The sequence below is a fragment of the Streptomyces sp. NPDC048442 genome (assembly GCF_040651475.1).
GTDB lineage: Bacteria > Actinomycetota > Actinomycetes > Streptomycetales > Streptomycetaceae > Streptomyces.
In genome coordinates this window covers 56,985-156,647 of sequence record NZ_JBEZKB010000018.1, presented here as the reverse complement: position 1 = coordinate 156,647, position 99,663 = coordinate 56,985, and the positions used below count along the sequence as shown (strand labels likewise).

Below are 99,663 nucleotides of genomic sequence, written 5' to 3'. Positions count from 1 at the left end.
CCGCACAGGAGCACCGCACAGGAGCACCGCACAGGAGCACCGCACAGGAGCACCGCACAGGAGCACCGCACAGGAGCACCGCACAGGAGCACCGCACAGGAGCACCGCACGGGAGCGCCACAACGAGCGCTCCCGGGGCCCCCCAAGGGCCGCCGCACAGGAGCCCCGCACCGAGCGCTCCCCCGGGGCCCCGCAAGGGTCGCCGCCAGAAGGCCCCCGTCGGCCCCCGCCGGTCCCCGGGGAAGCCCCCAGTCGTCCTCGCATGGCCGCCCGCAGGGCTGGGCATACGCCCCCAATGGCCCGAGCCGCCCGCCCGCGTACCGTCCTCGCCCGTCTCGCCCAGCGCTACCGCTCGCACCACACCAGTCCCACCAGTGCCCTCCTCCACACCCCGCACCCCTGGGGCCGCGCCCTCGGTCTTCTGGCCGTCGTGCTGCTCGGGGCCTGGCTCGGGCTGCTCACGGTGGGGGATGTCCGCACTCCTGTCGGTCCCGTCGATACGACCATGACCCTCCGCCCCTCCCTCACCGGCGGGACGAAGATCAACGTCTCTCCGCTGGGCTCCCTGCAGCTCGATTCCCACACCGCCCCCATCCGCCTCGACGTGGACGTCGACCAGCTCGATCCGGACCGCTCGGCGGCCCTGGTCAACCATCCGGAGCGGATATCCGGGCTGCAGGAGGAGATCACCCAGGACGTCGGCGCCGGCGCGCTCGATCTGGCCCTGCGTTCCTCCGTCGCCGTCCTCGCGGGCGCGTCCGCGCTCGGGCTTGCCGTCTACCGCCGCCCCCGCCGCGCCCTGGCCGCCGGCGGTCTCGCTCTGGCCCTCCTGACGGCCTCCGGTATCACCGCGTTCGCCACCTGGAACCCGAAGTCGGTTCTGGAGCCGAAGTTCTCGGGACTGCTCTCCTCGGCACCCTCGGTCGTCGGCGACGCCCGCAACATCGTGTCCGAATTCGACGTCTACCAGAAGGAGTTGGCCCGGCTGGTCACCAACGTGACCAAGCTCTACAACGTCACCTCCACCCTCCCCGCGTACCAGCCGTCCCCCACCACGATGCGCGTCCTGCACGTCTCGGACATCCATCTCAACCCGGCGTCCTGGAGCATCATCGGCTCGCTCGTCGAGCAGTACGACATCGACGCGATCATCGATTCCGGCGACACCATGGACCACGGCAGCTCCGCCGAGAACGTCTTCCTCGACGCCGTCCCGGACCTGGGGGCCCCGTACATCTGGGTGCGCGGCAACCACGACTCGGCGGCCACCCAGGCGTACATGTCCCGCCTGAAGAACGTGCACGTGCTCGACAACGGCAGCGTCGTCACCGTCGCGGGCGGGCTGCGCGTCGCGGGCACGGGCGACCCGCAGTTCACCCCCGACCGCTCCGTGAAACCGCAGGGCGACGACAACGAGCGCGCCGCCGGCGTCCGGCTGGCCGCCGCCCTCCGCGCCCAGAAAGCGGCCCGCACCCCGGTCGACATCGCGGTCGCCCACAACCCGATCGCCGCCGCCAGGACCGACGGCGAGGTGCCGCTCGCCCTCGCCGGCCACACCCACGAACGCAAGACCGAGATCATGAAGCGCGGCACCCGCCTGATGGTCGAGGGCTCCACCGGCGGCGGCGGTCTGCGCGCCGTCGAGGACGACGACCCGCAGAAGATCCGCGCCTCGCTCCTCTACCTGGACCGGGACACCCGCCGTCTGCAGGCCTGGGACGAGATCACGCTCGGCGGCCTGGGCCTGTCGACGGCCGAGGTCAGCCGCCATCTCCCGGAGACCAACACTCCCGGAGCCAACCCCTCGAAGCCCCCCGGCCACCTGTCCCCGTAAACCGTTTTGGCGATCCCACCCGGCATCCCATATGCTTCTCACGTCCCCGACGCGCTGCAAGGCGCACAGGCGGGCCAATTAGCCCTCATCGTCTAGTGGCCCAGGACGCCGCCCTTTCAAGGCGGTAGCACGGGTTCGAATCCCGTTGGGGGCACGCAACACTTGTGCGAGACTTGTGCTCGCACTGCTTGGTCCTGTGGAGCAGTTTGGAGTGCTCGCCACCCTGTCAAGGTGGAGGCCGCGGGTTCAAATCCCGTCAGGACCGCTACGGATCGCAAGATCCGAGTGGCTGGGTAGCTCAGTTGGTACGAGCGATCGCCTGAAAAGCGATAGGTCGCCGGTTCGATCCCGGCCCCAGCCACCATTCGAAAGGCCCCGTTCTTCGCCGAACGGGGCCTTTCGCGTTTGCCCCCTGCGACTCGCCCGAGAGCCCGGTGTTGCCCCCGCTGTCAGTCGCGGGGGAACACCGGATCTCCTCAGCCCTTGGCCATCGGGAACGCGAGGAACGTCGGGTAGCGGTACGGGCGGCCCCTGTTGGCCGCGACCGTCGCAATGATCATGAAGACGATCACCGTGATGCCGTACGCGAGGAGCAGCAGCATCGGCACCGTCTGGAGCATCGCCACGTTCCCCGGCAGCAACGCCAGCAGCAGCGACAGCCCGACCATGCCCGCGCTGTAGATCAGCGAGGTCAGCGCGAGGTTCAGCGCCGCCGTGGCGTGCGCGTGGGTGAAGGGGTCGCGGGCGCCGGAGCGGATCGACAGGCCGACCACCCAGGCGAGCAGCCCGGAGAGGCCGCAGCTGATGCCGGAGCCGACGGTGAGCGCGAGGAGCGTGCCCAGGTGGGCCCACATCCCGGAGGTGGTGGAGAACTGCTGCGGGGGCATGCCGTAGCCGTAGTCGTACGGGCCGGGGCCCGGAACGCCGTACGGAGGCTGCTGGCCGGGCGCACCCTGCGGGTAGCCGTACGGGGACTGCTGGCCGGGCCCGCCTTGCGGGTAGCCGTACGGGCCGCCGGCCGGCGCGGAGCCGTAACCTCCGTTCGCGTCCTGGGGCGGTTGGGCGGGCGGGGGTGTGGTCATCGGGGAAGTCGTTCCTCGGGTAGGCGCTTCGGGTCGCCCTCATTGTCCTGGTCATGACTCCGGCCGCTGTCACCGCCGTGGTCCCCGCCGCTGCGGGCATCGTGCTCCCGGCCGCTGTCCCTGCCCCTGCCGCTGTCCCGGCCGCGCGTCGCCCGTACGCCGAGTACCGCGCCCACCACCGCCACCAGGGCCGCCAGCAGCGCCCAGTCCGGGACCGCTTCGCCGAGGCCGCTCGCCCAGCGTTCGACGGCGAAGGAGTCGTCGACGTCGAGGAGGCCGGGGAGGGCGGTCGCGCCGTCGAAGAGGAGGAAGAGGACGCCGAGGGCGATGAAGAAGAGGCCGGAGAGGAGGGAGGTGGTGTGAAGTTCGAAGCGGCCGACGGTGAGGGTGCGGCCGCGGAGCCACCGCCGCCGCCCCAGGTCGAAGCGTTCCCAGAGGAGGGCGAGGAGGAAGAGCGGGACGGCCATGCCCAGTGCGTAGACGGCGAGGAGCAGGCCGCCGTAGACGGGGCTGCCGCTGACGGCGGCGACGGTGAGGACGCTGCCGAGGATGGGTCCGGCGCAGAAGCCCGCGAGGCCGTAGACCGCGCCGAGCGCGTACACGGAGAGGGCCGTGGTGGGGCGGATGCGGCCCGACAGCTCGGCCATCTTCTTCGACGCGAAGCCCATGCCGAGGATCTGGGCGACACCGAGCGCGATGATCACCCAGCCGGCGACGGTGACCAGCAGGTCGCGGTTGCCGTAGAAGAACCGCCCTGCGTACGAACCCGCGGCCCCCAGCGGTACGAGGGTCGTCGCCAGGCCCGCGTAGAAGAGGCAGGTGCGGGCGAGGAGGCGGGACTTCGAGTCGATGGAGTACGCGAAGAAGGCGGGCAGCAGGAGGGCGCTGCACGGGCTGACGAGGGCGAGGAGACCGCCGAGGAAGGCGGCGAAGTAGCCGATGTCGGGGGTCACTTCTGCGCGTCCTTGGCGTCCTTGGCGTCCTTGGCGTCCTTCGGGCCCGCCGGGGCCTTCGTGCCCGCCGGGGTCTTCGCGGCGGCTGTCTTCGCGGCGGCCTCGATGGCCTGGTCGAAGACCTCGTCGGGCTGGGCGCCGGAGATCGGCCGCCCGTTGACCAGGAAGGACGGGGTGGAGGTGGCGCCGAGCCGGTACGCCTCCTCCTGGTCCTTCTTCACGGCGGCGCGGGCCTGGGCGCTGTCGGAGTCGGCGGTGAACTTCCCGATGTCCTTCACCCCGGCCTCCTCCGCGATCGCCTTCAGCCGGTCCGCCCCGTACCCCTTCGCCTTGGCGTCCTTGGCGTAGGCGGCCTGGTGGAAGGGCCAGAAGGCGCCCTGCCGGCCGGCGGCCCAGGCAGCGCGGGCGACGGCCTCGGACTCCTCGCCGAAGATCGGGAAATTGCGCCATTCGATGCGCAGGGTGCCGTTGTCGACGTACTTCTTCACCAGCTTCGGCTCGGTGTCGCGGGCGAACTTGCCGCAGTAGCCGCACTTGAAGTCGGCGTACTCGACGAGCACGACGGGCGCGTCCGCCTTCCCCTGCGCGAGCGGGTCGCCCTCGGTGCGGCGGGCGAGCTTCTCCAGCTCGGGGTAGACGCCGTTCTGCGGGTCGGCGGCGGCGGTGGGGCTGGAGGTGTCGAGGGTGGGGGTGAGGGTGTTGTCCTCGGGCTTGGTCGCGGAGTAGGAGGCGAGGCCGAGCAGGACGGCGGCGGTGGCGATGCCGGCGCCGATAAGGATTCCGCGGGGCTTGTTCTTGGCCTGGGTCTTGGCCTGGGTCTTGGGGGTCTTCTTGGTGCTGGGCATGGGGGTGCTGTTCTCCTGGCGGTACGTGGGTGCGTACGGAAGTGGTCGGCGCGAAGAGGGCAGGGGTGGGCCCGCCCGCGCCGCCTAGACGCGCAGGAGTACGGAGAGGTCTACGGGGGTCGGCGGGCCGGCCGGTGGCGGAGCGCGGCCACCGGCGACCGGACCCGCGCCCTGGTCGAGGCTCCAGCCGCCGGCGCTGCCACGGGCCTCGAAGAGGGCGGGCATCAGCTCGTACGGGGTGCCGTGCCGGGCGGGGGTGGAGGGCTGACCGGCGCCGTCGGAGGGGGCATGGGGGCGGCAGCCGGGGGTGTCGGAGGCGAACGTGGGCTGGGCGGTCGGGGCCGTGCTGGACACGGATGCGCCCGTATTCGCGCCCTCGCTCGCGCTCGCCGTGAGGACGGCGGGGCCGCAGAACACGCCGAGGACGACCGCGACCACGACTGCCCAGCGGGGCCAGCGCGCGCGTGCGACGACGGACACGGGCGGGCCTCTCTGGTCGAACGGGACGTTTCCGTCCACGAGGGTACGTGGGGTGGAGCGGGGACCAGGGCATGCGGTCGCGGAGGGGGCGTGCTCCGCGTGGGGGCCGCCCCCTTGCCCACCCGTCCCGCCCCCGGGGGGCGGCCCCGCTGCCCAAGGAGGCTCGGGGAGGTAGGGGCAGGCATTTAGGGGCGCGGGGAACTGCGCGACCAGCCACGACGCACCCGCACGATGCCCACGCCCCGGGCCCCGCCCCGGAAATCGGTTCGCCACGACTCCGCTCCGGGTGAGATCCTGGGCCAGGTATGTCTACTTCCCTCGCCGACCTCCAGGCCACCCTCGCCCAGAGCTCGCTCCGTGACGCCCACCGCCTCGGCCGCCGTCTCGAAGGCGCCCGTCGCATCCGTAACCCGGAGGCCCGGCAGGCCGTTCTGGACGAGCTCGCCGTGGAGGCCGGGAAGTCCGCCGCCAGGGTGGCCGCACGTGCCTCCCGCGTGCCCACGATCACGTACCCCGAGAACCTTCCCGTCAGCCAGAAGAAGCAGGACATCGCCGACGCGATACGCGACCACCAGGTCGTGATCGTCGCGGGCGAGACCGGCTCCGGCAAGACGACCCAGATCCCCAAGATCTGCATGGAACTCGGCCGCGGAGTCCGCGGGATGATCGGCCACACCCAGCCCCGCCGCATCGCCGCCCGCACCGTCGCCGACCGCATCGCGGACGAGCTGAAGACGCCGCTCGGCGAGGCCGTCGGCTGGAAGGTCCGGTTCACCGACCAGGTGAATCAGGAGGCGACGTTCGTCAAGCTCATGACGGACGGCATCCTGCTCGCCGAGATCCAGACCGACCGCGAGCTGCGCGCGTACGACACGATCATCATCGACGAGGCCCACGAGCGAAGCCTGAACATCGACTTCCTGCTCGGCTACCTCGCCCAGCTGCTCCCCCGGCGCCCCGACCTCAAGGTCGTCATCACCTCGGCGACCATCGACCCGGAGCGCTTCTCCCGGCACTTCGGCGAGGCGCCCATCGTGGAGGTCAGCGGGCGGACGTATCCCGTCGAGGTCCGCTACCGCCCTCTCCTCGAAGAGGAGGGCGACGACTCCGACCGCGATCAGATCACCGCCATCGCGGACGCCGTCGACGAGCTCCAGTCCGAAGGTCCGGGCGACATCCTCGTCTTCCTCTCCGGCGAGCGGGAGATCCGCGACACCGCCGACGCGCTCAACAAACGCAACCTCCGCCTCACCGAGGTGCTCCCCCTCTACGCACGGCTCTCGCACGCCGAGCAGAACCGGGTCTTCCAGCGGCACACCGGCCGCCGCGTGGTCCTCGCGACGAACGTCGCCGAGACCTCCCTGACCGTCCCCGGCATCAAGTACGTGATCGATCCGGGCACCGCCCGCATCTCCCGCTACAGCCACCGCACCAAGGTGCAGCGGCTGCCCATCGAGCGGATCTCGCAGGCCAGCGCCAACCAGCGCAAGGGCCGTTGCGGTCGTACATCGGACGGCATCTGCATCCGGCTGTACTCCGAGGACGACTTCCTCACCCGCCCCGAGTTCACCGACCCGGAGATCCTGCGCACCAACCTCGCGTCCGTCATCCTCCAGATGACCGCGGCCGGCCTGGGCGAGATCGAGAAGTTCCCGTTCATCGACCCGCCGGACCACCGGAACATTCGCGATGGTGTGCAGCTGCTCCAGGAGCTCGGGGCCCTCGACCCGAACGAGAAGGACCCGAAGAAGCGGCTGACGCAGCAGGGCCGCAAGCTGGCCCAGCTGCCCGTGGACCCGCGGCTGGCCCGGATGGTCCTTGAGGCCGACAAGAACGGTTGCGTGCGCGAAGTGATGGTGATCGCTTCCGCGCTCTCCATCCAGGACCCGCGCGAGCGCCCCGTCGAGAAGCAGCAGCAGGCCGACCAGAACCACGCCCGGTTCAAGGACGAGACGAGCGACTTCCTCTCCTTCCTGAACATGTGGCGGTACCTCCGCGAGGAGCAGAAGGAGCGCGGCTCGTCCTCGTTCCGCCGGATGTGCAAGCAGGAGTACCTGAACTTCCTGCGGATCCGTGAGTGGCAGGACATCTACGCCCAACTCCGGTCCGTGGCGAAGCAGATGGGGATCCACATCAACGAGGAGGACGCACCGGAGATCTCCGTGCACACCTCCCTCCTGGCCGGTCTGCTCTCCCACCTCGGGCTCAAGGACACCGAGAAGAACGAGTACCTGGGCGCCAGGAACGCCAAGTTCGCGATCTTCCCCGGCTCCGCGCTCTTCAAGAAGCAGCCGCGCTTCATCATGTCCGCGGAACTCGTCGAGACCTCCCGGCTGTGGGCGCGCGTCAACGCGAAGGTCGAGCCGGAGTGGATCGAGCCGCTCGCCCAGCACCTGCTCAAGCGCACGTACAGCGAGCCGCACTGGGAGAAGGACCAGGCGGCCGTCATGGCGTACGAGCGGGTCACACTGTACGGCGTCCCGATCGTCGCCCAGCGCAAGGTCAACTACGGCCGCATCGACGCCGAGATCTCCCGCGACCTCTTCATCCGCAACGCGCTCGTCGAGGGCGACTGGCGCACGCACCACAAGTTCTTCGCCGACAACCGCAAACTCCTCACCGAGGTCGAGGAGTTGGAGCACCGCGCCCGCCGCCGCGACATCCTCGTCGACGACGAGACGCTCTTCGACTTCTACGACCAGCGGATCCCCGAACACGTCGTCTCCGGCGCCCACTTCGACTCGTGGTGGAAGCACAAGAAGCACGACGAGCCCGAACTCCTCGATTTCGAGCGCGAGATGCTCATCAACGAGAAGGCGGCCGGGGTCACCAAGGACGACTACCCGGACTCCTGGCGGCAGGGGCCGCTGAAGTTCCGGGTGACGTACCAGTTCGAGCCGGGTGCGGATGCGGACGGCGTGACCGTCCACATTCCCCTCCAGGTGCTCAACCAGGTCACAGACGAGGGCTTCGACTGGCAGATCCCCGGGCTTCGCGAAGAGGTCGTGACGGAGCTGATCCGCTCCCTCCCGAAGCCGATCCGTCGGCATTACGTGCCTGCGCCGAACTACGCGACGAAGTTCCTGGAGCGGGCGGTCCCGCTGCAAGAACCCCTGCACTTCACCCTCGCGCGTGAACTCCAGAAGATGGTCGGGGTCCCCGTGACCCCCGCCGACTTCGACCTCACCCGCATCCCGGACCACCTGCGCATCACGTTCCGCATCGTCGACGAGCGCCGCAAGAAGCTCGCCGAGGACAAGGACCTGGAGGCGCTGCGTCTGAAGCTCCGCCCGAAGGCCCGCCAGGCCCTCTCCCAGGCGGCAGCGGCCACCGCGGGCCCCACCGGCGAGTCCATCGAGCGCACGGGGCTCACCGACTGGACCATCGGCACGCTCAGCAAGGTCTTCGAGACCAAGCGGGCCGGCCAGCCGGTCAAGGCGTATCCGGCGCTCGTCGACGCGGGCGCGACCGTCTCCGTACGACTCTTCGACACGGAAGCCGAGCAGCGGCAGGCCATGTGGGCGGGCACCCGCCGCCTCGTCCTGCTCAACATCCCGGTGAATCCGGCGAAGTTCGCCTCCGACAAGCTCACCAACCAGCAGAAGCTGGCCCTCTCCAGCAACCCGCACGGCTCCATCCAGGCGCTCTTCGACGACTGCGCCATGGCCGCCACGGACAAGCTGATCGCCGACCACGGCGGCCCGGCCTGGGACGAGGAGTCCTTCCGGAAGCTGTACGACAAGGTGCGCGCGGACCTCGTCGACGCGACCGTAAGGACCGTGGGCCAGGTCCAGCAGGTCCTCGCCGCCTGGCAGGCCTGCGAGCGCCGTCTGAAGTCGACCAACAGCGCGGTCCTGCTGCCCAACCTCACGGACGTACGCAAGCAGCTGAACGTGCTGATGCCGGCCGGCTTCGTCACGAAGACCGGCCTGCGCCGCCTGCCCGACCTGATGCGCTACCTGGTGGCCGTGGACCGGCGGCTGCAGCAGATGCCGACCGGCGCCCAGCGCGACACCGCGCGCATGGAGAAGGTCCACGAGATGCAGGACGAGTACGCCTGGCTCCTGGAGCAGCTGCCGCAGGGCAGGCCCGTTCCGCAGGAGGTGCGGGACATCCGCTGGATGATCGAGGAGCTGCGGGTCAGCTACTTCGCGCACGCGCTGGGGACGGCGTACCCGGTCTCCGACAAGCGGATCGTGAAGGCGATCGATGCCGCCGCCCCGTAGCGGACGGCCTCTCTCCACGGGTTCGACTGCACCCTCTGACCTGCTGTACAGTCTGACTCGCAGCAACACGCGGAAAGCAAAACGACACCGCGTCGAGCTGTGAGTCAAGGTCCTGTGGAGCAGCTTGGAGTGCTCGCCACCCTGTCAAGGTGGAGGCCGCGGGTTCAAATCCCGTCAGGACCGCAGTAAATTCGAAGCCCGCATCCCACCGGATGCGGGCTTCGGTGCTTTCGTGTCCCGTCGCAGCTCAGCGGCCGCGCCCGCGGCGGAGCCGCCGTCGGACACAGCAAATCCCGTCAGGACCGCATGTGTTGAAGGCCCCGATCCTTTTGGATCGGGGCCTTCTTGCGTCTTGACTCCGGCATCTGCCACCGGTAACCCGGACATCAGGGGTCGGGACTCCGGAGGTGACGCGTGGCGGCAGCCGTGGCGAGACACGAGACGCGGGCACTGCTGCGTGCCCATCTGGCAGCCGCCTCGGGCTACCGCCACCGCACCAGGCACTGTCCGATCTGCCACCGCCTCCTGCTGCTCGCTTTGCAGCCCGAGAGAGCGCCGGAGAGGCCCTCCGGGGAGCAGGACGGAAGGGAGTGCGCCGAGCCGGCGACGGAGCGTTCCGCGACTCAGGACGAAAGTCCCCCGAACCCGTGACCATCGCCTCGCGCCCCGGCCTCCTTTTCGGTGGCAAGCTCGGATTTGGCAAGAGTCATGAGCTGTGACGGGTGTCACCGGAAGAGTTTTCGGGGCGGGCTTATTTACGCCCTCCCTACAACAAGCCAATTTAATATGTGCAATTGCACCCTCTGCCGACGGCCTCCACCAGCACCCCCAACGACACCCCGCAGGCGCCCCGCGACACCCCGCGACACCCCTGCCACCGCCCCCTCCGGGCACAAAAAAATCGCGCCGGACTCGGCGGAGTCCGGCGCGATCGACGACACGGCTCCCGTTGGGGCGGGGGCCTGTCGAGTGGAGCTTGGGGTGGGCGCCCGCACCGAGTTGGGGGACCCGGGACGCAATTGCCCTGTACTGCGGGGTGTTGCCGTTACTGCGGGTAAAGATGTGAAGCGGTAATGCGAGGTAATGCGAAGCGTCAGGCCTCGCTGCGCTGCTGCGGAATGCCCGCAAGCAGTGCGCGGACCTCGGCCTCGCGGTAACGCCTGTGCCCACCCAGCGTGCGGATGGACGTGAGCTTTCCTGCCTTGGCCCAGCGGGTCACCGTCTTCGGGTCCACGCGGAACATCGTGGCGACCTCAGCCGGGGTCAGCAGCGGCTCGGCGTCAGGGGTGCGAGCGGTCATGAGCGGCCTCCTCGGGAGAACCGAACCTTCACGGTTCTTTCCTCTAAATTCTGCACCTTGACCCGCGTTGCCCGAAATGGCGGACGCGGGCCGAGTCGGTTATAGGACGAACGGCTTGTCCTCGGCACTACAACTACACCATCCGTCCAGCCGCGTGGGCCAAACCGACGGAATTGCCCTCTGAGGTGTTCATCCGCGACGGAAGCCGATGGACCATGCCATAGCGGACAGTCACCTCACAGTGACGATCAGTCACATGAGCGATCAGGAGTCAACAGACCCCCCATAGCGTGTAATACCGAGCATTCCGCCCCTAGTTGGACGGAAGGAGCCCTCCCCGGACTCCTTGTCCTATTTTGACACGAGGGCGGGGGATGAGCGCAAGGGGCGATTAAGTGCTGTCCGTCACGCTTGCCACAAAAGCCCGGATCAGGACGTAGGTCCCGAGCACTTGTCCCTCACCTGTCACACGCACCACATCACGCTCCGGTTCACTTGAACCTCAGATTTCGCTCAAATCGTGTGCGGTATTCAGCATTCACGCCCGTCGGCCCGCGCTCAGTTCGCGAACTGCCGGTCCCGGACCGCCCGCCAGCGCTCCGCCAGCCGGCTGTACGCACGGGCCGCCCCGTCCGCGTCGCCGGCCCGCAGCGCCCCTATCCCCTCGGCCACGTCCGCCGCCGACCGGTCCCCGGCCAGATGCGTCTCGCCCAGTACGTACGCGAGCCCGCCGTAGTCCAGCTCGACGAGCGAGCGGGGGTGGAACTCCTCCAGCCACCGCCCCACGTCCACCAGCCCCGTCACCAGCGGCCCCTCGTCCCCGTCGCCCACGTGCTCGCGCAGCGTGCGCAGGGCGCGGGCCACCCGGCGCCTGGCCTGCACCATCGGCGTCCGGTAGCGCAGCACCGCCGCCTCGTCCCCCGACGCCTTCACGTACTCGCGCTCCTCGTCCCCGAAGAGGACGAACCAGCGCACCGGCACGTGCCACACCGAGGACCTGATCCACGGCCTGGCGTCCGGGTTCCGCTCCCGCCACCGCTCGTAGTCCGCCTGCGCCTGGTGGCGTACGAGAGGGGGCAGTACGGCGTCCAGGAGCGGCTCCGGGTACTGGCCGTCCAGCTCCTCCAGGGCCAGCCAGCCGCGCAGCCTGGTCCGCCACGGGCACACCACCAGGACCTCGTCGATCTCCGCCACGTACGCGTCGCCGCTCTCGTGCACCGGCACCGCGACGGGCGGGGTGGGCAGCAAGTCGGCCAGGGAGCACCGGAGTTCGTCCTGCGGCCCCGGCAGCGCACCGCGGCGGGCGTAGCGGGCCCAGTGGGTGCGCTCCGGTTCGGGGAAGGCCGCCAGCGGTTCGTACACCCGCAGGGCCGACACGTACGGGACGATCACCGATGACGCCAGTGGCACGCCAGCTCCTCAGCTCGACCGGAAGCAAAGACCGGAAGCGAATCGTCCCACGGGGGTACTTCGGAAGGGGGTGATCCCGGGTACCGACCCTTGCCACGGGCCGCCAGGGCCTACTCTCATGCCCATCGGCCCTCTCCACCCGCAAGAGGGTTTCACCGTCTCGTACTTTGGGAGTCACCACAGTGACCGCATCTTCCGACGGCGTCCTGCACACCCTGTTCCGCTCGGAGCAGGGTGGCCACGAGCAGGTCGTGCTCTGCCAGGACCGCGCCTCCGGCCTCAAGGCCGTCATCGCCCTCCACAACACGGATCTCGGTCCGGGCCTCGGCGGCACCCGCTTCTACCCGTACGAGAGCGAGGAGGCGGCCGTCGCGGACGCCCTCAACCTCTCGCGCGGGATGAGCTACAAGAACGCCCTGGCGGGTCTCGACCACGGCGGCGGCAAGGCCGTGATCATCGGCGACCCCGAGCAGATCAAGACGGAGGAGCTGCTCCTCGCCTACGGCCGGTTCGTGGCCTCGCTCGGTGGCCGCTACGTGACCGCGTGCGATGTCGGCACGTACGTGGCGGACATGGACGTCGTGGCACGCGAGTGCCGGTGGACCACCGGCCGTTCCCCCGAGAACGGCGGCGCGGGCGACTCGTCCGTACTGACCGCCTTCGGTGTCTTCCAGGGCATGCGGGCCTCCGCGCAGCACCTGTGGGGCGACCCGACACTGCGCGGCCGCAAGGTCGGCGTCGCCGGTGTCGGCAAGGTCGGCCACCACCTGGTGGAGCACCTGCTGTCCGACGGCGCCGAGGTCGTCATCACGGACGTACGGGAGGAGTCGGTGCGCCGCATCACCGACCTGCACCCCGAGGTCGCCGTGGTCGCCGACACCGAGGCGCTGATCCGCGTCGAGGGCCTGGACATCTACGCCCCGTGCGCACTGGGCGGCGCCCTGAACGACGACAGCGTGCCGGTGCTGACCGCGACCGTGGTGTGCGGCGCGGCCAACAACCAGCTCGCCCACCCGGGTGTCGAGAAGGACCTCGCCGACCGCGGGATCCTCTACGCGCCGGACTACGTGGTCAACGCGGGCGGTGTGATCCAGGTCGCCGACGAGCTGCACGGCTTTGACTTCGACCGGTGCAAGAAGAAGGCCACGAAGATCTTCGACACCACGCTGGAAATCTTCGCACGTGCGAAGAGCGACGGTGTTCCGCCGGCTGCGGCGGCCGACCGGCTGGCCGAGCAGCGGATGGCTGAGGCACGCGCACGGCGCTGATCGGAGCGGGCTGATCCGCCGCGGGGGAGGAGTTGGGGAGACATCACTCACCCCCCTCGGCGGGTCGGCCGTCAGGAAGGGGCTAAAATCGCGGTTGACCAGCGGGGACGGGACGTCCCGCCGGTTGTGCTTCGCGGTGTCTCCTGCGGGCGGCGTACCGTATGGCCAAAGAAGCAGGTACCGTTGAAGTCCTGCGGACCGGTCTCTTCACGGAGAGTCCGTTCCCAACCATGAACGCGTGTCAAGACTCTGGGGCCGTCGAGCCCCGTCACCGAGGGGGTCGAGCCATGGGGCGCGGCCGGGCAAAGGCCAAGCAGACGAAGGTCGCCCGCCAGCTGAAGTACAGCAGCGGCGGGACTGACCTGTCGCGTCTGGCCAATGAGCTGGGCGCTTCGACTTCGCAACAGCCGCCGAATGGCGAGCCGTTCGAGGACGATGACGAGGAAGACGATCCGTACGCACAGTACGCGTCGCAGTACAACGACGATGACGAGGACGATGAGTCCGGTCCTTCGTCGCAGCGCCGCGGCGCTTGACGCTTCAGTTCTGGCCGGTCACTTCCGGTCGTCCCCGTTCTGGCGTTCGTACACCTCGAAAATTTTCATAAGGTTTGAGCAGTTCCACAGGACCCGGTCCGAGGCTTTCGCCCCGGACCGGGTTCTGTGCGTCCCAGTGCCTGTTCCGGTGTACTACTTGGCGTAGTCGCCGGTCAGGGTCGCGCCCTCGCGGTGGTCACCGCGGCCCAGGCTGTTTCGATCAACGATGGCGCCGGCGACCCATGACTCGACACCCCGGTCCTCCAGCGTGGCCAGGGCCACGTCGACCGACTCCTGCGGGACGACGGCGATCATGCCCACGCCCATGTTGAGGGTCTTCTCCAGCTCAAGGCGTTCGACCTTGCCTGCCTGGCCGACGACGTCGAAGACGGCGCCGGGGGTCCAGGTCGAGCGGTCGACCGTGGCGTGCAGGTGGTCGGGGATCACCCGGGCCAGGTTGTTGGCCAGGCCGCCGCCGGTGACATGGCTGAAGGCGTGCACCGGTGCGGTGCGGGTGAGCGCCAGGCAGTCCAGCGAGTAGATCTTGGTCGGCTCCAGCAGCTCCTCGCCGAGCGTGCGGCCGAATTCGGCCACCTCGCGGTCGAGGGCCCAGCCGGCGCGGTCGAAGACGACGTGCCGGACGAGCGAGTACCCGTTGGAGTGAAGACCGGAGGACGCCATCGCGATGACGGCGTCGCCCTCGCGGATCCGGTCGGCGCCGAGCAGCTGGTCGTACTCCACCACACCGGTGCCGGCGCCCGCCACGTCGAAGTCGTCCGGGCCGAGCAGGCCCGGGTGCTCGGCCGTCTCGCCGCCGACCAGGGCGCAGCCGGCGAGGACACAGCCTTCGGCGATGCCCTTCACGATGGCCGCGACACGCTCGGGGTGCACCTTGCCGACACAGATGTAGTCGGTCATGAAGAGCGGTTCGGCGCCGCAGACGACGAGGTCGTCGACGACCATGCCGACGAGGTCGTGGCCGATGGTGTCGTACACGCCCATCTGGCGGGCGAGGTCGACCTTCGTACCGACGCCGTCGGTCGCGGAGGCCAGCAGCGGACGCTCGTAGCGCTTCAGGGCGGAGGCGTCGAAGAGACCGGCGAAACCGCCGAGGCCACCGAGGACCTCGGGGCGCTTCGTCTTCTTCACCCACTCCTTCATCAGCTCTACGGCGCGGTCGCCGGCTTCGATGTCGACGCCCGCGGCTGCGTAGCTGGCACCGGTGCCCGTCTGCGGAGCAGACCCGGAAGACTCAGTAGACATGCTGGGAACTTTCGTGTCGTACAACAGGGTTTTACGGGCGCGCTCAGGGACGACGGAGAGCGTCGGCGGCGGCGGTGTTCGCCGGGCCGGCCGCGAGCTCGGTCTCCAGGAGCTGCTTGCCGAGGAGCTCCGGGTCGGGGAGCTCCATGGGGTACTCGCCGTCGAAGCAGGCGCGGCAGAGGTTCGGCTTGGCGATGGTGGTCGCCTCGATCATGCCTTCGAGGGAGATGTACGAGAGCGAGTCGGCACCCATGGAGGTGGCGATCTCGTCCACGGTCATCCCGTTGGCGATCAGCTCGGCGCGGGTGGCGAAGTCGATGCCGAAGAAGCAGGGCCACTTCACGGGGGGCGAGGAGATACGGATGTGGATCTCCGCCGCGCCCGCCTCGCGGAGCATCTTGACCAGCGCGCGCTGGGTGTTGCCGCGGACGATCGAGTCGTCGACGACCACCAGGCGCTTGCCCTTGATGACTTCCTTCAGCGGGTTGAGCTTCAGACGGATGCCGAGCTGGCGGATCGTCTGGGACGGCTGGATGAAGGTCCGGCCGACGTACGCGTTCTTGACGAGCCCGGAGCCGTACGGAATTCCGCTGGCTTCGGCGTATCCGATCGCGGCAGGGGTGCCGGATTCGGGTGTCGCTATGACGAGATCGGCCTCGGCAGGAGCTTCCTTGGCCAGTTTGCGGCCCATCTCGACCCGGCTGAGATAGACGTTGCGGCCCGCGATATCGGTGTCGGGGCGCGCGAGGTAGACGTACTCGAAGACACAGCCCTTGGGCTTCGCTTCTGCGAATCGAGAGGTACGGAGACCGTTCTCGTCGATCGCGATCAGCTCGCCCGGCTCGACCTCGCGGACGTACGCGGCGCCGCAGATGTCGAGGGCGGCGGACTCGGAGGCCACCACCCAGCCGCGCTCCAGACGGCCCAGGACCAGCGGGCGGATGCCCTGCGGGTCGCGGGCCGCGTACAGCGTTCCCTCGTCCATGAAGACGAGGGAGAAGGCGCCCATCACCTGCGGGAGCACCTTTGCGGCGGCCTCCTCGATGGTCAGGGGCTTGCCGTCGTCGTCGGTCTGGCCCGCGAGGAGGGCCGTGACCAGGTCGGTGTCGTTGGTGGCTGCCACCTGGGTGGCGCGGCCGTTCTCCTTGGGGAGATCGGCGACCAGTTCGGCGAGCTGCGCCGTATTGACCAGGTTTCCGTTGTGGCCGAGCGCGATCGAGCCGTGCGCGGTGGCACGGAATGTCGGCTGCGCGTTCTCCCACACCGAGGCTCCGGTGGTGGAGTAGCGGGCGTGACCGACCGCGATATGGCCCTGGAGGGAGCCGAGAGAGGTTTCGTCGAAGACTTGCGAGACCAGTCCCATGTCCTTGAAGACCAGGATCTGGGACCCGTTGCTTACTGCGATTCCCGCGGACTCTTGTCCACGGTGCTGCAGTGCATACAGTCCGAAATAGGTGAGCTTGGCGACCTCTTCGCCGGGAGCCCAGACACCGAAGACGCCGCAAGCGTCCTGGGGGCCTTTCTCACCGGGGAGCAGGTCGTGGTTGAGTCGTCCATCACCACGAGGCACGGCACCGAGTGTAGGCGAGATCGACCACTGGTCCGAATTGGGGATACGGACGGGGCCCGGGACGAGGCGAAACGGTCCTGCGGGGGCGCAGGTAGGGGGTGCGGTCGGGCATGCGGTCGGGCGGTCGGGCCGGGTGGCACTCCGCGCGGGGGCAGGCATTTAGGGGCGCGGGGAACTGCGCGACCAGCCACGACGCACCCGCACGACGCCCACCGCCCCGCGGCCAGCCACCACGCCCCCGGCCCGCACCATGACCCGCTGCAAGATCACTTGGCTGCTGTTGCCTCCAGGCCCACGCCCGCACTGCCGGTGAGCGACAGGTTGCGACCGTTCACGGTGTACGTGACCTTGCCCTCCAGCACCTTCAGCATCTGCTTCTCCACCGTCCCCGCCTCCCCCTGGCACATCATGCGAGTGGTCGCGATGCGCCCGAATTCGAGCGCGCCGGGGCTCTGCTTCGCCTGGCCGTTGAGGGAGTTGCAGCCGGTGTGGCCGCGTACCGAACCGTCCTTGCCGAAGGTCAGGTACGCCTTGCCGGCCACCCCCTTCGGCACGGACTGCGCGGATTCGCTTCCGCCGGGCTTCATGGTCTTGCGGGCGGTGAAGGACTCGACGGTCCACTTGGTCCCGGCGAACGAGGCGTCAGGCTGCACCGGCTTCGAGGTGAGCGCGATCGTGTCGCCCTTCGAGGTGGTCAGGGTCAGCCGGCTGTCGTCGAGCTTCGCCTTCAGCTGTTCCTTGAAAGCCTTCCGCAGCGAGAGCTCGAAGTCCTGGGCGTCGCACGACATTTGAGTGGACAGCAGCTTGTCGAGGTCGACGGAATCGCCCTTGACGGTCGCCTTGCCACTGAAGGAGTTGCAGCCGTAGTTGCCCTTGACCGCACCCTTCTTGTCGATCTCGACGAAGGTGTCCTTGGGTGCCGCGGTCTTCTTCCCGCCGGCGGTCGAGCTCTCCACGGTCCAGCGCACCCCGGTCAGCGGCAGATCGGTCTGCACGGCACCGCCGTCACCCTTTCTGTCGCCCGCACCGGCACCGGCTCCCGTGGTCTCCGTACCGCAGGCGGACACGGCGAGCAGCGCTGCTGCGGTGAGGGGTACACCCAGCATCTTCAGCGTCTTGAACTTCGGCTTCGTCTGCATGCCGATGTGACGGAACAGGTGGGACAACCGGTTCCACTTGACCCGGCGCACGCCCCCGTCTCACCCCATGATCGGCAGCACCCCCACCAGATCCGCACGCTCCCCACTGGCGCTGACCTGCGCTTCTTTGATCGCGTCCGCCCATTGTGTACGTCCTGTGGCAAGCCGGATCCAGGTCAGCGGGTCGGTCTCCACGACATTGGAGGGGGTCCCCCTGGTGTGCCGGGGCCCCTCGATGCACTGCACCACCGCGTACGGCGGAATCCGCACCTCCGTGGACGCTCCGGGTGCCTTGACGGCGAGCGCGTCCGCGAGCAGCCGCGTACAGGCCGCGAGCGCCTGCCGGTCGAACGGCACGTCCACGCCGGTCGCCCGCGCCAGGTCGTCACTGTGCACGACGAGCTCGACGGTGCGGGTGACGAGGAAGTCCGCGAACCGCATGGGCCCGACCCTGGTCCGCGTGATCCGCTCGTCGTCGGCCCCGGGCAGCGCCTCGGCGATCCCGGCGGCCACCCGCTCGTACAGCTCCCCGATGGGCGCGGACGCCGCGAGCTCCCGGGTGTCGTCCGCCACCTGCCCGGCATGGACCTCGGTCGCGAACGGCCAGTCAAGCAGGCCCACTTCGGCCTTGGCCGGTGCGGGCTCGCCCAGGAACCGCACCACCGAACCCAACGCCATCGACAGATGCGCGGCCAGCTCCCGCACCGACCAGTCCCCCAGCCCGCTCGGCAGCGCGAGCTGCTCCTCGCCGAGCCCGCCGACGACCTCCCGCACATGCCCGAACTGGGCGAGCACGGCGGCCCGGGTCCTGGCCGGGTCGTAGGTCCTGGGGCGCTTCTTCTTGGCCGGGTTCGGGTTCACGGGCGACATGGAAACGAGGTTAGACCCCGGCACGGGGGGGCGTGCTCCGCGTGGGGGCCGCCCCCTTGCCCACCCTTCCCCAAGCTCTCGGCTTCGCTCGAGCAGGGGAGACCCCACTGCCCCCGGGGGGCGGCCCCGCTGCCCAAGAGGGCTGGGGGCTAAGGGGCAGGCAGTTAGGGGCGCGGGGAACTGCGCGACCAGCCACGACGCACCCGCACGACGCCCACCGGTCAGCCCCCTCTCGAACGAGGACGCGGCAGGCGTACGGGTGCGGCCCCGTCCCGGTCTCCCCGGGGCGGGGCCGCACTCGGCTACGTAGCGTACGAAAAGCGACTCAGGCCAGCAGGCCCGGGATCGTCGCCTCGTGCGCCGTCCTCAGCTCGCTCAGCGGGATGCTGAACTCGCCCTGGATCTCGATCTCCTCGCCGTCCACGACACCGAGGCGGGTGACGGGCAGACCGCGCGCCCCGCACATGTCGTTGAAGCGGAGCTCCTCGCTGCGCGGGATCGACACGACCGCACGGCCCGCCGACTCCGAGAACAGGAGGACGAACGGGTCGATGCCGTCCGGCACCACCAGTCGCGCACCCTTCCCGCCGCGCAGGCAGGACTCGGTGACGGCCTGGATCAGACCACCGTCGGAGAGGTCGTGGGCGGCGTCGATCATGCCGTCCCGCGACGCCGAGATCAGGATCTCGCCGAGCAGCTTCTCGCGCGCCAGGTCGACCTTCGGCGGCATGCCGCCGAGGTGGCCGTGCACGACCTCGGACCAGGCGGAGCCGCCCAGTTCCTCGTGCGTGTCACCGAGGAGGTACAGCAGCTGTCCCTCTTCGGCGAAGGCCATCGGCGTACGCCGTGCGACATCGTCGATCACACCGAGGACCGCGACGACGGGCGTCGGGTGGATCGCGGTCTCACCGGTCTGGTTGTACAGAGAAACGTTGCCACCGGTCACCGGAGTTCCCAGTTCCAGGCAGCCGTCCGCGAGACCGCGGGTGGCCTCCGCGAACTGCCACATGACGTCCGGGTCCTCGGGGGAACCGAAGTTGAGGCAGTCCGAGATGGCGAGCGGCTTCGCGCCCGTGGTCGCCACGTTCCGGTACGACTCGGCGAGCGCCAGCTGCGCGCCCGTGTACGGGTCGAGCTTGGCGTAGCGCCCATTGCCGTCGGTCGACATGGTCACGCCGAGACCGGTCTCGGCGTCGATGCGCACCATGCCCGCGTCCTCCGGCATGGCCAGCACCGTGTTGCCCTGCACGAAGCGGTCGTACTGCTCCGTGATCCACGCCTTGGAGGCCTGGTTGGGCGAGGCCACCAGCTTGAGGACCTGCTCACGCAGCTCGTCGCCGTTGGCCGGGCGGGCCAGCTTGTTGGCGTCGTCGGCCTGGAGCGCGTCCTGCCAGGACGGGCGGGCGTACGGCCGGTGGTACACCGGGCCGTCGTGGGCCACGGACCGCGGCGGCACGTCCACGATCTGCTCGCCGTGCCAGAAGATCTCCAGCTGCGAGCCCTCGGTCACCTCACCGATGACGGTGGCGATGACGTCCCACTTCTCGCAGATCTCCATGAAGCGGTCCACGTGCTGCGGCTCGACGATCGCGCACATGCGCTCCTGCGACTCGCTCATGAGGATTTCCTCGGGCGAGAGGGAGGAGTCGCGCAGCGGCACGGTGTCCAGCTCGACGCGCATACCGCCGGAACCGGCCGAGGCCAGCTCGGAGGTGGCACAGGACAGCCCGGCGCCGCCGAGGTCCTGGATGCCCGCGACCAGCTTCTCCTTGAAGATCTCCAGGGTGCACTCGATGAGGAGCTTCTCCTGGAAGGGGTCGCCGACCTGCACGGCCGGGCGCTTCGTCGGCTTCGCATCGTCGAAGGTCTCACTCGCCAGGACCGAGACACCGCCGATGCCGTCGCCACCGGTCCGGGCGCCGTACAGGATGACCTTGTTGCCGGGGCCCGACGCCTGCGCGAGGTGGATGTCCTCGTGCTTCATGACGCCGATGCAGCCCGCGTTGACCAGCGGGTTGCCCTGGTAGCAGGCGTCGAAGACGACCTCGCCGCCGATGTTCGGCAGGCCGAGGCAGTTTCCGTAACCGCCGATTCCGGCGACGACGCCCGGCAGGACGCGCTTGGTGTCGGGGTGGTCGGCCGCACCGAAACGGAGCGGGTCCACGACCGCGACCGGGCGGGCGCCCATCGCGAGGATGTCGCGGACGATGCCGCCGATGCCGGTGGCCGCGCCCTGGTAGGGCTCGATGTACGAGGGGTGGTTGTGCGACTCGACCTTGAAGGTGACCGCGTAGCCCTGGCCGACGTCGACGACACCGGCGTTCTCGCCGATGCCGACGAGCATGGCGTCGTTCTCCGGGACCTTCTCGCCGAACTGCTTGAGGTGGATCTTGCTGCTCTTGTACGAGCAGTGCTCCGACCACATCACGGAGTACATGGCGAGCTCGGCGCCGGTGGGACGGCGGCCGAGGATCTCGCGGATCCTGGCGTACTCGTCCTCCTTGAGGCCGAGCTCCTTCCAGGGCTGCTCGACGTCGGGCGTGCCACTTGCGTGCTTGACGGTGTCCAGAGTCATCAGGCGTTGACCAGCTTCTTCAGGATCGAGGTGAAGAATCCGAGCCCATCGGTACGGCCCGTACCGATCAGCGGCTCGACGGCGTGCTCGGGGTGCGGCATCAGGCCGACGACGTTGCCCGCCGCGTTGGTGATGCCGGCGATGTCCCGCAGCGAGCCGTTGGGGTTGGTGTCCAGGTAGCGGAACGCCACCCGGCCCTCCGCCTCCAGCTCGTCGAGCGTGCGCTCGTCCGCGACGTACCGCCCGTCCATGTTCTTCAGCGGTACGGAGATCTCCTGGCCCTGCTCGTAATCGAGGGTCCAGGCGCTCTCCACGTTCTCCACCCGCAGCTTCTGGTCGCGGCAGATGAAGTGGAGGTGGTTGTTCCGGAGCATCGCACCGGGCAGCAGATGTGCCTCGGTGAGGATCTGGAAGCCGTTGCAGATACCGAGGACCGGCAGGCCGGCCTTCGCCTGCTCGATGATCGTGCCCATCACCGGCGAGAAGCGCGAGATGGCACCGGCCCGCAGGTAGTCGCCGTAGGAGAACCCTCCGGCGAGGACGACCGCGTCGACCTGGTGGAGGTCCTTGTCGCGGTGCCACAGGGACACCGGCTCGGCGCCCGCCAGCCGGACGGCACGCAGTGCGTCCTGGTCGTCCAGCGTGCCGGGAAAGGTGACGACTCCGATACGAGCAGTCACTTCGACTCCTCCACCTTCACGGTGAAGTCCTCGATGACGGTGTTGGCGAGGAACGTTTCGGCCATCTCGTGGATGCGGGCGAGGGCGGCGTCGTCGACCGGTCCCTCCACCTCCAGCTCGAAACGCTTCCCCTGACGGACGTCCGCGATTGACTCGAAGCCGAGACGCGGCAGCGCACGCTGCACCGCCTGTCCCTGCGGGTCGAGGATCTCGGGCTTGAGCATGACGTCGACTACGACGCGTGCCACTGGCACTCCCGGTGTGGTGTGGTGCAAAAGGGCGGTTCCATCAGCGTACCCGCCCAAAAATTCTACGCGGGTAGATATCTCCACGAGTCGATCACGTTCCGGTATCGGCACCAACAACGACGGGAAAAATCAGGGAAAAAAGAGGCCTCCCTCATTGCACTCGGACACGCTGACGGAATTGACTGGGCTTCACAATGCAATGCCTCCCCCTGTACAAAGGAATACAAGGGAAAGCAGCATTGCTCCAGAGTTGCTTCAAAACAGCCGGAAGCTCGACATCACCGCACGTCAGCGCGGTGACACTGATACTCACGCCGGTACACGCCCGCTAGGAAGGACCGATATCCGTGGCTCAACGCGTAGTGGTCACGCTCTCCGACGACATCGACGGAGGAGAAGCGGCGGAAACGGTGACCTTCGGCCTCGACGGGAAGTCGTACGAGATCGACCTCAATCCCGCCAATGCAAAGAAACTGCGCACGGCACTGAAGCCGTACGTGACGGCAGGCCGAAAGCACTCGAAGTCGGGCAATGTGTACCGGCACACGTCGGTGGCCCCGGACCCGGCGGCGGTACGCGCCTGGGCGCGGTCGCACCAGATGGAGGTGCCGGCCAGGGGCCGGATCCCGAAGAAGGTCTACGAGGCGTTCGCGGAAGCGTCCTGACGGAGAAGCGCCCCGGCGGGGAAGCACCCTGACGGAGCGGCAGGTGTCCGGCCGTCCCGTCGCGGGCCTCCGCGAGGTCGGCCGGGAACCGATTTGCATGACACCCAGGTACGTGGGCTAAAGTCTGGAGCACGCCGAAGGGCAAGGCCGCAAGGCCCCGCCTCACGCAGCGTGCGGGTGTAGTTCAGTAGCAGAACATCCTCCTTCCAGGAGGAAGGCGCAGTGTGCAATTCCTGTCACCCGCTCTGCATCGCTCAACCGATTACCGGTCGCTCCGGAGGATCGGGTAGGGTGATGCCGCACCACCACGCAGTACCCCCCAGCAGTACCTTGCGGACGTAGCTCAGTTGGTAGAGCGCAACCTTGCCAAGGTTGAGGTCGCCAGTTCGAACCTGGTCGTCCGCTCCACATCGAAAAGCCCCGGTCATTGCGACCGGGGCTTTTCGCGTTGTCCCGACGTGCCCCCGGCTTGTCCCCCGCTTGTCCCCGGCGCTCATGACATTTGTCATCGGGAGCGATGACAGCGCGCACTGCCGCCGGCTCCGGTCCGGCGGAAGTCTGGAGACATGACCACCAACGCAGAGCTTGTGATCGACGTCCAAGGGCTCCGGCGGACGTACGCCGGGGGCTTCGAGGCCGTCCGTTCCGTCTCCTTCTCCGTGGCGCGCGGCGAACTCTTCGCGCTCCTCGGGACGAACGGCGCGGGCAAGACCTCCACGCTGGAGCTGCTTGAGGGCCTGGCCGTGCCGAGCGGCGGTTCGGTACGGGTGCTGGGGCACGATCCGCACACGGAGCGTTCCGCGGTGCGGCCGCGGGTCGGCGTGATGCTCCAAGAGGGCGGATTTCCCTCGCAGTTGACGGTGCTGGAGACGGCACGGATGTGGGCGGGGTGCACGAGCGGGGCGCGGCCGGTCGGCGAGGCGCTGGAGCTGGTGGGGCTCGGCGGGCGCCATTCCGTACGGGTCATGCAGCTGTCCGGCGGCGAGCGGCGGCGGCTCGACCTGGCGATGGCGGTGCTCGGGCGGCCCGAGGTCCTCTTCCTGGACGAGCCGACGACCGGTCTCGATGCCGAAGGGCGGCGCGAGACCTGGGAGTTGGTGCGGGAGCTGCGCGAGCAGGGCACGACCGTACTGCTGACGACGCACTACCTCGAAGAGGCCGAGGAGCTGGCCGACCGGCTGGCGATCATGCACGAGGGCCGGATCGCCGCCGAGGGGCGGGTCGAGGAGGTGGTGGCCGCGCATCCGTCCCGGATCAGCTTCGAGCTGCCTGACGGGTACCACATGGGGGACCTGCCGGCACTGGGCCAGCTGGGTGTGACGGAGCATCAACTCAACGGCAGGACGGTGCAGTTGAGCACTCCGAACTTGCAGCGAGCGGCCACCGGACTGCTGGTCTGGGCGGAGACGGCGGGCGTGGAGCTGCGCGGTCTCGACGTGCGGTCCGCATCGCTGGAGGAGGCCTTCCTGCACATCGCACGGGAGGCGAAGGAATCGACGGCCACGGCGAAAGCGGCCACCGCGAAGACCGCGACGACGAAGAGGGACGAGGTGGCGGCGCGATGAGCGGCACGCTGACGCAGGCAGGACACGAGACGGCGACTGCCGGGCCGCGCACCACGGCCGCGAGCCGGATGAAGGCCCTGGCGCGGGCCGAACTCACCCTGCTGGGGCGGCACAAGGCCGGTCTGGTCATGCTGCTGGTGATGCCGCTCGCCCTGACCCTCTCGTCCATGTCGGTCGCCAAGGACATGGACCTGGAGAAGATGGGGCTTTCGCTCGGCACGATGCTGATCCCGACGGCGATCGCGTACGTACTGGTCTTCGGGATCTACACCCAGCTGGTCGGTACGTACGTCACCCGGCGCGAGGAACTGGTGCTCAAGCGGCTGCGCACCGGCGAGCCGGGCGACGTGGAGATCCTCGCCGGCACGTCCGTCGCCGCGCTCACGGCCGCCGTGGTGCAGTGCCTGGTGCTGATCACGGCCGGTGCCCTGCTGCTGGACGTGGAGATGCCGTCCCGCGTGCTGTTCGTGGCGGTGGGCATCCTGCTCGGGCTCGTACTGTCGGTGCTCCTCGCGGCGGCGACCGCGGCGTTCACGAAGTCCGTGGAGAGCTCGCAGCTCACGATCGCGCCCGTCATGCTGCTCTCGATGTTCGGCTCCGGGCTGTTCTTCCCGCTGGAGGTCCTCCCGGACACCGTCGCCACGATCTGTGAACTGCTGCCGCTCTCCCCGGTGGTGGAGCTGATGCGGGGCGGCTGGTCCGGCACCCTGAGCTGGAGCGGAGCGCTGGGGGCCGTGGCCATCGCGGCGGCCTGGATCGTACTGTCGGTGTTCACGGTCAAGAAGCGGTTCCGCTGGGAGCCGCGGCGATAGAGCCGGCGATCGCGGGGGCCGGGGGTCGAGGAAGTGAGACGGGGATGAAGGGTTTCTGGCAGAAGCGCAGCCGGGCCGCGAAGCTGGACCTGTACATGCGGGTCACCCTGTACATCATCCCGTGGGCAGGCCCCCTCGGCGTGCTGGGCACTCTCTCCCCGGGCCTGATGCGGGAGCCGGGTTCGGCCCTGCTGGCCCAGGGCCTGATGGTGGTGGCCGTGGGGCAGTGCGTGCTCGCCATGCACGCCATGTCGCTCGGGTTCGCCCATCGGCTGCACGGTGCGGCGGCCCCCTGGCGGACCGCTTGGTCGGCCCTGCTGCTCGCCGGGGTCGCCGTGGTGCTGGCAGCGGCTCTCCAGTCCGCCGGCGGACTGGACGGCAAGAACCCCACCGGCGCGAACATGGTCCTGCTCGTCTTTTACGGGCTGTTCCCCGCGGCGCTGTCCACGTTCGCCCTGTCGACGGTGCCACGGCTGCTGCTGGGGACGGCGGCGACCGGGGTGGTGGTGGCCGTCCTCGTACAGGTCACGACGGGACGGCCGAGCCTTGCCCTGGCCGGTGCGCTCACGGCCCTGCTGGTCTGCCCGACCTGCCTGTCGGTCTACCGGTCGTCGCTCTGGTACATGGCGTTGGTCTGGGAAATCGACCGGGCCCGGGAGACGCAGGCCCGTCTCGCCGTCGCCGAGGAGCGGCTCCGCTTCGGGCGGGACCTGCACGACGTGATGGGCCGCAACCTGGCCGTCATCGCGCTCAAGAGCGAGCTCGCCGTCCAGCTCGCCCAGCGCGGCCGGCCCGAGGCGGCCGAGCAGATGGCCGAGGTGCAGCGGATCGCGCAGGAGTCGCAGCGCGAGGTGCGCGCGGTCGTGCGCGGATACCGGGAGGCCGACCTGCGCAACGAGATCGAAGGGGCGCGCGGGGTGCTGGCCGCCGCCGGAATCAGCTGCCTGGTGGAGGACGGCCTCGCCGCCGACCTGCCCACCGGGGTGCAGTCCGCGCTCGGCTGGGTCGTCCGCGAGACGACCACCAACGTCCTGCGGCACGGCAACCCGAAGAGCTGCACCCTGCGCCTCAGCTCGGACGGGGTCCGCGCGGTCCTCGTCGTCGAGAACGACGGGACGGTGGACGCCGCCGCCGGGACGTCCGCAACCCCGGGTACGGGCCTGGCCGGCCTGCGCGAGCGGCTGGCCGCGGTGGGCGGCACGCTGACCGCGGGGGCGTCGGACCACGGCACGTTCCGGGTCACGGCGGAGGTTCCCCTGACGGTACCCGGCGAACCAACACCACCCGAGGACAAGGAAGTTGAGCGCATGAGTTCCGGAGCAGCAGCCGGGCGCTCCATCGGCGCGAAGCTCTTCGGGCGCTCCGCCCGTACGAAAGCATCCGCCCGTACGAAAGCATCCGCCGGTACGAAAGCATCCGCCGGTACGAAGGCGTCCGCCGACGCGGGAGCGGGTGCCGCATGAGCGCCGTACGCATCCTGCTCGCCGACGACGAGCACCTCATCCGGGGGGCGCTGGCCGCGCTGCTCGCACTGGAGGACGACCTGGAGGTGGTCGCCGAGGCGGCCACCGGGCCCGAGGCGCTCGCCATGGCGCTCCAGCACCGGCCCGACGTGGCGGTGCTCGATCTCCAGATGCCGGGGCTCGACGGTGTGGCGGTGGCCACATCGCTGCGGACCGGGCTGCCGGACTGCCGGACCATGATCGTGACCAGTCACGGGCTGCCGGGACACCTGAAGCGGGCGCTCGCGGCGGGCGTGCGCGGCTTTGTGCCGAAGACCGTCAGCGCCCAGCGACTGGCCGAGATCATCCGTACCGTACAAGCCGGAAACCGTTATGTGGACCCGGAGTTGGCGGCAGACGCGATCGCGGCCGGGGACTCGCCGCTGACCGTCCGCGAGGCCGAGGTGCTGGAGCTCGCGGCGGACGGGGCGCCCATCGCGGAGATCGCCGAGCGGGCCGCGCTGAGCCAGGGAACCGTACGGAACTACCTGTCGTCGGCGGCCTCGAAGCTGGGGGCGGAGAACCGTCATACGGCGGTGCGTCTCGCCCGGGAGCGGGGTTGGGTATAGTTGGCCTCGCGCCACGGCGCAACGCGGACGTAGCTCAGTTGGTAGAGCGCAACCTTGCCAAGGTTGAGGTCGCCAGTTCGAACCTGGTCGTCCGCTCCAGTCAGTAGAAATAAGTACAGCGCCAGAAGGCCCCGGTCATCGCGACCGGGGCCTTCTGCGTACGTACTGCTAGGACCAGCTCTGGCCGGTCAGGCGCTCGTACGCCTCGACGTACTTCGCACGGGAGGCGTCCACGATCTTCTGCGGGAGCGCCGGCGGGGGGTTGTCCGACTTGGGGTCCCAGCCGGATTCGGCCGAGGTCAGCCAGTTCCGGATGAACTGCTTGTCGAAGGACTGCTGCACCCGGCCCGGCTCCCAGTCGTCGGCCGGCCAGAAGCGCGAGGAGTCCGGGGTGAGGACCTCGTCGGCGATGACGAGGCGGCCCTCACCGCCGGCCACCGCTTCGTACCCGAACTCGAACTTGGTGTCCGCGAGGATGATGCCCCGGTCGCGGGCGATGTCCCGGGCCCTGCCGTACACCGCGAGGGTGGTCTGGCGGAGCTGGGCGGCGGTCTCCGCGCCGACTTCGCGGGCCACCTCCTCGTAGCTCACGTTCTCGTCGTGGTCGCCGACGGCGGCCTTGGTGGCGGGCGTGAAGATCGGTGCGGGCAGCTCGGAGCCGTTGACCAGGCCCTCGGGCAGGGCGAGGCCGCAGACCGTCCGGGTCTCCTGGTACTCGACCAGGCCCGAGCCGGTCAGATAGCCGCGGGCCACGCACTCGACGGGGACCATGCGCAGCGACTTGCAGACGAGCGCGCGGCCCGCCCAGTCGGCCGGGGCGCCCGGCGGCAGGTCCGTCGACAGGACGTGGTTGGGGACGAGGTCCGCGAGCTGGTCGAACCACCACAGCGAGAGCTGGGTGAGAATGCGCCCCTTGTCGGGGATGTCGGTGGGCAGCACCCAGTCGAAGGCGCTGGTGCGGTCGCTGGCGACCATCACGAGGTCGCCCGCCTCGTTCTGGTACAGGTCGCGCACCTTGCCGGTGTGCAGATGCACCAGGCCCGACACCTGCTGGGGCTCGGGCTTTACTACGAATCCGGACACGGTTCCTCCCCGTGGTTATGGCCAATCGAGCTCGATTCTCCCGTACGCGCGGGGGAAGTCCCCGGTCAGGGTGGCCGGGGCGCGCGGAACGGTTTCGTACGGATGTGGGGTGGGTGTGCGCGGGAGGGTCCCGGCAGTGCTCCTGGCGGTGTTCCGGGCGGTGGTCCGGGCGGTCCTCCCGGCCGGGCTTCAGGTGCCCTTGGCGATGCGGTCCAGGAGGTTCGCCGTGGCCTTCTGGATGCGGGGGTCGACGTGCCCGGGGCGGTCCAGCGCAGGGGACCACGCGAAGGTCCCGGACGCGAAGACGAGGGCTCCGCTGGGGGCCCGGTACAGGGACGTCTCCTGGTGGCGCAGGGCGCCCTCGCTGTCCCGGTACGGGGAGTGGGCGAGCAGGATGCGGCCCCGGTGCTCGGGCAGCGCGGTGCGCGGGAAGTAGCGGTCGGCCTCGCCCGCGACCAGGCCCTCGATCTCGTCGCCCTCGCCGGCCCCGGTGCCTTCCCACAGCCAGTGCTCCGCGTTCCGCACGACCAGGGGGCTCGGCTCGGGGACTCTTCCCGCGTACTGGATTCCCATCAGCTGCTGCTCGGGGCGGCCCGCCTCGCGCCACAGCGCGGTCTTGCCGTGGCCGCGGCGCTTGAGGCAGGAGAGGAAGCGGTCGGGGACGCCGGAGGGGGCGGGGCCCAGCTCGACCTGCCAGTACATGGTGTTCGCCGACAGGAAGACGAGGGAGGTGCCCTGGTCGCGGGCGCGCTCGGCGGCCTTACGCATGGGGACCGACCAGTACTCGTCGTGGCCGGGGAAGATCAGGCCGCGGTAGCGGGAGGTGTCGATGCGGCCGGCGTGCAGGTCGCGGGCGTCCGCGTACGCCAGGTCGTAGCCGTAGCGCTCGGCCCAGCGGATGAAGTCGTAGGCGTGCCCGACGTGCAGGGGCAAGCCCTGGCCCGCGTACGGACGGTCGAAGGAGACGGTGGTGGCGGCGTCCTCCTCGCCGAGGAGCCGGCCCTGCTCGTCCCATGCGTGGTAGAGGCTGGCGCCGGTGCGGCCGTCCTCCGGGTAGAGGTTGTACGCCTGCCAGGTGATGTCCGGGAGCAGCAGCAGGTAGTCGGCGGCGCGGTCGTCGCGGACCGTGAAGGGGACGTGCGTGCGGTGGCCGTCGGCGCTGGTCAGCACGGCGACGTAGGCGCCGAGGCTCCAGTACTCGGGGATCTGCAGGCGCCAGGACTGCCACCAGTGGTGGCAGGAGACCGTGCGGTCGGCGGCCAGCGGGGCGGGCTGGACGATGCCGGAGAGGCGGGGGCTGGTGTCGACCTTGAGGGCGCCGGCGCCGCTGTAGTGGCCGATCCGGTAGACGTACGCGGAGAACTCCTGCGGCGGGTTGACCGTGACGTGGAAGTCGACGGAGCCGCCCGGGGAGACCGAGCCGGACGAGGTGAAGCCCTTGATCTGGCAGTTCACGTCGTCGGCCGCGCGGGGGCCCGAGGTGCGGCGCGGCGGCGGGACCTTGGCGCCGGTGGCCGGATCCAGCTCCGCGTACCAGGGGACGACCGTGCCGTCCGCGTCGAGGTACTGGTCGCCGCCGCGCAGCCAGGGCAGCGGGCCCTGGCCGAAGGGGTCCGAGACGGCGTGCGCGAGCGCCCCCGATTCCCAGCGAATCTGCTCCGTCCCCACGTCACATCCCTCCCTCGGCCCCCTGAGCCATCAGCGGTCGTCCGGTCCCACAGTGGTGCGCGGGCTGTCAGCTCCAGGACCCCAGCACATCACATAACGCACGCACTCCGTCACCGTTCGTCGCGAATTGGCGTGAAACGGAACCTCGTACTCCGTTCGTGGGACCTGTCGGCGGTTCTGCGCGCGCCCCGCGCGCACCAGGCGTACGGGCGGGTACGCACCACGCGTCGGGGCGGGTGGTGCGGGCGTTGTTCACACCAGGCGTCGGGGCGGGTGGTGCGGGCGTTGTTCACACCAGGCGTACGGGCTTTTCCGGCCGGACTCCGACGTCGGTGAGCCAGCCGCGCAGCGGGCCCGGGTCGCCGTCCTCGACGAGGCTGAGGACCGGCCCGGTGAGGTCGCTGCGGCGCTTGCCCTCGACGAGCAGGGCGGGGCCGTCCAGCCAGTCCAGCCCCGGGGCGGCGCCCGCGGTGTCGACGGCGGCGCAGCAGACCATCGCGGTGACGTGGTCGGCGAGCAGGTCGCGGCCGGTGCGGGGCGGCTGGATGGGGAAGACCGGCAGCGGGTCGCCGGGGGCGCCACCGCCACAGGAGCCGCTGTCCAGGAACTCCTGGCCGTCGGCGAGGACGACCGGCGCGGGCGGCGCGGCTGCGGCCTCCTCGCGGGCGGCCTCGGCGGTGATGCCGGCGGCGAGGGCGTCGGTGCGCTCCTCGTCGCTGCGGCCGTCGTCGGGCCCGGGGGCGCCGGTGTGGGCGACGGCCTCGGCGGCGAGGTGGTCCATGACTCGGGCCAGCGTGGGCCCCGTACGGTCGCCGCCGGAGCGGCGGACGCCGAGGGTGTCCAGGACACGGTGCAGCCGGGCGGCTTCCGTACGCCACTTCCGGTCGACGACTTCCTCCGGGTACGCCTGCCAGTCGACCGGGGACCAGTCGGGCCCCGGGGCGGCCGGGCCGCCGTGGAAGAGCCGGGCGGCCAGCAGGGAGGTGGCCTCGTCGACGGCGCCCGGCTCCTCCAGGAGGTCGCAGGCGGGGCGCTCGCCGAGCCGGGAGGCGAACCCGTCGGCGAGGCGGTCGCGGCGGGAGAGCTCGGTGAGGGCGGAGACCACTCCTGCATCGAGCCGGGAGGGCCAGCGGCCCATCCGCCAGGCGGGCAGCGCGACCCGGGTCAGCAGCCGGTCCCAGCCCGCGTAGGCGAGGCCGACCTGCTCCTGGGCGACGATCCGCAGCCCGTAGTCCACAGCCTGTGCACGCTCGGACGCGGCGGCGGCGACGCCCCGCTCCAACTGCGTGATGTGCTCTCGGCAGCCCGTCAGGAGGATCCGGGAGATCCGGCCGAGGGGCGCCAGCGCGATCCGGCGGGCCGTGCCCCCGGGGCCCCGGCCCGGCTTGGCCGCGACCGCGACGGCCGCGTCCAGGCCCCGTACGAAACGGCGGGCGGCGGCTATGTCGGGGTGCGCGGAGGGGCCCGTACCGGCAACGACCGGGGCGAGGACGGCGCGCAGCTCGGCGACGCGCATCCACCACAGGAAAGGCGAACCGATCACCAGGACGGGGGCGGTGGGGGCAGGGGCGGGCCCGGACACCTGGGCGGTGGGACGGGACGCCTGGGCGGTGGGACGGGACGCCTGGGCGGTGGGACCGGCGGGTATGGACTCGGCGGGCCGGGACTCCGTATCGGTGCGCCGGGACTCCGTATGGGACCGCTGTGACTCCGTATCGGCGCGCCGGGACTCGGTATCGGCGCGCCGGGACTCGGTATCGGCGCGCCGGGACTTCGGGCGGCTGACCGCGCGCACCGCGGCGTGCGAGCGGTCCTCCAACCAGCTGTCGCAGTCCGGGGTCAGGGCTATCGCGGACGGCGCGGGGACGTCGAGCCGCTCGGCCAGGTCCCGCACCAGGCGGTAGAGGTCGGGGGCGGACGCCTCGGACAGCTCCACCGTGGGCGTCACGGCGGGCCGGGCCCTCGTCACGACGGCAGCGACCACCAGGCCGACCAGCAGCACCACCAGCGCGGCACCGGACACCGCCCAGCGGGCCACGTCCCAGCCCGCACCCGCGAGCCGCCCGGACACCCCGCCGGCCAGCAGCACGACCGCCGCGGCCGCCGGCAGCAGGGCCAGGGCCAGCGCCCGGCTGCGCACCCGAAGCACCGCGAGCGCACGCTCGCGCGCGGCTTGCGCGCCCTGCTCCGGCCCCAGGACGCCCGAGGCACGCGACGGACTCGTACCACCAGAACCTGAAGAACCGGACCGAGAATCGGGGCCATTGGAACTGGCACCGGAATCAGACACACCGGACACGACCGGATTCACCCCCTCTGCGCTGCTCGCCCTTGGATGGGTTGCTCACTCCCCCACTGTGGCACCCGCCACTGACATCGCAATGTCGGTGGGCCAAGTGCCGGAACGCTTGCGCGGCACCCTAGTTGGGGCTTCGGCACGAGTCATCCGGATGGGCGAGCCGTCACTCGATGGAATGGCTTTGGGTAAAGGTGCTGGCTTCCCGGGCGAACCCGGGATCGCGGTACGAGGAGGGGTCGGGGCGGAGTCCGCTCGGGGTCCGGGGCGGGGCGCACGCCCGGGTACGTGTCCGGCACACGCGCCCGGACACGACAACAGCCGGGGCCCGGTCGGGCCCCGGCTGTGTCGTACCTAGTCGCACCTGGTCGCGTCTGGTCCTGCCTGGTGGCGGCAGGTTGTGGCCGGGGCTGCTCAGCCCTGCGCCGCGTCCTGTGCGGCCTTCGCCGCGATGTCCGTACGGTGCTGCGAACCGTCGAGCCGGATCCGCTCCACCGCGCGGTACGCCCGCTCTCGCGCCTCCGTCAGGTCGGCGCCCGTGGCGGTCACCGACAGCACCCGCCCACCGGCGCTCAGCACGGAGTCGCCGTCCCGCTTGGTGCCCGCGTGGAGGACGAACGCCTCGGGGGCGTCCTGGGCCGCCACGTCGGCGAGACCCTCGATGGGGTCGCCGGTGCGGGGCGTACCGGGGTAGTTGTGCGAGGCGATGACGACGGTGACGGCCGCGTCGTCGCGCCAGGCCAGCGGCGGCTGGACGTCCAGCGTGCCGTTGGCGGCGCCGAGCAGCACGCCCGCGAGGGGGGTGCGCAGGCGGGCGAGGACGACCTGGGTCTCGGGGTCGCCGAAGCGGGCGTTGAACTCGATGACCCGCACGCCGCGCGACGTGATCGCGAGGCCGGCGTAGAGCAGACCGGAGAACGGCGTTCCGCGCCGCCGCAGTTCGTCGACGGTCGGCTGGAGAACCGAATCCATGACTTCCTCGACCAGCTTGGGGTCGGCCCACGGCAGCGGCGAATAGGCGCCCATGCCACCGGTGTTGGGGCCCTCGTCGCCGTCCAGCGCACGCTTGAAGTCCTGGGCGGGCTGCAACGGCAGCACGGTCACCCCGTCGGTGATCGCGAAGAGCGACACCTCGGGCCCGTCCAGGAACTCCTCGATCACCACGCGCTCGCAGGCCAGCGCGTGCTCCCGCGCCTGGGCCACATCGCCCGTCACGACGACGCCCTTGCCTGCCGCAAGACCGTCGTCCTTCACGACGTACGGAGCGCCGAACGCGGCCAGCGCCGAGTCGATCTCCTCCGGCGTCGTACAGACGTAACTCCGCGCGGTGGGCACACCGGCCGCGGCCATCACGTCCTTGGCGAACGCCTTGGAACCTTCCAGTTCGGCCGCTTCCTTCGACGGGCCGAAGACCGGAATCCCGGCCTCCCGCACGGCGTCGGCGACGCCCGCGACGAGCGGGGCCTCCGGGCCGACGACGACGAGCCCGGCTCCGAGTTCGGTGGCGAGGCGCGCCACGGCGGCCCCGTCGAGGGCATCGACCGGGTACAGCTCCGCCACTTCCGCGATGCCGGCGTTGCCGGGGGCGCAGTAGAGGGCGGTGACGTCGGGGTCGAGGGACAGAGAGCGGCACAGGGCGTGTTCGCGGGCGCCGCCGCCGATGACGAGGACCTTCACGGGTGCAGCCTAGAGCCTGCGCGGGGGGCGAAGTCGCACGGGGTTGGAGTTACCACCCACGGAGGGACGGAACCAGGCTTGTTGCTTGCTACGACAGGGGGTCGGGGCTGCGCTGCTGCGACTACGACGTGGGCGGGGGCGGGGGCGTCGAGGGTGCCGCGGGGGCCTGCAGAGGGCGACCGGGACGGGGTCCGGCCCGGCAGAGGGTCCGGACCGCCCTGCCCGGCCTAGCAGAGGTCCTGCAACCACCTCGGGCCGCTCGGATCCGGCACCGTGCAGGCACCGCCTGCCCCTGGGCCGGTCGCCGCTCGACCCGACGTAGACCCTGGGCTGCTCGGGCGCCGCTCGGGCGCTGTCCGGCGAGGGAACCGGACCGCCAGGCTCAGCCCGGCAGAAGCCCGGACCGCCAGGCTCAGCCCGGCAGAAGCCCGGACCGCCAGGCTCGGCCCGGCAGAGGGCCTGCGTCGGCCTCGGACCGATCTGGGCCCGGCCCGGCGTAGGGCCTCTCTCGTAGGGCCTGGGCCGCTCGGGCGCTGCCCGGCGAGGCGGCGAGGCGGCGAGGGAACCGGACGGCCAGGCTCAGCCCGGCAGAGGCCCCGGACCGCCATGCCCAGCCCGGCAGAAGGCTTGCGTCGGCCTCGGACCGCTCGGGGCCCGGCCCGGCGCAGGGCCCCTCTCGTAGGGCCTGGGCCGCTCGGGCGCTGCACCGGCAGAAGAGCTGCGTCGACTTCGGGCCCGCTCAAGGCTCACCCTGGGCGCAAGGCCCCCTCGTAGGGCGTGGGACGCTCGCGCCCCACCGGGCGGAAGACCTGCGTCGGCCTTGGGCCGCCGGAGCCCGGCCCGGCGCAGGGACGGCCCTCTCGTGGGCCGCGCCGGCAAAAAACCTTCATCGGCCTCGGGCCGCTCCGGTGCGGCCCGGTTACTCGTTGATGAACTCCTCGACCACCGTCGCGCCCAGCTCGCGCACGATCAGGTCGTGGCCGGACAGTGCCGAGTCGACCAGGTCCGGATCGTCGTCCTCCGGTACGTCGTCCTCGGCGGAGACCGGCGGGCGCTCCTGGACGGCGCTGTACTGCTGCGCGGGGGCGGGCGGCGCCGCGGGTGCCTGGTACTGCCCCTGCGGAGGCTGCGCGGCCGGCTGCTGCTGCTGCGCCGTCCGCTGGGGAGCCGGCTGCTGTACGGGAGGGCCGGCCTGCGGTGCCGCTGCCTGCGGCGGGCGCGGGGCGGCCGGGGGCTGCGCCGCAGGGGCGCCGCCGCCGAAACCGCCGCCGCCTCCGCCGCCGAAGCCGCCGCCGCCTCCGTACCCCCCGGGAGGACCGGCGGGCGGCATGCCTCCGCCGCCGCCCCCTCCCCCGCTCGCGTCGACGACCGACTCGATCCGCCACTGCACCTGGAAGGACTCGGCGAGGACCTGCTTGAGGACGTCCTCGCTGCCGCTGCTCGCGAAGTTGTCGCGGGCACCGGCGTTGATGAAGCCGACCTGGAGGGTGGTCCCGTCGAAGCCCACGACCTGGGCGTTCTGACTGAGCAGGATCCAGGTGAACCGGCGCTTGTTCTTCACGGCCTCCAGGATCCCGGGCCACATGTTCTGCACCTGGGCGGCGCCCTGTGCGGCGGCGGCGCTGGGCGCCGCCTGGGCGGGGGCCGTACCGGCCGGTGCGGCTGCCGAGGCCGGAGCGTAGGCCTGGGTCTGTGGCTGGGGTGCGACGGGCTCCGGCCGTCCCTGCCCCGGCGCGGAGGCGGTCGGCCAGCCGCCGGGCCGCCGCGGGGGGGCGGCGGGCGGCGGAGCGGCGGGCGCCGGAGCCTCGGGAGCAGGAATGGGAGCCGGAGCGGCTGCGGGAGCCACAGGACCGGGCTGCACCACGGGCGCCTGAGCGGCCGGAACCTGGGCCGCCGGAACCTGCGGCATCGGGGCCGGAGTCGGGGCCGGAGCCATCGGAGCCTGAGCCGCCTGACCCATCGGCGCCGTCTGCATCCCGTGCGCCTCGGGCCCGGGTACGTACCCCATGGCCGGCATCCCCTGCATGGCCCCACCGGGGACGAACCCGCCGCCGGCGCCACTGCGCTCCAGCCGGTCCAGCCGCGCCTGCACGGACCGCTCGTCGTCGAACGCGGCGGGCAGCAGCACCCGCGCGCAGATCAGTTCCAGCTGCAGCCGCGGCGAGGTGGCCCCGCGCATCTCCGTAAGCCCGGAGTTGACCAGATCGGCGGCCCGGCTCAGCTCGGCCGCACCGAACACGGACGCCTGCGCCTGCATCCGCTCCACCACATCGGCCGGGGCGTCGATCAGCCCCTTCTCCCCGGCGTCGGGCACGGCCGCCAGAATCACCAGGTCCCGCAGCCGCTCCAACAGGTCAGCCACGAACCGCCGCGGATCGTTGCCGCCCTCGATGACCCGGTCCACGACCTCGAAGGCCGCGGCCCCGTCGCCCGACGCGAAGGCGTCGACCACGGAGTCGAGCAGCGACCCGTCGGTGTATCCGAGGAGCGCGGTGGCCATGGCATACGTCACACCGTCGTCGGCCGCCCCGGCCAGCAGCTGGTCCATCACGGACATCGAGTCACGCACGGACCCGGCCCCCGCCCGGACGACCAGCGGCAGCACGCCGTCCTCGACCGTGGCGTTCTCCTTGCCGCACACCTCACCGAGGTAGTCCCGCAGCGTCCCCGGCGGCACCAGCCGGAACGGGTAGTGGTGCGTACGCGACCGGATGGTCCCGATGACCTTCTCGGGCTCCGTGGTCGCAAAGATGAACTTCAGGTGCTCCGGCGGCTCCTCGACCACCTTCAGCAGGGCGTTGAAGCCCGCCGAGGTGACCATGTGCGCCTCATCGATGATGTAGATCTTGTACCGGCTGCCTGCCGGCCCGAAGAACGCCTTCTCCCGCAGGTCACGCGCATCGTCCACACCACCGTGCGAAGCGGCGTCGATCTCGATCACGTCGATCGAACCGCGCCCGTTCCTCGCCAGGTCCTGGCAGGACTGGCACTCGCCACAGGGTGTGGGCGTCGGCCCCTGCTCACAGTTCAGACAGCGCGCCAGAATCCGCGCACTGGTCGTCTTTCCACAACCCCGCGGCCCGCTGAACAGGTACGCGTGGTTGACCCGGTTGTTCCGCAGGGCCTGCATCAGCGGGGCAGTGACATGCTCCTGCCCGATGACCTCGGCGAACGACTCGGGGCGATAGCGGCGGTACAGCGCAAGGGACGACACACATACGAGGTTATCGGGACCCACCGACAACCGGCCCCGCCCCAAGCCCGGAGCGCCCTTCCCGTCCCGGGAATCCCGGACCCGCCCCCGGGAACGCAAAGACCCCCCACGCACCCGCCAGAGCCAACCTACCCTTGCTGCCTTCCGGCCCTGGGGGAGTTCAGTCAGATAGCGCCACGTGAGGGGCTGAAGCCCACCCTAGCCGATCCCCTCCCCCAAAAACGACCCGGCCCCACCTGCGGATCCCCCCGGACACCCCTCCCCACCCCCACCCCGGGAACGCGGTCGCAAGCACTCCCCAACGTCTTGTATTGTTTGCGGCGGAGGATTCGCCTAGTGGCCTAGGGCGCACGCTTGGAAAGCGTGTTGGGGGCAACCCCTCACGAGTTCGAATCTCGTATCCTCCGCAGGCAGAAGGCCCGGACCGTGTGAACGGTTCGGGCCTTCGTCTTTTCCGTAGAGTCACATCGGCGGTCCTCACGCCTGGTGCCTGTCTGTTCACGCGCGCAAGATGAGTGCATGGATACGGGCGAGAACCAGCCTTCCGGATCGCAGAGATTCCCGGACGCGGGGCTCCGGCTGTACGACAGCCCGCTCCGTCGGGACTGGGCGTTCTGGACGACTTTGGGTTTCGCCTGCCTGGCGGCGGTCTCCATCGGGACGAGCAAGCAGCCGACCGCCTTGCCCAGGTGGCTGGACACGCTTCTGGCCGTGATCACCTTCGCCGTTCTGTTCGGCGTCGTTCCCGCGTGGATTCGGCTTCTCCTGCGACGGCGGATTCGGCGCAGGCGCCGGCTGCGGTCCGGTCCGGTGCCGCACGCCGCCGGGGCTGTCGGGTTCACGGCTTCCGGGGCGACGCCCTCGCCGAAACGGTCGTACGCCGCGCCCCCGCGGTCAACGGCCGCACCGGCAGTTCCTCCCGCGGCAGTGCCACCTCACCCGGCTTCCCGCTCGCGTCGACCGAGTCGGCGCCCTCCGGGAGAACAACCGGCGGGGAAGCATGCGTTGCTGTCCGCTGCGACGCTGGAGAGCGCGCGCAGGACCCTTCCGTACCCCGCTGCACACGCCGTCCATGAACTGCAGCGGGCGCACACCGACAAAGACCGGTACGACGCGCTGCTCCACGCAGCCGAGATTCTCGCCATCACCGTCTGTGTGACAGCGGCCGCGGTGCTCCAAGGCTGGGGCGAGGAGCCCGCTGACGGCGGAACCCGCCGGCAGAGCCCGGGGAGTCCGTACCTGCTTGAGCTGCGCGACTTGTACGCGCGGGGTGCCACCTTCGGAAGTTGGCCGCGCTGGCTGGACCGCCTGGGCCCGCTCGCCTCGTCCCACCCGGATCTCTTTCCCGCCCTCTGGGACGCTCTGGCGGATCGTCCCGGCGACCCGGGCTTCGCCGCGCATCTCAAGGCGTTGCGCGACGAACGCGGCCGCCCTGCCCACGGCGACAGACCGCAGAGCCAGGAAGAGGCCGCTCTGCGTATCGCCGAGTGTGGGCACCACCTCGAACGCGCCCTGTTGAAAACTCGGTTCTTGCAGGACATGCCCTGGCTGCTCATCGTTTCGTGCAGCTACCACCCGAAAGCCGGATCCTTCGAGGTCGTGACACACCGCCTGGTGGGCGACCATCCCGACTTCGACCGGTCCACGTTCACCTGGAACAACCCCGTCGCCGACGACACCCTCTACGTGCTCGCCGGAGACCACCCGGTCGCCCTGTCCCCCTTCGTGGCCTTTCGATACTGCGAGCAGTGCACGAAGCGAGAGGTCTGTTACACCCAGCGAGCGGGGAAGACCGGTCCCGCGATACTCAAGAGCTTCGACCGTGGCCATCAGCTCCCCGACCCCAAGCTGGGCGACGAATCCCGGTCACTGTTCGGGAGCCTCACAGGGGGCAGTACGGATCAGCGTCCTGCCGGAGGGCGCTGACGGCGGCGCTTCGCGCGGGCGGGGACGGCTCCGTTCCCCGGCCAGGGCCAGGGCCAGGGCTGAACTTCCGTTGGGGGGCTAGCACCACTCCCGATCGGCTGGGTCGCCCCATGCCTCTGGGCGGGTGTTTCCGGGATCGTTTGCTGCGTCAGCTGCTCCGTCAGCCAACCCGTCAGCACGGAACGTTGCGAGACGTCCCCACCGCGATGATTCGAGGCCCGTCATGACTGCCGTCACCACCGTCCCGCTCTCCTACCGTTGTGCAAGCGACAGCGGTTCCGTTCATGTCGCGCCCGAAGTCGGCTTTCTGCGGGGGCCGTTCGCCGGGGCCACGTACCGGGAGATCGGGTACACGCTCACCTCGCTGCCGGTGGCGATGGGCGGGTTCGTCTTTGCCATCGCGATGTTCTCGACCGGTGCCGCGCTCGCCGTCACCGTCCTCGGGCTTCCGGTGTTCGCCGCGATGCTGGCGGGGGCGCGGGGGCTGGGGGCGGTGGAGCGGGTGCGGGCGCAGCACGGGCTCGGGCTTGATGTGGCGGGTCCCGGGCCGCTGTCCGCGCCGGAGCGGGGCGGCTTCTGGGGCGCGATGTACCACCGCCTCACGGACGTGAAGGGATGGCAGGCGCTGCTGTTCCAGGCCGTGATGTTCCCGTGGCGGGTGTTCAGCTTTGTGATGACGGTGACGTTCCTCGCCGTGGGCTGGGCGGTCGCGCTGCTGCCCGCGTACAACTGGGTCTTCCCGCGGTACGTGGACGGCTGGAGCGGGTACCGCGTCTACGACTTCACCTCCGGCGGCATCCACCACACGTACGACATCACCACGCCCCTCCAGCTCGGCGCGGTGTCGCTGCTCGGCCTGCTGATCGTCTTCCTCACGCCGAAGCTGGTGCGGGCCCTGACGAACGTGGACCGGGCGGCGGTGCGGGGGTTGCTCGGGAAGTGAGCGTAAGCAGGAGAGGCGGGGAGGGTCGGTCGGTGACCGGTCCTCCCCGCCTCGTTGTGCCTACTGCCTACTGCCTACCGCCGCCTGCCGGCATCCGGCGTCAGCCCTGCTGGTCCGCCTTCCGGCGGCGTACGACGAAGACCGCGCCCGCGCCGAGCACGATCGCCGCGCCCGCCGCGAGGGCGAGCTGCGAGGTGCCCTCGGCGCCGGTCGAGGCGAGGCTGCCGGCGTCGGTGCTCACCGGGACCGTGGAGGTGCCGCCCTGCGGGGTCGGGACCTGGGTCGAGTCCTTGACCGGGGTGGGCGTGGCGTCGTCGACCTTGCCGGGCTTGCTGCCCGCGGTGAGGATCGAGAAGGAGTACTCCTTCAGCTCGTTGCCACCGCAGGAACCGTTCTCGTTCCAGTAGTCACCGGCGACGAAGGCGATGCCGTCGGCGGCCGGAGCCTTCTTGTCGACCGTCAGCCGCAGCTTCAGGTCGGCGGACTTGCCAGCCTTGAGGTGGGTGATGGTGCCCGCGTACTGGGCCTCCCCGACGTCCTTCCAGTCGGAGGAACCGGCGGCGGCGGACTGCAGGTGCAGCAGCTTGCCGATGTCGTTGTAGTCGTTCTTGCTGCCGCCGTAGACCACGGCGAACGGCTTGACCTCGTCGAAGTCCTTCGCCGTGCTGTTGGTGACGCGGAGGGTGAAGTTCACCGTCGTACCGGCGACGACCTTGGACGGCAGGCCGACCAGCGTGGTGGCGAGCGACGCGTCGACCTTGCACTCCTCGTCGACGGGCGGCTTCGTCGGGCCCGGCGTCGGCGGCTTGGTCGGGTCGGGACCCGGCGTCGGCGGCTTCGTCGGGTCGGGCTTGCCGGCCTCGGCCTTGGCGTCGGCGAGGGCCTTGTCCGCGGCGTTCTTGTCGGCCTTGGCGTTGGCCGCGGTCGCGGTGGCGGAGTGGAGGGTGCGGAACGCGTCGACCCGGGCGTCCTCAAGGGCCTTGGCGGCGTCCTTGAGTGCGCTGTCGGCCGTCTCCTTGGCGGTGCCCGCCGCGGTGGCTGCCGTCTCCGCGTCCGTCACTGCCTTCTCCGCGGCTGCCCGGTCCGCCGCGGAGGCGTCCGCCGGCAGCTTGGCCAGCGCGGCCTTGGCCTCGGTGACCGCCAGGTCGGCTGCGGTCTTCACCGTGCCGGCCTTGTCGGCGGCCGTCTTCGCCTCGGTGACCTTCACCGCGAGCGGCGTGGTGTCGGACGTCACGGCTTCCACCGCCGCCTGCGCGGTGGCCACGGCGGCGAGCGCCTCGTCGTACTTCTTCTGCGCGGCCTCGGCCGCCTTGGCGAGCTTGGCCAGCTCGTCCTTGGTGGGCTTCTGGGCCTGCGTCTGCGCGGGCGACGCCAAGTCGGCGGCGAACGCGGGGCCTGCCGAGAGCAGCAGGACGGGCGTGGTGACGGCGGCGGCCACGGCCGTCGCGAGCATGCGGCGAATCTTCACGCGAGCCCTTTTCTGGGTGTGAGAAACGAGAGAACGAGCGAATCAGCAAAAGGAAAGAGAGTCGGGCGCCGCTGCGGAGCTCTGCTCACGCGGGCGGCAGCCTCGTGATCGTACGACCGGGAAACCGCCCGGAGAAGGGGAATTCAGCGCTTGGCGCGGGGGCGGCATATCAACCGGCAACGCGAATGGGAACATTCGGGACAGTTGCCCACGGTCCCGATGTTTTCTCTGTGATGTGGTTAACACCCGCGTGTTCAGGACTGCTTGGTGAATTCGGACCTGGCGACCTCGACGGCCGTGCGCGCGAGGGTCGGCAGCGCGAGGTCCGCAGCGCGAGGGTCAGCAGCGCGGAGGTCCGCAGTGTGCCCGTCTCGTCGCCCGCCAGTCGGCCGGGAATTCCGTCAGTCGGACGTCGAATTCGCCGCTGCGGAAGTGTCCAGAGGGGGCGGCGGGCGGCACCTCACAGATTTCCACCGCCAATTGCGAGTGACTGATTCGCAGCACATCTGCCGTCTTCATGACGATTTCCCCGGCCAACCCGGCCACCCCGGCCACCTCGGCCAATGGGCTGGAGAATCCGGCGTTCAGGGTCGCGGCAATGCCGATTCCCCTGCCGTCACCCGACCTGTGCCCGGCGGGGCTCCGGCAGTGCACGGTACTTTCGGCGCCCGCTGATCACGTACGCCCCCGCCGCGAGCAGCGCGCCGAGCACCGGGGCCAGCAGGTACGCGGTCAGGTGCGCGGTGTGGCCCGAGAGCAGGGCCGGGCCGAACTGGCGGGCCGGGTTGACCGAGCCTCCGGTGACGGGGCCGAGCCCGACGATCGCTGCGGCGACGCTGCCGCCCATGAGGAGGGGCAGCGCGCGGGCGAGGCGCGGGGCCCCCGGCGCGTACGCCGCGAGCAGCATCATCGCGGCCATGGCGGCGGCCTCCAGGATCAGCACCGCCGCCCCGCCCCACACCTCGCCGGGGGCCACGACGGCGGCGTCCGCAGCCGGGCCCCACACGGCGCGCCCCAGGAACGTACCGAGTGCCGAACCCGCCAACTGGGCGGCGACGAACGGGAGTACGGCCCGGCCGGGGAACACGCGCAGCACCCACAGGCCGAGGGTGACCGCCGGATTGAGGTGCCCCGCGGTGAGCCGCTGGAGGGCGGGCGACAGAGCGAGGGCGATCGCCGCACCGACGGCGAGCGCGACCGCCGCCAGCCGGAGGGTGGGGTCCGGTACGGCCGCCACCGCCGGGGAGTCGGCGGCCAGCAGCCAGCGGACAGCGGTCACGACGAGGAAGAGGAGGGCGGTGGTGAGGACCAGTTCCCAGAAGGCCCGGCCCCAGAAGGCCCGGCCCCAGTGGGCCGGGCGCAGTTGAGTTGCCACGTGAGGAGTGAAGCGGATGACTATCCGGTTGGCAAGAGGTGCGGAGAAAGAAGTGGATAGTCATCCGCTTCGGTCTTTCCGGTTCGGGTACGCTCCCGCCATGCACGAGCCCGAGAGCGATCCCGCCCCCGCCACTCGTCCTGCCCCCACCAACGACCCCGCCAGTCACTCCGCCCCCACCAGTCACCCGGCCCCGGTCGGCCGCCCCGCCCTCCCGCTGGCCGGCCAGCCGCCCGCCGAGCGTGCCGACGCCGCCCGCAACCGGCGCAGGATCCTCGACGCCGCCGCCCGGATCGTGGCCGACAAGGGCCCCGACTCCCTCACCATGAACGCGGTCGCGCACGCCAGCGGAATCGGCGTCGGCACCGTTTACCGGCGCTTCGGCGACGTACAGAAGCTGCTGTACGCACTCCTCGACGACCGGGAGCAGCAGTTCCAGGAGGCGTTCATGAGCGGCCCGCCGCCACTCGGCCCCGATGCGCTGCCCGCACCGCCGACCCCACCGGCCGTCCGGTTGCGCGCATTCCTGTACGCGCTCGCCGACCGGGTCGCCGAGCAGCAGGAACTCCTGCTGGCCGCCGAGAGCGCATCGCCGCGCGGCCGGTACAACGGCGCCCCGTACCTGACGCTGCACACCCACGCCGCGATGCTCGTCGGCCAGATCGACCCACGGGCGAACGCCGCCCTGGTGGCGCACCTGCTGCTCGCGACGCTCTCCCCGAGCCTGATCCAGCATCTGCACGAGAGCCGCGGGGTGACGGCGGAGCAGATCAAGGACGGCCTCGACCAGTTGCTGTCCCTGCAGCTGGGCCTGCCGCTGGATCTGCAGCTGGGTCTGTAGCTGGGCCCGTAGCCCGCTCCGCACCCGAACTTCGGCCTGGAGCTGGGCCCGCACCTGGACCCGTGCCCGCCGGACTGACTGCCCCCGCTTGTGTGCACCCACCGTGTGCCCAGCCGCGTATCCCAACTGCGTTCGCACACACGCCGGGTGACGCAAGAGCGCCATTCGGCCGACCTCGCGCGCCCGCCCGAGAGCCCGCCCGCAGAATCCCGGGTGTGAGTTGTGGCGCAGGCATTCCCAGAAGCCCCCTGGAGTCGCTAGCTTCCCCTCACATTTTGTTCGCACCGAGAGGACTCCTGTGAACGCTTCATCCCGCAGTCGCAGAGCCATGGCCGCCGTGGCGTCCCTGGCGATCGCCACGCCGCTCCTGCTCGCCGCCGCCTCCCCTGCCACCGCGCAGCGCAGCGGCTCCGACCCGGCGAAGGAGGCCGCCAAGCTCGCGAAGAAGCTGGTGGCGGACTCGTCGGGGCAGGGCGCGTACCAGCACCTGAAGCAGTTCCAGGCGATATCGGACTCGACGGGCGGCAACCGTGCCGCAGGTTCGCTGGGCCACGACGCTTCGGGGGCGTACGTCTTCGGCCTGCTCAAGAAGGCGGGTTACGACGTCCACTACGAGAAGTTCGACTTCACGTACATCGAGACGCAGGCGGAGAAGCTCACCGTCGACACCCCGGCGCCGCGCAATGTCGACATCATCGCGATGTCGTACACGAAGTCCACTCCGGTCGGTGGCCTGAAAGCGGCGGTCGCGCACGTCCCCGTCGACGCCACCACCGGCTGCGAGGCCGGTGACTACGCGGCCGGGTTCACCGGCAAGATCGCCCTGGTGAAGCGCGGCGGCTGCTCGTTCGCGCAGAAGCAGGCCACCGCGGCGACGGCGGGCGCGGTCGGCGCGATCATCTACAACAACACGGCCGGCGCCCTCAACGGAACCCTCGGCACCCCTGAGGACGGCAAGGTCCCCACCGGCGGCATCACCCAGGCCGACGGCGAGGCGCTGGCCGCCGACATCGCCAAGGGACCGGTCACGGTCACCCTGGACATCCGCCAGGTCCAGCTGAAGAAGACCACCCGCAACGTCATCGCCGAGACCAAGGGCGGCGACGCCGACAAGACCGTCATGCTGGGCGCGCACCTGGACTCGGTCACCGACGGCCCCGGCATCAACGACAACGGGTCGGGTTCGGCCGGTCTGATCGAGGTCGCCCTCAAGCTCGCCAAGGCGACCAAGGACGGCAAGAAGCCCGCCAACAAGGTGCGTTTCGCCTGGTGGTCGGCCGAGGAGCTGGGCCTGCTCGGCGCCGAGGACTACGTCGCCAAGCTCACGCCTGACCAGCGCAAGAAGGTCGCGCTCTACCTGAACTTCGACATGATCGCCTCGCCGAACTTCGGCCAGTTCGTGTATGACGGCGACAACTCGGACGGCGTCGGCGAGGGCGCGGGACCGGAAGGCTCCGCCCAGCTCGAAAAGGGCATCAACGACTTCCTCGACAGCAAGAAGCTCCCGCACGAGGGCACGGACTTCGACGGCCGCTCGGACTACGGCCCCTTCATCGGGGTCGGCATCCCGTCCGGCGGCACCTTCACGGGAGCCGAGGGCATCAAGACCCCGGCCCAGGCCGCCAAGTTCGGCGGTGAGGCGGGGGTCGCGTACGACAAGTGCTACCACTCGAAGTGCGACGACATCACCAACATCAACATGACGGCGCTCGACATCAACGTCGACGTCATCGCGAACGCGGTCGGCACCTACGCACACGACCTGAGTTCCCTCGCCAAGCCGGTCGTCTCGAAGCCGACGACCGGTGGTGACAGCGGCAGCGGCGGCCATGGCGGCCACGGCCACGAGGGCCTGACCAGTTAGTTCCTGTCGGGGGTGGGAGTGAGGGTGGGGGCCGGGCACGTGGCACCCGTCCCCACTCCCACCCCCGCTCCCACCCCGTCCCCCCCTTGGCCGCGACCGCTCAGGCCGCCAGCCCCAGGGCCAGGGATCCGACCACCGGCGCCACGTACACCAGCGGGAACGGGATGTGCGCGTACCAGCGGGCCCGGACCACGGTGACGACCGCCCCGGCGAAGTACAGGACGAGCGCGATCCCCGCCGCGATCCCGATCGCCGGCACCGCCAGCCCCACCAGCAGGCCGGCCGCGCCTGCCGCCTTGGCCGCGGCCAGCCGGGGCAGCCAGGCCTGCGGGACGCCGTAGTCCTTCATCGGCTCCACGGCCCACTTGGCGCCGAAGGCGGCCGAACCGGCCGAGAAACCGACCATGACAGCGGCGACGACGGTCACGACAACGTAGATGGTCGACATGGCAGGTGCTCCTCATCGGGCGTACTCCGCAGCGGACTTGGTCCGCTCCGGGCGGGCCGCGCGGCCCGTACACCCCTATGACTCGCCGCCCCGCGAAAGTGTGACCGCCCGGCGGGAAAGTCTTTCGCGAGCCCCGTCGCCCCCCTGCCGGCCCCTACGCCACCGCCGCCGAAGCCCCCGCCGACCTCGCCGGACACAGGTCGAAGTGGCTGATCCGGCAAGTGTCCGCCGGTATCGCCGAGCCCAGGTTGACGGCCGTCCCGTCCCCCGCGATCCGCCACCGCTTCCCCGCCGGAACGGACCCCACGACCCGCTCCCCCGGCTCGATCAGAATCCACTTCCCGCGCACCGTCCGGTGCCACTCGGCAGCCGCACCGCACCGCTTGCACGACGTACCCCCGGAGGTACGCGGATCAGGCACGGACCGCAACTGCCGGGCCGCAGAGCCCAGTTCGATGGCCGTACTCGCCAGCACCTCGGCGAGCAGCACCGGCTCCCGTCCACCGCAGGACCGCTCGCACCCCGCACACACGGCCCGCCCCAGCACCGGACGCCACCTGCCCTGCGGCCCGCCGCACGCCTCACACCCGTACGAAGAAATCATGACCCCCACCCGCAAACCACGTCGTTTACAGCTGACGTGAAGAATGCTTCCACAGGGGTCTGACAATCAGTCCTGGCAGCGTCATATCCGCAGGTCAGGAGCGGTGCACCGGAGCACCAACCACCTCCACGAACCACTCCCGCCCCAGCAGTACCCCGAACACCCACACCGGTATCCGCACCAGCACCCGGAACGCCCCCGCGCTGCGCCCCGTGCCCCACACCTGCGACCGGTGCGCGGCCAGTGCCGCCTGTTTCCGGGCCGCGTAGCGGCGTGCGTCGACGGCGTGGGTGACGGTGGCGCGCGGGGTGTAATCGACGCGCAGCATCGCGGTACGGAAGCTCGCGGTACGGAAGTTCGCGGCACGGAAGCTCGCGGTACGGAAGCTCGCGGTACGGAAGCTTCGGGGCGAGCGCAGCAGGGACGTCAGCCGGAGCAGCCGGATCGGTGCGGTGCGCGGGATCGCCGTCACCAACACCCGTGTCCCGCCTGCCAGTTCGGAAGCCCGTAGCCCCACCTCGTGCGCCCGTACGTGATCCCGGTGGCCGTAGCCGCCGCCCGCGTCGTGGGTGAGCAGCAGGTCCGCGCCCTCCTCGCGGAGGATCGCGGCCAGTCGTTCGGCCGCCTCCTCCGCCGGGGCGCGTACGAAGCGCTGCCGGTCCGGCGGGTCCGGGTACAGGTCCTTGCCGTGGCCGCTGTCCGCGTACCCCAGGTGCACCACCCGGGATGCGCCCAACGCCGCCCCGCTTGCGCGGAGTTCGGCCAGTCGCGGCGCCTCCTCCCGTACGGAAAGGGGCGATTCCTCCCGTACGGAATGGACGGACAGGACGGGCAGGGCGGCCCGCACGGCACCCATCTCGCCGTCCGTCGCCGACACCAGCACCACCCGGTGTCCCTCCGCCGCCGCACGTGCCAGCGTGCCGCCGGCGTGCAGGACCTCATCGTCCGGGTGGGCGAAGAACGCTACGAGTGTGGCCATGGGCACATCCTGGCAAACCCGCCCCGCCTTTACCCTCAGGAGGACCAGCCCAGCACACCCGGGAGTGCAAGCCATGGCGGACCAGGCCGAGTTCGAGCAGCACCGCAGCCATCTCCACGCGGTCGCCTACCGCATCACCGGGTCAGTCTCCGACGCCGACGACGCCGTGCAGGAGGCCTGGCTGCGCTGGCACGCGCTCGCCGACGGAACCGCCGCCAACCCCCGTGCGTACCTCACCACCACCGTCAGCCGCCTCTGCTACGACCAGCTGACCTCCGCCCGCGCACGCCGCGAGCGGTACGTCGGGCCGTGGCTGCCCGAGCCGCTGGTCACCGCTCCGGCCGCCGACGGGCCCGAGGAGCGCGCCACCCTCGACGAGTCCGTCAGCACCGCCATGCTCACCGTCCTGGAGAGCCTCACCCCGGCCGAGCGCACCGCCTTCGTACTGCACGACGTCTTCGACGTGCCGTTCCCGGAGATCGCCGGAGCGCTGGACAAGTCCCCCGCCTCCGTACGGCAACTGGCGTCGCAGGCGCGCAAGCACGTACGGGACGCGAAGCCGCGCCGGTCCGTCGCGCGCGCCGAGCACCGGCGGGCCGTGGACACCTTTCTCGCCGCCGTCACCGGAGGCGGCGACCTCGACGCGCTGCTCAGCGTCCTGGACCCGCAGGCCGTCTGGCGTTCCGACGGCGGCGGAATCGTCACCGCCGCCCGCAAGCCGGTACTCGGCGCGGCCAGGGTCGCGATGGTCGCCCAGCGGCTCTACCGTGCGTTCGACCCGGCGACAATGCGTCTGCTGTCGTACGACGTGAACGGCGTGCCCGGCATCGTCCTGGACGGCCCCGTGATCGGACAGCGGGGCGTGCTGGCCTTCACCGTCGGCGAGAACGGGCTGATCATCGGCATCGACGTCGTCGTGAACCCGGAGAAGCTCCGCCACCTGGACTTCGAGGCCCTGTAGCCCTGTAGCCCGGGGCCTTTGGTCTGGGGCCCGGGGCCTGTGACGGGCGTCACCTCACACTTCCCGCCGCCGCGTCGTCCCCCGTACATGAACACCATGGAGCAGACCCAGCAGCGCATCGTCGTCATCGGCGCCGGTTACTCCGGCCTCATGGCCGCCCTGCGGCTGTCCCCGCACGCCCGCGTCACCCTCCTCGACCCCGTCGGCCACCTCACCGAACGCATCCGGCTCCACGAGGTCGCCGCCGGGCGCCCCGAGTCCGAGGTCGCCCACCCGCTCACCGGCTTCCTGCGCCACACCCGCATCACCCACCACACCGGCCGCGCCGTCGCCCTCGACCCCACCGCGCGCACCGTCACCACCGACACCGGCCGGGTCCTGTCGTACGACCGCCTGGTGTACGCCCTCGGCAGCACCACCCGGCTCCCCGACCGCGCCGAACGCCTCTTCACCGCCGAGTCCGCCCCGTCCCTGCACAAGCGGCTCCTCGACGGACCCGGCCGACTGGCCGTCGTCGGCGGCGGGCTGACGGGCATCGAGATGGCCGCCGAGCTCGCCGAGCGGTACGGCCGCGACTGGCAGGTCAGGCTCCTGACCTCCGACACGCTCGCCCCCGGCGTCTCCGCGAAGGGCCGCGCCCACCTCCGTACGACACTCACCTCGCTCGGCGTACGCATCGAGGAGGGCCACCGCATCACCGACCCGGACACCGTGGACGCCGACGCCGTCGTCTGGTCGGCGTCGATGGTCCCGAACACCGGCCTCGCCGCCGACGCCGGACTCGCCCTCAACTCCCACGGTCGCATCGACGTCGACGCCGCACACCGGTCCGTCTCGCACCCGGAGATCTACGTCGCCGGAGACGCGGGCGGCACCCACCGGATGTCCTGCCAGGCCGCGCTGCCCATGGGGTCGCGGATCGCGACGTCGATCATCGCGGAGGGACGCGGGAAGGGCCCGGTCGCCCACCCTGTCTCGTACGTCCTCCAGTGCATCAGCCTCGGCCGACGGGACGGGCTCGTGCAGTCGGTCCGCAGCGACGACTCGCCCCGCAACCTCGTCCTCACCGGGAGGCCCGCCGCCTTCGTGAAGGAACAGATCTGCGCCTCCACCGTCAAGACGATGTCCCTCGCGGCCCGGCGGCCGGGCGCGGTCCCGCTGACCCCCGGCTTCTGACCAGTGGATCGGGAGGAGGACGGCGTGTACGCGCAAAGGAGGACACGCATCCGTCCAAAGGGGCATACCAAAGTCGATGCGGCCCCACCCATCGGCTGATGGCCGGCCTTCCCACCAATGGCTAGGCTTGAAACCTCGACGGGCACACCAGTGCCCATCCACAGGCAGAGCCAACGGGGGAGCCGAAATGAGCCACAACCACCCACCGAGTCCCACGGTGTTGGGATACTCCCGCACCCGGCTGCTGCGCATCCTCATCGGCTTCCCGGCCGCCGGACTCGGTATCGGCTTCCTGCTGCCGGCGCTCGCCCGCTGGACGGACGGCTCGGCTGCGGGACCGCTGCGCAAGGTGTTCGCCGCCCTCGGGAGCCTGGACCAGCCCTGGCAGATCGCGCTGTGCGCCCTCGCGGCCTCCGCGCTCGGACTGCTCGCCGCGTACATCGCCGTCGCCGACTCGACGCGGGTGACCGTCACGGACGCCTCGCTCGGCATCGAACCGCGCGACGGCAAGAAGGCCAAGGCCCTGGCACGGGCGGACGTGGCGGACGTGTACCTCGACGGCCGGGACCTCGTGGTACTCGACGCGGCGGGCCGCCAACTGGCCCGCACCCCCCGCCAGGCCTCCCGACACGCACTCGGCAAGGCCTTCCGCGCCCACGACTACCCGTGGAGCGACTCCCGCCCGGCGACACCTGCACGCACGCCGGTGGCGGTGTAGGCGGGTGACTGCAGGCGGGGGTTGCGTAGGCGGCTGACTGCACGCGGGGCTGCGTACGGGACTGCACGCGGGTTGCCGCTTGGAGCGCCTGGCCGCACGCGGGTGGGCTGCTTGAGCGTCTGCCCACACGCGGTGGGCACTTGAGCGTGTGCCCACACGAGGTGACCGTTCCACGTCGGCCTGCCGGCCGGGGTCGCTCAACGCCCGGGGTCGCTCCACGCCTGCCCACACGTCGGCGACCACTTCACCAGCGTCCCGCATGTCGGGGCATCTGCCCGCACACCGGTGGCCGCGTGAGCCTCTGACTGCACGCCGGTGGCTGCTTGGAGCGCCTGGCTGCACGCCGGTTGGCCGCTCAACCGTCTGCCCGCACACCCGAATTCGCGTGCACGCCAGCGCCCGTCCGCCAGCGCCCGCCGTCCGCCCGCCCGCCCGAGCTCGCGTACCCGCCTATCCGTCGCCCCGCACGCCGACGACCCCGTAACCGCTCCCCCGTACCCACTCCACCAGCCGTTCCTCGAACGCCCGCGCCGCCGCGCTCCGGTACGCCGACTCCCGGCGCAGCAGCGCGGCCGTCCGTACAGGCAGCGAGGGCTCGACGGGTACGCGGCGCAGCCGGTCGTCATCGGCGGCGATGGGTGTCGGGAGCACCGTCGCCAGACCGCCCCGGCCGACGACCTCGACCAGGACGCTCAGCGAGTTCGCCTCGACCGCTACCGCAGGGCGGACCCCCTGCTGCTCGAAGTACGCGTCGACGTGCCGACGGGTCGCGAAGTCCCCGCTCAGCAGCGCGAGTCGATGCCCGGCGAGCGCCCCCGACAGAACCACGCCCAGCTCCGCGCACGGATGATCCGCCCCCACCACCAGCCCCAGCGTCTCCTCGAACAGTGCCGTAGCCGCGACCCCCGCCGCATGCTCCCCCTCGAATCCGATCCCCAGATCGAGCCGGTCGTCGAGCAGTTCGGCCTCGATGCGCGCCTGCGTCATCTCCCGTACGTCGAGCGAGATCCCGGGGTGCCCGGCGCAGAAGTCCGCCACCAGCGGCCCCATCAGATACGTCGTGAACGTCGGCGTCATCGCCACCCGCAGCGTCCCCCGCGACAGGTCCCCCACGTCCAGCACCGCCCGCTCGCCGGCCGCCAGATCCCGCAGCGCCCGGCGCGCGTACGTCGCGTACGCCTCGCCCGCGTCGGTGAGCCGCACCGAACGCCCCGAGCGGTCGAGCAACTGCACCTTCAACGCCCGCTCCAACTGCTTGACCTGCTGCGACAGCGTCGGCTGCGAGATGTGCAGAGCCTCAGCCGCGCGCGTGAAGTTCGCGTACTCGGCGACGGCGAGCAGGTAGCGGAGATGTCGCAGTTCCAGAGTCATGAGATCGACTATAGATGCGGTCTATCGCTTTTAGCGGTAGCAGCTCTTGGACTCTATAGGTCCAGCTCATGCATGGTGGAGCACATCGGACAACAGCCCGCCGCCCGCCAGTCGCAAGGAGTGATCCCGTGAGTAAACCCATGGAGGAGATCGCAGCAGGATTCGAGCGCTTCCGGCGCGAGGCCTTCCCGCCCAGAGCAGAGCTCTTCCGGCGACTGGCCACCACCCACACCCCGAACGCCCTGTTCATCGGCTGTTCGGACGCCAGGGTCGTCCCCGAGCTGATCACCCAGCGCGAGCCGGGCGAGCTGTTCGTCGTCCGTACGGCAGGAAACCTCGTCCCGCCGTACGGCCAGGGCGCGGACGGCGTCGCCGCCAGCATCGAGTACGCGGTGAACGCCCTCGGCGTCGCCGACATCATCGTCTGCGGCCACTCCGCCTGCGGCGCGATGACCGCACTCGCCACCGGCACCGACATGTCGGGCCTCCCCGCCACGGCCACCTGGCTGCGGCACGCGGATGCCTCCAGGGCCCTGCTGGACGCCGTCCCGCCGACCGGTGACCGCGTCGCCGCCCTGGTCCGCGAGAACGTCCTCGCCCAGCTCACCAACCTGCGCACCCACCCCTCGGTGGCCCGCGCCCTGGCCCGCCACGAGGTGGCCCTGCACGGCTGGGTCTACGACATCGGCTCCGGCCGCATCGAGACCCTGGACGCCGCGACCGGCGCGGCAGCCCCACTGACCGTCTGACCCCCCACTCCCCCTCTCCCCCACTCAGCAAAGGAACCGAGAACCGTGAACAACCTCCACGCCCAGGCCGACCAGAACTCCCGCCAGCAGCTCACCGTCGCCGCCATCGAGGCCAAGACCCGCCGTGACCTGTCCTGGAAGGAGATCGCCGAGCCGACGGGCCTCTCCGTCGCCTTCGTGACCGCAGCCCTCCTCGGTCAGCACCCGCTGCCTGCCGATGCCGCCCGTACCGTCGCCGGCCTGCTCGGCCTCGACGACGACGCCGTACTGCTCCTGCAGACCGTCCCGATGCGCGGCAGCATCGTCGGCAACGGCGGCATCCCCACCGACCCGACCATCTACCGCTTCTACGAGATGCTCCAGGTGTACGGGACCACGCTGAAGGCCCTGGTCCACGAGGAGTTCGGCGACGGCATCATCTCGGCGATCAACTTCAAGCTGGACGTGAAGAAGGTGGCGGACCCCGAGGGGGGCGAGCGGGCTGTCATCACGCTGGACGGCAAGTACCTGCCGACAAAGCCGTTCTAGCGGGGCGGGGCGGGGTGCGTCGGGGCGGGGCGGTGGGCATCGTGCGGGTGCGTTGTGGCTGAGCGGTGGGCACGTGCGGGTGCGTCGTGGCTGGTCGCGCAGTTCCCCGCGCCCCTAAATGCCTGCCCCTCACGACCGCACGCGCCCGATGCCGCCCCGGTCCCCTACTCGCCCGCGTGTGCCCTCCGTACCGTCGCGATGTCGATCTTCTGCATGCCGTACATCGCCTTTGTCGCCCGCGTCGCCTTTTCCGGGTCCGGGTCGCCGATCAGGTCGATCAGTTCCGCCGGGGCCACCTGCCACGACACCCCGTACTTGTCCTTCAGCCAGCCGCACTGGCTCTCCTCGCCGCCGTCCTCCGTCAGCCGTGCCCAGTAGTGGTCGACCTCCGCCTGGTCCGCGCAGTCGATCTGGAAGGACACCGCCTCGCTGAACCGGAACATCGGTCCGCCGTTCAGCGCGACGAACCGCTGTCCGTTGATCTCGAACTCGACGGTCACGACCGACCCGGCGACCCCGGGGCCCGCCTCGTTGTAGCGAAGGGTCCGCCCGCGCGACCCGTCCTTGAACACCGACAGGTAGAAGTCCACCGCCTCCTCCGCCTTGTCGTCGAACCACAGACACGTGGTGAAACCTCGCGCGATGCTCATCCCGTACTCCTCACCAGAAGTGAACCCAGAAGTGAATCCGTCTGTCTGTTAAGACCGCCGCCGGACCGGAAACTCACCGGCGCCGGCGCGAAGTCCCGAAAATGGACCGGCTGATCTCCCGCCCGAGCTGCGTCCCGATCGAACGTGCGAGCGACTTGAACATCCCGCTCCCCACCACCTGCTCGACCAGCGACGGATCGTCCCGCACGGGGGCCGCAGCCGGGGCCGGGTCCGGGGCCGCCGCCGGAGCCTCAGCCGTTGCCTGGAGCTTCTCGTACGCGGACTCCCGGTCGACCGCCTGCGCGTAACGCCCGTACAGCAGCGACGACTTGACCGCCCGGTCCAGCGCCTCGTCCCCCACCGGGCCCATCAGCGACTGCGGCGCCCGCAGCCGCGTCGCCGCCACCGGCGTCGGCGCACCCTGCTCGCTCAGTACGGTGATCACCGCCTCGCCCGTCCCGAGCCCGGTCAGCACCTCCTCCAGGTCGTACGGCGAGTTCGGGAAGGTCCGCACCGTCGCCTTGAGCGCCTTCGCGTCGTCCGGTGTGAAGGCGCGCAGCGCGTGCTGCACCCGGTTGCCGAGCTGGGCGAGCACGTCCGCGGGGACGTCCTTCGGGGTCTGGGTCACGAAGAAGACGCCGACGCCCTTGGAGCGGATCAGCCGCACCGTCTGCGTGATCGACTCCAGGAACGCCTTCGACGCCCCGTTGAAGAGCAGGTGCGCCTCGTCGAAGAAGAAGACGAGCTTGGGCCGGTCCAGGTCGCCGACCTCGGGGAGTCCGTGGAAGAGGTCCGCGAGCAGCCACATCAGGAAGGTGGAGAAGAGCTGCGGATTGCGCTGTACGGCGGCCAGTTCGAGGACCGAGACCAGGCCCCGCCCGTCCGGGGCCTGCCGGAGCAGCTCACTGGTGTCGAATTCGGGCTCGCCGAAGAATTCACCCGCCCCCTGCTGCTCGAAGGCGGTCAGCGCCCGCAGGATCACCCCGGCCGTCACCGTCGACAGTCCGCCGATCCCCTTCAGCTCGGGCTTGCCCACGTCGGAGGTGAGGAAGGCGACGACCGCCCGCAGGTCCTTCAGGTCCACCAGCTCCAGACCCTTGGAGTCCGCGTAGTGGAAGATCAGCCCGAGCGACTGCTCCTGCGTCTGATTGAGCTGGAGCACCTTCGACAGCAGTACGGGGCCGAAGCTGGTGACCGTCGCCCGCAGCGGAATCCCGGGCCCGATCCCGCCCAGCGCGTAGAACTCGCACGGGTGGCCTGCTGCGGCCCAGTCCTGCCCGACGGCCGCGGCCCGCTCCCGTACCTTCTCGTTCTCCTCGCCCGGCGCCGAGATCCCGGACACGTCGCCCTTGATGTCGGCGAGGAAGACCGGCACGCCCTGCGCCGACAGCTGCTCGGCGATCAGCTGCAGCGTCTTCGTCTTGCCGGTGCCCGTCGCGCCCGCGACGAGCCCGTGCCGGTTCAGCATGGTGAGCGGGATCCGGATCTGTGCCTCGGGCAGACAGACCCCGCCCCACAGCAGCGCTCCGAGATCCAGGGCGGGCCCGGTGAAGGCATATCCACCCGCGATAGTCGTCGCCTCGGCACCCAAAGCACTGCCCGGGTCACCGGAGGGGGTACTTCCGCTCATCGTTTGCTCCCGTTCTGGCACTGAATACGACCTTTGCATCCCTCCCTCATGGCTGCGCCCGGAGCACCTTCCCCGGTAGGCTTTCCGTGTGATCTTCAAGCGCATCGGAAACGGCCGGCCGTACCCCGACCACGGCCGGGAAAGCACCCGCCAGTGGGCGGATGTAGCGCCGCGCCCGGTCCGCCTCGATCAGCTCGTCACCACCAAGGGCCAGCTGGATCTGGAGACCCTCCTCGCCGAGGACTCCACCTTCTACGGAGACCTCTTCGCGCACGTCGTGAAGTGGCAGGGCGATCTGTACCTGGAAGACGGGCTGCACCGCGCCGTCCGCGCCGCGCTCCAGCAGCGCCAGGTACTGCACGCGCGCGTCCTCGAAATGGGCTGACCCGCCGAACCGAGCCGGCCCGGACAACGGGGCCTGCCCGAAGAGCCGAGCCTGTCCGAAGAGCCGGTCCGGAGAACGGGCCTGTCCGGAAGACGGGGCCGCCCCGAAGTTCCGGGCTGTCCGCGAGCGCCCGGCTGCCCACAAGCATCCGGCTGTCCCCAAGCGCCCGGCTGCCCCGAACAGCCCCGTGCCGAACTGGCCCGACCCGCAAGGGACTTCCCCCTCACGTGGCACTCGGGTGTCCCATTGGCCCTTTTGGGTCGGTGATTGACCCATTCGTTGATCATTTAGTACGCATTCCCTCTGGACGGCACTACGCTGCGCCCATGAGCATGCTGACTCCCCCCGGCATGGGCGGAAAGTACCGCATTACGGGTAACGCCTATCCCCGGATGCGCCGTCCCCACCGCCGCCGCAGGATCGCCCTCCTGGCAGTGGCGGCCGTCGTCGCACTCAGCCTGGCCGGCTGGGGAACGATGCAGCTCATCGACGTCTTCACCGGCGGCGAGAAGAAGGCCGTGGCCGGCGGAAAGCGGCCCGACTGCAAGCCCGCCGCGACCACCCCCGCGGTCCCGGCGAAGAACGCGAAGAAGCTCCCCGAGCCGTCCGCGGTCAAGGTCGTCGTCTACAACGCGACCGGCCGCAGCGGCCTCGCCAAGCAGGTCGCGAGCGAGCTCGCGAAGCGCGGCTTCAAGATCGTACGGTTCGAGAACGCGCCGAAGGAGTACGACAAGAAGGTCAAGGGCGCCGGGCTGCTGATCGGCGCCCCCAAGTCCCTCGAAGCACAACTTCCGGTCCTCGGCACCCAGTTGAAGGGCGCCGAGAAGAAGGCCGACTCCCGCGGCGGCGAGGAGGTCGACCTGGTCATCGGCAACGCCTTCAAGTCCCTGGAAACCAAGAAGGACGCGGACCAGGCCCTGGTCGCCCTGACCAGGCCCGCGCCCGCGCCCTCCGGCAGCAAGTGCTGAAACCGCGCTACGGCTCTACGGCGTAAAGCGGTTCTTTACGCCGTGAAGCGCTAAAGCCGTTAAGCCGTAAGGAACTAGTCGGCGGTGCCGTACATCCGGTCGCCCGCGTCGCCGAGCCCCGGCACGATGTAGCCGTTCTCGTTCAGCCGCTCGTCGACCGAGGCCGTCACGACGGTCACCGGCGTCCCTGCAAGCTCGCGCTCCATGACCTCCACGCCCTCCGGCGCGGCCAGCAGCACAACCGCGGTGACGTCGTCCGCACCGCGCTTGATGAGCTCCCGGATGGCCGCGACGAGCGTGCCGCCGGTCGCCAGCATCGGGTCCAGGACGTACACCTGGCGGCCGGAGAGGTCCTCGGGCATCCGGGTCGCGTACGTCTCCGCCTCCAGGGTCTCCTCGTTGCGGATCATGCCGAGGAAGCCCACTTCGGCGGTCGGCAGCAGCCGCACCATGCCGTCGAGCATGCCCAGACCGGCCCGCAGGATCGGGACGACCAGGGGACGCGGGTAGGACAGCTTGACGCCCGTGGTCGGGGTGACCGGTGTCTCGATGTCGACCTGCTCGGTGCGCACGTCCCGGGTGGCCTCGTACGCGAGCAGGGTGACCAGCTCGTCGGCGAGGCGCCGGAAGGTAGGGGAATCGGTGCGCTTGTCGCGCAGCGTGGTGAGTTTGTGCGCCACCAACGGGTGGTCGACGACGTGTATCCGCATGTTTCCACAGTAACCGGGCGTGCCCGGCGCGTGCCCGTCGCGGCCCCCGCTCGCATCATCCCGGCTGCCGGAGGGAAGGTGAAGACGTACCAACCAGTCTCCTCAGGACGGTGCGGTCGATGACGCAGCAGCAGCCGGAACAGGACACCGCCGAGCAGCGGGCACAGGAGAGCGACGCGGCCCGCAGGCGGCGACGCGCCCAGTTCCTGCGCGAACTGAACGAGGCCAAGGAGCTGCGCGACCGCGTCCAGCCGAGGCGGGCCCGAGCGGCGAGAATGCGCCAACAGATGCGGATGCGCACCTTCCGTTGGTAGCCGTGCGACCCCCTCGTACACCCCGGCGCACGCCTCACCCACCGGACTGATGCACGACGCAAGCACAGAAGACCTCTCGCTCGGCCGCGGTTTCTGCCACGATTCCGATTGGGCGGGGCCGTCTGAGCGCCGCTGAATCGTCACCTCTGACCAGTGGGAGAGTCACGGTGTACTTCGCCGCACTGCTCGCGCGCACCGAAGACGGATGGGAAGCGAGCGACACGGAGCTCGACGACGTGGAGTCCTTGTCGGACTTCGTCGAACTTGCCCGCGAGGGCTCGGCCGACGACGACATGGTCCTCGTCTTCATCGAGCAGGAGGACGCCTGGTTCGGCGTCGTCCGCGTGGAGGAACTGGAGGACCCGCGGATCTACGTCTCCGACGCAGCCGCCGCGGCCCGTTCCTCGTACGGAGAGATCCTCACCAACGAGCTGCTCGGCACCGGCGGGGAAGATCCCGTCGCCGACCTGGACTCGCTGGACCTCGACGGCACCGAGGACGGCGAGAGCGACCACCCGGACCCCGGAGCCGCCGGGGCCGTGGAACCCGAAGCCGATGAAACGGCCCTCGTCCCCGCACAGGCGGGTCCCGTTCCGACGGGCCCCGTCGGGGACCGGCAGATCCTGGCCGACCTGGGCATGACGGAGAAGGAGCTTCTCGCGCTCGGCAGCGACGCGCTGTCGGACATCGCCGATGCGCTGGGGGCCGCCGAGATCCTGGAGGCCGTGCGCTAGTGCAAGAGGTTCCACCGCACGGTCCTGTTCCACCGCACCTTCCACCGCCCGACGCCGAAGGCCCCGGCCCGTACGACCCCGTACGGGATCCGTGGCGTACGGCCATGACGCTTGCCCTGTCCGAGGCGGCAGCGGCGGCAGCGGCCGGCGACGTGCCGGTCGGCGCCGTCCTGCTGTCCCCGGCCGGGGAGGTCCTCTCCACCGGGCACAACGAGCGCGAGCTGCACGGCGACCCGACGGCGCACGCCGAGGTACTGGCGATCCGCCGGGGCGCCGAGAAGCTCGGGGAGTGGCGGCTGCGGGGCTGCACGCTGGTGGTCACCCTGGAGCCGTGCACGATGTGCGCGGGCGCGATCGTCCAGTCCCGCGTGGAACGGGTCGTGTACGGGGCGCGCGACGAGAAGGCCGGCGCGGCGGGCTCCCTCTGGGACCTCGTACGGGACCGGCGGCTCAACCACCGGCCGGAGGTGATCGCGGGCGTACGGGAGGACGAGTGCGCGGCGCAGCTGACGGCGTTCTTCCGCGACCGCTGACCGGAGCTGCGGATATGAGTTTCGGAGCACTGCCTCCGGTGGGCTAGACTCTGTCTCGGTAGCGTGTCCGAGTGGCCTAAGGAGCACGCCTCGAAAGCGTGTGATGGTGCAAGCTATCCGTGGGTTCAAATCCCACCGCTACCGCCATCATGAAGAAAGCCCCTCCGGGAGACCGGAGGGGCTTTCTTCATGCCCGCACGAATGCTTCATGCCCGTGGGGCAAAGCCAGAAGCCCCGGCCTTGGGGGAGGCCGGGGCTTCTGGTGGTTCATGGGCTCATGTGAGGAGGACGGGGGAAGCGGCATCGGGGGGACAAGCCGCTTCCCCCGGTGAGAACGGACCTCCAAGTCCGGCCGCAGTCAGGGGAGAGCGGCCGGACCCCGCAGCGAGGTCCCGTTCCTCGCCCGGTGGATTCCTGCCAGATCCCGCCGGGCTCAGGAACAATCCTGCGCCCCCCACAACCGGGACATCCCCGCCGAAAGGCCCGCAAGGGCAGGCCGTTGGTCCTTAAAGGATGAGTGAAGAACTGCGGAGTTCTCCGGAAGGTGTGGGTGAGTGCCCGCGTTCCGCCACTTGAGTTGCCCGGTCGTACGGTTAGACTCTCGCGACTGCTTGGCGGACCACCGGGGAGGGTCTGGGCGTGGACATCAAGAAGGCCATTATTTACATCGTGGTCGTTTTCGTGCTGTACACCATCATCACCTCCCCCGAGAAGGCGGCGAACATGGTCGGGCTAGGCTTCCAGGGCCTGTCCGACGCGGCCAAGGGGATCGGCTCGTTCATGACCAATCTCGTGAAGTAGCACCGTCCGCCCGACAAAAGGCCGCTCCTCATCCCCCAAGGAGTGCCCCGTGATCCGCCATCTGGTCCTCTTCAAGCTCAATGAAGGCGTCTCCCGCGACGAAGAGCGCGTGCAGGCCGGCGCCAAGGCGTTCGCCGAACTCGAAGGTGTCATTCCGGAGCTGGAGTTCTGGGAGTCCGCCTGGAACATCACGGACCGCCCCATCGCCTACGACTTCGCCATCAACTCGGCGGTCGCGGACGCCGATGCGCTGAAGCGCTACATCGAGCACCCGGCCCATCAGGCCGCCGCCGGACAGTGGCGCGAGTTCGCCACCTGGGTCATCGCGGACTACCCCTTCTAGTCCGTCCGCCGCGTCCCGGCACTCCCGGAGCGCGGCGAAGAAACGCCCGGCCCCGCATCTCATCGATGCGGGGTTTTTGCATGCCTATGCCCCAACTTGCCCTCAACACGGCGTTATACGGTGCTTGCACACAGTGCACATGTCTTGTGATGCTATGACCGCTTTTGACGGATGAGTTAAGCGAAGTGTCCAAGTAGCGATCGAAAAAGGGGTGGCGTGACTGTGCCGGCCAGTACTGCTCCGCAAGCGCCGCCCCAGCAGGGGACCTCACCCGAAGGCAAGCAGGGGACCTCACCCGAAGGCGCGCCCGCCCCCGGAGCACCGCTCCAGGAGCCCCCGCTCGTCGAGACCCCCGAGCGGATCCCCGGCACCCCCGCCGCCCGGACTCGCGGCGCCGACACCCGGGCCCTCACCCAGGTGCTGTTCGGCCAGCTCAAGGGCCTGACCCCCGGCTGCGGGGAGCACTCCCGGGTACGGGCCGCGCTCATCGAGGCCAACCTCCCCCTCGTGCGGTACGCCGCCGCCCGCTTCCGGTCCCGCAACGAGCCGATGGAGGACGTCGTCCAGGTCGGCACCATCGGGCTGATCAACGCGATCGACCGCTTCGATCCGGACCGCGGCGTCCAGTTCCCCACCTTCGCGATGCCGACCGTCGTCGGTGAGATCAAGCGGTACTTCCGCGACAACGTCCGCACCGTGCACGTGCCCCGCCGCCTCCACGAGCTGTGGGTACAGGTCAACGGCGCCACCGAGGACCTCACCACCGCACACGGCCGGTCCCCCACGACCGCCGAGATCGCCGAGCGCCTCAAGATCACCGAGGAGGAGGTGCTCGCCTGCATCGAGGCGGGGCGCAGCTACCACGCGACCTCCCTCGAAGCCGCCCAGGAGGGCGACGGCCTGCCGGGCCTGCTCGACCGCCTCGGGTACGAGGACCCGGCGCTCGCCGGGGTCGAGCACCGGGACCTCGTCAGGCACCTCCTCGTACAGCTCCCGGAGCGCGAGCAGCGGATCCTGATGCTGCGTTACTACAGCAATCTGACGCAGTCCCAGATCAGCGCGGAGCTGGGCGTTTCCCAGATGCACGTGTCGCGTTTGCTGGCCAGGAGCTTCGCCCGGCTGCGGTCCGCAAATCGGATCGAGGCGTAACCCTCAGGGGTAGAACCAGCTGGAAGCTGCGGGGGGCAGAAAAGCCGCGTACCCCCTCTTTCCTGCATGTATTTGTCGACTTGGCGCTACAGCGTGTTGCCGACATGTGACATTCTGCTGGAACCGCGTTTGCCGCAGCTCCGCCTCCGGTATTCAGGTGGAGGCTGCTTCCTCCGACGGGAAGCGTCTGCCGCTACCGTCCGCGACCCTAAGAGGGGGTGGCATGTCCGTAGAACAGGGCAGTTCGAAGGTGCTCATCAAGGATGCGCCCGACATGCTCGACCGTGCTCCGGTGATCCCTGCGATTCCGGTCCAGCCGATGCCCGACCAGGCGTCGACCGTCCCGGCACCGCCGATCGTCACCCAGCCGGAAGCACTCGACACCCGCACGCTGTCCCGCTCCCTGTTCCTGCGGCTCGCCGTCCTCGACAAGGACAGCCCGGAACGCACGTACGTCCGCGACACCCTGATCGAGCTCAACCTGCCGCTCGTGCGGTACGCCGCGGCGCGCTTCCGGTCGCGCAACGAGCCGATGGAGGACATCGTCCAGGTCGGCACCATCGGCCTGATCAAGGCGATCGACCGCTTCGACTGCCAACGCGGCGTGGAATTCCCGACGTTCGCGATGCCGACGGTCGTCGGTGAGATCAAGCGCTTCTTCCGCGACACGTCCTGGTCGGTCCGGGTGCCGCGCCGTCTTCAGGAGCTGCGCCTCGCCCTCACCAAGGCCAGTGACGAGCTCGCGCAGAAGCTGGACCGCTCGCCCACCGTGCCCGAACTCGCCGCCGTACTGGGCGTGTCCGAGGACGACGTGGTCGACGGCCTCGCAGTCGGCAACGCGTACACGGCCTCCTCGCTGGACTCGCCGTCCACCGAGGACGACGGCGGCGAGGGCTCCCTCGCGGACCGCCTCGGGTACGAGGACACCGCGCTGGAGGGCGTCGAGTACCGCGAGTCGCTGAAGCCGCTGCTGGCCAAACTCCCGCCGCGCGAACGCCAGATCATCATGCTGCGGTTCTTCGCGAACATGACGCAGTCGCAGATCGGCGAGGAGGTCGGCATCTCCCAGATGCACGTCTCCCGGCTGCTCACCCGTACCCTCTCGCAGCTCAGGGAAGGGCTGATCGCCGACTAGCGTCCGTCCAACCACCTCCACACCCTGGTTATTTGACGGGCCGTCAGCCAAACTGACGCGATGCGACGTCAGGGTGTGGCAGTGGGGTCCTGTGCGGTCGCGCTGTGCCTGGGCGGCTGGCTCGCCTTCGGTGGCGACGGCGGGGCCGACAAGGGATTCGTCGCGGTGGGTGCGGCGGGAGCGGGGCCCGAGGGGGCGCCGACCAAGGCCGTACCACCGGAGGGCAGGGTCGAGCTGGTACCGCTCGACCCGGCAGGACCCAACTCGCCTTCGGCGCCGGGTGGTTCGGGGTCTTCGGCGCCGGGCTCGGGCGCGCAGGGATCCGGTGCGGCTGGTTCCGGTGCGGCTGGCTCCGACGCGACCGGTTCAGGTGCGGCTGGTTCCGACGCGACCGGTTCAGGTGCGGCTGGTTCCGCCACGGGTACGTCCCCGGGGGCCGACCCCGGTCCCGGCGGGCCGGACGCCGCTCGCGACCCCGCCGACAGCGGCAGTACGCCTGATCCTGGTCGCACCACTCGACCGCCGGGAACGACACCCCCGCAGTCCGGGCCTCCGCCGGCGCCCCCGTCCGAGCCTTCGCAGCCCGCCCCGCCCCAGTCGAAGCCCAGGCCGCCCGCGCCCGCCGCTCTCACGGTGGGCTCGCCGGTGCGTGCCGGGGCGGGCAAGCGGTGGTGCGAGAAGGTGACGGTTTCGCTGCGCAACTCCGGTGGAACGGCGGTGCGTTCGGGCACCGTCACGTTCGCGACGCACATCATCGGCGCGCTCGGGATCGACTGGGGGACGCGTACGTCGTCCCAGCCGCTACCCGGACCCATTGGGCCGGGAGCGGCCAGGAGCGCGACGTACACCGTCTGTGTGGATGCCTGGCGGGTGCCACTGGGGATGCACGTGGAGACCCGGAGGGTCACCGCCGCCTGGAAGTAGGGGATGTAAGGACTAGAGCCTGTCCGGACCTAGCCGAGCGCGAGCCAGGCCACCGCGGCCAGCACGATCACGACGGCGACGATGCCGACGATCAGTCCGGTCTTCGGGCCCGAGGCCTGTGCCGCCGGCTGCGAGCGGCCCTGCTGTGCGGGCTCCTCGTCCACGAACGCGCGGAACATCTGGGTGCTGCCCGCCGGGTCGTAGCTGCCCTCGGGACCTTGGCCCTGGGGGGCGTGGGGGTTGTGTGCCATGCGCGAGACCCTAGCGAAGGTGGGCCCCTCGGCGACACCCCAAGCGCCCATATGTGCTGAGCTGCGGCTTTACATACCCCCGCGGAGCCCTTGACCGGCCGATCAAGGAGCCTTTTGGATTCCTTTGCCCCAGAGGCCCGAAATTAATTTGTCTGAAGCAACCATCTAGTCATATGGTTGCCTAAAGCAACAAGATGTGGACGAAGGTTCGACGAAGGTTCAAGGAGGTGCCGTGGCAGCCAAGAGTCAGTACGAGGAACTGGCCCGCCAGCTCAGTGCCATCGGCGCCGTGAAGAGAGGGCTCGCGCGCATCCTGCCCGTCGAGTGCCCGCCCGGTTCTGCCGCCGTACTCACCCTCCTCGCACGCCACGGCGAGATGCGGCTCAGCCGTCTCGCCGAGCTCATGGCCATCGATATTTCGGTGACCAGTCGACATGTCGCCCATGTCGCCGAACGCGGCTGGATCGACCGCTCGCCCGACCCGGGTGACAAGCGCTCGCGCATCCTCCGCCTCACCACCGAAGGGGACGCCGTCCTGCACGAGCTTTCCGTGCGCACCAGCGACGCCCTCGCCCACACCCTCGGCGACTGGTCCGACGAAGAGGTCGGACAGCTCAACACGATGCTCGCCCGCCTGCGCGACAGTTTCGGCGACTGCCGTTCCTGGACGCCCGCGCCGCACGACTGCGGCGCACTCACCGCACCGGGCATCCCACTCATGACTTCCGCAACACCGGCAACACCCGCGTAAGCGAACGCACCACCCGCGTAACGCACCACCCGCGTAAGCGAAAAGGACAAGGATTCAATTGGCTACGACCACACCTCCCGGTGTGCGGGGCGGCCACGCCAAGCACGGAGCCCCCTCGGCTTCTGCTTCCGACAGTGCCGCGCCGATGACACACCGCCAGATCATGGAAGCCCTCGCGGGCCTGCTGCTCGGCATGTTCGTCGCGATGCTGTCGTCGACGATCGTGTCGAACGCCCTTCCCGAGATCATCCGCGACCTCGACGGCACCCAGAGCGCGTACACCTGGGTCGTCACCGCCGCCATGCTGTCGATGGCGGTCACCACCCCCATCTGGGGCAAGCTGGCGGACCTGTTCAGCAAGAAGCTGCTGGTCCAGATATCCCTGGTCATCTTCGTGATCGGTTCGGCGCTGGCCGGCCTCTCGCAGAACACCGGGACTCTGATCGCCTTCCGCGTGCTCCAGGGCATCGGCACCGGCGGTCTGGTGGCGCTCTCCCAGATCGTGATCGCCGCGATGATCCCGCCGCGCGAGCGCGGCCGGTACTCCGGTTACATCGGCGCCACCTTCGCGGTGGCCACCGTCGGCGGCCCGCTGCTCGGCGGCGTCATCACCGACACCTCGTGGCTCGGCTGGCGCTGGTGCTTCTACGTGGGCGTGCCGTTCGCGGCGATCGCCCTGGTCATCCTGCAGAAGACGCTCCACCTCCCGGTCGTCAGGCGCAAGGTCAAGATCGACTGGTTCGGTGCGTTCTTCCTGGCCGCGTCGGCGTCGCTGCTGATGATCTGGGTGACCCTCGCGGGCAAGAACTACGACTGGATCTCCTGGCAGACCTATCTGATGGTCGGCGGGTCGATCGTGCTCGCCGCGATCTTCATCCTGGTCGAGTCCAAGGTCGCCGAGCCGCTGATCCCGCTGCGCTTCTTCCGCAACCGCACCATCGCGCTCACCGCGGCGGCGAGCTTGTTCGTCGGTGTGGCGATGTTCGGCTCGACGGTCTTCCTGAGCCAGTACTTCCAGCTCGCCCGGGACAAGTCGCCGACGATGTCCGGCGTCATGACCATCCCGATGATCGCCGGCCTGTTCATCTCGTCCACGGTCTCCGGTGCGGTCATCACCAAGACCGGCCGCTGGAAGGGCTTCCTGGTCGGCGGCGGCGTCGGTCTGGTCGCGGGCCTCGGTCTGCTCTCCACCATCGCGTACGACACCGACTACTGGCAGGTCGCCATCTACATGGCGGTCCTCGGCCTCGGTCTCGGCATGATGATGCAGAACCTGGTGCTCGCCTCGCAGAACCAGGTCAAGCCGCAGGACCTCGGCGCGGCCAGCTCGCTGATCACCTTCACCCGCACCCTGGGCGGCACGCTCGGCGTCTCCGCACTCGGCGCGGTCCTCTCCACCCGCATCACGCACTACGTGGAAGACGGTCTGGAGAAGGCCCACATCCAGCTCCCGCCCGGCGGCGCGGCCTCCGGCGGCGGCATCCCGGACATGGACAAGCTCCCGGCCCCGATCAGGACCGTCATGGAGAGCGCGTACGGCAGCGGTGTCGCGGACCTGTTCCTCTACGCCGCCCCGGTCGCCCTGCTCGGTCTGATCATGGTGCTGTTCGTCAAGGAGGTCGCCCTGAAGACCTCGCACGACGGTGAGATCCCCACCGGCTCCGCCCAGGCACCCGCCCTGTCCGAGACGCCCGTGGAGAGCGCGGCCGAAGGCCTCGCCGGAGCCACCGTCGGCATCACCGAGGAGGCACCCGTGACCCAGCCGCTGCCGGTCGGTCCGCCCACCGGACGTACGCTGCACGGCTCCGTCCGTACCGCCGAAGGCGCCTCGGTGCGCGGCGCGGCGGTCACGCTGATCTCCCTCGCGGGCCGTCAGCTCGGCCGCGCGGTGGCCCAGTCCGACGGGCGTTACGCCCTGGACGCGCCGGCCGCCGGCTCGTACGTCCTGATCGCCTCGTCCGACGGCTTCCAGCCGCAGGCGTCGACGGTCACCGTCGGCGACGAGCCTGTGGCGTACGACATCCTGCTCTCGGGCACCAGCGGCCTCAGCGGCGCGGTGCGCAGCGCGGCCGACGGGACGGGCGTCCCGGACGCGATGGTCATCGTCACGGACGTACGGGGCGACGTGCTCGCCACCGGCAAGTCCGGTGACAGCGGCGAGTTCGTCTTCGGCGAGCTGGTCCCGGGATCTGTGACCGTCGCGGTCAACGCGGCCGGATTCCGGCCGATGGCCCTCCCGGTGGAGATCGGCGGCACGGGCATCACCCGCGTCGAGGCGGTCCTCCAGGCGGGCGCCCTGGTCCAGGGCACTGTCCGGGCGGGCTCCGCACGGCGCCCCCTCCCCGACGCACGCGTCACGATCATGGACGCGGCCGGGAACGTGGTCTCCACCTCGACCACCGGTGAGGACGGCGCGTACGCCTTCACCGACCTGGACGCGGGCGAGTACACGGTCATCGCGACCGGCTACCCGCCGGTGGCGGGCAACCTGACGGTGGCGGGGCGCGGCGTGGACGCGCACGACATCGAACTCGCCCACCCGGGCGAGTAGTTCAGACCTCCGGCACGGGGCGCCTTTCGAGCGGAGGAGCGCCCCGGAGCCGGGGACACAGGGGGCGGCAGGCAGGGGACGGCCTGCCGCCCCCTGCTTTTGTTTCGTACGTACGGATGAGAAGCAGGCAGGTATCGGCATGGGACTTCGCGCACAGGTACGGACCCGGGACGGCTGGGCCGTGCAGCACGCCGTGGTGACCGTCACCGACATGACGGGCGCCCAGGTGCTGCGGGCGGCGGCGGACGGCGACGGGGCCGTGGTGGACGCGGCGACGCTGGCGCCCGGCCCGTACACGGTCATCGTGACCGCCGTCGGGTACGCACCCGTCGCCTCGACCGCACTGGTCACGGCGGCCGGCCGGATCGACGCGGGCAACGTGGTGCTGACCCGGCAGGGCGGCGTGGAGCTGCCGCCGCCAGGGGTGTGGACGATCGACCCCGTCCACTCGTCGGTGGGCGCGGTCGCCCAGCACCTGGGGATCTCCAGCGTGCGCGGCCGGTTCACGGAGTTCGGCGGGCGGATCGAGATCTCGGAGGACCTGGAGAAGTCGCGCGTCGAGGCGGTCATCCAGGCGGCCACGATCGACACGGGCAACGGGATGCGGGACGGGCACCTCAAGTCCGCCGACTTCCTGGACATCGAGACGTACCCCTCGATCACCTACCGGAGCTCCGGCCTCGTCCCGGCCGGACCCGACCGCTGGACGGTCAAGGGCGAACTGTCGCTGCACGGAGTGGTGCGCGAGGTCGACCTCGACCTGAGCTACCTCGGCACGGGCCCCGACCCGTGGGGCGGCGTCCGGGCCGCCTTCCGCGCGACGGCGGACCTGCGCCGCGACGACTTCGCGATGAACTACAACCAGGTGGTCCAGGCGGGGATCTCGGCGATCGGGGCGACGCTGAGGGTGGAGCTGGACGTACAGGCGGTACAGGGGGAACTGCCGCAGGGGTAGCGGGGGCCGCGCGCCCACTCCCCCCCCCCGGCAGGACGGGTGGGCAAGGGGGCGGCTCTCCACTCGGAGCCCCGTCCGACGTGGGGTCGGACGGGGCAGTGTGCTGTCCGGGCTGGTGCAGCTCTCTACCGGCGGCGCGTGACCATGTGGTCCGGGGTCGGGCCCGGGGTGAGTTTCGGGGCGCATGTGGGGCAGCCGTAGAGGGTGGCCCCCGGGCCACTGGTGCTCTGGATCCACCGGATCGGCACCGGGGCGGTGGTGTTGCGTTCGCACCCGATGCAGAGAGCCACTTCGACCGGGGGCAGCGGGTTGGTCAGCGCGTCGCGCGTCATGCCGCCACCGCCATGCAGCGGAACGCCGACCGGGGGAACGGGGCGCCCGGGTAGCTGTACGGGTAGTCACGTCCTGCGGCGGCTTCGCACAGTGCGATGCGTCGTTCTCGCTGCACTGGGGTGAGGGGCACGGCCCACTCCGCCTGTTCGGCGAAGTAGCGGCGTGCGTCTTCCTTGCTCGGGCTGGTCCACGGCTTCGCCCAGGGGCTGGTGGGCGCTGGTACGGGCTGGTGGACGAGGTAGGCGGCGGTGTGCTTGCTGGGCCGGGGGTTGCGGGCCCACTGGGCGAGGACGGACAGCACCCATGCGAGGGTGCGGGCGATACGATCGCGCATGTTGTTTCAGCTCTCTGGTAGCTGTTGCGGCGGAGCCCCGGCAGACCGGTCCTAAGCGGCCTGCCGGGGCGTTTTCGTTGTCGACGGTAGCCAACTTGTCTACCCTCGTCTACCGAAATAGGTAGACGTATGCGTCCAGGCGTGGACATGGCTGGTTGTCTACGGTGGCGATATGGCAGAGCGCGAGATCGACCACGAAGCCCCGACCCCGGTCTACCGGCAGATCGCGGCGTTGATCATTGCCGATATCGAGCGCGGATCTCTGGTCGTGAACCGGAAGATCCCTTCCGAGTCCGCACTGGTGCAGCGCTTCGGCGTCGCCCGCGAGACTGCGCGTAGCGCGGTGCGCTTCCTGCGGGACGAGGGTTGGGTCTTCACCGTGCCGCAGCGCGGCACCTACGTATCCGACCGGAGCAAACCGGCGGACGACGCGTAGCCGGAACGCGAAGAGCCCCACCGGCACGGGCCGACACGTGGTGTGTACGCGTCTCCCGTACCGGTGGGGCAGAGGCGAACGGTGACTGGCGGTCCTGCCGGTCCGCCGACTCTGGGCCGGCGTGCGTCGGCGGGCCGGGGCTTCAGGTGCGTTCGAGCTTGCCCGGAGGGGCCAGCCACTCGCGGGCGGTCTGCTCGTCCCACACGAACGCCATGGGGGCTTCCTTGCGCTTCCACGACGGTGCGGCAGGGTCCACGTAATCCATGATGACGTCCCGGAGAATACCGACTTTCCCGGCGGGGTCCTGGACGCGCTTGCCGATGTCTTTTCGGTCGATCACTTCCGCCCCCTCCCATGAGGGTGGTTGCGGATCTCCTTTGCAGCCTCGAACTTCTCTCCGTGCGTCTCCGCACTGGCAAGCTGGTTCGCCAATGCCATGCACACACCGCACGCCGGCTCGGGATTCGCCTCGTACAGCCATGTGTCGATATCAAGGTCCAGAGGTGCGCCTTGAATTCCGTTGTGTCTGCTCATGGGTTCCCCTCGCTGCGGCGTGTGGGAAACAGTGTCGTCCTGATGGCGGCACGAGCCGTCTTTTATGCACGTGATGGGCTAAAGATCATTGTCGATACGCCCACGCCCATTCGTTCAGTAGCTCTTGAGCGTCGTCCCCGAAGACGGCACAAGCCTCGTAGCTCGCAAATCTTTCCAGCAGGGCGAGTACGTCTTTCGGGTCTCGAAAAACGGCTGCTCCCAGGTCCGTCTCAATGGTTGCCAGCCGGTCGTCATAGACCGTGAAGGTACTCAATGGGGTGTTGCCGTACTTCACTCCCATGGGCAACAGGCCCACCCGAATATTGGCCTGCCGGGCAAGCGAGGACAGCCGGTCAATCTGCATGGCCATTGCGTCCGGAGAGATCAGCGGAAACCGGACAGCTTGCTCGGTCAGCAGGAAGGTGAACCGCTTGGAGCGGTCGAGCAGAACGGCCTGGCGCTCAAGCTTCATGCCCACGGCCTTGGCCTGCTGGGTCGGTGGGGCGTGCACGATGCTCTCCCGGACATAGTCCGGTGTGGCGAGTAGCCCGGTGATCATCGAGAGAAGGAAGTACCGAAACTCCGTCGTGGTCTGTTCGAGCCCTGCCAGCTCCACCTGCTTCTTGTCCAGCCCTTTGCGGTGCAGCGCCTTTCGGTCCTGCCACTCTGTCTGAGCTATTCGAGCAATGGCCGTCGCTTCGGCCGCGACAGCCGGTGCTACTTTCAGCGCTCTAAGGATTTGTTCCACATCCACCAGGGACGGACGGAGCTTATTGCCTTCAATACGGCTGATCTTGGACTGAGACATGTTGCAACGCGCTGCGAGCCGGACCCCTGAGAGGCCGGCTCGCTTGCGTAGCTGCTTGAGCATCGCAGCCAGTTCCAGCCCGGACTGGCCGAGCTGCTCAGGCTCGATGGCCACCGTTCACGTACTCCTCGAACGGGACCGATTCGGCCACCGCGATTCGCTGGTATTCAAGGAACGGGCATACGCCTCCCTTGAAGACTTCCCGGTTGATCTGCGTTCCGTCCGCCTCGTAGTTCATGAGGACGACCTTGGATTGATCGAACATCCAAAAGTCCGGGACATCCTCCAGAGGGTTCACCCGGTCGGTCACGTCGAGAATGCGAATGTCGTCCCCGGCCCGTGCGTGTACCTCGTAGTACCTGCTGAACTCGAACCGCAGATAGTCACTGAGGGGCTGCGTCACGAGGTGCACCCGGCCGTTGCGCTTTCCTTCCGCACACTGGCGCGACACGCGTTCGGTGTACGAGGACGACGTATAAGGCGTCATGGGCCGCCCCTCGCGGAAGGCTGCGAAGTCCTCCGCCTCCTGTGGTACGAGGTACTGCGGCAGCGTCTCCAGTCGCCATGCCTCTTGCTTGATCTCCGTGAACTGCCGACGCCACTCGTCACCATCCAAGAGCACGTACAGCCTCCCTCAGCACGCTCTCAGGGATCTCTACGAGCCCTTCGCCGGCCGGTGGCCGGAAGGCATGGGACACGTCACCCTGGACGACGATTGAGCCGCTGGCAGTCACGTAGACGTTCGGGCAGTCCTCGCTTCCGCACGGGTCGTCGCAGGGTCCGTCGCCACTTCCGGTAAGCCGGGTCAGTTCCTCACGTGCCATGCCGAACCACCTTGTCCGCCAGCCTCGTTGGGCTTCCTGTCATGACCGTACGAGGGGACGCCGGTTGGCGTCTATGCGGCAACGCGGATATGCGCGTTGCCGCATAGACGCGGTGAGTGGATCTGCTCGGACGGGCCACGGATCCGGCACTCACAGCCCGCCCACAGCCCCAGCACACCCTCACGACAGCCTCCTTGACCAGCCTCTTCCTCATGAGGCCAGTCACGAGAAGTTCGTTGCAGCAGTCGTCCGCACTGCCCGCGCGGCATCCCATGGGTGCCGGGGGCGACGGGGTGCCACTGCTCGACATCGTCATTCCCGTGCACAACGAGGAACGGGGCCTGGAGCCCTCCGTGCGCCGGCTCAGGGCGCACCTCGTGGGGACGTTTCCGTACCCCTTCCGGATCACCGTCGCGGACAACGCCAGTACTGACAGGACAGCCGCCATCGCCGCCCGCCTCGCGCGCGAGCTGCCCGGGGTCGCGTGGGTGCGGATGGGGGAGAAGGGGCGGGGGAGGGCGCTGCGGGCGGTGTGGGAGGCGTCCGACGCGCCCGTGCTCGCGTACATGGATGTGGATCTGTCGACGGATCTGAATGCGCTGCTGCCGTTGGTGGCGCCGCTGGTGTCCGGGCATTCGGACCTTGCGATCGGGACCCGGCTCGCGGGTGGGGCGCGGGTGGTGCGTGGGCCGCGGCGGGAGTTCGTTTCCCGTACGTACAACCTCATCCTGAGGTCCTCGCTGGCCGCACGCTTCAGCGACGCCCAGTGCGGGTTCAAGGCGATCCGGGCCGATGTGGCGCGGCGGCTGCTGCCGATGGTCGAGGACACCGGGTGGTTCTTCGACACCGAGCTGCTGGTGCTGGCCGAGCGGGCCGGGCTGCGGATCCACGAGGTGCCGGTCGACTGGGTCGACGACCCCGAGTCGAGCGTGCGGATCTTCCGTACTGCCGTCGAGGACTTGAAGGGGGTCTGGCGGGTGGGGCGGGCGCTCGCCGTCGGTGCGCTGCCGCTCGACCGGCTGGCCCGGCCCTTCGGGGACGATCCGAGGGATCGTGAAATCGGCGCTGTGCCACGGGGGTTGGTGCGACAAATTGTCGGGTTCTGTTGTGTGGGGGTGTTGAGCACCCTGCTTTATCTCGGGCTCTACGCGGCTGCGCGTACGGGTGTCGGACCTCAACTGGCCAATGTGGTGGCGCTGTTGGTGTCCGCGATCGCCAATACCGCTGCCAACCGCCGCTTCACCTTCCGGGTGCGCGGGCGCCGTCGTGCGGTCAGGCAGCAGGCGCAGGGGCTTGTTGTTTTCGGCATTGGGCTGGCGCTGACCAGCGGTTCCCTTGCCGCGCTCGGCGCCGCCAGCGGTTCGGCCTCACCGCACAGCGAGCTCGCCGTCCTCGTGGCGGCCAACCTTGCCGCCACCGTCCTGCGCTTCCTGCTGCTGCGCGCCTGGGTCTTCCCCGAGAGGAACTGAACACACCGTGAAACACCCACAGTTGAACGTCATGCGGACCGTGCGCCGCGTGCGGCCTGCGCTCGCCGTTCTGCTCCTCGCCACCGCCGCCCTCTACCTCTGGAACCTCAGTTCCTCCGGCTACGCCAACTCCTTCTACTCCGCCGCCGTCCAGGCCGGTTCCGAGAGCTGGAAGGCCTTCTTCTTCGGCTCGTCCGACGCCGCGAACTCCATCACCGTCGACAAACCCCCGGCCGCCCTCTGGCCGATGGCGCTGTCCGTCCGGCTCTTCGGGCTCGGCTCCTGGCAGATCCTCGTGCCCGAGGTGCTGATGGGGGTGGGAACCGTGGCCGTGCTGTACGCGTCCGTCCGCCGGCGCTTCTCGTACGGCGCAGCACTCCTCGCCGGTACGGTGCTGGCGCTCACGCCCGTCGCCGCGCTGATGTTCCGCTTCAACAACCCGGACGCGCTGCTCGCCCTGCTGATGACCGTCACCGTGTACTGCGTGCTGCGCGCGCTGGAGGACGCCCGGACGAAGTGGCTGGTGTGGGCGGGCGTCGCGGTCGGGTTCGCGTTTCTGACGAAGACGCTTCAGGCGTTCCTGATCCTGCCGCCGCTGGCCGTGCTGTACGCGGTCTGTGCGCCCACCCGGCTCAGGCGGAGGTTCGGTCAACTCGTCCTGGCTGGAGCTGCGTTGATCGTGTCCGGCGGGTGGTGGGTCGCGCTCGTCGAGCTGTGGCCGGCCGACTCGCGCCCGTACATCGGCGGCTCCCAGAACAACTCCTTCCTGGAACTCACCTTCGGCTACAACGGCCTCGGCCGGATCAACGGCGACGAGGCGGGGAGTGTGGGCGGTGGTGCACGCGGTGGCGGCGGTGGCGGCATGTGGGGCGAGTCCGGGATCTTCCGGATGTTCGGTACGAGCGTGGGCGGCCAGATCTCCTGGCTGCTGCCCGCCGCCCTGATCCTGCTCGTCGCCGGACTCGTGGTGACGTGGCGGGCCCGCCGCACCGACACCGCCCGCGCCGCGTTCCTCGCCTGGGGTGGGGCGCTGCTCATGACCGCCGCCGTCTTCAGCTTCATGGCGGGGATCTTCCACGAGTACTACACGGTGGCCCTCGCCCCGTACGTCGCCGCACTCGTCGGCATGGGCGCGAGCGTCCTGTGGGAGGAACGGCGCACCCCGGCCGCCGCGCTGACACTGGCCGGGACGGTCGGCGTGAGCGCGTACTGGGCGTACGTCCTGCTCGGCCGCACCCCCGATCAACTTCCTTGGCTGGGCGATGTGTTGCTCGGTACGGGTGCACTGGCTGCGCTCGGGCTGATCGCCGGCGGACTGCTGCCCGGCCGGTTCGGGGAACGGGGACTGCTGCGGTACGTCGCCGTGGGCGCGGCCGGTCTGGGCCTCGCCACCGTCCTTGCCGGCCCGGCGGCGTACGCGGCGCAGACGGTCGGCACCGGCCACACGGGCTCGATCGTGACGGCAGGACCGTCGGGTCGAGGCGGCCCGGGAGGCCCGGGAGGCATGCGCTTCGCGGGCGGCGAAGGGCCGGGGCTGTGGATCGGTGACGGCAACGGCGGCGGGCTGGGGGGCAAGGGTGCCCAGGGCGGCGGCCCGGGCGGTCCCGGGGCCCAAGGCGGCCAGGCCCCGCCCACCGGCCGGCGCGGAGTCCCCGAGAACGGCGGAGGCGGAGGCCCCATGAACGGCCTCCTCGACGGCCGGCCCGTCAGCGCCACCGTCCAGACCCTCCTCACCGCGCACGCCGACGACTACACCTGGGCAGCCGCCGCCATCGGTTCCCAGAACGCCGCGGGCTACCAACTCGCCACCGGCAAGCCCGTCATGGCCGTCGGAGGCTTCAACGGCAGCGACCCGTCGCCGACCCTTGCCGCGTTCCAGACGTACGTACGCGAAGGGAAGATCCACTACTTCCTCGCGAGCGGCGACGACCGGAGCAGCGGTGGCAAGGCGGCATCCGAGGACGGGCGCCTGCTCGGCGGCCCCGGCGGCGGGCGTGGAGGCGGTCCCGGAGGCGGAAGCGGTCCCGGAGGCGGGAACAGCAGCTCCATCAGCATCTGGGTCGAAGCCAACTTCACCAAGGTTTCCGCAGGTGGGACCAGTCTCTACGACCTGAGCAAGCCCCTCTCCCGCTAATCCACTGTACGGCGTACAAGAAACTCCTCTACGGTGTACAGCACTAGCTGTACACCGTAGAGGAGTTCCCCCATGAAGGCGCCCACCGCCGCGAGCAGGCCGCTCGGCCTCCAGGGACGCGGCCACCCGCAGCGCTGGCTGATCCTCGGGGTCATCTGCCTCGCCCAGCTCACCGTGCTGCTCGACAACACCGTCCTGAACGTCGCGATCCCCTCCCTCACCACCGAGCTCCACGCGTCCAGCACCGACATCCAGTGGATGATCAACGCGTACGCGCTCGTCCAGTCAGGACTACTGCTCACCGCCGGCAGCTCCGCCGACCGTTACGGGCGCAAGAAGCTGCTCGCCGCCGGTCTTGCGCTGTTCGGAATCGGCTCGCTGGCGGCCGGACTCGCCCAGACGGCAGGCCAGTTGATGGCCGCGCGCGCCGGTATGGGCATCGGCGGCGCACTGCTGATGACCACCACCCTCGCCGTCGTCGTCCAGATCTTCGACGACTCCGAGCGGGTCAAGGCGATCGGGATCTGGTCCACCGTCGCCATGCTGGGCTTCGCGGGCGGGCCGTTGCTCGGCGGGTTCATGCTCGACCACTTCTGGTGGGGCGCGATCTTCCTGCTCAACATCCCGGTCGCACTGCTCGCGCTGGTCGCGGTCCTCGCGCTCGTACCGGAATCCAAGAATCCGGCCGGGGACCGGCCCGATCTGCCGGGCGCGCTGCTCTCCACCCTCGGCATGACCGCCCTCGTGTACGTGATCATCACCGGGCCCGCGCACGGCTGGACGTCCGGCCAGGTCCTGGGTGCGGGGGTGGCCGGGGTCGCCGCGCTGGCCGTGTTCGTCTGGTGGGAGCTGCGGATTCCGTATCCCATGCTCGACATGCACTTCTTCCGCAACCAGCGCTTCGTGGGAGCGGTCGCGGGTTCGGTCCTGGTCGCGTTCGGCATGACGGGCTCGTTGTACCTGCTGACCCAGCACCTCCAATTCGTCCTCGGGTACGGGCCGTTGGAAGCGGGTCTGCGTACCGCGCCGATGGCCGTCACGGTCGTCGTACTGAACCTGGCGGGCGCGGGCGCGCGGGTGCTGGCCAAGTGGGGCACGCCGAGGACCATCGGGCTCGGCATGGCGTGCGTCGCCGCGGGACTCGCGGCGGTCGCGATCCTCGGGGGCGACAGCTACCAGGGGATGCTGGTGGGGCTCGTACTGATCGGCGCGGGCGCCGCGCTGGCCGGCCCCGCCATGGCCAATGCCCTGATGAGCGCGATCCCGCCGGAGAAGGCCGGGGTCGGCGCCGGAGTGAACGGCACGCTCGCGGAGTTCGGCAACGGGCTCGGGGTCGCGGTGCTCGGCGCGGTCCTCAACTCCCGCTTCTCGGCGCTCGTCCCGGCCGCGGCTGGGGCGGTGTCGCTGCCTGCGGCGCTGGCGGCGGCGGGCAGTACGGAGGAACGCGGACACATCCGGGACGCGTTCGCCTCCGGCCTGGAGACCAGCCAGCTGGTGGGGGCTGCGGCAGTGCTCGCGGGCGGACTGCTGGCGGCGCTGCTGCTCAAGCGGGCGGAGGTGCGCGAGGGGGCGGGACAGGGCGCGGAGGACGCGCGCGAGGGGGCGGGGCAGGGCGCGGAGGACGCGCGCGAGGGGGCGGGGCAGGGCGCCAAGGAGCCGTCCGACCAGCGGAGTGCTCCCTCCGCACCCGTACCGTCCGAGTAGTCCTCGGCATACCATCGACGGGACGAACCGGAACAACACGGTCCGTCCCGTCCGACGGAGCAGAACCGAGGAGTGTGTCCCATGGTGCCCGCGGCCGACCGCGTCAAGAAGCCTGGACAGAGCAGTGTGTGGCTGGACGCGAAGGGGCCGCGGAGCGGGGGCGGTACGGGACGTGGCGCGGCCGGTGGTGGCGGGGGTCGTAAGGCCGAGCCTGCCGCCGCCGCTACCGCCGCCGTGGCCACCACCGCCGCCGCCCCGGCGCTCGACCGGGAGAAGATCACCGCCGTGACCGTCGGGCTGCTCGACGCGGAGGGCCTCACCAAGTTCTCGATGCGCCGTCTGGCCGCCGAGCTGAACGTCACCGCGATGTCCGTCTACTGGTACGTCGCCACCAAGGACGACCTCCTCGAACTCGCCCTGGACCAGGTCACCGGCGAGCTGGCGCTGCCCGACCCGGGCGACGACTCCGACTGGCGCGGACAGCTGCGCCAACTCGCCCAGAGCTACCGGGAGATGTTGGTCGGACACCCGTGGGCGGCCCCGCTGATGAGCCGCTTCCTCAACATCGGCCCGAACATGATCCGCTTCTCCACCGCCTCACTGGGCCTGATCGCCAAGAGCGGGGTGCCGCTGGAACGGCAGGGAGGGTCGCTCGCCGCCGTCTTCCAGTTCGTTTACGGATACGCCAACAGCGAGGGGCAGTTCTACCAACGGGCGGCGAAGCTCGGCCTGTCCACGGACGAGTTCTACCAACAGGCGATGGGGAAGATCACCGAAGAATTCGAGTCGTCCGAACTGCTGCGCAGAGCGTCGGCGGTGAGGGAGGCGCGGGGCGGGGGCACGGTGGCGGAAATGTACGACCGGGACTTCGAGGTGGCGCTGGATGTGCTGGTGGCGGGGATCGAGGCAACGGCATCCTCCGGCCAGTCCGAGGTCTGAGGGGGCGGCCCCACTGCCCAAGGAGGCTGTGGGGCTGAGGGGCAGTCCTTTAGGGGCGCGGGGAACTGCGCGATCAGCCACAACGCACCCGCACGACGTCCCCCGCACCCCCCTCGCTCCACCCCACCCCCTCACTCCACCGGCAACCACACCGAAAACACCGTGCACCCCGGCACACTCTCCACGGCCACCTTCCCGCCGTGCGCCTCCACGACCGCCCGCACGATCGCCAACCCCAACCCCGTGGAGGCGGGTGACCCGGACGACGCGACCGCAACGGTGCGGGCCGACCCGCCAGAGCCTCCCGCCGTCGCCCCCACCCTCGCCCGCGACACATCCCCCCGCACAAACCTCTCGAACACCCGCCCCACCAGCTCCGGAGCCACCCCCGGCCCGTCGTCCCGCACCTCGACAAGGGCCCGGCCCCCGGAGTCCCCCCGCACCCGCGCCGTGACCCGCGTCCCCGCCGGCGTGTGCGTGCGCGCGTTGCCCAGCAGGTTGACCAGCACCTGCTGGAGCCGCGCCGGATCCCCCCGTACGACCACGGGCTCGTCCGGCAGCTCCAGCCGCCACACATGCTCCTGCCCGGCGGCCCGCGCATCGCTCACCGCGTCCACCACCAGCGGTACGAGATCAGTGCTCTCCCCGGAGAGCACTGATCCAACACCGCCCCCCTCCGCCCCCGCATCCAGCCGCGCCAGCAGCAACAAGTCCTCCACCAGCCCCGTCATCCGCGTCGCCTCCGCCTCGATCCGCCCCAGCGCATGCCGCGTGTCGGGCCCGGCGGCCACCGACTCCCGGCCCCGGCGCGTCAGCTCCGCGTACCCCCGTATCGAAGCGAGCGGCGTCCGCAGCTCATGGCTCGCGTCGGCGACGAAGCGCCGTACCCGCGTCTCGCTCTCCTGCCGGGCCACCAGCGCCGAACCGACGTGCCCGAGCATCCGGTTGAGCGCCGCCCCGACCTGCCCGACCTCGGTACGCGGATCCGCCTGCGCCTGCGGTACGCGCTCGTGGAGCGCCACTTCGCCCCGGTCCAGCGGCAGTTCGGACACCCGGGTCGCGGTCGCGGCGATCCGCCGCAGGGGGCGCAGGGCGGCGCCCACCAGCGCGTTCCCCGCGAGACCTGCGGCCACCAGCGCGGCGACCGTCACGCACACCACGACCACCACGAGCGTACGTACGGTGTCCTGCGCCCCCTCCAGCGGAAAGCCGAGCACGACGTCCCGTGCCTTGCCGTCGGCCTGTCCGCCCGACTGACCGTCGGCAGCGGAACCGTCCCCGGCCCCGTCCCCGATCAGCCCATACCTCAGCCCCGGCCCCGGCCCCGGCCCCGGCCCCGGCTGCGGACCGTCCCCGCTCCCGGCAACCACCCGGTACTCCCCGAGCCCCGGCACCGTCACCGTGTGCGGTGTTCCGTCCCGGGGCGCGCCCTCCAGCGCCTTCACCTGGGCGGCAGACAGCGGCTTCACGTGCGCCTCGGGGCGTGCGCCCGGGGCGTCCACGCTCCGGGCGCCCACCCCGTCCCGCAGCCCGACGGTGTCGAGCGGCTGCCCGGGGGCGGCCACGAATTGCAGCCCCCGCCCGTGCTCCCGGTCCAGCGCCGCGTTCAGCTGATCGTCCACCTGGTTCTCCAGGTACGAGTGCAGGGCGACGGACGTCACCACTCCGATCACCGCGGCGGCCACCGCGATCAGCGCGACGCAGGACACCACGAGACGGGCCCGCAGCGACAGCTTCCGCCCGCGCCGGAGTACCGGACCGCGCCGGAGTACCCGTGCGAGGCGCAGCACCACCTCACCCACCCGGTTTGATCAGATAGCCGGCCCCGCGCCGCGTGTGGATCATCGGCGTACGCCCGGCATCGATCTTCTTCCTCAGATACGAGATGTAGAGCTCGACCACATTGGCCTGGCCCCCGAAGTCGTAGTTCCACACCCGGTCGAGGATCTGCGCCTTGCTGAGCACCCGCTTCGGGTTGCGCATCAGAAACCGCAGCAGCTCGAACTCGGTCGCGGTGAGCCGCACTTCGTCCTCGCCCCGCCACACCTCGTGACTGTCCTCGTCGAGCCGCAGGTCACCCACCATCAGCTCCGAATCGGGCCGGGCCACCAGCCCCCGGCCGCCGGTCCGCCGGATCAGCCCGCGCAGCCGCGCCACGACCTCCTCCAGGCTGAACGGCTTGGTCACGTAGTCGTCGCCGCCCGCCGTGAGCCCGGCGATCCGGTCCTCCACCGCGTCCCGCGCCGTCAGGAACAGCACCGGCACCTCGGGCAGGTCCTCCCGTACCCGCCGCAGCACGGACAGCCCGTCCATGTCCGGCAGCATCACGTCCAGTACGACGGCGTCGGGCCGGAAGTCGCGCGCGGTACGCACGGCGGTCGCCCCGTCCCCGGCGCTCCGGGTCTGCCAGCCCTCGTACCGCAGCGCCATGCACAGCAGCTCGGCGAGCGACGCCTCGTCGTCCACCACCAGCACCCGCACCTCGCCGCTGCTGTCGGACCCGGCGTGGGCACTGCTGCGCGCAGTACTTCGCGCCTTGCTGCGCGTAGTGATGTGGGCACTGCTGCGTGCAATTCCGCGCGTACCGCCGTGGGTCTCGCCCGCCCGAGGTGCATTCGCTGTCCGCATACGGTCACCCTGGCCAAGGCCGGTGAGAGCACCCTTTCCCGTTCCTGTGAATCTGCTGAGAAGCCGACCGGCCCGGAGCGGAAACCCACAGACCGCGGAGCGGAAACCCACAGACCGCGGAGCGGAAACCAAGACATCCCGGATCCGCGGAATAGGGCCGCCGACCTCCCCGTTGCCCCCACATGACTTCCGACTCACCTGCCTCCCGCCACACCCGTACGTACGGCCGCCTCGGCATCTGGAGCGGCGCCCTCCGCCCCACTACCCCCGAGGGCCGCCTCGAACTGACCGATGCGGTCACAGAGTTGGAGGACCTCGGTTACGGCACGGTGTGGACCGGCGGCAGCCCGTCCCTGGACGAGGCCGCCCCGCTCCTTGAGGCGACAAGCCGGATCAAGGTCGCGACGGGCATCCTCAGCATCTGGGAGCACACGGCGGAGTCGGTCGCCGCACAGATCGCCGACTTCGAGAGCCGGCACCCCGGCCGCTTCCTGCTCGGCCTGGGCGTGAGCCACGACGCGCTGGCCCCGCAGTACGCCCGCCCGTACTCGGCGATGGTCGCCTACCTGGACGCGCTCGACGCCGCGCCGAACGCCCTGCCCGCCGAGCGCCGGGTCCTGGCCGCCCTCGGCCCGAAGATGCTGAAGCTTGCCTCCGGTCGCGCGGCGGGCGCCCACCCGTACCTCGTCACACCGGAGCACACGGCTCAGGCCCGCGAGGCGCTCGGCCCGGACGCGTTCCTCGCCCCGGAGCTCACGGTCGTCCTCGACCCGGACCTGGACCGGGCCCGCACGACCGCCCGTACGATGCTCGGCCTCTACCTCACGCTCCCCAACTACACCAACAACCTCCTCCGCCTCGGCTTCACCGAGGCCGACTTCGAGAACAACGGCAGCGACCGCCTCCTCGACACCCTCTTCGCGCTGGGCGACGCGGATCGCGTACGGGCGAAGGCGGAGGAGTTCTACGCGGCGGGCGCCGACCACCTGGCACTGCAGGCCCTGACGACGGGCGACCGGCACGCGTCCCTCCCCCGGGCCGAGTGGCGAGCCCTGGCCAAGGCGCTGCTGTGAGCCTGTGAGCCTGTGAAGCCCCGGGGCGGCCCGGGGAAGAGTCAGCTCAGCCCGAACAACCGGGCCCCGTTCCCGTAACAGACCGCCCGCAGCCATTCCTCGCCCAGCTGGAGCCGCTCCAGCGACTCCAGCTGGTGCAGGTAGCCGTACGGGATGTTGGGGAAGTCGCTCCCCAGCAGCACCTTGTCCCCCAGGTCCCGCAGCCGCCCCAACTCCCCCTTGGGGTACGGCGCCATCCGCTCGCTGAAGTCCGTGAACGACATCGTGGTGTCGAGCCGCACCTCCCCGTACCGCTCCGCCAGGCCCAGGAACTCGGCGTAGTCCGGCATCCCCATGTGCGCCACGATCAGCCGCAGCCGCGGATGCCGCGCCAACAGTTCCCCGACCGGCCCAGGCCCGGTGAACTTCCCGGGCGTCGGCCCGGACCCGCAGTGCATCACCACCGGAACCTCGGCCTCCGCCAGCAGCCCCCAAACAGGCTTCAGCAGCGGGTCATTGGGGTCATAGGCCCCCACCTGCAAGTGCGACTTGAAGATCCGCGCCCCACCTTCCACCGCCCGCCGCACATACGCCTCGACGCCCGCCTCCGGAAAGAGAGTCGCTGTCCGCAGGCACCCGTCCACCCGCCCCGCGAACTCCTCGCCCCACCCGTTCAACCACTCCGCCATCCCAGGCTTGTGCGGATAGATCATCGAGGTGAACGCGACCACCCCGAACTCCCGCAGCAGCGCGACCCGTTCCTCCTCCTCGAACCGGTACGTGATCGGCCACTCGACCCCGGTCATCGGCCCGGCGGCATCGAAGTACGCCCACACCTTCGCCAGCACCCGCTCGGGCATGAAGTGCGTATGCACATCCACCAGCCCCGGAACCCCGAGCCGCCCCCAGAACTCCCGTACCTGCGCTGCTTCATCTGCTGCCGTCGTCGTCATGTGCGGCACGCTACGTGCGTGGCACAAATACCTGAAGTTGCAAGTTATCCACAGGGGTTGACCTGCAATGTTGCGCAAGGTGTCAGCTCAAGTGACATCTTGTTCAAGATCACGAACACCAAGTCCGGTACGGTACGACAGGGCCCGAAGCCGCAACTTCGATTTGCGACTTCGGGCCCAACTCTCGTCGCCTAAACGAGCGCGTAAACCGGCGCACCGTCCGATGCACAGCCAACTTGCCGGATGCACTGATGCTTGATCAGCATCCTCAGACAGGCATGTACACGGGCCGTCGAAAGCCCCGTACGCGCTGCGATCTCTTCGAGCCGGTACCGCGCCTCGCCGCCGATGAGCGCGGGCACGATGTACGCCGCCACCGCATGGACGTCGTCGGTGACCACCAACTTCCGTCGCCGCCACACGTCGAGAACCTGTTGCGGCGTGACATCAGGCTCCCGTGCGGCTCCCTGCTTCTGCGTACTGAGCGAGCCCAGCGTCTGCGCGATCTGCTGCAGCGCATCCGCCATGGACTGCTGGGCCTGCACAGCCTCCGTCAGCAGCTCATTGGTGCGGCGCGCATGCCCGACACTCTCCGCCTGCATGGACACCAGGGCTTCGTCCGCTCGAAGGTTCCTCTCCTCCAGCCGAACAATCGCGTTGATGACCTCGGGCGGCATGACGTACGCCGTGCCACCGCTCCGCGCGGGTTGCATCGGGGCCGGTTCGAGGGAGTACGAACCGTCCCGCTGGATGGTCGCAATGACCTCGGCCACCCAGTTCTTGAATGGCTCGCACTCCGGCTTCGTGCATCCGGTGACGAGCTGAACAAGCCCTTGGGTGTTCACCATCTTGATGGTCTTCTTGAGCTTGTGACCTGCGTTCTTGCTCAACGTGTCTGCTCTATAGACACTTCGTTCAAGATCGTCGAAGGCCATCTGGTTGCGCTCTGACACGTGCCGAATGAGCGCCTGCCGGACATTCGTGTAGCCGAGTCCACTCGCGAAGTCCGTCGCCGGGAACCAATAGGTCCCGTCCGGCAACGTCACCCTCCGCACCCGCGCGCCAGTCGCCGCGTACACGAAGTCGCCAATGCCGATCGCGTCCTGCCGCTGCGCCGTCGCCTCTTCCGACGGCCCGTTCTCCTGCTCGTACATCGAGCATCACCTCCACCCCGGAAACTGACACACGAGTCAAGCCAACTGGCCTGGAATCAGCGGAAGTTCACCCGTTAGATGACACGAACCCCTCATTCCACCCCTGCCCCTCCCGCACTCACCACCCCCTCAGAACAACCCCTCCTGCACCCCCACGTCCCTCTCCTTCTCCACCCCCTTCACCGGCACCGTCACCCCACCCCCCACATCCCCCCGCTCCAACCCCCACCCCGCCAACAACCGACTGTCCACGACCACAACCCCCGCAGCTCCCGAAGCCCCCACGACCTCCAGATGCAGATCCGGCCCCGCCACAGCCACCACCCGCCCCGCCACAGTCCCCCCACCCACCAGCTCCCGCACCACGCCGGCCACACCCCCAGCCCCCACCAACCCCTCCAGCCCGAACACCCCCGCGTGATCGACCACGTCGCACCCCACCACTCCCAACGCCTCCGGCCACCCCGCCAGCCCCACCGCTCGCGCATGCAACTCCCGTACCTCCGCCGCCCGTTCTTCCGCCCCCGGCAGCGCAGCCCGTACCGCCCGCTTCTTCGCGTACGAGATCCGGTCCGGCACCCCGAGACCTGCCCGCAGCAGTTCCTCGCACCGTCGTGCCGCCATCAGCGGCCCCCGCCCGAGCCAGCTGAACGCCACCGCCCCCTGTTCCAGCAGCCGCGCCGGCCCCCGGTCCTCCCGGGTGATCCCCACCTTGACCATCCCCGGCCCGAACCACGCCAGGTACACGGCATACGGACGCGGATCGTCAGCCATCGTGTCGGCCGCCACCGACCTCGACCGGTCCAGCCGCGCACAGTCCGCACACTGCGCCTGCGTGGCCCGCCCCGCCACCGCCGCCGCGTAGGGGCACGGATTCGCCCGCACCCCCACACACCGCCGCTCCCCGACGACCCGGAAGCCGATCTCCCGCCCGTACGCGGTCCCACCGCCGCCCGCCACGGCCCCGTACGACAACGGACTGACCGGCCCGGCCCCGGTGGAACCCACCCCCGGCTCCCACCGCAGTCCGGGCACGCCACCCGCCCAGCTCACCCCCGCACTACGCCACTGCCGCTCCATACCCCCAAGTCTGACCCCCACCACTGACAACGCCCCTGAAGCCGCCCACGGGACCAGCCCCCTGGGATCAGCCCCCCTGGGATCAGCCCCCCTGGGATCAGCCGCCTGGGATCAGCCATGGGACCGACCCCGCCCCCGCCCGCTCCTCAAGCGCTCCCCCGCCGCCGCCTCCAGTACGCCACCGTCACCACCGCCAGCAGCGGCCCCCACAGCAGCAGCGGCGCATAACAGGCCGTCATCACGACTGCCTTGCCCCCGCCCGGTGCCCCCTCCGTGGACATCTCGGTGCCCCACGTCAACGCCATCACCCACGTCAACGCCGTCACCGCAGCCGCCCCCAGCCCGGCCGGCACCACCGCCGCCGCCACCGGAATCCGCCGGCCGCCCAGCCACGGCACCCACTCCGGCAGCACCTCTCCCCACCGCCGCACCAGCCCCAGCGTCAACAGCGCCAGCAGCTCCGCGAACAGGCTCAGGCCGACCAGATAGAAGGACGCGGCTCCGGGAAAGTTCTCCGGGTTCAGCCGGCCGTCCCGGAACCCCGAGTCCCACCCGAACGCGCACGCCACCCGCCACAGCCCGGACGGCAGCACCGCCAGCACCGCCCCGTGCGCCGCCCACCGCACCCCGCGCGGAACCAGGAGCCGCGTTTGCCTGCCCGCGCCACCCGGCTCACCCCGTACGTACGCCCGCGCCGCCACATTCGACCCGCTAGCCACGACGCTGCACCCCCGCCGCACGCGTACCCTCGGCACCCCGCGTACCCGGGAACTTCGCCAACTCCGCGTGCACAACCCTGAATCCGCCCTTGATCACCGTGGTGAACGGCGCCGGTGCCATGCAGGTCCCCACCCGCGAGAGGGTCACGTCCCCCTTCTCGTCGAGGGTCCCGGTGTCGACGTTCGCCGCACCCCAGGAGAACCCGAGCCGGTCCGGCTCCCCCTTTCCGCCCTGCTGCACGCTGATGCCTATCCGCGTACCGCGTGGCATCGCCGGGGTATCGGCCTTGAGGACGGCGGTGAGAGTGGCGGTACGGCCGCTGGTGACCAGGCAGTCCACCGTCGCCTCGGCCGCCACCGGCTTGCTCCCGGCCGGAGCGGCGTGGCTGAACTTCACCACGCCCTCCGCATCGGTCGCCATCCCGCCCGGAATGCCCGGCACCGGCCTGCTGAAGGGAACCGACCGCGCATGAACGGTGAAGCGGATGTCGTCCTGCAACGACTCGACGTACGCCACCCGCGCCGCCCCGTGCACGCTGGCCCTTCCGCCCTCCACACCCACCGAGGCACCCACAACGGCCTTGGCACGGGCACCGACACCGGCACCGGCACCAGCACCGCCCCCGGCCGCCGCAGCCCCACCCGGCGCCACCACCCCCATCACCCCGGCCAACACTGCCCCTGCCACTCCAGCCGCGACCACAGCTCTCTTCACCACGAACTCCCTTTTCCCTGCGGCCCCTTGCCGCTCTCTTGCCTGCCCCTCCAATCTCCTCCGCCGCCCCGCCGGTTCCCATCCGCCGATCGGCAGAGATCCCGAGGTCAGACCACACCCAGCCCCCTCCCCGCCTCTGCCGATCGGCAGAGGGAGCCGCCGCACCCCTCCCCGTACTCTGACCGCATGGGGGACACTTTCGATCACACAATCGGCCTGCTGGGCACAGGATTTGACGCCGCAGCGGTACTGCTGGCAACAACCGCTCTCGTACGCACCGGACACCCTCTGCTCCGCCGCCGCACCACCACCGCACCCGGCACGCGCGGCACCTCCGCTGCACCCCTCGCACCCAGCACACGCGGCACCTCCGCTGCACCCACCGCACCCGGCACGCACGGCACCTCCGCTGCGCCGACTGCACCCACCGCGCCCGGCTCCCCCACCTCCCCCGGCGCCCGCGCTTCCGTACCGGACCCCTCCCCACTCACCGCCGCGAGCGCGGTCCTCTCCCTTCTCTCCTCCTTCGCCCTCGCGGCTCCAGGAGCAGGACCGGCAGCGGAACAGGGTTCGCTCTGGAAACTGGCGACAACAGCCCTGCTCCTGCCCCTGATCGCAGCCGTCGCCCGCTGGTCACGGCCCCGGGAGCTGCGCCCCACCGTGGCCCTGGCAGCCCTGGCGATCGCCCTGTGGCCGCTCCCCCTGGCCCACGCCTCCTCCTTCCTCGAAGGCGTCGGCATCGCGACCTTCTGGCTGCTCCCCGCCCTGGCCGCCCTCGCGTCCGGCACCCACTTCCGACGCCAGGAGCACCTCCGCCGGCGCGCGGTCACCGAGGCCCGCCACGACCAGCGGCGTCAGCTCTCCCGGGACCTGCACGATTTCGTGGCCCACGACATCAGCGGCATCGTCGTCCAGGCCCAGGCGGCCCGCTTCGTCGCGGCCACCGACCCCGCCCAGGCCGTACTCGCCCTGGAACGCATCGAGAAGGCCGGCCTGAACGCCCTGTCCGCCATGGACCGCACCCTGGACATGCTCGACCCCACACCCCGTCCGGCCGGCGCCACCGCCGCCCTCCCCACCGTCGCCCAGCTCCCCGCCCTCACCGCCGACTTCACCGCGGCAGGCCCCACCCCGGCACACCTCCACATGCCCCTGGAGCTGCCCGAATCCCTGCCCCGCGAGACGGGCGCGGCCGCGTACCGGATAGCCGTCGAAGCCCTCACCAACATCCGCCGGCACGCCCCGGCCGCCACCCGCGCGGACATCACCCTCACCCCGGGGCCCACCGCCCTCGAACTCCGCATCACCAACGACACCGGCCCCCACCGCACCGTCCGCACCGCCCGCCCCAGGGCCCGCCCCCGCCGGTACGGCGGCCGAGGCATCCCCGCCCTCACCGAGCTCACCCACGCCCTCGGCGGCACCCTCACCACCGGCCCCCACCCCACCGGCTGGCACCTCACAGCCGTGCTCCCCCTGAAACCCCCGAGCCCCGCGCAACCCCAGACACCCCAGCCACCCCACCCGGAGCCCAAGTGATCCGCATCCTGCTCGCCGACGACCAGGCCGACATCCGCTCGGGCTTCCGCCTGATCCTCGACTCCCAGCCGGACATGACGGTGATCGCGGAGGCCGCCGACGGCACCACCGCCGTCGAGCTGGCCCGTTCACTCCGTCCCGACCTGGTCCTGGCCGACATCCGCATGCCGGGCCTGGACGGCCTGGAAGTCACCCGCCGACTGGCAGGACCGGACGCCGCGGATCCCATCCCCGTACTCGTCATCACCACGTTCGACCACGACGACTACGTACGTACGGCACTGCGCGACGGCGCCTGCGGCTTCCTCCTGAAACGCTCGGGACCCGCTCTTCTGATCGAGGGAGTACGCGCCGCCATGTCCGGCGACGTCCTGATCAGCCCCCAGATCACCGTCCGCCTCCTGCGGTCCCTCGCCCCGGCCCACCCCGGGGCCCCCGCGCCGGCACCCACATCCGCACCCCGCCCGGCGTCGCCGCTCACTCCCCGCGAGGAAGAAATAGCCCGCCTGGTCGCCGAAGGCCTCACCAACGCGGAAATCGCCACCCGCCTCTTCATCTCACCGGGCACGGCCAAGACCCACATCGCCAACATCCAGTCGAAACTGAAGGCCCGCAACCGGGTCGGCATCGCCGCCTGGACCTGGCAGTCCGACTCCACCCGCACATGAAAGAAGCCCCCCGGACGATGTCCGGGGGGCTTCTCGGCTGTGCACTCGGCAGGATTCGAACCTGCAACCTTCTGATCCGTAGTGATCTGAAGGGTGTCCGTGGGTTCCATGAGTTCTCCAGAGAACGACTCCAGACCAGGTCAGAGGCTCCCTGACCCGTCCCGCGCACCCAGTCTGTGAGACGAGCGTGAGACGGGCGGCGCCGCCCGGTGTGCAACCACCGGACGGCGCCTTGGCCAGACACCTTCGTGATCAAGGAGTCAGACCCAATGCAGAACCCTATCCAGCCCGACGGCGTGCGCGACTTCCTCGCGGCCGTCCTGGAAGCACTCGACATCCCGCACCCGGCCACCGTCGGCGACAGCGAGCAGCACGCCCGCGTGCTCGCCGACCGTGCCATGCACACGGTGATCGCACTCCGCGCTGTCCTCGACGACCCGGCGCCCGACGTCGCGTGGACGACCGTCTACCTGCGCGAGCAGCTCGCCACCGTCCCGCCCGTCGGATACCGCACGTACGGCGCCCCGCAGACCGAGGCCGGCCAGTGACCGCCAGGCGCACCGTCACGGTGCAGACGAGCGACCACGGGCCCGTCACCCTCCCCGAGCCGGAATGGTGCCTCGGAAACCACGAGGCCAGCGGCTACCGGGCCGACCTCTCCCACACCGGCCCGGAACACGCGCTCGCCTACGACGACGAGACCCTTCTCGTCGCGTCGCTCACGCAGGACCCGTACGCCACCCACGGCCCCCGCACACCGGGCCTGTACGTCGAGCAGACGGGATACGCCCGCACGCTCACCCCGGAAGAGACCGAGCTGCTCGCGGACGCGCTCGTCGGGCACGCGGCTGAACTTCGCGTGCTCGCCCGGAAGCTGGCCGCCCTCGGGGAGGGCCAGTGAAGCGCGACCCGCTGGAGTGGGGTGCCCTCGTCGCCGTCCTCGTCGTTCTCGCATCCGCGGAGTACGACCTTGCCCGCGCGTGCGGGTTCGGTACGTACGTTGCTGCCGGAGTGCCGGCGGCGCTCGATATCTACGCGGTGCGTGCGCTGCGGGCCGGTCGTGACGTCCTGGTGGTCGTCGTGGCGCTCATCGCGGTGAACGCCGCTGCACATCTGGTGACGGCCGGACTGCTGCCGGTGAGCTGGCCGCTGGTGGTCGCTGTGTCGGCCATCGCGCCGCTCGTGTTGTGGCGGGTGCACCGCCTCGGCGACGGCCACCAGGCGCCCGTGCAGGACGTCCCCGAGGTGCTGCCGGAACCGATCTACGTCCGGCCGGAACCGGCGGAACAAGATCCGGAACCGGAGCCCGTCGACGAGGCCCCGTGGGTGCCTGTCCTCGGCCCGTTCACGCCTGTTGGGGAACTCCTCGCAGCGTCGGGCGGAACCAGTGCCGGAACCGGCATTGACCAGCCACAAGAACCGCAGGATGCCGTACCGGAACCGCGGCCGGAACCGGCGGAACCAGAGATCAGTTCCGGCGGAACTGGACCCGCGCCCGACGCCGTTCCCGAGCTGCCCGCGGGGGTGTCTGCCGAGCACGTCATCACAGTGCGGACGTGGCTCGCGGTCGAGCCGGAACTGACCGGAACCGAGATCGGCACCCGCCTCGGGAAGAGCGACAGCTACGGGCGGCGCGTGAAGCGCGCGGCCGGGGTTCCCGCGTGATCGCGGGCGCCCTGCTGGCTCTCTGCTTCCTGGTCTGCGCGCTGCTCGCCCTCGTCGGCCTGCTGCTCGTCGTGCCGCGCGACGTTCCCCCCATCGCGGGGACGTGCGCGTTCGTCTTCACCCTCGCGGCGCTCGCCGTCGCCATCCTCTTCCGGGGCTCCGCATGAACATCCCTACGTACGCCGTTGTCTCCCTCGGCGGGGTCACCGTCGGCCTGTCCCTGCTTGGCTGGGAGTTGGTGCAGTGGTGGCCGGGCCGTAAGCAGGCGGTCAAGTTCAAGCACCTCGTCCGCCTGGTCCCGTTCCTCCTCACATGGTTCTACGGGATGCTGCTCATCCTCTCGGCCGGCGGTGCCCTCGGTGTCGTAGCTGACTGGAGCCTCTGGGGCACGTCCGAAATCGGTGACGCCGTCCTGAAGTACGGCGTCGGCGGCACGACCCAGAACGTCACCCGCGGCTCGAACCTCGTCCTTACCCCCGGTGGTCACGCGGTCGTCGTCATCTCCACGGTGTTGTTCATCGGGGTGTGGGTGAAGCGGCGCGGCTTCAACTGGTCACTTCTCCGGGCGATCCTCTCCGGGGTCAGCCTCGGTCTGTCGTCCGGCATCGCGGGCATGGCCGGATGGGTACTGTCCCCGGTCGTCTCCACCATCGGTGACCTCATTCCGGGTCTGCGATGAAGGGCATGGCGCCGGTCGTCGGCGCGTACGAGCGGCTCGTCCTCGGTACCGGTCTGCTGCTTCACGGGGCGGGTGACTGGCTTGCTCCGGCCGACTCGGGCAAGAGCTTCCTGGCCCGTACCGGAGGCACCGCGGCGGGCGTTCTGTTCGCCGGCCTGCTGCTGGAGCGGGCGCCACACCTCGTGTTCGCGGTACCGGTCGCATGGGCGGTCACCGTATGGCGCCTGTCCGATTCGTCCGCCACTCCCCCACCACTCCCGGAATCCCCTTCCGAGGACGTTTACGCAGATGGGGACGAACGTCTCTCGCATGTCGAGTGGAGCCCGGAAGGGGTCCGGTGCACCCTGCACGTAGTACGTGACGGGGTGAACGGACGATGATCCGCAGCCTGTTGACCATCCTCGGCGCGCTCCGGTACGAACAGCAGCCGCTGTACTACTGCGCATCCTGCGGCGGGCACTACCCGTTCGATCACTTCTGTTAGCGGACACACAGCAGCCCCCGCCGACCGCGTACATCACGCGGACGGCGGGGGCCTCTTGCCGCCCGCACGGGAGCGGGCCACGCACGCGCTCGTGCCTGACCCCGTGCGGGCCTCAGCGTGGCCGCGGCATCACCTGGGGAGCCCTGCGCGCGGCCGGCTAAGTAGGTGCCGGGTGCCTGCCCTGTCCTGCTCGCCGTCAGGCAGGCACCCGACGAGGACGCGGCGGCCATCACCGGGTAGCCGCCACGCCCGGTCTTAGGTCCGCCGCCGCGTGCTCGGGGGCGGACAGGTTGTGTGCCAGTACACGGTGATCGCGGCGGCGGAACCGCTGTCGACGGGGTACTCCTGGTACTCGTCGCCCTCGCGGAGCGGCTGTTGGCATCGGCTACAGATCTTCATGGTGTGATCCCCTCTCGCACGTGGTGCACGACCACGCTTCGCAGTCGAGGGTGTGCGCGCCCTGTTTGCCGCGGGAGTACCCGACGTGGTGGGCGCCGGTCGTCTGCTCGTCGAGGAGGACGCGGCACCACACGCACGCCCACCCCTGACGCTGGTCATGGTTCAGCTTGATGACGGGCGGGATGGGCCGGGTGGCCGGCACCGCCTCGGCCTCGGCTTCGGTGTGGCTGCGGCAGGCCCGCGGGAACCAGTGCCCTGTTGCTTCCGGGCGGTCGCGCACCCCGAGGCTGACGGCGGTCCGGGCGGTGAGGGTGATACCGCAGAAGACGCAGTCAGCGCCCCGCAGCTGCCGTAAGGAGAGGGTCCCGGCGGGCGGCACGCAGGTCTCTGACGGCCGTGTTCTGCTCGTGTCGGTGGCCATGACCAGGACCGTAGACACTGGCGTTTCTCAGAATTCGGCGTGTTTCTCAGTGTTTCTCACACGCCACCCAGCGTTTCCCGATGTTCTTCAGGTGCCCCCGATGCCCGCACGCGTACGGGCGATGATGCGATGCGCGGCGCGGCCGTCGACAGCAGCAGCGGCCAGCGCATCCCAGACTTTCCGGTACAGAGTGAGATCCTCCGCGGAGTCGAGCCACATTTCCGCGTGCCAGGATTCGGCGATGACCAAACGGTCATCGTGTATCCAGAAGTCGTCTCCAGACGCGACACGCAGGTCTGCGGCCAACGGGATGATTCCGAGGCGCACAGTGGAGAGTCCGTTGACTGACATCAGCCGGTCCAGCTGGTCGGCAAGGATGCCGGGGGAGCACACGCGTGCGTGCAGGGCAGCCTCCGCGATGAGCACGTGATACCGCTTGTCCTGCGCGTACAGCCCCTCTTGACGGCGCACGCGGGACAACACCCCCGCTTCGACATCGCGGACGACACCGTGCAGCTCGGCGTACCTGCCGAGGACAGAGCGGGCGTACTCCGACGTCTGAAAGACACCGGGGATTACGGATGCGCTGAAGCCACGGAACACGTGGGTCCTCTCGTGCTGGGCACCAAGCGCGTCTTGCACTGCCCGGTGGCCGCCGGCCAGTTGGCGCCGCCACGAACGGTACGTCGACTCCAGACCCGCAAGCCTGCCTCTCAGCTCCGCGGCCAGCTCAGGGCGTCCGACACCGTGCGCCCACGCGTCGAGATCCAATGGCTTCGCGGTCTGCTTGCCGTTCTCCAGCTTGGAAATCTTCGACGGCGCCCACCCGCACGCGGCGGCCAGATCGCGGACGGTGAGACCGCCCTCGGTGCGCAACTCACGTAGCCGCACCCCGAGGGCATTCCGGGCCTGCTGGAAATCGGTACTCACATGGGGGAAGCTACCCGCCGGGCGAACTCCTCGTAACGCACGGCGTGATGCCAAGCTGCGTCCCGCGCCTGGCAGGCCCGCAGCACCTCGCTCGGATCTTCGGTGAGCTCCATCCGGCGCTCGGCGTCATCCCAGTTGAAGACGGCCAGCACACGGGAGTCGAAGAGCCAGAAGTCGAAGTTCGGCAACTGGAGTTCCCGCGCGGCTTGACGGGTCATGAACCGGATGTCCTCTCCGGCGGCCAGGTTGTCGGGGGTGGTAGCCAGTAGGTACCGCTGGTTGTCGGTGGGTGGCTCGTCGACCAGGCGCACCCGCTCGATGCGCTTGCCCGTCTGCGTCTGCTGGACGGCGTTGACGAACCACGGGCCCTCGATGTCGAGCGGTGGCTGTACGCCCTGTAGGAAGCGCTGGTACTCGCCGGTGCGCTGATCCGAGGGGTAACCGCGGCGGGTCTCCAGTCGCCAGGCGGTATGAGCGAATCCGTCCTGGAAGAAGTCGAGGATCTGGCGGGCGGGGATGGTGTCCGGCACGTCACTCCTTCGGCGAGAAGTTGATGAGAAGGGCGCGGTCGACAACGACGAGGGTCTCCCCGGACAGTGGGTTGACCATCTGTGCGATGTCCTCGGGGTCTGCGATCTTGCCCTGTACGAGAACTTCCCCGGTGTCCAGGTCCTCGTAAAGGGTCGGGCATTCTCCGACCTTGGAGTTGGTGCCGAGCATCCGTAGCCTGCGGGCCATGGCGTTCCCCTCTCGGTGGTGGGCCGCTCTGGCGGCGACTTGCCGCGAAGGTAGCGGGTGGATCGAGAATCACAACAGGGTCCGTACGTACGAGGGCGCCCGGTCCCTCACCATGAGGAACCGGGCGCCCGTGGTGCAGCCCTACGTGGTCGCGTCGAGCCGGCCGATCGCGGAGTCCAGCGGTGACGTCCGCGGGCCGACGGAGAGTTGCCGGGCGAGCGAGTACGTGTAATCCAGCGGCAGACCGCGCGGGTGCGCGTCCGCGATGCGACGTACGAGGCAGTGCAGGACCGGCCCGGGTTCCAGTGCCACATGTCGCTCGCTGCCGATCTCCACACGGGTTCCTTTCGTGGAGCCGTCGCATTGGGCCGTGACGTCAGGACGACCCGAGGCTTCCCGTACGGCGGCCGTGGACAGCATCCGCGCCGCGGTGTCCACGGCGCCCGTGCGTGCCTCGCACGCGGCCACCAGCGCGGCCAGTGCCTCGCGTGCTGCGACGTACTTCACTGCAATGGCGTCGAGGTGGTGCTCGTCGAGCAGCTGCTCAGCACCCGCGATGGCCTCGGCGCGCGTCCGGGCGGCGGCATCCGCGCGGGCCTGCTCGGCCTTGCGGTCCGCAGCCTCCTTCCGGAGCTGAGCGAAGCGGTGCAGTCCGTGCGCCTTGTCGATCTCCTCGGCGGTCACGGCCTCGTCTCCGGAGCGGACCCGCTCTTCCAGCCTGGCGAGCACCTGGCCGGCAGACGTCTCTTGTGTCGTGGTCACGGTCGTTCCCTTCGTTCTGCGCGGCGTCGCTGGACGATTGCTTCCACGGCTGCCTCGCTCTGTGCCCGCTCGTCGCGGCGTTCGTCTTCTGCTGCCTCACGCGCCTGCACACGGAGCTGTGCGGCTTCCCTGAGCGCGTCCTCGTTGGCCTCGGGGTCGTCGAGAGCTGCCGCGGCCTGCTTCACCTGTCGGGCGCGCAGGGCGAGACGATCCGACCGGCTGAGGTGCTGCGTCATGCGGCTGCGCTCCCTTCCGTGATCGGCTGGCGGCCCTGGCCGTGCGCGTCGCTCCGGGCGCGGGCATCGAGGGCCTGCCACTCCTCGGGGGACAGTCGCAGCGCGTCCACGAGGCCGGGAACACCCACTGCACGGTTCGGTACGGCCCCCGGCATCGACGTCATCAAATCCGCGGCCGTCGTACGGGCGCCGTCCTGGCCCACCAGAGCGGCGGCCAGCGCGATACCGAGGAGTTCCCCGGCGGGCGTCGCTACGGCGCGGCCCTGGTCGACGGCGAGCACGTTCACCGGCTCCGTGCTCTGTGCCATGAACCCGTACTGCCGGGACGGCCACGGATCGTCGGGGCTCCAGCCCAGTTCGCGGTTCAGGCTCGCGCCCTCGTGCGCCGCCTCACGGATCGTCGCCTCACGGGCGGCGGCGGCCTGGACGAGGGTCTGCACCGCGGTCATGACTGCCTTCACGGCGGTGATGAGCGGCTGTGTGGAGTCCTCCGCGACCAGGGCGCGGATGTTGTCTCCGGTCGCGGTCGCACGGGCGTCAAGGTCGGCGTCGACGGCCGCTGTGAGCTTCCGTTCCGCGGCCGTCACCCGCAGGTCGGCCATGTCGGCGAGTTCTCGTTGCGTGCTGATCTGCTCGGCGGTCACCGTCTCGTCGCCCGAGCGGACCTGCTCGGCCAGGGCGTCGACGAGGGCGCGGGCCTGCTGCGCTTCCGTGCGTGCGGTGTCGAGGGCGGCGCGGGCCGCGGCCGGCGTCACGCTGCCTGCTTGCGGGCGGTGCGGGCCATGTGCGCGCCGACCTGGTGGCGGCGGGCCTCAGGCAGGGCGAGCCATCCGGCGGTGCCGAACAGTGCGGCGTCCGCGTCGAGTCGCTCCTCGTACGCCTCTCGGTCGGGCCGGGCGGCCTCGTCGGCGGTCTGCTGCTGCTCGGTGAGGCGGGCGCCGATCGCGGCGTGCAGATCAGGGCGTCGGTGTTGGTCCTGCGATCCCATCGGGGGTACCTCCGTGGCGGTAGTGATCGAGGGCGGTGCGCTCGATGACCCATCCGCCCGTGATGCGGGTGGCAGGGATGCGGCCGGCGTGGCAGAGGCGGCGGACGTAGCTCGGGTGGCACCCGAGGAGTCCCGCGGCCTCGGCTACGCCGACGATCCGTGACCCGTGATCCACGTTGGCAGCACCGGGAGTTGGGGTGTCGGATGCGCTACCAGGTTCGGGAGCGGCCGGTGCGGGGCTCTGTGCGGCGCCGTGCAGGGCTCGCAGGAAGGTGCGGGCCTCGGGGGTCAACGCGCCCCCGTTCGCCCTCGTCTGGTCCGCGAGATACAACGCGGTGGCCGCGAACACGGTGGAGACGAGGCGGGCGGGGACGAGGACCGTACCGTCGTCCCGCACCTCGTCAAGCGTCGTCACCGGTGGCCCGCTCGTCGACCCTGGCCAGCAACGCCACCATGCGCGGGTTCCCCTGCCGTGCTCCCTTGCGCAGCACGCGGCGCAGCTTCTCCTCCTCGGCGGCCAGGCCTTTGCGGTGGCGCTCGCTCGTGCTCTCTGCGGCCTCGGCGTCGCGGGCCAGGCGCAGGAGGTGTTCCGTGGCCTCCCCGATGACCGCGGCGAGTTGCGGCATGAGGGCGGGGTCGTGGCGTACCGCCTCCTTGTGGAGGCGAGCAAGCGCACGGCGGAAGCGCATGTTCGCCGCGTCCAGCTCGGGACGTCCGGGGTAGGGCCGGCCACCCTTCGGGGTCGGGACGGCGGACGGGGTGGTGGTGTTCGGCATGTGGTTCTCCGTACATGTGCGGGGGTGTGTGCGCGTAGGGGCTGGAACCGGTCGCAGCGCCGTGCGTCAGCGGGTGTTGGTGGCGGCGCGGAACGTGTCCGGGAGGGAGCTGACGTGGCCGTTGAGGACGGGGCAGGTGTCGTCGTGCTCGATGTGTGCGTGCATGAGGCCGGTGTCGTCGTTGGTGATGAGGTCGACGACTTCGCCGTTGCAGTGACTACATCTGTAGTGACTGACCATTGCGGCGAGCAGTGCGGCCGGTCCGGCGACGAGATCGGTGTGGGTGGGCTGCTGGTTCATGGGGTGATTCCACTTCTCCCGTCCCACGCGTTGTCCCATGTCCCACCCCATAGGGGGGTGGGACGGGACGGGACTTCCCGGGGGCTGATGGGACTAGTTGGGAACGGCGGGAATTTGGCGGTTACGCAGACTCGCCAGAGGCGAACGGCAGGGCGTAGTTCGGACGCCCTTGAGTGCCGATGTTCCGGAGGGCACCACGGTTGACCAGGGATGTCAGCGCTCGATACACGGACGTCTTGGGAAGCTCAGTTACTTCGATCAAGGTCTTGGCGGTCGCGCTGGTTTTCCCAAACGATTCCCGCATGACGTCGAGGATCTTGGATTCAGTGCGGTTGGTGTCGCCGGCCGTGGGCGCCGAGGAGCGGCCGATCAGGACGATGGACTGACCGACCGGGGACATGCGGAGGAACACCGTCTCGAAGTCCTCGGCGTCCTTCTGCTTGTCGCTGTGCACCTCTACGTACTCGCCGTCTCGGGTGACCTTGACGATGGTTGTGGCTGCGCCTTCAAAGGCGCTGGCCCCACGCATGTCGAGCCCGTTCTTCCCTGAGTGGTGGACGAGGAGCACGCAGGCTCCGGACGCCTGCCGGATGTCATCCGCAGCCGAAACGACCTTGCTCATCTCGCCGTTGCTGTTCTCGTCTGCGCCCACCGTGACGCGGGCCTGTGTGTCGATGATGATGAGCGCGGGTTGCATCTCGGCGACCAGGGCGAGGAATGCGTGGCGGTCGGTGCCTTGGAGCAGCTGCACGGCGATAGGCAGGAAGGTGACGTTCTTCATCGGGACGCCGAACGCCTCTTCCCAACCCCGCACGCGCCTGCGCATGCCCGAGACTCCTTCCGCGACGAGGTAGAGCACCGGCCCGAGCGCTACCGATCGGTACTGCCAGGGGAGACCGCTGCCGATGCATCCGGCCCAGTCGAGAGCGACGAACGATTTCGCGGACGCGGGCTTCCCGTAGATCCAAGCGAGGCTGTCGCGGTAGAGGATTCCGTCGATGAGCGGTACAGGTTCGGGGATGCTGTCGAGCCCGTCGGAGTCGACCAGCGCGGCCCGGAGTTGAGCGAGGCGTACCTGTGTGGGGTTCTCGGACTCCTTCGTCTCCTCGGGGGGCTCCTCTGCTTCCTGGAGCGGCTCCGGGGCTTCCGTGAGCTCGGCGAGCGGGACGAGGTCGTCGTAGCCGTGGCCGGCCGCAAGATGGTCGGTGATGTCCTTCCCCGCGGCGGCCTGAACGATCCGGTGGGGGATGTTGCAGCCGAGGAGTGAGGCGGACACTCGGCGGGCATGCTTGACGCCCGCGTCGTCTCGGTCCGCGATAATGACGACTTCACCCACGCCTTGCAGCGAGGCACTGTAGGAATCGTTCCAGCCCATGCCCGTACCACCGGGCATAGTGGTGGCGACGACGCCGATCTTTGCGAGGTTGTCGACGTCCTTCTCCCCCTCGCACAGCACCACCGTCCCCGCGCTCTGTGCCTCTGCAAGGACCGCGGGCAGTTGGTAGAGGATGCGGCGTTCCCTCGGGAAGCCCTTGCTTCCGTCGGCCATGCGGGGCCGGAATGTCTTGGGGACGTACCGGTCGACGTAGTAGACGATCTCCCCGTTGGCGTCGGCGTACGGGTAGGACTTCACGACGGTGCCGATGCCGTTTGCCTTCCCGGTCGGCTCCTCGTCGAAGAGGTCGGACATGGTGAGCCCCAGGGCGGTGACGACGTCCAGCGGGTCGCACCCTGCATGACAGTTGAGAAGGACGCCGTTCTTGTCCTGGCGCTCCCCGAGGGACAGGGACGGGGCCCTGTCCTCGTGAGCGGGGCACTGGGATGAGCGTCCGCGCACATTGCACCCGTGGTGCTGGAGTGCGTCGGTGACGCGGTCGAGGGCTGTCACGTGTTGCGCTCCATCTTGCTTTTCGCGACGTCCTCGGCGGTGGCGAGAACATCGGTGATCCAGCGGCGGGCGGCGGCGCGTACGGCGTTGGCGCTCGGCTGCTCGGCCAGGCTGGCTCTGATCGATCCGAGGGTGAGTTCACGGCGGGCGCGCTCGCGGACGAGTTGCGCCCGGAGATCCTCGGGGGTGGGGATGGCTGGCCACTGGCCGGGGCGACGCCCGGAGGCCCCCGGCGCCGTGGTGGCGCCGGGGGCTCCGGGGCGGTGCACAGTCGTCACCGGGCGGCCTCGGCGTTGAGGGCCGCGAGGTGGTTCCGGAGAGCGCGCAGGCGGGGGATGAACCGTTCGAGATCCGCGATCAGTTGGTCAGCCCCGGCAACGTCGAGATCGTCACCGCACCCCTGCTCCGGGTAGACGCTGAGAACGCTGCCCGGGTGCTCGGCGTCGTCGCTCGTGAAGATCTCAGCCGAGATCAGCGCCCGAGACGATCCGGTGCAGGTGACCGTGTACGACTCGGCGGCGGGGTCCAGCGGGTAGTCGTCCTCGTCCGGCTCCGGGAGGGCGGGGCTTGCCTGCTGCGTCTTTCGGAGTTCGTCAGCAACGGCCTGCGCGACTTTCGCGGCCAGCTCCGGCGTGTACGCGGAGATCGTCGCCTGCATCGCCTGCGGCACGAGCGTCGGGAGAGCAGCCAGGATCGCGTTTAGGTTCCCGACGGGGGCCTCCACGGGCTTCCGGGCCTCGTCGCACTGGACGCGAAGGTGGAGTTGGTCACGGGCTTCGTCGCGGTTGATCTGGTTCGGGTCGTAGGCCATGCGGACCCTGTCGTCGAACTCGCGGTACATCATCGGTACGCCCTCGTCGAGGGTCGTCTCTTCGATGTGCGCGACCTTGCGGCCGGCGGGCGCGCGGTGCTCGCGGGGTGTCTCGTGGTCGGCGAGGAACGCGGCGACCACCGGGAACTGTGCGGCAACCGACTCGCGGACGGCCTCGTACTCAACGGCCGCGGTCGCGTCGGCAACGGAGGTGGTGCGGCGACGGAAGTAGCCGAGGGGAGTGTGGCCGTGGTCGGCGTCGGCCAGCTGCTCGCTGAGGAGCCGCTCAGGAACGGCGAGCGCGGTGGTGGTCTTGGTGGTGGTGGCCGTAGAGTTGGCCATGACGTTCTCCTTCGTGGAGACAAGGCCCTCGGGACAGATCGCTGCCAGGCGACCCGGGGGTCTCGTCGTTGTTGGGGGACGTTGGGCCCCTACCGCGCGGGTGCTGTAACACCTGCGGTCCGGTGGGGGCCGCTTTCACGCAGCTTCGAGAAGCCG

At 70.2% G+C, this 99,663-nt stretch carries 102 protein-coding genes, 9 tRNA genes and 1 other RNA gene (1 of these 112 cut by a window edge); 55 read left to right on the top strand and 57 right to left on the bottom strand.

What is annotated here, in order from left to right:
• Nucleotides 1–295: 295 nt before the first annotated feature.
• The 4 genes from AB0D18_RS25710 to AB0D18_RS25695 all read left to right on the top strand — a co-directional run bounded on the left by AB0D18_RS25710 (nucleotide 296) and on the right by AB0D18_RS25695 (nucleotide 2,198).
• Complete coding sequence (locus AB0D18_RS25710) at nucleotides 296–1,834, top strand: metallophosphoesterase (RefSeq protein WP_362422950.1); 1,539 nt, start codon at nucleotides 296–298, stop codon at nucleotides 1,832–1,834.
• Nucleotides 1,835–1,915: 81 nt separating this feature from the next.
• Nucleotides 1,916–1,988: transfer RNA gene (locus tag AB0D18_RS25705), tRNA-Glu, on the top strand.
• Nucleotides 1,989–2,024: 36 nt separating this feature from the next.
• Nucleotides 2,025–2,099: transfer RNA gene (locus AB0D18_RS25700), tRNA-Asp, on the top strand.
• 22 nt (nucleotides 2,100–2,121) lie between these two features.
• Nucleotides 2,122–2,198 (top strand) — tRNA-Phe (locus AB0D18_RS25695).
• Nucleotides 2,199–2,310: 112 nt separating this feature from the next.
• On the opposite strand, the gene AB0D18_RS25690 is transcribed toward AB0D18_RS25695, so the two are convergent.
• The 4 genes from AB0D18_RS25690 to AB0D18_RS25675 all read right to left on the bottom strand — a co-directional run bounded on the left by AB0D18_RS25690 (nucleotide 2,311) and on the right by AB0D18_RS25675 (nucleotide 5,194).
• On the bottom strand, nucleotides 2,311–2,916 hold the full coding sequence (locus AB0D18_RS25690) for a DUF4870 domain-containing protein (RefSeq protein ID WP_362422947.1): 606 nt from the start codon (nucleotides 2,914–2,916) through the stop codon (nucleotides 2,311–2,313).
• Nucleotides 2,913–3,869: a cytochrome c biogenesis CcdA family protein gene (locus AB0D18_RS25685; RefSeq protein ID WP_362422944.1), complete on the bottom strand. Its 957-nt coding sequence runs from the start codon at nucleotides 3,867–3,869 to the stop codon at nucleotides 2,913–2,915. The genes AB0D18_RS25690 and AB0D18_RS25685 overlap by 4 nt, the downstream gene beginning before the upstream one ends.
• On the bottom strand, nucleotides 3,866–4,714 hold the full coding sequence (locus AB0D18_RS25680) for a thioredoxin domain-containing protein (protein WP_362422941.1): 849 nt from the start codon (nucleotides 4,712–4,714) through the stop codon (nucleotides 3,866–3,868). Before AB0D18_RS25680 ends, AB0D18_RS25685 begins: the two co-directional genes overlap by 4 nt.
• Before the next feature lie 84 nt (nucleotides 4,715–4,798).
• Nucleotides 4,799–5,194 carry a hypothetical protein gene (locus tag AB0D18_RS25675; protein ID WP_362422938.1) on the bottom strand — a complete coding sequence of 132 codons (396 nt, stop codon included), beginning with the start codon at nucleotides 5,192–5,194 and terminating at the stop codon, nucleotides 4,799–4,801.
• A 305-nt stretch (nucleotides 5,195–5,499) separates the two neighbouring features.
• On the opposite strand from AB0D18_RS25675, the gene hrpA reads away from it, so the two are divergent.
• The 3 genes from hrpA (at nucleotide 5,500) to AB0D18_RS25660 (ending at nucleotide 10,071) form a co-directional block, all read left to right on the top strand.
• Nucleotides 5,500–9,420 (top strand): ATP-dependent RNA helicase HrpA, encoded by a 3,921-nt coding sequence (gene hrpA / locus AB0D18_RS25670; RefSeq protein WP_362422935.1) that lies wholly within the window; start codon nucleotides 5,500–5,502, stop codon nucleotides 9,418–9,420.
• A 108-nt stretch (nucleotides 9,421–9,528) separates the two neighbouring features.
• A tRNA-Asp gene (locus AB0D18_RS25665) sits at nucleotides 9,529–9,603 on the top strand.
• 231 nt (nucleotides 9,604–9,834) lie between these two features.
• Complete coding sequence (locus AB0D18_RS25660) at nucleotides 9,835–10,071, top strand: DUF6274 family protein (RefSeq protein ID WP_362422932.1); 237 nt, start codon at nucleotides 9,835–9,837, stop codon at nucleotides 10,069–10,071.
• A 442-nt stretch (nucleotides 10,072–10,513) separates the two neighbouring features.
• Here AB0D18_RS25660 and bldC read toward each other — a convergent pair whose 3' ends face one another.
• Together bldC and AB0D18_RS25650 are read right to left on the bottom strand one after the other, a co-directional pair.
• Nucleotides 10,514–10,720, bottom strand: coding sequence for a developmental transcriptional regulator BldC (gene bldC, locus AB0D18_RS25655; protein WP_003949541.1), 207 nt, complete (start codon nucleotides 10,718–10,720; stop codon nucleotides 10,514–10,516).
• A 558-nt stretch (nucleotides 10,721–11,278) separates the two neighbouring features.
• Nucleotides 11,279–12,130 carry a hypothetical protein gene (locus tag AB0D18_RS25650; RefSeq protein ID WP_362422929.1) on the bottom strand — a complete coding sequence of 284 codons (852 nt, stop codon included), beginning with the start codon at nucleotides 12,128–12,130 and terminating at the stop codon, nucleotides 11,279–11,281.
• 182 nt (nucleotides 12,131–12,312) lie between these two features.
• On the opposite strand from AB0D18_RS25650, the gene AB0D18_RS25645 reads away from it, so the two are divergent.
• Complete coding sequence (locus tag AB0D18_RS25645; protein WP_362422927.1) at nucleotides 12,313–13,398, top strand: Glu/Leu/Phe/Val dehydrogenase dimerization domain-containing protein; 1,086 nt, start codon at nucleotides 12,313–12,315, stop codon at nucleotides 13,396–13,398.
• A 287-nt stretch (nucleotides 13,399–13,685) separates the two neighbouring features.
• On the top strand, nucleotides 13,686–13,934 hold the full coding sequence (locus tag AB0D18_RS25640) for a DUF3073 domain-containing protein (protein WP_362422924.1): 249 nt from the start codon (nucleotides 13,686–13,688) through the stop codon (nucleotides 13,932–13,934).
• A 153-nt stretch (nucleotides 13,935–14,087) separates the two neighbouring features.
• Here AB0D18_RS25640 and purM read toward each other — a convergent pair whose 3' ends face one another.
• The 7 genes from purM to purS form a co-directional block, all read right to left on the bottom strand.
• Entirely contained in the window at nucleotides 14,088–15,197 is a 1,110-nt protein-coding gene (gene purM / locus AB0D18_RS25635) for a phosphoribosylformylglycinamidine cyclo-ligase (protein ID WP_362422921.1), read from the bottom strand.
• A 43-nt stretch (nucleotides 15,198–15,240) separates the two neighbouring features.
• Nucleotides 15,241–16,767 carry an amidophosphoribosyltransferase gene (gene purF, locus AB0D18_RS25630; protein WP_362422919.1) on the bottom strand — a complete coding sequence of 509 codons (1,527 nt, stop codon included), beginning with the start codon at nucleotides 16,765–16,767 and terminating at the stop codon, nucleotides 15,241–15,243.
• 266 nt (nucleotides 16,768–17,033) lie between these two features.
• Nucleotides 17,034–17,957 (bottom strand): META domain-containing protein, encoded by a 924-nt coding sequence (locus tag AB0D18_RS25625; protein ID WP_362422916.1) that lies wholly within the window; start codon nucleotides 17,955–17,957, stop codon nucleotides 17,034–17,036.
• A gap of 9 nt (nucleotides 17,958–17,966) precedes the next feature.
• Nucleotides 17,967–18,776 carry a sterol carrier family protein gene (locus AB0D18_RS25620; RefSeq protein ID WP_362422913.1) on the bottom strand — a complete coding sequence of 270 codons (810 nt, stop codon included), beginning with the start codon at nucleotides 18,774–18,776 and terminating at the stop codon, nucleotides 17,967–17,969.
• A 325-nt stretch (nucleotides 18,777–19,101) separates the two neighbouring features.
• The gene (purL, locus tag AB0D18_RS25615) at nucleotides 19,102–21,351 is read right to left on the bottom strand and encodes a phosphoribosylformylglycinamidine synthase subunit PurL (RefSeq protein WP_362422910.1); all 2,250 of its coding nucleotides are present in this window, start codon (nucleotides 21,349–21,351) and stop codon (nucleotides 19,102–19,104) included.
• Nucleotides 21,351–22,031: a phosphoribosylformylglycinamidine synthase subunit PurQ gene (gene purQ, locus AB0D18_RS25610; protein WP_362422907.1), complete on the bottom strand. Its 681-nt coding sequence runs from the start codon at nucleotides 22,029–22,031 to the stop codon at nucleotides 21,351–21,353. The genes purL and purQ overlap by 1 nt, the downstream gene beginning before the upstream one ends.
• Nucleotides 22,028–22,279: a phosphoribosylformylglycinamidine synthase subunit PurS gene (gene purS / locus AB0D18_RS25605; RefSeq protein ID WP_362422904.1), complete on the bottom strand. Its 252-nt coding sequence runs from the start codon at nucleotides 22,277–22,279 to the stop codon at nucleotides 22,028–22,030. Before purS ends, purQ begins: the two co-directional genes overlap by 4 nt.
• 347 nt (nucleotides 22,280–22,626) lie before the next feature.
• Here purS and AB0D18_RS25600 point away from each other — a divergent pair, with 347 nt between their 5' ends.
• The 8 genes from AB0D18_RS25600 (at nucleotide 22,627) to AB0D18_RS25565 (ending at nucleotide 27,491) form a co-directional block, all read left to right on the top strand.
• On the top strand, nucleotides 22,627–22,944 hold the full coding sequence (locus AB0D18_RS25600; protein WP_362422901.1) for an Lsr2 family protein: 318 nt from the start codon (nucleotides 22,627–22,629) through the stop codon (nucleotides 22,942–22,944).
• A gap of 173 nt (nucleotides 22,945–23,117) precedes the next feature.
• A tRNA-Gly gene (locus AB0D18_RS25595) sits at nucleotides 23,118–23,189 on the top strand.
• A gap of 87 nt (nucleotides 23,190–23,276) precedes the next feature.
• Nucleotides 23,277–23,352, top strand: a tRNA-Gly gene (locus tag AB0D18_RS25590).
• A 158-nt stretch (nucleotides 23,353–23,510) separates the two neighbouring features.
• Nucleotides 23,511–24,509 (top strand): ABC transporter ATP-binding protein, encoded by a 999-nt coding sequence (locus tag AB0D18_RS25585; RefSeq protein ID WP_362422898.1) that lies wholly within the window; start codon nucleotides 23,511–23,513, stop codon nucleotides 24,507–24,509.
• A complete protein-coding gene (locus AB0D18_RS25580) occupies nucleotides 24,506–25,321 on the top strand; it encodes an ABC transporter permease (protein WP_362422895.1) in 816 nt (271 codons plus the stop codon). The genes AB0D18_RS25585 and AB0D18_RS25580 overlap by 4 nt, the downstream gene beginning before the upstream one ends.
• Nucleotides 25,322–25,365: 44 nt before the next feature.
• Nucleotides 25,366–26,784 (top strand): sensor histidine kinase, encoded by a 1,419-nt coding sequence (locus tag AB0D18_RS25575; RefSeq protein WP_362422892.1) that lies wholly within the window; start codon nucleotides 25,366–25,368, stop codon nucleotides 26,782–26,784.
• Nucleotides 26,781–27,392, top strand: coding sequence for a response regulator transcription factor (locus AB0D18_RS25570; protein WP_362422889.1), 612 nt, complete (start codon nucleotides 26,781–26,783; stop codon nucleotides 27,390–27,392). The genes AB0D18_RS25575 and AB0D18_RS25570 overlap by 4 nt, the downstream gene beginning before the upstream one ends.
• Before the next feature lie 23 nt (nucleotides 27,393–27,415).
• Nucleotides 27,416–27,491: transfer RNA gene (locus tag AB0D18_RS25565), tRNA-Gly, on the top strand.
• Nucleotides 27,492–27,560: 69 nt separating this feature from the next.
• On the opposite strand, the gene AB0D18_RS25560 is transcribed toward AB0D18_RS25565, so the two are convergent.
• The 6 genes from AB0D18_RS25560 to ffs form a co-directional block, all read right to left on the bottom strand.
• Nucleotides 27,561–28,475, bottom strand: coding sequence for a phosphoribosylaminoimidazolesuccinocarboxamide synthase (locus AB0D18_RS25560; RefSeq protein ID WP_362422886.1), 915 nt, complete (start codon nucleotides 28,473–28,475; stop codon nucleotides 27,561–27,563).
• Between the two features lie 189 nt (nucleotides 28,476–28,664).
• A complete protein-coding gene (locus AB0D18_RS25555) occupies nucleotides 28,665–30,143 on the bottom strand; it encodes a N,N-dimethylformamidase beta subunit family domain-containing protein (protein WP_362422883.1) in 1,479 nt (492 codons plus the stop codon).
• Nucleotides 30,144–30,432: 289 nt separating this feature from the next.
• On the bottom strand, nucleotides 30,433–32,292 hold the full coding sequence (locus tag AB0D18_RS25550; protein WP_362422880.1) for a hypothetical protein: 1,860 nt from the start codon (nucleotides 32,290–32,292) through the stop codon (nucleotides 30,433–30,435).
• Nucleotides 32,293–32,853: 561 nt separating this feature from the next.
• Entirely contained in the window at nucleotides 32,854–34,116 is a 1,263-nt protein-coding gene (gene purD / locus AB0D18_RS25545) for a phosphoribosylamine--glycine ligase (RefSeq protein WP_362422877.1), read from the bottom strand.
• A 919-nt stretch (nucleotides 34,117–35,035) separates the two neighbouring features.
• Nucleotides 35,036–37,330: a DNA polymerase III subunit gamma and tau gene (locus AB0D18_RS25540; RefSeq protein WP_362422874.1), complete on the bottom strand. Its 2,295-nt coding sequence runs from the start codon at nucleotides 37,328–37,330 to the stop codon at nucleotides 35,036–35,038.
• Between the two features lie 94 nt (nucleotides 37,331–37,424).
• An RNA gene (ffs, locus tag AB0D18_RS25535) (signal recognition particle sRNA small type) lies at nucleotides 37,425–37,521 on the bottom strand.
• A 131-nt stretch (nucleotides 37,522–37,652) separates the two neighbouring features.
• Between ffs and AB0D18_RS25530 the strand changes: the two genes are divergently transcribed.
• The 3 genes from AB0D18_RS25530 (at nucleotide 37,653) to AB0D18_RS25520 (ending at nucleotide 40,199) form a co-directional block, all read left to right on the top strand.
• Nucleotides 37,653–37,737 (top strand) — tRNA-Ser (locus AB0D18_RS25530).
• A 598-nt stretch (nucleotides 37,738–38,335) separates the two neighbouring features.
• Complete coding sequence (locus tag AB0D18_RS25525; protein ID WP_362422871.1) at nucleotides 38,336–39,256, top strand: hypothetical protein; 921 nt, start codon at nucleotides 38,336–38,338, stop codon at nucleotides 39,254–39,256.
• A gap of 223 nt (nucleotides 39,257–39,479) precedes the next feature.
• A complete protein-coding gene (locus AB0D18_RS25520) occupies nucleotides 39,480–40,199 on the top strand; it encodes a sensor domain-containing protein (protein ID WP_362422868.1) in 720 nt (239 codons plus the stop codon).
• A gap of 100 nt (nucleotides 40,200–40,299) precedes the next feature.
• Here the strand turns inward: AB0D18_RS25520 and AB0D18_RS25515 are convergent, their stop codons facing one another.
• Both AB0D18_RS25515 and AB0D18_RS25510 read right to left on the bottom strand, forming a co-directional pair.
• Complete coding sequence (locus AB0D18_RS25515; RefSeq protein WP_362422866.1) at nucleotides 40,300–41,667, bottom strand: LPXTG cell wall anchor domain-containing protein; 1,368 nt, start codon at nucleotides 41,665–41,667, stop codon at nucleotides 40,300–40,302.
• Between the two features lie 616 nt (nucleotides 41,668–42,283).
• Nucleotides 42,284–43,042 (bottom strand): aquaporin, encoded by a 759-nt coding sequence (locus AB0D18_RS25510; protein ID WP_362422863.1) that lies wholly within the window; start codon nucleotides 43,040–43,042, stop codon nucleotides 42,284–42,286.
• 100 nt (nucleotides 43,043–43,142) lie between these two features.
• Between AB0D18_RS25510 and AB0D18_RS25505 the strand changes: the two genes are divergently transcribed.
• Together AB0D18_RS25505 and AB0D18_RS25500 are read left to right on the top strand one after the other, a co-directional pair.
• Nucleotides 43,143–43,883 (top strand): TetR/AcrR family transcriptional regulator, encoded by a 741-nt coding sequence (locus AB0D18_RS25505; protein ID WP_362422860.1) that lies wholly within the window; start codon nucleotides 43,143–43,145, stop codon nucleotides 43,881–43,883.
• A 328-nt stretch (nucleotides 43,884–44,211) separates the two neighbouring features.
• Entirely contained in the window at nucleotides 44,212–45,747 is a 1,536-nt protein-coding gene (locus AB0D18_RS25500; protein ID WP_362423051.1) for a M28 family metallopeptidase, read from the top strand.
• Nucleotides 45,748–45,847: 100 nt separating this feature from the next.
• Here AB0D18_RS25500 and AB0D18_RS25495 read toward each other — a convergent pair whose 3' ends face one another.
• From AB0D18_RS25495 to AB0D18_RS25485, 3 genes are all read right to left on the bottom strand, one after another.
• Complete coding sequence (locus AB0D18_RS25495) at nucleotides 45,848–46,195, bottom strand: DoxX family protein (RefSeq protein ID WP_362422857.1); 348 nt, start codon at nucleotides 46,193–46,195, stop codon at nucleotides 45,848–45,850.
• Nucleotides 46,196–46,349: 154 nt separating this feature from the next.
• The gene (locus AB0D18_RS25490) at nucleotides 46,350–46,799 is read right to left on the bottom strand and encodes a DUF6083 domain-containing protein (RefSeq protein ID WP_362422854.1); all 450 of its coding nucleotides are present in this window, start codon (nucleotides 46,797–46,799) and stop codon (nucleotides 46,350–46,352) included.
• A gap of 94 nt (nucleotides 46,800–46,893) precedes the next feature.
• Nucleotides 46,894–47,778, bottom strand: coding sequence for a PIG-L family deacetylase (locus AB0D18_RS25485; RefSeq protein ID WP_362422851.1), 885 nt, complete (start codon nucleotides 47,776–47,778; stop codon nucleotides 46,894–46,896).
• A gap of 73 nt (nucleotides 47,779–47,851) precedes the next feature.
• Here AB0D18_RS25485 and sigJ point away from each other — a divergent pair, with 73 nt between their 5' ends.
• The 3 genes from sigJ (at nucleotide 47,852) to AB0D18_RS25470 (ending at nucleotide 50,633) form a co-directional block, all read left to right on the top strand.
• On the top strand, nucleotides 47,852–48,739 hold the full coding sequence (gene sigJ / locus AB0D18_RS25480) for an RNA polymerase sigma factor SigJ (protein WP_362422848.1): 888 nt from the start codon (nucleotides 47,852–47,854) through the stop codon (nucleotides 48,737–48,739).
• Between the two features lie 96 nt (nucleotides 48,740–48,835).
• The gene (locus tag AB0D18_RS25475) at nucleotides 48,836–49,915 is read left to right on the top strand and encodes an FAD-dependent oxidoreductase (RefSeq protein WP_362422845.1); all 1,080 of its coding nucleotides are present in this window, start codon (nucleotides 48,836–48,838) and stop codon (nucleotides 49,913–49,915) included.
• A gap of 187 nt (nucleotides 49,916–50,102) precedes the next feature.
• The gene (locus AB0D18_RS25470) at nucleotides 50,103–50,633 is read left to right on the top strand and encodes a hypothetical protein (protein WP_362422842.1); all 531 of its coding nucleotides are present in this window, start codon (nucleotides 50,103–50,105) and stop codon (nucleotides 50,631–50,633) included.
• 450 nt (nucleotides 50,634–51,083) lie between these two features.
• Here the strand turns inward: AB0D18_RS25470 and cynR are convergent, their stop codons facing one another.
• Entirely contained in the window at nucleotides 51,084–52,004 is a 921-nt protein-coding gene (cynR, locus tag AB0D18_RS25465) for a transcriptional regulator CynR (RefSeq protein ID WP_362422839.1), read from the bottom strand.
• A gap of 140 nt (nucleotides 52,005–52,144) precedes the next feature.
• Between cynR and AB0D18_RS25460 the strand changes: the two genes are divergently transcribed.
• Entirely contained in the window at nucleotides 52,145–52,753 is a 609-nt protein-coding gene (locus tag AB0D18_RS25460) for a carbonic anhydrase (RefSeq protein WP_362423048.1), read from the top strand.
• 45 nt (nucleotides 52,754–52,798) lie between these two features.
• On the top strand, nucleotides 52,799–53,281 hold the full coding sequence (gene cynS / locus AB0D18_RS25455; protein ID WP_362422837.1) for a cyanase: 483 nt from the start codon (nucleotides 52,799–52,801) through the stop codon (nucleotides 53,279–53,281).
• Between the two features lie 164 nt (nucleotides 53,282–53,445).
• Here the strand turns inward: cynS and AB0D18_RS25450 are convergent, their stop codons facing one another.
• Entirely contained in the window at nucleotides 53,446–53,931 is a 486-nt protein-coding gene (locus AB0D18_RS25450; RefSeq protein ID WP_362422834.1) for a VOC family protein, read from the bottom strand.
• Nucleotides 53,932–54,004: 73 nt separating this feature from the next.
• The gene (locus tag AB0D18_RS25445; protein WP_362422831.1) at nucleotides 54,005–55,561 is read right to left on the bottom strand and encodes a helicase HerA-like domain-containing protein; all 1,557 of its coding nucleotides are present in this window, start codon (nucleotides 55,559–55,561) and stop codon (nucleotides 54,005–54,007) included.
• An 88-nt stretch (nucleotides 55,562–55,649) separates the two neighbouring features.
• On the opposite strand from AB0D18_RS25445, the gene AB0D18_RS25440 reads away from it, so the two are divergent.
• The gene (locus AB0D18_RS25440; RefSeq protein WP_014155093.1) at nucleotides 55,650–55,946 is read left to right on the top strand and encodes a type II toxin-antitoxin system VapB family antitoxin; all 297 of its coding nucleotides are present in this window, start codon (nucleotides 55,650–55,652) and stop codon (nucleotides 55,944–55,946) included.
• 326 nt (nucleotides 55,947–56,272) lie between these two features.
• Entirely contained in the window at nucleotides 56,273–56,914 is a 642-nt protein-coding gene (locus tag AB0D18_RS25435; protein WP_362422828.1) for a LytR C-terminal domain-containing protein, read from the top strand.
• Between the two features lie 74 nt (nucleotides 56,915–56,988).
• Here AB0D18_RS25435 and upp read toward each other — a convergent pair whose 3' ends face one another.
• Entirely contained in the window at nucleotides 56,989–57,624 is a 636-nt protein-coding gene (gene upp / locus AB0D18_RS25430; protein WP_362422825.1) for a uracil phosphoribosyltransferase, read from the bottom strand.
• Nucleotides 57,625–57,743: 119 nt separating this feature from the next.
• On the opposite strand from upp, the gene AB0D18_RS25425 reads away from it, so the two are divergent.
• The 9 genes from AB0D18_RS25425 (at nucleotide 57,744) to AB0D18_RS25385 (ending at nucleotide 63,557) form a co-directional block, all read left to right on the top strand.
• The gene (locus AB0D18_RS25425) at nucleotides 57,744–57,938 is read left to right on the top strand and encodes a hypothetical protein (protein WP_362422822.1); all 195 of its coding nucleotides are present in this window, start codon (nucleotides 57,744–57,746) and stop codon (nucleotides 57,936–57,938) included.
• Nucleotides 57,939–58,105: 167 nt separating this feature from the next.
• Complete coding sequence (locus AB0D18_RS25420; RefSeq protein WP_362422819.1) at nucleotides 58,106–58,672, top strand: hypothetical protein; 567 nt, start codon at nucleotides 58,106–58,108, stop codon at nucleotides 58,670–58,672.
• Between the two features lie 104 nt (nucleotides 58,673–58,776).
• Nucleotides 58,777–59,205 carry a tRNA adenosine(34) deaminase TadA gene (gene tadA, locus AB0D18_RS25415; RefSeq protein ID WP_362422816.1) on the top strand — a complete coding sequence of 143 codons (429 nt, stop codon included), beginning with the start codon at nucleotides 58,777–58,779 and terminating at the stop codon, nucleotides 59,203–59,205.
• A 57-nt stretch (nucleotides 59,206–59,262) separates the two neighbouring features.
• Nucleotides 59,263–59,352, top strand: a tRNA-Ser gene (locus tag AB0D18_RS25410).
• Between the two features lie 492 nt (nucleotides 59,353–59,844).
• Complete coding sequence (locus AB0D18_RS25405; protein WP_362422813.1) at nucleotides 59,845–60,006, top strand: hypothetical protein; 162 nt, start codon at nucleotides 59,845–59,847, stop codon at nucleotides 60,004–60,006.
• A 49-nt stretch (nucleotides 60,007–60,055) separates the two neighbouring features.
• Nucleotides 60,056–60,349 (top strand): Dabb family protein, encoded by a 294-nt coding sequence (locus AB0D18_RS25400; protein WP_362422811.1) that lies wholly within the window; start codon nucleotides 60,056–60,058, stop codon nucleotides 60,347–60,349.
• Between the two features lie 216 nt (nucleotides 60,350–60,565).
• A complete protein-coding gene (locus AB0D18_RS25395; RefSeq protein ID WP_362422808.1) occupies nucleotides 60,566–61,498 on the top strand; it encodes a SigB/SigF/SigG family RNA polymerase sigma factor in 933 nt (310 codons plus the stop codon).
• A 223-nt stretch (nucleotides 61,499–61,721) separates the two neighbouring features.
• Complete coding sequence (locus tag AB0D18_RS25390) at nucleotides 61,722–62,633, top strand: RNA polymerase sigma factor SigF (protein WP_362422805.1); 912 nt, start codon at nucleotides 61,722–61,724, stop codon at nucleotides 62,631–62,633.
• Between the two features lie 60 nt (nucleotides 62,634–62,693).
• Nucleotides 62,694–63,557: a hypothetical protein gene (locus AB0D18_RS25385; protein ID WP_362422802.1), complete on the top strand. Its 864-nt coding sequence runs from the start codon at nucleotides 62,694–62,696 to the stop codon at nucleotides 63,555–63,557.
• A gap of 29 nt (nucleotides 63,558–63,586) precedes the next feature.
• On the opposite strand, the gene AB0D18_RS25380 is transcribed toward AB0D18_RS25385, so the two are convergent.
• Nucleotides 63,587–63,808 carry a hypothetical protein gene (locus tag AB0D18_RS25380; protein ID WP_362422800.1) on the bottom strand — a complete coding sequence of 74 codons (222 nt, stop codon included), beginning with the start codon at nucleotides 63,806–63,808 and terminating at the stop codon, nucleotides 63,587–63,589.
• A gap of 232 nt (nucleotides 63,809–64,040) precedes the next feature.
• Here AB0D18_RS25380 and AB0D18_RS25375 point away from each other — a divergent pair, with 232 nt between their 5' ends.
• From AB0D18_RS25375 to AB0D18_RS25365, 3 genes are all read left to right on the top strand, one after another.
• Nucleotides 64,041–64,559, top strand: coding sequence for a MarR family winged helix-turn-helix transcriptional regulator (locus AB0D18_RS25375; RefSeq protein WP_362422797.1), 519 nt, complete (start codon nucleotides 64,041–64,043; stop codon nucleotides 64,557–64,559).
• A gap of 58 nt (nucleotides 64,560–64,617) precedes the next feature.
• Nucleotides 64,618–67,110, top strand: coding sequence for an MFS transporter (locus AB0D18_RS25370; RefSeq protein WP_362422794.1), 2,493 nt, complete (start codon nucleotides 64,618–64,620; stop codon nucleotides 67,108–67,110).
• Nucleotides 67,111–67,249: 139 nt separating this feature from the next.
• Nucleotides 67,250–68,065 carry a YceI family protein gene (locus AB0D18_RS25365; RefSeq protein ID WP_362422791.1) on the top strand — a complete coding sequence of 272 codons (816 nt, stop codon included), beginning with the start codon at nucleotides 67,250–67,252 and terminating at the stop codon, nucleotides 68,063–68,065.
• A gap of 125 nt (nucleotides 68,066–68,190) precedes the next feature.
• On the opposite strand, the gene AB0D18_RS25360 is transcribed toward AB0D18_RS25365, so the two are convergent.
• Complete coding sequence (locus AB0D18_RS25360) at nucleotides 68,191–68,397, bottom strand: hypothetical protein (protein ID WP_362422788.1); 207 nt, start codon at nucleotides 68,395–68,397, stop codon at nucleotides 68,191–68,193.
• Complete coding sequence (locus tag AB0D18_RS25355; RefSeq protein ID WP_362422785.1) at nucleotides 68,394–68,732, bottom strand: hypothetical protein; 339 nt, start codon at nucleotides 68,730–68,732, stop codon at nucleotides 68,394–68,396. Before AB0D18_RS25355 ends, AB0D18_RS25360 begins: the two co-directional genes overlap by 4 nt.
• A gap of 172 nt (nucleotides 68,733–68,904) precedes the next feature.
• Here AB0D18_RS25355 and AB0D18_RS25350 point away from each other — a divergent pair, with 172 nt between their 5' ends.
• Nucleotides 68,905–69,168: a winged helix-turn-helix domain-containing protein gene (locus AB0D18_RS25350; RefSeq protein ID WP_362422782.1), complete on the top strand. Its 264-nt coding sequence runs from the start codon at nucleotides 68,905–68,907 to the stop codon at nucleotides 69,166–69,168.
• Between the two features lie 142 nt (nucleotides 69,169–69,310).
• Here AB0D18_RS25350 and AB0D18_RS25345 read toward each other — a convergent pair whose 3' ends face one another.
• From AB0D18_RS25345 to AB0D18_RS25330, 4 genes are all read right to left on the bottom strand, one after another.
• Entirely contained in the window at nucleotides 69,311–69,508 is a 198-nt protein-coding gene (locus AB0D18_RS25345; protein ID WP_362422780.1) for a hypothetical protein, read from the bottom strand.
• Between the two features lie 279 nt (nucleotides 69,509–69,787).
• The gene (locus tag AB0D18_RS25340; RefSeq protein ID WP_362422777.1) at nucleotides 69,788–70,624 is read right to left on the bottom strand and encodes a Scr1 family TA system antitoxin-like transcriptional regulator; all 837 of its coding nucleotides are present in this window, start codon (nucleotides 70,622–70,624) and stop codon (nucleotides 69,788–69,790) included.
• Nucleotides 70,608–71,132, bottom strand: coding sequence for a DUF6879 family protein (locus AB0D18_RS25335; RefSeq protein ID WP_362422774.1), 525 nt, complete (start codon nucleotides 71,130–71,132; stop codon nucleotides 70,608–70,610). The genes AB0D18_RS25340 and AB0D18_RS25335 overlap by 17 nt, the downstream gene beginning before the upstream one ends.
• Nucleotides 71,116–71,334 (bottom strand): hypothetical protein, encoded by a 219-nt coding sequence (locus AB0D18_RS25330; RefSeq protein WP_362422771.1) that lies wholly within the window; start codon nucleotides 71,332–71,334, stop codon nucleotides 71,116–71,118. Before AB0D18_RS25330 ends, AB0D18_RS25335 begins: the two co-directional genes overlap by 17 nt.
• A 212-nt stretch (nucleotides 71,335–71,546) precedes the next feature.
• On the opposite strand from AB0D18_RS25330, the gene AB0D18_RS25325 reads away from it, so the two are divergent.
• The 4 genes from AB0D18_RS25325 to AB0D18_RS25310 all read left to right on the top strand — a co-directional run bounded on the left by AB0D18_RS25325 (nucleotide 71,547) and on the right by AB0D18_RS25310 (nucleotide 77,580).
• Complete coding sequence (locus AB0D18_RS25325; RefSeq protein WP_362422768.1) at nucleotides 71,547–72,803, top strand: bifunctional glycosyltransferase family 2/GtrA family protein; 1,257 nt, start codon at nucleotides 71,547–71,549, stop codon at nucleotides 72,801–72,803.
• Between the two features lie 31 nt (nucleotides 72,804–72,834).
• A complete protein-coding gene (locus tag AB0D18_RS25320; protein ID WP_362423045.1) occupies nucleotides 72,835–74,937 on the top strand; it encodes a glycosyltransferase family 39 protein in 2,103 nt (700 codons plus the stop codon).
• Nucleotides 74,938–75,009: 72 nt separating this feature from the next.
• The gene (locus tag AB0D18_RS25315) at nucleotides 75,010–76,641 is read left to right on the top strand and encodes an MFS transporter (RefSeq protein ID WP_362422765.1); all 1,632 of its coding nucleotides are present in this window, start codon (nucleotides 75,010–75,012) and stop codon (nucleotides 76,639–76,641) included.
• Nucleotides 76,642–76,722: 81 nt separating this feature from the next.
• Complete coding sequence (locus tag AB0D18_RS25310) at nucleotides 76,723–77,580, top strand: TetR/AcrR family transcriptional regulator (RefSeq protein ID WP_362422762.1); 858 nt, start codon at nucleotides 76,723–76,725, stop codon at nucleotides 77,578–77,580.
• 131 nt (nucleotides 77,581–77,711) lie between these two features.
• Here AB0D18_RS25310 and AB0D18_RS25305 read toward each other — a convergent pair whose 3' ends face one another.
• Both AB0D18_RS25305 and AB0D18_RS25300 read right to left on the bottom strand, forming a co-directional pair.
• Nucleotides 77,712–79,313: a HAMP domain-containing sensor histidine kinase gene (locus AB0D18_RS25305; RefSeq protein WP_362423042.1), complete on the bottom strand. Its 1,602-nt coding sequence runs from the start codon at nucleotides 79,311–79,313 to the stop codon at nucleotides 77,712–77,714.
• A gap of 61 nt (nucleotides 79,314–79,374) precedes the next feature.
• The gene (locus AB0D18_RS25300; RefSeq protein WP_362422759.1) at nucleotides 79,375–80,208 is read right to left on the bottom strand and encodes a response regulator transcription factor; all 834 of its coding nucleotides are present in this window, start codon (nucleotides 80,206–80,208) and stop codon (nucleotides 79,375–79,377) included.
• A 182-nt stretch (nucleotides 80,209–80,390) separates the two neighbouring features.
• Here AB0D18_RS25300 and AB0D18_RS25295 point away from each other — a divergent pair, with 182 nt between their 5' ends.
• Nucleotides 80,391–81,281, top strand: coding sequence for an LLM class F420-dependent oxidoreductase (locus AB0D18_RS25295; protein ID WP_362422757.1), 891 nt, complete (start codon nucleotides 80,391–80,393; stop codon nucleotides 81,279–81,281).
• A 41-nt stretch (nucleotides 81,282–81,322) separates the two neighbouring features.
• Here the strand turns inward: AB0D18_RS25295 and AB0D18_RS25290 are convergent, their stop codons facing one another.
• The 5 genes from AB0D18_RS25290 to AB0D18_RS25270 form a co-directional block, all read right to left on the bottom strand.
• Nucleotides 81,323–82,213, bottom strand: coding sequence for an amidohydrolase family protein (locus AB0D18_RS25290; protein ID WP_362422754.1), 891 nt, complete (start codon nucleotides 82,211–82,213; stop codon nucleotides 81,323–81,325).
• A gap of 191 nt (nucleotides 82,214–82,404) precedes the next feature.
• Nucleotides 82,405–83,367, bottom strand: coding sequence for a BRO family protein (locus AB0D18_RS25285; protein ID WP_362422752.1), 963 nt, complete (start codon nucleotides 83,365–83,367; stop codon nucleotides 82,405–82,407).
• Between the two features lie 129 nt (nucleotides 83,368–83,496).
• Entirely contained in the window at nucleotides 83,497–84,447 is a 951-nt protein-coding gene (locus tag AB0D18_RS25280; protein ID WP_362422749.1) for a DUF2797 domain-containing protein, read from the bottom strand.
• A gap of 146 nt (nucleotides 84,448–84,593) precedes the next feature.
• Complete coding sequence (locus tag AB0D18_RS25275; RefSeq protein ID WP_362422746.1) at nucleotides 84,594–85,166, bottom strand: hypothetical protein; 573 nt, start codon at nucleotides 85,164–85,166, stop codon at nucleotides 84,594–84,596.
• Complete coding sequence (locus AB0D18_RS25270) at nucleotides 85,159–85,881, bottom strand: hypothetical protein (RefSeq protein ID WP_362422743.1); 723 nt, start codon at nucleotides 85,879–85,881, stop codon at nucleotides 85,159–85,161. The genes AB0D18_RS25275 and AB0D18_RS25270 overlap by 8 nt, the downstream gene beginning before the upstream one ends.
• A 186-nt stretch (nucleotides 85,882–86,067) precedes the next feature.
• Between AB0D18_RS25270 and AB0D18_RS25265 the strand changes: the two genes are divergently transcribed.
• The 8 genes from AB0D18_RS25265 to AB0D18_RS25230 all read left to right on the top strand — a co-directional run bounded on the left by AB0D18_RS25265 (nucleotide 86,068) and on the right by AB0D18_RS25230 (nucleotide 90,812).
• A complete protein-coding gene (locus tag AB0D18_RS25265) occupies nucleotides 86,068–87,420 on the top strand; it encodes a histidine kinase (RefSeq protein ID WP_362422741.1) in 1,353 nt (450 codons plus the stop codon).
• A complete protein-coding gene (locus AB0D18_RS25260; RefSeq protein WP_362422738.1) occupies nucleotides 87,417–88,088 on the top strand; it encodes a response regulator transcription factor in 672 nt (223 codons plus the stop codon). Before AB0D18_RS25265 ends, AB0D18_RS25260 begins: the two co-directional genes overlap by 4 nt.
• 269 nt (nucleotides 88,089–88,357) lie before the next feature.
• Nucleotides 88,358–88,636 carry a hypothetical protein gene (locus AB0D18_RS25255; RefSeq protein ID WP_362422735.1) on the top strand — a complete coding sequence of 93 codons (279 nt, stop codon included), beginning with the start codon at nucleotides 88,358–88,360 and terminating at the stop codon, nucleotides 88,634–88,636.
• Entirely contained in the window at nucleotides 88,633–88,989 is a 357-nt protein-coding gene (locus tag AB0D18_RS25250) for a hypothetical protein (RefSeq protein ID WP_362422733.1), read from the top strand. Before AB0D18_RS25255 ends, AB0D18_RS25250 begins: the two co-directional genes overlap by 4 nt.
• Nucleotides 88,986–89,753 (top strand): hypothetical protein, encoded by a 768-nt coding sequence (locus AB0D18_RS25245; RefSeq protein WP_362422730.1) that lies wholly within the window; start codon nucleotides 88,986–88,988, stop codon nucleotides 89,751–89,753. Before AB0D18_RS25250 ends, AB0D18_RS25245 begins: the two co-directional genes overlap by 4 nt.
• Entirely contained in the window at nucleotides 89,750–89,920 is a 171-nt protein-coding gene (locus tag AB0D18_RS25240; RefSeq protein ID WP_362422727.1) for a hypothetical protein, read from the top strand. The genes AB0D18_RS25245 and AB0D18_RS25240 overlap by 4 nt, the downstream gene beginning before the upstream one ends.
• Nucleotides 89,917–90,432, top strand: a complete 516-nt coding sequence (locus tag AB0D18_RS25235) for a hypothetical protein (RefSeq protein ID WP_362422724.1) — start codon at nucleotides 89,917–89,919, stop codon at nucleotides 90,430–90,432. Before AB0D18_RS25240 ends, AB0D18_RS25235 begins: the two co-directional genes overlap by 4 nt.
• 5 nt (nucleotides 90,433–90,437) lie before the next feature.
• On the top strand, nucleotides 90,438–90,812 hold the full coding sequence (locus AB0D18_RS25230; protein WP_362422722.1) for a hypothetical protein: 375 nt from the start codon (nucleotides 90,438–90,440) through the stop codon (nucleotides 90,810–90,812).
• A gap of 489 nt (nucleotides 90,813–91,301) precedes the next feature.
• Here AB0D18_RS25230 and AB0D18_RS25225 read toward each other — a convergent pair whose 3' ends face one another.
• From AB0D18_RS25225 to AB0D18_RS25155, 15 genes are all read right to left on the bottom strand, one after another.
• Complete coding sequence (locus AB0D18_RS25225) at nucleotides 91,302–91,736, bottom strand: hypothetical protein (RefSeq protein WP_362422719.1); 435 nt, start codon at nucleotides 91,734–91,736, stop codon at nucleotides 91,302–91,304.
• An 87-nt stretch (nucleotides 91,737–91,823) separates the two neighbouring features.
• Nucleotides 91,824–92,666: a helix-turn-helix transcriptional regulator gene (locus AB0D18_RS25220; RefSeq protein ID WP_362422716.1), complete on the bottom strand. Its 843-nt coding sequence runs from the start codon at nucleotides 92,664–92,666 to the stop codon at nucleotides 91,824–91,826.
• Nucleotides 92,663–93,196 carry a DUF6879 family protein gene (locus AB0D18_RS25215; RefSeq protein ID WP_362422713.1) on the bottom strand — a complete coding sequence of 178 codons (534 nt, stop codon included), beginning with the start codon at nucleotides 93,194–93,196 and terminating at the stop codon, nucleotides 92,663–92,665. Before AB0D18_RS25215 ends, AB0D18_RS25220 begins: the two co-directional genes overlap by 4 nt.
• Nucleotide 93,197: 1 nt before the next feature.
• Nucleotides 93,198–93,404 carry a hypothetical protein gene (locus tag AB0D18_RS25210; protein WP_362422710.1) on the bottom strand — a complete coding sequence of 69 codons (207 nt, stop codon included), beginning with the start codon at nucleotides 93,402–93,404 and terminating at the stop codon, nucleotides 93,198–93,200.
• 141 nt (nucleotides 93,405–93,545) lie between these two features.
• Complete coding sequence (locus AB0D18_RS25205) at nucleotides 93,546–94,166, bottom strand: hypothetical protein (RefSeq protein ID WP_362422708.1); 621 nt, start codon at nucleotides 94,164–94,166, stop codon at nucleotides 93,546–93,548.
• Nucleotides 94,163–94,402, bottom strand: a complete 240-nt coding sequence (locus tag AB0D18_RS25200; RefSeq protein ID WP_362422705.1) for a hypothetical protein — start codon at nucleotides 94,400–94,402, stop codon at nucleotides 94,163–94,165. Before AB0D18_RS25200 ends, AB0D18_RS25205 begins: the two co-directional genes overlap by 4 nt.
• Nucleotides 94,399–95,157, bottom strand: a complete 759-nt coding sequence (locus tag AB0D18_RS25195; protein ID WP_362422702.1) for a hypothetical protein — start codon at nucleotides 95,155–95,157, stop codon at nucleotides 94,399–94,401. Before AB0D18_RS25195 ends, AB0D18_RS25200 begins: the two co-directional genes overlap by 4 nt.
• Nucleotides 95,154–95,390, bottom strand: coding sequence for a hypothetical protein (locus AB0D18_RS25190; RefSeq protein ID WP_362422699.1), 237 nt, complete (start codon nucleotides 95,388–95,390; stop codon nucleotides 95,154–95,156). Before AB0D18_RS25190 ends, AB0D18_RS25195 begins: the two co-directional genes overlap by 4 nt.
• Complete coding sequence (locus AB0D18_RS25185) at nucleotides 95,359–95,805, bottom strand: helix-turn-helix domain-containing protein (RefSeq protein ID WP_362422696.1); 447 nt, start codon at nucleotides 95,803–95,805, stop codon at nucleotides 95,359–95,361. The genes AB0D18_RS25190 and AB0D18_RS25185 overlap by 32 nt, the downstream gene beginning before the upstream one ends.
• Nucleotides 95,792–96,166 carry a hypothetical protein gene (locus tag AB0D18_RS25180; RefSeq protein ID WP_362422693.1) on the bottom strand — a complete coding sequence of 125 codons (375 nt, stop codon included), beginning with the start codon at nucleotides 96,164–96,166 and terminating at the stop codon, nucleotides 95,792–95,794. Before AB0D18_RS25180 ends, AB0D18_RS25185 begins: the two co-directional genes overlap by 14 nt.
• 66 nt (nucleotides 96,167–96,232) lie before the next feature.
• A complete protein-coding gene (locus AB0D18_RS25175; protein WP_362422690.1) occupies nucleotides 96,233–96,466 on the bottom strand; it encodes a hypothetical protein in 234 nt (77 codons plus the stop codon).
• Nucleotides 96,467–96,587: 121 nt separating this feature from the next.
• The gene (locus tag AB0D18_RS25170) at nucleotides 96,588–98,354 is read right to left on the bottom strand and encodes an AAA family ATPase (protein WP_362422687.1); all 1,767 of its coding nucleotides are present in this window, start codon (nucleotides 98,352–98,354) and stop codon (nucleotides 96,588–96,590) included.
• Nucleotides 98,351–98,632 (bottom strand): hypothetical protein, encoded by a 282-nt coding sequence (locus tag AB0D18_RS25165; protein ID WP_362422685.1) that lies wholly within the window; start codon nucleotides 98,630–98,632, stop codon nucleotides 98,351–98,353. The genes AB0D18_RS25170 and AB0D18_RS25165 overlap by 4 nt, the downstream gene beginning before the upstream one ends.
• A complete protein-coding gene (locus AB0D18_RS25160; protein WP_362422682.1) occupies nucleotides 98,629–99,507 on the bottom strand; it encodes a hypothetical protein in 879 nt (292 codons plus the stop codon). Before AB0D18_RS25160 ends, AB0D18_RS25165 begins: the two co-directional genes overlap by 4 nt.
• A gap of 135 nt (nucleotides 99,508–99,642) precedes the next feature.
• On the bottom strand, nucleotides 99,643–99,663 hold the 3' portion of the coding sequence (locus tag AB0D18_RS25155) for a DNA-binding protein (protein WP_362422679.1). Its footprint extends 204 nt past the window's final position; only the last 21 of its 225 coding nucleotides appear in the window; the start codon falls outside the window, past its right edge — the gene reads right to left on this strand; it ends in the stop codon at nucleotides 99,643–99,645.

Bases quoted from the DNA above. Each gene is read 5' to 3' on its own strand.
- AB0D18_RS25710 (WP_362422950.1), top strand. From the start codon at position 296: ATGGCCCGAGCCGCCCGCCCGCGTACCGTCCTCGCCCGTCTCGCCCAG.
- AB0D18_RS25690 (WP_362422947.1), bottom strand. From the start codon at position 2,916: ATGACCACACCCCCGCCCGCCCAACCGCCCCAGGACGCGAACGGAGGT.
- AB0D18_RS25680 (WP_362422941.1), bottom strand. From the start codon at position 4,714: ATGCCCAGCACCAAGAAGACCCCCAAGACCCAGGCCAAGACCCAGGCC.
- hrpA (WP_362422935.1), top strand. From the start codon at position 5,500: ATGTCTACTTCCCTCGCCGACCTCCAGGCCACCCTCGCCCAGAGCTCG.
- bldC (WP_003949541.1), bottom strand. From the start codon at position 10,720: ATGACCGCTCGCACCCCTGACGCCGAGCCGCTGCTGACCCCGGCTGAG.
- AB0D18_RS25640 (WP_362422924.1), top strand. From the start codon at position 13,686: ATGGGGCGCGGCCGGGCAAAGGCCAAGCAGACGAAGGTCGCCCGCCAG.
- purM (WP_362422921.1), bottom strand. From the start codon at position 15,197: ATGTCTACTGAGTCTTCCGGGTCTGCTCCGCAGACGGGCACCGGTGCC.
- AB0D18_RS25620 (WP_362422913.1), bottom strand. From the start codon at position 18,776: ATGTCGCCCGTGAACCCGAACCCGGCCAAGAAGAAGCGCCCCAGGACC.
- purL (WP_362422910.1), bottom strand. From the start codon at position 21,351: ATGACTCTGGACACCGTCAAGCACGCAAGTGGCACGCCCGACGTCGAG.
- AB0D18_RS25585 (WP_362422898.1), top strand. From the start codon at position 23,511: ATGACCACCAACGCAGAGCTTGTGATCGACGTCCAAGGGCTCCGGCGG.
- AB0D18_RS25580 (WP_362422895.1), top strand. From the start codon at position 24,506: ATGAGCGGCACGCTGACGCAGGCAGGACACGAGACGGCGACTGCCGGG.
- AB0D18_RS25575 (WP_362422892.1), top strand. From the start codon at position 25,366: ATGAAGGGTTTCTGGCAGAAGCGCAGCCGGGCCGCGAAGCTGGACCTG.
- AB0D18_RS25570 (WP_362422889.1), top strand. From the start codon at position 26,781: ATGAGCGCCGTACGCATCCTGCTCGCCGACGACGAGCACCTCATCCGG.
- AB0D18_RS25520 (WP_362422868.1), top strand. From the start codon at position 39,480: ATGACTGCCGTCACCACCGTCCCGCTCTCCTACCGTTGTGCAAGCGAC.
- AB0D18_RS25505 (WP_362422860.1), top strand. From the start codon at position 43,143: ATGCACGAGCCCGAGAGCGATCCCGCCCCCGCCACTCGTCCTGCCCCC.
- AB0D18_RS25500 (WP_362423051.1), top strand. From the start codon at position 44,212: ATGGCCGCCGTGGCGTCCCTGGCGATCGCCACGCCGCTCCTGCTCGCC.
- AB0D18_RS25495 (WP_362422857.1), bottom strand. From the start codon at position 46,195: ATGTCGACCATCTACGTTGTCGTGACCGTCGTCGCCGCTGTCATGGTC.
- AB0D18_RS25490 (WP_362422854.1), bottom strand. From the start codon at position 46,799: ATGATTTCTTCGTACGGGTGTGAGGCGTGCGGCGGGCCGCAGGGCAGG.
- AB0D18_RS25485 (WP_362422851.1), bottom strand. From the start codon at position 47,778: ATGGCCACACTCGTAGCGTTCTTCGCCCACCCGGACGATGAGGTCCTG.
- sigJ (WP_362422848.1), top strand. From the start codon at position 47,852: ATGGCGGACCAGGCCGAGTTCGAGCAGCACCGCAGCCATCTCCACGCG.
- AB0D18_RS25475 (WP_362422845.1), top strand. From the start codon at position 48,836: ATGGAGCAGACCCAGCAGCGCATCGTCGTCATCGGCGCCGGTTACTCC.
- AB0D18_RS25470 (WP_362422842.1), top strand. From the start codon at position 50,103: ATGAGCCACAACCACCCACCGAGTCCCACGGTGTTGGGATACTCCCGC.
- cynR (WP_362422839.1), bottom strand. From the start codon at position 52,004: ATGACTCTGGAACTGCGACATCTCCGCTACCTGCTCGCCGTCGCCGAG.
- AB0D18_RS25460 (WP_362423048.1), top strand. From the start codon at position 52,145: ATGGAGGAGATCGCAGCAGGATTCGAGCGCTTCCGGCGCGAGGCCTTC.
- AB0D18_RS25450 (WP_362422834.1), bottom strand. From the start codon at position 53,931: ATGAGCATCGCGCGAGGTTTCACCACGTGTCTGTGGTTCGACGACAAG.
- AB0D18_RS25445 (WP_362422831.1), bottom strand. From the start codon at position 55,561: ATGAGCGGAAGTACCCCCTCCGGTGACCCGGGCAGTGCTTTGGGTGCC.
- AB0D18_RS25435 (WP_362422828.1), top strand. From the start codon at position 56,273: ATGAGCATGCTGACTCCCCCCGGCATGGGCGGAAAGTACCGCATTACG.
- upp (WP_362422825.1), bottom strand. From the start codon at position 57,624: ATGCGGATACACGTCGTCGACCACCCGTTGGTGGCGCACAAACTCACC.
- AB0D18_RS25425 (WP_362422822.1), top strand. From the start codon at position 57,744: ATGACGCAGCAGCAGCCGGAACAGGACACCGCCGAGCAGCGGGCACAG.
- tadA (WP_362422816.1), top strand. From the start codon at position 58,777: ATGACGCTTGCCCTGTCCGAGGCGGCAGCGGCGGCAGCGGCCGGCGAC.
- AB0D18_RS25390 (WP_362422805.1), top strand. From the start codon at position 61,722: ATGTCCGTAGAACAGGGCAGTTCGAAGGTGCTCATCAAGGATGCGCCC.
- AB0D18_RS25385 (WP_362422802.1), top strand. From the start codon at position 62,694: ATGCGACGTCAGGGTGTGGCAGTGGGGTCCTGTGCGGTCGCGCTGTGC.
- AB0D18_RS25380 (WP_362422800.1), bottom strand. From the start codon at position 63,808: ATGGCACACAACCCCCACGCCCCCCAGGGCCAAGGTCCCGAGGGCAGC.
- AB0D18_RS25365 (WP_362422791.1), top strand. From the start codon at position 67,250: ATGGGACTTCGCGCACAGGTACGGACCCGGGACGGCTGGGCCGTGCAG.
- AB0D18_RS25360 (WP_362422788.1), bottom strand. From the start codon at position 68,397: ATGACGCGCGACGCGCTGACCAACCCGCTGCCCCCGGTCGAAGTGGCT.
- AB0D18_RS25355 (WP_362422785.1), bottom strand. From the start codon at position 68,732: ATGCGCGATCGTATCGCCCGCACCCTCGCATGGGTGCTGTCCGTCCTC.
- AB0D18_RS25350 (WP_362422782.1), top strand. From the start codon at position 68,905: ATGGCAGAGCGCGAGATCGACCACGAAGCCCCGACCCCGGTCTACCGG.
- AB0D18_RS25330 (WP_362422771.1), bottom strand. From the start codon at position 71,334: ATGGCACGTGAGGAACTGACCCGGCTTACCGGAAGTGGCGACGGACCC.
- AB0D18_RS25325 (WP_362422768.1), top strand. From the start codon at position 71,547: ATGAGGCCAGTCACGAGAAGTTCGTTGCAGCAGTCGTCCGCACTGCCC.
- AB0D18_RS25320 (WP_362423045.1), top strand. From the start codon at position 72,835: ATGCGGACCGTGCGCCGCGTGCGGCCTGCGCTCGCCGTTCTGCTCCTC.
- AB0D18_RS25315 (WP_362422765.1), top strand. From the start codon at position 75,010: ATGAAGGCGCCCACCGCCGCGAGCAGGCCGCTCGGCCTCCAGGGACGC.
- AB0D18_RS25310 (WP_362422762.1), top strand. From the start codon at position 76,723: ATGGTGCCCGCGGCCGACCGCGTCAAGAAGCCTGGACAGAGCAGTGTG.
- AB0D18_RS25300 (WP_362422759.1), bottom strand. From the start codon at position 80,208: ATGCGGACAGCGAATGCACCTCGGGCGGGCGAGACCCACGGCGGTACG.
- AB0D18_RS25295 (WP_362422757.1), top strand. From the start codon at position 80,391: ATGACTTCCGACTCACCTGCCTCCCGCCACACCCGTACGTACGGCCGC.
- AB0D18_RS25290 (WP_362422754.1), bottom strand. From the start codon at position 82,213: ATGACGACGACGGCAGCAGATGAAGCAGCGCAGGTACGGGAGTTCTGG.
- AB0D18_RS25285 (WP_362422752.1), bottom strand. From the start codon at position 83,367: ATGTACGAGCAGGAGAACGGGCCGTCGGAAGAGGCGACGGCGCAGCGG.
- AB0D18_RS25280 (WP_362422749.1), bottom strand. From the start codon at position 84,447: ATGGAGCGGCAGTGGCGTAGTGCGGGGGTGAGCTGGGCGGGTGGCGTG.
- AB0D18_RS25265 (WP_362422741.1), top strand. From the start codon at position 86,068: ATGGGGGACACTTTCGATCACACAATCGGCCTGCTGGGCACAGGATTT.
- AB0D18_RS25255 (WP_362422735.1), top strand. From the start codon at position 88,358: ATGCAGAACCCTATCCAGCCCGACGGCGTGCGCGACTTCCTCGCGGCC.
- AB0D18_RS25235 (WP_362422724.1), top strand. From the start codon at position 89,917: ATGAACATCCCTACGTACGCCGTTGTCTCCCTCGGCGGGGTCACCGTC.
- AB0D18_RS25230 (WP_362422722.1), top strand. From the start codon at position 90,438: ATGGCGCCGGTCGTCGGCGCGTACGAGCGGCTCGTCCTCGGTACCGGT.
- AB0D18_RS25225 (WP_362422719.1), bottom strand. From the start codon at position 91,736: ATGGCCACCGACACGAGCAGAACACGGCCGTCAGAGACCTGCGTGCCG.
- AB0D18_RS25210 (WP_362422710.1), bottom strand. From the start codon at position 93,404: ATGGCCCGCAGGCTACGGATGCTCGGCACCAACTCCAAGGTCGGAGAA.
- AB0D18_RS25200 (WP_362422705.1), bottom strand. From the start codon at position 94,402: ATGACGCAGCACCTCAGCCGGTCGGATCGTCTCGCCCTGCGCGCCCGA.
- AB0D18_RS25190 (WP_362422699.1), bottom strand. From the start codon at position 95,390: ATGGGATCGCAGGACCAACACCGACGCCCTGATCTGCACGCCGCGATC.
- AB0D18_RS25180 (WP_362422693.1), bottom strand. From the start codon at position 96,166: ATGCCGAACACCACCACCCCGTCCGCCGTCCCGACCCCGAAGGGTGGC.
- AB0D18_RS25175 (WP_362422690.1), bottom strand. From the start codon at position 96,466: ATGAACCAGCAGCCCACCCACACCGATCTCGTCGCCGGACCGGCCGCA.
- AB0D18_RS25160 (WP_362422682.1), bottom strand. From the start codon at position 99,507: ATGGCCAACTCTACGGCCACCACCACCAAGACCACCACCGCGCTCGCC.